General features: G+C 54.9%; 99 protein-coding genes, 2 tRNA genes, 2 other RNA genes, 3 pseudogenes and 1 other annotated feature (1 of these 107 cut by a window edge). Of the genes and pseudogenes, 38 read left to right on the plus strand and 68 right to left on the minus strand.

Translation table 11 applies throughout. From position 1 onward, the window contains the following. Positions 1-2035: the 5' portion of a type I DNA topoisomerase gene (topA, locus tag DBR02_RS22115; RefSeq protein ID WP_063866559.1), read on the minus strand. Its footprint begins 563 nt before the window's first position; only the first 2035 of its 2598 coding nucleotides appear in the window; its start codon is at positions 2033-2035; the stop codon falls past the left edge of the window. Between the two features lie 398 nt (positions 2036-2433). On the opposite strand from topA, the gene DBR02_RS22120 reads away from it, so the two are divergent. Further along, positions 2434-2685: a YciN family protein gene (locus DBR02_RS22120; RefSeq protein ID WP_063452272.1), complete on the plus strand. Its 252-nt coding sequence runs from the start codon at positions 2434-2436 to the stop codon at positions 2683-2685. A 36-nt stretch (positions 2686-2721) separates the two neighbouring features. On the opposite strand, the gene sohB is transcribed toward DBR02_RS22120, so the two are convergent. After that, positions 2722-3768 (minus strand): protease SohB, encoded by a 1047-nt coding sequence (gene sohB, locus DBR02_RS22125; protein ID WP_107535475.1) that lies wholly within the window; start codon positions 3766-3768, stop codon positions 2722-2724. 251 nt (positions 3769-4019) lie between these two features. On the opposite strand from sohB, the gene DBR02_RS22130 reads away from it, so the two are divergent. Both DBR02_RS22130 and cobO read left to right on the plus strand, forming a co-directional pair. Further along, positions 4020-4781 carry a YciK family oxidoreductase gene (locus DBR02_RS22130; RefSeq protein WP_107535476.1) on the plus strand — a complete coding sequence of 254 codons (762 nt, stop codon included), beginning with the start codon at positions 4020-4022 and terminating at the stop codon, positions 4779-4781. Continuing rightward, on the plus strand, positions 4778-5368 hold the full coding sequence (cobO, locus tag DBR02_RS22135; protein WP_063866556.1) for a cob(I)yrinic acid a,c-diamide adenosyltransferase: 591 nt from the start codon (positions 4778-4780) through the stop codon (positions 5366-5368). The genes DBR02_RS22130 and cobO overlap by 4 nt, the downstream gene beginning before the upstream one ends. 35 nt (positions 5369-5403) lie before the next feature. Here cobO and rluB read toward each other — a convergent pair whose 3' ends face one another. From rluB to rnm, 3 genes are all read right to left on the minus strand, one after another. After that, positions 5404-6279, minus strand: coding sequence for a 23S rRNA pseudouridine(2605) synthase RluB (gene rluB, locus DBR02_RS22140; RefSeq protein ID WP_003856794.1), 876 nt, complete (start codon positions 6277-6279; stop codon positions 5404-5406). A 97-nt stretch (positions 6280-6376) separates the two neighbouring features. Further along, positions 6377-6997, minus strand: coding sequence for an L-threonylcarbamoyladenylate synthase (locus tag DBR02_RS22145; protein ID WP_003856793.1), 621 nt, complete (start codon positions 6995-6997; stop codon positions 6377-6379). Next, the gene (gene rnm / locus DBR02_RS22150) at positions 6994-7887 is read right to left on the minus strand and encodes an RNase RNM (RefSeq protein ID WP_107535477.1); all 894 of its coding nucleotides are present in this window, start codon (positions 7885-7887) and stop codon (positions 6994-6996) included. The genes DBR02_RS22145 and rnm overlap by 4 nt, the downstream gene beginning before the upstream one ends. A gap of 127 nt (positions 7888-8014) precedes the next feature. Between rnm and trpL the strand changes: the two genes are divergently transcribed. The 9 genes from trpL to DBR02_RS22195 all read left to right on the plus strand — a co-directional run bounded on the left by trpL (position 8015) and on the right by DBR02_RS22195 (position 17061). Beyond that, entirely contained in the window at positions 8015-8059 is a 45-nt protein-coding gene (gene trpL / locus DBR02_RS22155; RefSeq protein WP_071524153.1) for a trp operon leader peptide, read from the plus strand. Continuing rightward, positions 8036-8129 (plus strand) — a sequence feature (Trp leader region). (Overlaps the previous gene by 24 nt.) A 23-nt stretch (positions 8130-8152) precedes the next feature. After that, positions 8153-9715: an anthranilate synthase component 1 gene (locus tag DBR02_RS22160; protein WP_107535478.1), complete on the plus strand. Its 1563-nt coding sequence runs from the start codon at positions 8153-8155 to the stop codon at positions 9713-9715. Beyond that, on the plus strand, positions 9715-11310 hold the full coding sequence (trpD, locus tag DBR02_RS22165; RefSeq protein WP_063866553.1) for a bifunctional anthranilate synthase glutamate amidotransferase component TrpG/anthranilate phosphoribosyltransferase TrpD: 1596 nt from the start codon (positions 9715-9717) through the stop codon (positions 11308-11310). Before DBR02_RS22160 ends, trpD begins: the two co-directional genes overlap by 1 nt. Before the next feature lie 3 nt (positions 11311-11313). Beyond that, positions 11314-12672: a bifunctional indole-3-glycerol-phosphate synthase TrpC/phosphoribosylanthranilate isomerase TrpF gene (gene trpCF / locus DBR02_RS22170; RefSeq protein ID WP_107535479.1), complete on the plus strand. Its 1359-nt coding sequence runs from the start codon at positions 11314-11316 to the stop codon at positions 12670-12672. Positions 12673-12682: 10 nt separating this feature from the next. Next, positions 12683-13876, plus strand: a complete 1194-nt coding sequence (gene trpB / locus DBR02_RS22175; protein WP_063452264.1) for a tryptophan synthase subunit beta — start codon at positions 12683-12685, stop codon at positions 13874-13876. Further along, entirely contained in the window at positions 13876-14685 is an 810-nt protein-coding gene (gene trpA / locus DBR02_RS22180) for a tryptophan synthase subunit alpha (RefSeq protein ID WP_107535480.1), read from the plus strand. The genes trpB and trpA overlap by 1 nt, the downstream gene beginning before the upstream one ends. 174 nt (positions 14686-14859) lie before the next feature. Beyond that, entirely contained in the window at positions 14860-16071 is a 1212-nt protein-coding gene (gene yedE / locus DBR02_RS22185) for a selenium metabolism membrane protein YedE/FdhT (protein ID WP_107535481.1), read from the plus strand. Next, positions 16068-16301, plus strand: a complete 234-nt coding sequence (gene yedF, locus DBR02_RS22190) for a sulfurtransferase-like selenium metabolism protein YedF (RefSeq protein ID WP_003856774.1) — start codon at positions 16068-16070, stop codon at positions 16299-16301. The genes yedE and yedF overlap by 4 nt, the downstream gene beginning before the upstream one ends. Before the next feature lie 478 nt (positions 16302-16779). Further along, positions 16780-17061 carry a hypothetical protein gene (locus tag DBR02_RS22195; RefSeq protein ID WP_369750612.1) on the plus strand — a complete coding sequence of 94 codons (282 nt, stop codon included), beginning with the start codon at positions 16780-16782 and terminating at the stop codon, positions 17059-17061. A 39-nt stretch (positions 17062-17100) separates the two neighbouring features. On the opposite strand, the gene ompW is transcribed toward DBR02_RS22195, so the two are convergent. Further along, the gene (ompW, locus tag DBR02_RS22200) at positions 17101-17733 is read right to left on the minus strand and encodes an outer membrane protein OmpW (RefSeq protein ID WP_107535482.1); all 633 of its coding nucleotides are present in this window, start codon (positions 17731-17733) and stop codon (positions 17101-17103) included. A gap of 275 nt (positions 17734-18008) precedes the next feature. Between ompW and DBR02_RS22205 the strand changes: the two are divergent. The 5 genes and pseudogenes from DBR02_RS22205 to yciA all read left to right on the plus strand — a co-directional run. Further along, positions 18009-18089, plus strand: a pseudogene (locus DBR02_RS22205) (YkgJ family cysteine cluster protein); the annotation flags it as partial. A 25-nt stretch (positions 18090-18114) separates the two neighbouring features. Then, entirely contained in the window at positions 18115-18858 is a 744-nt protein-coding gene (locus DBR02_RS22210) for a YciC family protein (RefSeq protein WP_107535483.1), read from the plus strand. A 13-nt stretch (positions 18859-18871) separates the two neighbouring features. Beyond that, positions 18872-19411 carry a septation protein A gene (locus DBR02_RS22215; protein WP_063452258.1) on the plus strand — a complete coding sequence of 180 codons (540 nt, stop codon included), beginning with the start codon at positions 18872-18874 and terminating at the stop codon, positions 19409-19411. A gap of 179 nt (positions 19412-19590) precedes the next feature. After that, on the plus strand, positions 19591-21777 hold the full coding sequence (locus DBR02_RS22220; protein WP_107535484.1) for a TonB-dependent siderophore receptor: 2187 nt from the start codon (positions 19591-19593) through the stop codon (positions 21775-21777). 98 nt (positions 21778-21875) lie between these two features. After that, positions 21876-22271, plus strand: a complete 396-nt coding sequence (gene yciA, locus DBR02_RS22225) for an acyl-CoA thioester hydrolase YciA (protein WP_063866544.1) — start codon at positions 21876-21878, stop codon at positions 22269-22271. Positions 22272-22317: 46 nt separating this feature from the next. Here yciA and tonB read toward each other — a convergent pair whose 3' ends face one another. Continuing rightward, positions 22318-23046 (minus strand): TonB system transport protein TonB, encoded by a 729-nt coding sequence (tonB, locus tag DBR02_RS22230; RefSeq protein WP_074177750.1) that lies wholly within the window; start codon positions 23044-23046, stop codon positions 22318-22320. Positions 23047-23267: 221 nt separating this feature from the next. Between tonB and DBR02_RS22235 the strand changes: the two genes are divergently transcribed. Further along, positions 23268-23564: a YciI family protein gene (locus DBR02_RS22235; RefSeq protein WP_063452254.1), complete on the plus strand. Its 297-nt coding sequence runs from the start codon at positions 23268-23270 to the stop codon at positions 23562-23564. 32 nt (positions 23565-23596) lie between these two features. Here the strand turns inward: DBR02_RS22235 and leuE are convergent, their stop codons facing one another. Then, positions 23597-24232, minus strand: coding sequence for a leucine efflux protein LeuE (gene leuE, locus DBR02_RS22240; RefSeq protein ID WP_063866543.1), 636 nt, complete (start codon positions 24230-24232; stop codon positions 23597-23599). A 131-nt stretch (positions 24233-24363) separates the two neighbouring features. Then, on the minus strand, positions 24364-24537 hold the full coding sequence (locus tag DBR02_RS26635; protein WP_017384232.1) for a YciY family protein: 174 nt from the start codon (positions 24535-24537) through the stop codon (positions 24364-24366). Between the two features lie 143 nt (positions 24538-24680). Here DBR02_RS26635 and cls point away from each other — a divergent pair, with 143 nt between their 5' ends. Then, positions 24681-26141, plus strand: coding sequence for a cardiolipin synthase (gene cls, locus DBR02_RS22245; protein WP_063452252.1), 1461 nt, complete (start codon positions 24681-24683; stop codon positions 26139-26141). A gap of 33 nt (positions 26142-26174) precedes the next feature. Further along, entirely contained in the window at positions 26175-26504 is a 330-nt protein-coding gene (locus DBR02_RS22250) for an HI1450 family dsDNA-mimic protein (RefSeq protein WP_006810881.1), read from the plus strand. A 31-nt stretch (positions 26505-26535) separates the two neighbouring features. On the opposite strand, the gene DBR02_RS22255 is transcribed toward DBR02_RS22250, so the two are convergent. The 7 genes from DBR02_RS22255 to DBR02_RS22290 all read right to left on the minus strand — a co-directional run bounded on the left by DBR02_RS22255 (position 26536) and on the right by DBR02_RS22290 (position 34416). Further along, the gene (locus DBR02_RS22255) at positions 26536-27402 is read right to left on the minus strand and encodes an ion transporter (protein ID WP_173937202.1); all 867 of its coding nucleotides are present in this window, start codon (positions 27400-27402) and stop codon (positions 26536-26538) included. A 14-nt stretch (positions 27403-27416) separates the two neighbouring features. Next, positions 27417-28421: a murein tripeptide/oligopeptide ABC transporter ATP-binding protein OppF gene (gene oppF, locus DBR02_RS22260; protein ID WP_003856743.1), complete on the minus strand. Its 1005-nt coding sequence runs from the start codon at positions 28419-28421 to the stop codon at positions 27417-27419. Then, the gene (locus DBR02_RS22265; protein WP_107535485.1) at positions 28418-29431 is read right to left on the minus strand and encodes an ABC transporter ATP-binding protein; all 1014 of its coding nucleotides are present in this window, start codon (positions 29429-29431) and stop codon (positions 28418-28420) included. The genes oppF and DBR02_RS22265 overlap by 4 nt, the downstream gene beginning before the upstream one ends. Positions 29432-29442: 11 nt before the next feature. Next, positions 29443-30351, minus strand: a complete 909-nt coding sequence (gene oppC, locus DBR02_RS22270) for an oligopeptide ABC transporter permease OppC (protein WP_107535486.1) — start codon at positions 30349-30351, stop codon at positions 29443-29445. Positions 30352-30363: 12 nt separating this feature from the next. Next, positions 30364-31284 carry an oligopeptide ABC transporter permease OppB gene (gene oppB / locus DBR02_RS22275; protein ID WP_063452249.1) on the minus strand — a complete coding sequence of 307 codons (921 nt, stop codon included), beginning with the start codon at positions 31282-31284 and terminating at the stop codon, positions 30364-30366. 82 nt (positions 31285-31366) lie between these two features. Beyond that, positions 31367-32998 (minus strand): oligopeptide ABC transporter substrate-binding protein OppA, encoded by a 1632-nt coding sequence (oppA, locus tag DBR02_RS22280; RefSeq protein WP_063866541.1) that lies wholly within the window; start codon positions 32996-32998, stop codon positions 31367-31369. Between the two features lie 770 nt (positions 32999-33768). Then, a complete protein-coding gene (locus tag DBR02_RS22290; RefSeq protein ID WP_063452247.1) occupies positions 33769-34416 on the minus strand; it encodes a YchE family NAAT transporter in 648 nt (215 codons plus the stop codon). Positions 34417-34896: 480 nt separating this feature from the next. Here DBR02_RS22290 and adhE point away from each other — a divergent pair, with 480 nt between their 5' ends. Further along, the gene (gene adhE / locus DBR02_RS22295; protein ID WP_063452246.1) at positions 34897-37578 is read left to right on the plus strand and encodes a bifunctional acetaldehyde-CoA/alcohol dehydrogenase; all 2682 of its coding nucleotides are present in this window, start codon (positions 34897-34899) and stop codon (positions 37576-37578) included. Between the two features lie 69 nt (positions 37579-37647). On the opposite strand, the gene tdk is transcribed toward adhE, so the two are convergent. Next, complete coding sequence (gene tdk, locus DBR02_RS22300) at positions 37648-38262, minus strand: thymidine kinase (protein ID WP_063452325.1); 615 nt, start codon at positions 38260-38262, stop codon at positions 37648-37650. A 550-nt stretch (positions 38263-38812) separates the two neighbouring features. Here tdk and hns point away from each other — a divergent pair. After that, entirely contained in the window at positions 38813-39226 is a 414-nt protein-coding gene (gene hns / locus DBR02_RS22305) for a histone-like nucleoid-structuring protein H-NS (RefSeq protein ID WP_003856724.1), read from the plus strand. A 203-nt stretch (positions 39227-39429) separates the two neighbouring features. On the opposite strand, the gene galU is transcribed toward hns, so the two are convergent. The 3 genes from galU to rssA all read right to left on the minus strand — a co-directional run bounded on the left by galU (position 39430) and on the right by rssA (position 42540). Beyond that, positions 39430-40335: a UTP--glucose-1-phosphate uridylyltransferase GalU gene (gene galU, locus DBR02_RS22310; protein ID WP_063452245.1), complete on the minus strand. Its 906-nt coding sequence runs from the start codon at positions 40333-40335 to the stop codon at positions 39430-39432. 199 nt (positions 40336-40534) lie between these two features. Beyond that, positions 40535-41548: a two-component system response regulator RssB gene (rssB, locus tag DBR02_RS22315; protein WP_063866538.1), complete on the minus strand. Its 1014-nt coding sequence runs from the start codon at positions 41546-41548 to the stop codon at positions 40535-40537. Positions 41549-41637: 89 nt separating this feature from the next. Further along, on the minus strand, positions 41638-42540 hold the full coding sequence (rssA, locus tag DBR02_RS22320; RefSeq protein ID WP_063866537.1) for a patatin-like phospholipase RssA: 903 nt from the start codon (positions 42538-42540) through the stop codon (positions 41638-41640). 113 nt (positions 42541-42653) lie between these two features. Between rssA and DBR02_RS22325 the strand changes: the two genes are divergently transcribed. The 6 genes from DBR02_RS22325 to DBR02_RS22350 all read left to right on the plus strand — a co-directional run bounded on the left by DBR02_RS22325 (position 42654) and on the right by DBR02_RS22350 (position 44715). Continuing rightward, positions 42654-43118, plus strand: a complete 465-nt coding sequence (locus DBR02_RS22325) for a YchJ family protein (RefSeq protein WP_063866536.1) — start codon at positions 42654-42656, stop codon at positions 43116-43118. Between the two features lie 41 nt (positions 43119-43159). Continuing rightward, positions 43160-44002: a formyltetrahydrofolate deformylase gene (gene purU, locus DBR02_RS22330; RefSeq protein WP_063452241.1), complete on the plus strand. Its 843-nt coding sequence runs from the start codon at positions 43160-43162 to the stop codon at positions 44000-44002. A gap of 157 nt (positions 44003-44159) precedes the next feature. After that, a tRNA-Tyr gene (locus DBR02_RS22335) sits at positions 44160-44244 on the plus strand. Positions 44245-44277: 33 nt separating this feature from the next. Next, positions 44278-44362, plus strand: a tRNA-Tyr gene (locus DBR02_RS22340). Positions 44363-44408: 46 nt separating this feature from the next. Beyond that, positions 44409-44539: non-coding RNA, RtT sRNA (locus DBR02_RS22345), on the plus strand. Positions 44540-44584: 45 nt separating this feature from the next. Further along, a non-coding RNA gene (locus DBR02_RS22350) (RtT sRNA) lies at positions 44585-44715 on the plus strand. 240 nt (positions 44716-44955) lie between these two features. Here the strand turns inward: DBR02_RS22350 and narI are convergent. The 5 genes from narI to DBR02_RS22375 form a co-directional block, all read right to left on the minus strand. Then, positions 44956-45633, minus strand: a complete 678-nt coding sequence (gene narI, locus DBR02_RS22355) for a respiratory nitrate reductase subunit gamma (protein WP_063452240.1) — start codon at positions 45631-45633, stop codon at positions 44956-44958. Next, a complete protein-coding gene (gene narJ / locus DBR02_RS22360; RefSeq protein WP_063866535.1) occupies positions 45633-46343 on the minus strand; it encodes a nitrate reductase molybdenum cofactor assembly chaperone in 711 nt (236 codons plus the stop codon). The genes narI and narJ overlap by 1 nt, the downstream gene beginning before the upstream one ends. Next, complete coding sequence (gene narH, locus DBR02_RS22365; protein ID WP_063452238.1) at positions 46340-47875, minus strand: nitrate reductase subunit beta; 1536 nt, start codon at positions 47873-47875, stop codon at positions 46340-46342. Before narH ends, narJ begins: the two co-directional genes overlap by 4 nt. Continuing rightward, positions 47872-51615: a nitrate reductase subunit alpha gene (locus tag DBR02_RS22370; protein ID WP_107535488.1), complete on the minus strand. Its 3744-nt coding sequence runs from the start codon at positions 51613-51615 to the stop codon at positions 47872-47874. Before DBR02_RS22370 ends, narH begins: the two co-directional genes overlap by 4 nt. A gap of 381 nt (positions 51616-51996) precedes the next feature. Next, positions 51997-53394: a NarK family nitrate/nitrite MFS transporter gene (locus DBR02_RS22375; RefSeq protein WP_063452236.1), complete on the minus strand. Its 1398-nt coding sequence runs from the start codon at positions 53392-53394 to the stop codon at positions 51997-51999. 309 nt (positions 53395-53703) lie between these two features. On the opposite strand from DBR02_RS22375, the gene narX reads away from it, so the two are divergent. Both narX and narL read left to right on the plus strand, forming a co-directional pair. Beyond that, entirely contained in the window at positions 53704-55500 is a 1797-nt protein-coding gene (narX, locus tag DBR02_RS22380; RefSeq protein WP_107535489.1) for a nitrate/nitrite two-component system sensor histidine kinase NarX, read from the plus strand. Further along, the gene (narL, locus tag DBR02_RS22385; protein WP_003856701.1) at positions 55493-56143 is read left to right on the plus strand and encodes a two-component system response regulator NarL; all 651 of its coding nucleotides are present in this window, start codon (positions 55493-55495) and stop codon (positions 56141-56143) included. The genes narX and narL overlap by 8 nt, the downstream gene beginning before the upstream one ends. A 1-nt stretch (position 56144) precedes the next feature. Here the strand turns inward: narL and DBR02_RS22390 are convergent, their stop codons facing one another. From DBR02_RS22390 to nasR, 7 genes are all read right to left on the minus strand, one after another. Next, entirely contained in the window at positions 56145-57590 is a 1446-nt protein-coding gene (locus DBR02_RS22390; RefSeq protein WP_107535490.1) for a YchO/YchP family invasin, read from the minus strand. Positions 57591-57744: 154 nt separating this feature from the next. Then, complete coding sequence (locus tag DBR02_RS22395; protein ID WP_107535491.1) at positions 57745-60222, minus strand: nitrate reductase; 2478 nt, start codon at positions 60220-60222, stop codon at positions 57745-57747. Then, positions 60219-64205, minus strand: coding sequence for a nitrite reductase large subunit NirB (gene nirB / locus DBR02_RS22400; protein WP_107535492.1), 3987 nt, complete (start codon positions 64203-64205; stop codon positions 60219-60221). The genes DBR02_RS22395 and nirB overlap by 4 nt, the downstream gene beginning before the upstream one ends. 12 nt (positions 64206-64217) lie before the next feature. Further along, positions 64218-65006 (minus strand): ABC transporter ATP-binding protein, encoded by a 789-nt coding sequence (locus DBR02_RS22405; RefSeq protein ID WP_107535493.1) that lies wholly within the window; start codon positions 65004-65006, stop codon positions 64218-64220. Positions 65007-65015: 9 nt separating this feature from the next. Then, on the minus strand, positions 65016-65894 hold the full coding sequence (ntrB, locus tag DBR02_RS22410) for a nitrate ABC transporter permease (RefSeq protein WP_107535494.1): 879 nt from the start codon (positions 65892-65894) through the stop codon (positions 65016-65018). A gap of 2 nt (positions 65895-65896) precedes the next feature. Next, the gene (locus DBR02_RS22415; RefSeq protein WP_107535495.1) at positions 65897-67144 is read right to left on the minus strand and encodes a CmpA/NrtA family ABC transporter substrate-binding protein; all 1248 of its coding nucleotides are present in this window, start codon (positions 67142-67144) and stop codon (positions 65897-65899) included. Positions 67145-67372: 228 nt separating this feature from the next. Beyond that, the gene (gene nasR / locus DBR02_RS22425) at positions 67373-68554 is read right to left on the minus strand and encodes a nitrate regulatory protein NasR (protein ID WP_107535496.1); all 1182 of its coding nucleotides are present in this window, start codon (positions 68552-68554) and stop codon (positions 67373-67375) included. A gap of 72 nt (positions 68555-68626) precedes the next feature. Between nasR and DBR02_RS22430 the strand changes: the two genes are divergently transcribed. After that, on the plus strand, positions 68627-68980 hold the full coding sequence (locus DBR02_RS22430) for a DsrE/DsrF/TusD sulfur relay family protein (RefSeq protein WP_063452228.1): 354 nt from the start codon (positions 68627-68629) through the stop codon (positions 68978-68980). A 37-nt stretch (positions 68981-69017) separates the two neighbouring features. Here the strand turns inward: DBR02_RS22430 and DBR02_RS22435 are convergent, their stop codons facing one another. Both DBR02_RS22435 and chaB read right to left on the minus strand, forming a co-directional pair. Continuing rightward, complete coding sequence (locus DBR02_RS22435; RefSeq protein ID WP_063452227.1) at positions 69018-69713, minus strand: gamma-glutamylcyclotransferase; 696 nt, start codon at positions 69711-69713, stop codon at positions 69018-69020. A gap of 177 nt (positions 69714-69890) precedes the next feature. Continuing rightward, positions 69891-70121, minus strand: coding sequence for a putative cation transport regulator ChaB (gene chaB, locus DBR02_RS22440; protein WP_063865900.1), 231 nt, complete (start codon positions 70119-70121; stop codon positions 69891-69893). A 269-nt stretch (positions 70122-70390) separates the two neighbouring features. Between chaB and chaA the strand changes: the two genes are divergently transcribed. Beyond that, positions 70391-71491 (plus strand): sodium-potassium/proton antiporter ChaA, encoded by a 1101-nt coding sequence (gene chaA, locus DBR02_RS22445; RefSeq protein WP_107535497.1) that lies wholly within the window; start codon positions 70391-70393, stop codon positions 71489-71491. 114 nt (positions 71492-71605) lie between these two features. Here the strand turns inward: chaA and kdsA are convergent, their stop codons facing one another. The 6 genes and pseudogenes from kdsA to hemA form a co-directional block, all read right to left on the minus strand. Continuing rightward, positions 71606-72460, minus strand: a complete 855-nt coding sequence (gene kdsA / locus DBR02_RS22450) for a 3-deoxy-8-phosphooctulonate synthase (RefSeq protein ID WP_003856671.1) — start codon at positions 72458-72460, stop codon at positions 71606-71608. 36 nt (positions 72461-72496) lie between these two features. Next, entirely contained in the window at positions 72497-73306 is an 810-nt protein-coding gene (sirB1, locus tag DBR02_RS22455) for an invasion regulator SirB1 (protein WP_022648376.1), read from the minus strand. 3 nt (positions 73307-73309) lie between these two features. Continuing rightward, positions 73310-73491 (minus strand): annotated as a pseudogene (locus DBR02_RS22460) (SirB2 family protein); the annotation flags it as partial. Positions 73492-73505: 14 nt separating this feature from the next. Beyond that, the gene (gene prmC / locus DBR02_RS22465) at positions 73506-74336 is read right to left on the minus strand and encodes a peptide chain release factor N(5)-glutamine methyltransferase (RefSeq protein WP_107535498.1); all 831 of its coding nucleotides are present in this window, start codon (positions 74334-74336) and stop codon (positions 73506-73508) included. Then, positions 74336-75418, minus strand: coding sequence for a peptide chain release factor 1 (gene prfA / locus DBR02_RS22470; RefSeq protein ID WP_107535499.1), 1083 nt, complete (start codon positions 75416-75418; stop codon positions 74336-74338). Before prfA ends, prmC begins: the two co-directional genes overlap by 1 nt. Before the next feature lie 41 nt (positions 75419-75459). Further along, positions 75460-76716 carry a glutamyl-tRNA reductase gene (gene hemA, locus DBR02_RS22475; protein WP_063452225.1) on the minus strand — a complete coding sequence of 419 codons (1257 nt, stop codon included), beginning with the start codon at positions 76714-76716 and terminating at the stop codon, positions 75460-75462. Positions 76717-76917: 201 nt separating this feature from the next. Here hemA and lolB point away from each other — a divergent pair, with 201 nt between their 5' ends. The 4 genes from lolB (at position 76918) to dauA (ending at position 81275) form a co-directional block, all read left to right on the plus strand. After that, on the plus strand, positions 76918-77529 hold the full coding sequence (gene lolB, locus DBR02_RS22480; protein ID WP_003856665.1) for a lipoprotein insertase outer membrane protein LolB: 612 nt from the start codon (positions 76918-76920) through the stop codon (positions 77527-77529). Continuing rightward, positions 77526-78395, plus strand: a complete 870-nt coding sequence (ispE, locus tag DBR02_RS22485; protein WP_107535500.1) for a 4-(cytidine 5'-diphospho)-2-C-methyl-D-erythritol kinase — start codon at positions 77526-77528, stop codon at positions 78393-78395. Before lolB ends, ispE begins: the two co-directional genes overlap by 4 nt. 125 nt (positions 78396-78520) lie before the next feature. After that, the gene (gene prs / locus DBR02_RS22495; protein ID WP_003856663.1) at positions 78521-79468 is read left to right on the plus strand and encodes a ribose-phosphate diphosphokinase; all 948 of its coding nucleotides are present in this window, start codon (positions 78521-78523) and stop codon (positions 79466-79468) included. 124 nt (positions 79469-79592) lie between these two features. Further along, positions 79593-81275 carry a C4-dicarboxylic acid transporter DauA gene (gene dauA, locus DBR02_RS22500; protein WP_107535501.1) on the plus strand — a complete coding sequence of 561 codons (1683 nt, stop codon included), beginning with the start codon at positions 79593-79595 and terminating at the stop codon, positions 81273-81275. A 57-nt stretch (positions 81276-81332) separates the two neighbouring features. Here dauA and ychH read toward each other — a convergent pair whose 3' ends face one another. Further along, entirely contained in the window at positions 81333-81608 is a 276-nt protein-coding gene (ychH, locus tag DBR02_RS22505) for a stress-induced protein YchH (RefSeq protein WP_063865908.1), read from the minus strand. Positions 81609-81881: 273 nt separating this feature from the next. Between ychH and pth the strand changes: the two genes are divergently transcribed. Both pth and ychF read left to right on the plus strand, forming a co-directional pair. Beyond that, a complete protein-coding gene (gene pth, locus DBR02_RS22510; RefSeq protein WP_107535502.1) occupies positions 81882-82466 on the plus strand; it encodes an aminoacyl-tRNA hydrolase in 585 nt (194 codons plus the stop codon). 126 nt (positions 82467-82592) lie between these two features. After that, positions 82593-83687 carry a redox-regulated ATPase YchF gene (ychF, locus tag DBR02_RS22515; RefSeq protein ID WP_003856650.1) on the plus strand — a complete coding sequence of 365 codons (1095 nt, stop codon included), beginning with the start codon at positions 82593-82595 and terminating at the stop codon, positions 83685-83687. A 72-nt stretch (positions 83688-83759) separates the two neighbouring features. Here ychF and comJ read toward each other — a convergent pair whose 3' ends face one another. The 27 genes and pseudogenes from comJ to tssH all read right to left on the minus strand — a co-directional run bounded on the left by comJ (position 83760) and on the right by tssH (position 115332). Beyond that, positions 83760-84242, minus strand: a complete 483-nt coding sequence (gene comJ, locus DBR02_RS22520; protein WP_107535503.1) for a competence protein ComJ — start codon at positions 84240-84242, stop codon at positions 83760-83762. An 81-nt stretch (positions 84243-84323) separates the two neighbouring features. Next, a pseudogene (locus DBR02_RS27260) lies at positions 84324-84395 on the minus strand (RHS protein); the annotation flags it as partial. Between the two features lie 134 nt (positions 84396-84529). Continuing rightward, the gene (locus DBR02_RS26640) at positions 84530-84895 is read right to left on the minus strand and encodes a hypothetical protein (protein ID WP_071993716.1); all 366 of its coding nucleotides are present in this window, start codon (positions 84893-84895) and stop codon (positions 84530-84532) included. Between the two features lie 19 nt (positions 84896-84914). After that, positions 84915-89378 carry an RHS repeat-associated core domain-containing protein gene (locus DBR02_RS22530; protein WP_233157829.1) on the minus strand — a complete coding sequence of 1488 codons (4464 nt, stop codon included), beginning with the start codon at positions 89376-89378 and terminating at the stop codon, positions 84915-84917. A 3-nt stretch (positions 89379-89381) separates the two neighbouring features. Further along, a complete protein-coding gene (locus DBR02_RS22535) occupies positions 89382-89822 on the minus strand; it encodes a DcrB-related protein (protein WP_107535504.1) in 441 nt (146 codons plus the stop codon). Positions 89823-89898: 76 nt separating this feature from the next. Continuing rightward, positions 89899-90975, minus strand: a complete 1077-nt coding sequence (locus DBR02_RS22540) for a hypothetical protein (RefSeq protein ID WP_107535505.1) — start codon at positions 90973-90975, stop codon at positions 89899-89901. 3 nt (positions 90976-90978) lie between these two features. Then, positions 90979-91542 carry a hypothetical protein gene (locus DBR02_RS22545; RefSeq protein ID WP_226842299.1) on the minus strand — a complete coding sequence of 188 codons (564 nt, stop codon included), beginning with the start codon at positions 91540-91542 and terminating at the stop codon, positions 90979-90981. Positions 91543-91608: 66 nt separating this feature from the next. Further along, the gene (locus DBR02_RS22550) at positions 91609-92121 is read right to left on the minus strand and encodes a hypothetical protein (RefSeq protein WP_063868538.1); all 513 of its coding nucleotides are present in this window, start codon (positions 92119-92121) and stop codon (positions 91609-91611) included. Further along, complete coding sequence (locus tag DBR02_RS22555; RefSeq protein WP_107535506.1) at positions 92102-94642, minus strand: type VI secretion system Vgr family protein; 2541 nt, start codon at positions 94640-94642, stop codon at positions 92102-92104. The genes DBR02_RS22550 and DBR02_RS22555 overlap by 20 nt, the downstream gene beginning before the upstream one ends. Positions 94643-94940: 298 nt before the next feature. Continuing rightward, complete coding sequence (locus tag DBR02_RS22560; RefSeq protein WP_063868535.1) at positions 94941-95288, minus strand: immunity protein Tsi6 family protein; 348 nt, start codon at positions 95286-95288, stop codon at positions 94941-94943. A 250-nt stretch (positions 95289-95538) separates the two neighbouring features. Continuing rightward, entirely contained in the window at positions 95539-96618 is a 1080-nt protein-coding gene (locus tag DBR02_RS22565; RefSeq protein ID WP_063868533.1) for a hypothetical protein, read from the minus strand. A gap of 14 nt (positions 96619-96632) precedes the next feature. Next, positions 96633-97079: a hypothetical protein gene (locus DBR02_RS22570; RefSeq protein WP_063868532.1), complete on the minus strand. Its 447-nt coding sequence runs from the start codon at positions 97077-97079 to the stop codon at positions 96633-96635. Positions 97080-97103: 24 nt separating this feature from the next. Further along, a complete protein-coding gene (locus DBR02_RS22575) occupies positions 97104-98174 on the minus strand; it encodes a PAAR domain-containing protein (RefSeq protein ID WP_107535507.1) in 1071 nt (356 codons plus the stop codon). A gap of 21 nt (positions 98175-98195) precedes the next feature. After that, on the minus strand, positions 98196-100154 hold the full coding sequence (locus DBR02_RS22580; protein WP_107535508.1) for a type VI secretion system Vgr family protein: 1959 nt from the start codon (positions 100152-100154) through the stop codon (positions 98196-98198). A gap of 127 nt (positions 100155-100281) precedes the next feature. Next, positions 100282-100719: a hypothetical protein gene (locus tag DBR02_RS22585; protein WP_233157816.1), complete on the minus strand. Its 438-nt coding sequence runs from the start codon at positions 100717-100719 to the stop codon at positions 100282-100284. A 618-nt stretch (positions 100720-101337) separates the two neighbouring features. Continuing rightward, complete coding sequence (tri1, locus tag DBR02_RS22590) at positions 101338-102438, minus strand: ADP-ribosylarginine hydrolase Tri1 (protein ID WP_200444351.1); 1101 nt, start codon at positions 102436-102438, stop codon at positions 101338-101340. A 36-nt stretch (positions 102439-102474) separates the two neighbouring features. Further along, positions 102475-102855 carry an immunity protein Tsi6 family protein gene (locus DBR02_RS22595; RefSeq protein ID WP_107535511.1) on the minus strand — a complete coding sequence of 127 codons (381 nt, stop codon included), beginning with the start codon at positions 102853-102855 and terminating at the stop codon, positions 102475-102477. After that, positions 102848-104110 carry a polymorphic toxin type 46 domain-containing protein gene (locus tag DBR02_RS22600; RefSeq protein WP_107535512.1) on the minus strand — a complete coding sequence of 421 codons (1263 nt, stop codon included), beginning with the start codon at positions 104108-104110 and terminating at the stop codon, positions 102848-102850. Before DBR02_RS22600 ends, DBR02_RS22595 begins: the two co-directional genes overlap by 8 nt. Positions 104111-104112: 2 nt before the next feature. Further along, positions 104113-104907 (minus strand): DcrB-related protein, encoded by a 795-nt coding sequence (locus DBR02_RS22605; protein ID WP_107535513.1) that lies wholly within the window; start codon positions 104905-104907, stop codon positions 104113-104115. 11 nt (positions 104908-104918) lie between these two features. Then, on the minus strand, positions 104919-106847 hold the full coding sequence (locus DBR02_RS22610; protein WP_107535514.1) for a type VI secretion system Vgr family protein: 1929 nt from the start codon (positions 106845-106847) through the stop codon (positions 104919-104921). 86 nt (positions 106848-106933) lie between these two features. Continuing rightward, positions 106934-107281, minus strand: a complete 348-nt coding sequence (locus tag DBR02_RS22615; RefSeq protein WP_107535515.1) for an immunity protein Tsi6 family protein — start codon at positions 107279-107281, stop codon at positions 106934-106936. 26 nt (positions 107282-107307) lie between these two features. After that, positions 107308-108378 carry an ADP-ribosylarginine hydrolase Tri1 gene (tri1, locus tag DBR02_RS22620; protein ID WP_107535516.1) on the minus strand — a complete coding sequence of 357 codons (1071 nt, stop codon included), beginning with the start codon at positions 108376-108378 and terminating at the stop codon, positions 107308-107310. Positions 108379-108545: 167 nt separating this feature from the next. Beyond that, entirely contained in the window at positions 108546-108956 is a 411-nt protein-coding gene (locus DBR02_RS22625) for a hypothetical protein (protein ID WP_233157815.1), read from the minus strand. 52 nt (positions 108957-109008) lie between these two features. Beyond that, positions 109009-109755 carry an ankyrin repeat domain-containing protein gene (locus tag DBR02_RS22630; protein WP_173937211.1) on the minus strand — a complete coding sequence of 249 codons (747 nt, stop codon included), beginning with the start codon at positions 109753-109755 and terminating at the stop codon, positions 109009-109011. Between the two features lie 11 nt (positions 109756-109766). After that, entirely contained in the window at positions 109767-111233 is a 1467-nt protein-coding gene (locus DBR02_RS22635; RefSeq protein WP_107535519.1) for a phospholipase, read from the minus strand. Positions 111234-111258: 25 nt separating this feature from the next. Continuing rightward, positions 111259-112692: a serine/threonine protein kinase gene (locus DBR02_RS22640; protein ID WP_107535520.1), complete on the minus strand. Its 1434-nt coding sequence runs from the start codon at positions 112690-112692 to the stop codon at positions 111259-111261. A gap of 24 nt (positions 112693-112716) precedes the next feature. After that, complete coding sequence (tssH, locus tag DBR02_RS22645) at positions 112717-115332, minus strand: type VI secretion system ATPase TssH (RefSeq protein ID WP_107535521.1); 2616 nt, start codon at positions 115330-115332, stop codon at positions 112717-112719. Positions 115333-115343: the final 11 nt, after the last annotated feature.

A 115343-nucleotide genomic window follows, 5' to 3' on the forward strand; every position in this document is an offset into this window, starting at 1 on the left:
TACGTTTCGGATCGATCAGATAGCTGTCCATCGCCGTGCCGCATTTCTTACAGCGGCGTTTGGCGCGCAGCGCGTTGGTTTCCGCATCGTCCCCTTCCAGCACGTTGAGAACTTCGTTCTCCGGCACGAGGTTGATGGTGGTTTTGCAGCGCTCTTTTGGAGAAAGTGCATAACCAGAACAACCGAGGAATACGCCCGTTGTTGCAGTACGGATCCCCATTTTGCGGCCACAGGTTGGGCAGTCGATGCTGGTGAGCACCATCTGGTTAGGCAGCATGCCGCCTTCTTCAGGATCTTTCTCAGCTTTCTCAAGCTGGCTGGTAAAATCGCTGAAGAAGCTGTCGAGAACTTTCTTCCACTCGGCCTTATGGCTGGCAACCTCATCGAGGCTGTCTTCCATCTGCGCGGTGAAGTCATAGTTCATCAGCTCACGGAAGTTAGCTTCCAGACGGTCGGTGACAATCTCACCCATTTTTTCAGCATAGAAACGACGGTTCTCAACACGAACGTATCCACGATCCTGAATGGTCGAAATGATTGACGCATAGGTAGACGGGCGACCGATGCCGCGTTTTTCCAGCTCTTTTACCAGCGATGCTTCGCTGAAACGCGCAGGCGGCTTGGTGAAGTGCTGAGCCGGGACCAGATCGACCAGCGACAGCTCGTCCCCTTTGTTGACGGAAGGCAGCGTTCTGTCTTCATCACCTTTGCGCAGCGCAGGCATTACTTTTGTCCAGCCGTCGAAGCGCAGGATACGACCGCGCGCTTTCAGGCGGAAATCACCCGCACCAACGGTCAGCGTGGTGGAGTCGTATTTCGCTGGCGTCATCTGGCAGGCCACGAACTGGCGCCAGATCAGCTGATACAGCTTCTGCGCGTCCGCTTCCATATCCTTCAGCGATTCGGCCAGGACGGAAACGTCAGAAGGACGAATCGCTTCGTGCGCTTCCTGAGAGTTCTCTTTGCTGGCGTACTGATTAGGACTGTCCGGCAGGTATTTCTTACCGAAGTTATCCTCAATATAGCCGCGCACCATGCTGACAGCGTCCTGGCTCAGGTTGGTGGAGTCAGTACGCATGTAGGTAATGTAACCCGCTTCATACAGACGCTGGGCCATCATCATGGTTTTCTTAACGCCGTAACCCAGACGCGTGCTTGCCGCCTGCTGGAGCGTTGACGTGATAAACGGTGCGCCAGGCTTGCTGCTGGTCGGTTTGTCTTCACGATCCAGAACCTGATAACGCGCTTTTTCCAGCAGCGCCACGGCGGCCATGGTCTGGTCGCGATTTTCAGGACGGAACGGCTTGTCGTTGTGGTGGCTCACCTGCAACGGCAGCGCATCGCCGCCCGGCGTGGTGACGTTGGCATCCACCTCCCAGAACTCTTCCGGGACGAACGCTTTAATTTCGCGTTCGCGTTCAACAACCAGACGTACGGCCACGGACTGCACGCGCCCCGCAGACAGGCCGCGAGCGACCTTTTTCCACAACAGCGGCGAGACCATGTAGCCTACAACGCGGTCCATAAAGCGACGCGCCTGCTGAGCGTTGACGCGGTCGATATTCAGTTCACCCGGCTTTTCAAACGCCTGACGAATCGCATTCTTTGTAATTTCGTTAAACACTACGCGGCTGTAGCGTTTGTCATCACCCCCGATCACTTCCCGCAGGTGCCATGCGATGGCCTCCCCTTCGCGGTCAAGGTCGGTTGCGAGATAAATGTGGTCTGCTTTTTCAGCAAGCTGCTTCAGCTCGTTAACGACTTTTTCTTTGCCTGGCAGCACTTCGTATTGTGCATCCCAGTTGTGCCATGGGTTAACACCCATGCGGTTGACAAGCGCGCTACGTTCATCCTTTTTAGGCTTTTTAGCCCCTTTGGTGGAGGTAGAGTCTGCGCTCTTTTTGCTGGCTGAACCACTGGTCGGCAAATCGCGAATGTGACCAACGCTGGACTTAACCACGTAGTCATTGCCCAGATATTTATTGATCGTTTTGGCTTTTGCCGGGGACTCAACGATGACGAGAGCTTTACCCATATTCACCTTTACCTAATTTAATTCTTCCAGGAATACGCCGCACGTTGATTTCCCTTCCGCTGACGACGAGCCATTGATATTGCGACGTCGTCAGGGGATATCAACCCCTATGTCTTACCGAACGTCAGAATGGCGACATCCAGGTCATTGAGTTTTCGGGTATTTTTCTCACATCAAAGTTCATTCGTGACGAATTCCCGGTCGAATGTCAAGCAATTCTGTTGCCAGAATGACGAAAGCGCACACTGTACCTGATAAAATTCGTTACGCAACTTTATTAGCATGCAAAAGCAATTCCCGCCAGCCAATCCCCTTTCCTTATCCCCTCGGATAACAGGGAAAATTTGCCCCTGAAGCGACCCAGGCGTAGACTATTGTCACTGTTTAAGGAGTGGAATATGCAGAAAACGACCCAACCCATTGACCGAGCTTCTCTGCTTATCGAAGCAAACAAACTCATTCGCGACCATGAAGACACCCTGGCGGGGATCGAAGCGACTGGCGTGGAACAGCGTAATGGCGTGCTGGTGTTCAGCGGTGAATATTTCCTTGATGAACAGGGGTTGCCAACCCCGAAAAGCACCGCCGTATTTAACATGTTTAAATACCTGGCGCATGCCCTCTCAGAGAAGTATCACCTGGTCGATTAAAAGTAAAAACGCGAGGCATATGCCTCGCGTTTTTCTTTAGAGCAACGGCTTTTGTCCGCGCTGCAACCAGCGCAGCAGCAGGCGATCCGCGCTTTCTGCCGCACTACTGGTAAAACGGTCGAGGAGGCGCTTACGACGGGTGAAGCGCACCCCCACCAGCTCACGGCCTTCCATCAGGTTTATCAGGAGATCGTCGCTGGTACCCACTTCATCCACCAGCCCTTTCTCCTGCGCCTGCGTGCCGTACCAGTGTTCGCCCGTAGCTACCTGCTCAATGTCCAGCGTTGGGCGCATGCGGTGCACGAAATCTTTGAACAGATGGTGGGTTTCGTTCAGATCTTCCCGGAACTTCTGCCGACCCTCTTCGGTGTTCTCGCCGAGCAGCGTGAGCGTACGTTTGTACTGACCCGCCGTATGCAGTTCGATATCGATCTCTTTGTTTTTCAGGAAACGATTGAAGTTAGGGATCTGCGCGACCACGCCAATCGAGCCGATAATTGAAAAAGGTGCTGCGACGATTTTATCCGCCACGCACGCCATCATGTAGCCGCCGCTCGCCGCGACTTTATCTACCGCTACGGTGAGCGGGATCTGTTTATCACGCAGACGCTGTAACTGCGACGCCGCCAGTCCATACCCATGCACGACGCCGCCGGGGCTTTCAAGGCGTACTACAACCTGATCCTGCGGTGTCGCCACGGCCAGTACCGCCGTCACTTCTTCGCGCAAAGAGGAGACTTCATGCGCATCCATGCTGCCTTTAAAATCGAGCACATAGACGCGCGGCTTTGGATCAGCCTGCGGCGCGGCGAGCTTTGCTTTCGCCTTCGCCGCTTTGGCTTCCTGCTTACGTTTTTTCTTATGGGCTTTTAGCCACAGCTTCTGTTGATGATCGTCCAGCAGCGCCAGAGACATCTCCTCCTGCATCTCTTTATACTGCTCGCTCAGGCGGGTAATGCGTAACTCACCACGCTGACGCTTACGCTGCGTCAGGTTGACAATCAGAGCGGCAATCACCGCGATAGCAATAACCACCGTCGCGATTTTCGCCAAAAACAACCCATATTGAGAAAGTAATTCCACGCGTCCACCTTGATTTAACCACGAATCTTTCACGCCAGTGTACAACAGCCCTGCGCGGGCGTCTCGCTCTGGACATTACCTCTGCGAGGCGGCTTCAGGAATCCCCCTGTTCTGGTTTAAATCTTTGCAAATTGTTAATTTCCCAGCGTTCTGTCCTGTAGACTGATTGAATTCTGACGCTGTTTCGGGCATAAAGCCGAAAAGTCATAAATAAAGGTGCAAGTCACGCTCAATGCGCCTGAGGAGCCACCGTGCATTATCAGCCACAAAAAAACCTTCTACAGAACCGCATCATTCTGGTTACCGGTGCCAGCGACGGAATTGGTCGTGAAGCGGCGCTGACCTATTCTGAATATGGTGCGAACCTTATTCTGCTGGGACGTAATGAAGAAAAGCTAAAATCCGTTGCCCGTGAAATCGAAGACGCCGGCGGTACGCCCACGCCCTGGTATACGCTCGATCTGCTGACCTGCACGCCAGCGTCATGTCAGGCCCTTGCCCAGCGCATCAGCACGCATTATCCCCGTCTTGACGGCGTGCTGCACAACGCGGGATTGCTGGGCGAAGTGCGCCCGATGGATGAACAGGATCCGGAGATTTGGCAGCAGGTGATGCAGGTTAACGTCAACGGGACGTTTTTCCTGACCCAGGCCTTGCTTCCTTTATTACTCAAATCAGATTCTGGCTCGCTGGTGTTTACCTCCTCCAGCGTAGGTCGTCAGGGCCGTGCGAACTGGGGGGCTTACGCAGCCTCAAAATTTGCCACCGAAGGAATGATGCAGGTGCTGGCTGAAGAGTATCAAAACCGCCATTTGCGGGTAAACTGCATTAACCCTGGCGGTACGCGCACCAAAATGCGTGCGAGTGCGTTCCCGACAGAAGATCCGCAGAAGCTTAAAACCCCGGCCGATATCATGCCCCTTTACCTGTGGCTGATGGGTGACGACAGCCGTCGTAAAACCGGTATGACCTTCGATGCCCAGCCAGGCCGCAAACCGGGGATATCGCAATGAGTGAAGACCGTCATCAGCAGCGCCAGCAGCGTCTGAAAGAACAGGTTGACGCACGTGTGGCCGCCGCCCAGGACGAACGCGGGATCCTCATCGTGTTCACCGGTAACGGCAAAGGCAAAACCACAGCCGCCTTCGGTACCGCCACCCGCGCCGTTGGTCATGGGCAGAAAGTGGGCGTGATCCAGTTTATCAAGGGGGAATGGCCCAACGGCGAGCGTAATCTACTCGAACCGCATGGCGTTGAGTTCCAGGTTATGGCGACGGGTTTCACCTGGGATACCCAGAACCGGGAAACGGATACCGCAGCCTGCCTCGCCGTCTGGGAGCATGCCAAAAGAATGCTCTCTGACCCGACGCTGAATATGGTGTTGCTGGATGAGATCACCTATATGGTGGCCTATGACTACCTGCCGCTGGAAGCCGTGCTGGAGGCGCTCAGGAATCGCCCTGCACACCAGACGGCGATCGTCACGGGGCGCGGGTGTCATCGGGATATTCTGGAGATTGCAGATACCGTCAGCGAGCTGCGTCCGGTTAAGCATGCGTTCGATGCGGGTATCAAAGCGCAGATAGGGATTGATTACTAAAGAAAAAAGCCCGGTATCTTTACCGGGCTTTTCGATTAGCCGTTGTTATTGCGGCTGCCAGAGCGGCGATTGCTGCTGACCTGGCTGTGACGCTTCACCGCACGGCGGATCTGATTTGCCTTCATGCGACGACGATCTTTTTCCACCGCCACTTTCGAGGTGGTTTCTGGCGTCAGGCCAACCAAATCGCGCAGGTAGTTGGTCTGGGTCAGATCCAGTTCGGTATACCCGCCGCGTGGCAGACCCTTAGGCAGCAGAATGTCGCCATAGCGGACGCGGATCAGTCGGCTCACCTGTACGCCTACCGCTTCCCACAGACGACGAACCTCGCGGTTACGTCCTTCTGTCAGGGTCACGTTGTACCACTGGTTAATGCCTTCACCACCGGTAAACTTGATGGTTTTGAACGCCGCAGGGCCGTCTTCAAGCTGAACGCCACGCGACAGATCGCGCAGTTTGTTCTCATCAACCTGGCCGAAGACGCGCACGGCGTATTCACGCTCCACTTCACGACTCGGGTGCATCAGGCGGTTTGCCAGTTCACCATCGGTGGTGAAAAGCAGCAAGCCGCAGGTGTTCACGTCCAGACGCCCCACGGCAATCCAGCGGGCGCCACGCAGTTTTGGCAGACGGTCAAAGACCGTCGGGCGGCCTTCCGGGTCGTTGCGGGTACACAGTTCGCCTTCCGGCTTGTAGTAAGCCAGTACGCGACAGATCTGTTCAGCAGACTCTTTCACGGAGATAAGATGGCCGTCAATGCGGATCTTGAGCCCCGGTACGATTTCTACGCGGTCGCCGAGCGTGGCAATTTTGCCGTCCACGCTCACGCGGCCTGCTTCAATAATGGCTTCGATTTCACGGCGCGAACCGTGGCCGGCGCGCGCCAGCACTTTCTGTAACTTCTCGCTCATTGAGCTTCCTCAGGTGTCGCCTTCACAGGCGTCGAATCAGGTCAAAAACAGGGCAGCGCCCTGCTTTGATGGCCGCGTAGTATATCTGCTTACACCCTTACAAGAAAGGCTTTACATCGCCCACGCCTTCACGAATGACTTCTGGCGCATCTTCGGTGAGATCCACCACGGTGGTCGGCTGCTGGCCGAGATAGCCGCCGTGAATAATCAGCTCCACCACCTTCTCCAGACGATCTTTGATCTCTTCCGGGTCGGACTCGGTAAATTCACTCCCCGGCAGCATCAGCGATGTGGAGAGCATCGGCTCGCCGAGGGTTTCCAGCAGCGCCTGGGCGATCGGGTTAGACGGCACGCGCATCCCGATGGTTTTGCGTTTTTCCTGCAACAGCCGGCGCGGCACCTCTTTCGTGCCTTTCAGGATAAACGTGTAGTTACCCGGCGTGTTGTTTTTGATCAGACGAAAGGCCACGTTGTCGACGTACGCGTAGGTCGACAACTCGGAGAGGTCGCGACACATCAGGGTAAAGTTGTGGCCGTCCGGCAGCTGGCGGATGCGACAGATACGCTCCATCGCCCCTTTGTCTTCGATTTTACAGCCCAGCGCGTAGCCAGAATCGGTTGGGTAAACAATTACGCCGCCTTTGCGGACGATTTCCACAGCCTGATTAATCAGGCGTGGCTGCGGGTTATCCGGATGGATATAGAAAAACTGACTCATACTTCCCTCTCTTCAATTTGCTGTGGCTGTTCCCAGAGCTGCCAGACAGGCTCAACGCCCGCAGGTAACCAGAGCTTGCGCCCCAGTTCAATCCACGCGCAGGGCTGATGGAAATCTGAACCCTGTGACCCAAGCAGGCCAAACTGGCGGGCGTAGGTCGCAAGCTGCGAACGCTCATTGGGAGCCTGCTGACACTGGGCAACTTCCATCGCCTCACCGCCGCATTCGGCAAAGTGCGCCAGCAGCCTTTTCAGCCATTTAGCAGAAAGATTATACCGCCCCGGATGGGCCAGTACGGCCTTACCACCAGAATGATGAATGACATCAATAGCTTGTTTTATTGTACACCACTGGGGGGGAACGTATCCGGTTTTCCCGCGCGCCAGATACTTTTTAAAAACATTCGCCATGGTCGTCGCTTTACCGGCTTCAACCAGAAAACGGGCGAAATGGCCGCGCGTTACCGCCCCGCCGTTCGCGAGCTTACGCGCGCCTTCCAGCGCACCGGGAATATGCGCCTTCTCAAGACGTTCGCCTATCATCTCCGCGCGCTGATTGCGGCGTGCTTTTTGTTCTTGCAAAAAAGCCCGCATTGCCGGATGTTCTGTATCTATGTTCAGGCCAACGATATGAATTTCGTGGTTTTCCCAGAGCGTGGAGATCTCAACCCCGGGTATGAGATTTAGCGCCAGTCCGCTGCGGGCAATCTCCGCACGCGCGGCGGGGATGGCGTCGGTTGTGTCGTGATCGGTTATTGCCAGCGTGCCGACACGCATTTCAACGGCGCGATGGACCAGGGCTTCGGGCGTCAGCAGGCCATCTGAAGCCTGCGTGTGGCTGTGTAAATCATAAATTACGGCGTAGGTGGTATCGCTCAAAGCACTTCCCATAACAGTCTGGAGACATCCGAAGCCCCTATGATACCGACTTACCGTGAAATACTGAAATCAGGGGTTGACAACACGCCATCGAACTAGTTAACTAGTACGCAAGTTCACACGAGAAAGGTATCTGAAAATGACAGCACATTTCGCTCTGCACGGTTGGTGGCGTACTTCCTGATCTTCGGGCAGTGTCACGCGTCTGCGAAATGCAAACAGATACCCGCCCGCTACCCAGCGGGCTTTTTTTTGAACAAAATATGAGAACAACAACATGCAAACAGCCAAACCACACCTCGAACTGCTGACCTGCGAGGCGGCCTATCGCCATAACCCTACCGCGCTGTTTCATCAGGTGTGCGGCGCACGTCCCGCGACGCTGCTGCTGGAGTCTGCGGATATCGACAGCAAGGACGACCTCAAAAGCCTGCTGCTGGTTGACAGCGCGCTGCGCATTACCGCGTTAGGTGACACCGTCACCATCAAGGCGTTGTCTGACAATGGCGCGTCGCTGCTGCCGCTGCTGGATGCGGCGCTGCCTTCAGGCATTGAAAATGAACGGCACCCGGACCTGCGTATTCTGCATTTCCCGCCGGTGAGCCAGCTGCTGGATGAAGATGCCCGCCTCTGCTCGCTGTCCGTTTTCGATGCCTTCCGCCTGCTGCAAAATCTGGTCACCGTGCCGGAAGATGAGCGCGAGGCGATGTTCTTTGGCGGGCTGTTTGCTTACGACCTGGTAGCCGGCTTTGAAGATTTACCGGAAACCGAGCAGGGCAATCGATGCCCGGACTACTGCTTCTACCTTGCCGAAACCCTGCTGGTGATCGACCATCAGAAAAAATATACCCGCATCCAGGCCAGCCTGTTCACCCCGTCGGGGTCTGAAAAAAACCGCCTTGAGCAGCGCATCGCGCAACTGCAACAGCAGATGTCGGAAGCACCGCCTGCGCTGCCGGTGCAGCGCATTGAGGAAATGACCTGCGAGGTAAGTCAGACCGACGATCAATACGGCGCGGTGGTACGTCAGATGCAAAAAGCGATTCGCGCCGGGGAAATTTTCCAGGTGGTGCCGTCCCGTCGTTTCTCACTGCCCTGCCCGTCGCCGCTGGCGGCTTACGATGTGCTGAAAAAAAGCAACCCAAGCCCGTACATGTTCTTTATGCAGGACAATGACTTCACGCTGTTTGGCGCGTCGCCGGAAAGCTCCCTGAAGTACGACGCCACCAGCCGACAGATTGAGATCTACCCGATTGCGGGCACCCGTCCACGCGGCCGTCGTGCCGATGGTTCCCTGGACCGCGATCTCGACAGCCGCATCGAACTGGAAATGCGTACCGACCACAAAGAGCTGTCCGAGCACCTGATGCTGGTTGACCTGGCGCGTAACGATCTGGCGCGAATTTGCACGCCGGGCAGCCGTTACGTAGCGGATCTGACCAAAGTAGACCGCTACTCCTTCGTCATGCATCTGGTTTCCCGCGTGGTCGGTGAGCTGCGCCACGACCTCGACGTTCTGCATGCCTACCGCGCCTGCATGAATATGGGCACCCTGAGCGGCGCGCCGAAGGTGCGCGCCATGCAGCTGATTGCCGAAGCGGAAGGACGCCGTCGCGGCAGCTACGGTGGTGCGGTGGGCTATTTCACCGCTCACGGCGATCTTGATACCTGCATCGTGATCCGCTCCGCCTACGTTGAGGACGGCATTGCTACCGTCCAGGCCGGGGCCGGGATTGTTCTTGATTCTGTTCCGCAGTCTGAAGCTGACGAAACCCGCAGTAAAGCACGCGCGGTACTGCGCGCCATTGCTACCGCACACCATGCACAGGAGATTTTCTGATGGCTGACATTCTGCTGCTCGATAATATCGACTCCTTTACCTACAACCTGGCAGATCAGCTGCGTGCGAATGGTCATAACGTTGTTATCTATCGCAACCACGTTCCGGCTCAGACGCTGATTGACCGTCTGGCGACCATGCAAAACCCGGTGCTGATGCTCTCCCCGGGGCCGGGCGCGCCGAGCGAAGCGGGCTGTATGCCTGAACTGTTGACACGCATGCGCGGCAAGCTGCCGATTATCGGTATCTGCCTCGGCCACCAGGCAATCGTGGAAGCCTACGGCGGTTACGTCGGTCAGGCGGGTGAGATCCTGCATGGTAAAGCGTCGAGCATTGAACATGACGGTCAGGCGATGTTTGCCGGACTGCCGAACCCGCTTCCGGTGGCGCGTTACCACTCGCTTGTCGGCAGCAATATTCCGGCCGGGCTGACCATCAACGCCTCGTTTGAAGGAATGGTGATGGCGGTTCGTCATGATGCGGATCGCGTCTGCGGGATGCAGTTCCACCCGGAATCTATCCTGACGTCCAATGGCGCGCGCCTGCTGGAGCAAACGCTCGACTGGGCGCTGCAAAAGCTGGAGCAGACCAATACCCTGCAACCGATTCTGGAAAAACTGTATCAGGCCCAGACCCTGAGCCAGCAGGAGAGCCACCAGCTTTTCTCCGCCGTCGTGCGGGGCGAGCTGAAGCCTGAGCAGCTGGCCGCTGCGCTGGTGAGCATGAAAGTGCGCGGCGAAAGCCCGCAGGAGATTGCCGGTGCGGCCACCGCGCTGCTGGAAAATGCCGCCCCGTTCCCGCGTCCGGACTACCAGTTTGCGGATATCGTCGGGACCGGTGGCGACGGCAGCAACAGCATCAACATTTCGACCGCCAGCGCCTTTGTGGCGGCGGCCTGCGGCCTGAAGGTGGCCAAGCACGGCAACCGCAGCGTCTCCAGCCGGTCCGGTTCGTCCGACCTGCTGGCCGCTTTCGGCATCAACCTGGACATGAACGCCGAGCGTTCCCGTGAAGCGCTGGATGACCTGGGCGTCTGCTTCCTGTTTGCGCCGAAGTACCACACCGGTTTCCGCCACGCGATGCCGGTTCGCCAGCAGCTTAAAACCCGCACGCTGTTTAACGTGCTCGGTCCCCTCATTAACCCGGCGCACCCGCCGCTGGCGCTGATTGGCGTTTACAGCCCGGAGCTGGTGCTGCCGATTGCCGAGACGCTGCGCGTTCTGGGTTACAAACGTGCCGCCGTGGTACATAGCGGCGGAATGGATGAGGTTTCTCTGCATGCGCCTACGCTGGTGGCCGAACTGAATAACGGTGAAGTGCTGAACTATCAGCTTGAGGCCGCTGACTTCGGGTTGACCCCGTATCATCAGGATGCGCTGGCTGGCGGTACACCGGAAGAAAACCGTGACATTCTCACGCGCTTATTACAAGGTAAAGGTGAGGCTGCCCATGAGGCCGCCGTGGCGGCCAACGTTGCCATGCTGATGCGTTTACATGGCGAGGAAGATCTGAAAGCCAACGCCCAAAAAGTTCTGGACGTACTGCGCTCCGGTGCAGCTTACGATCGCGTTACCGCACTTGCGGCAAGAGGGTAAATAATGCAGACCGTTTTAGCGAAAATCGTTGCCGATAAGGCCATCTGGGTGGAAGCCCGCAAGCAACAGCAGCCGCTTGCCAGTTTCCAGAATGACGTCGTGCCGAGCAGCCGTCGTTTCTATGATGCCCTCCGGGGCGCGCGCACTGCGTTTATTCTGGAGTGTAAAAAAGCGTCTCCGTCCAGGGGTGTGATCCGTGACGATTTCGACCCGGCGCGTATTGCCGGTATCTACAAGCATCATGCGTCTGCCATCTCCGTGCTGACGGATGAAAAATATTTCCAGGGCAGCTTTGATTTTCTGCCCGTCGTCAGCGGCATCGCCCCGCAGCCGATTCTGTGCAAAGACTTTATTATCGACCCGTATCAGATTTGGCTGGCGCGTTTTTATCAGGCCGATGCCTGCCTGCTGATGCTCTCCGTGCTCGACGACGAGCAGTATCGCCAGCTCTCCGCCGTCGCGCATAGCCTGAATATGGGCGTGCTGACCGAAGTGAGCAACGAAGATGAGCTGGAGCGCGCCATCGCGCTGGAGGCGAAAGTGGTCGGCATTAACAACCGCGATCTGCGCGACCTGTCGATTGACCTCAACCGCACGCGCCAGCTTGCGCCGCGTCTGGGCGCGGGCGTCACGGTGATCAGCGAATCCGGCATTAACAGCTACGCCCAGGTGCGCGAGCTGAGCCACTTTGCTAACGGTTTCCTGATCGGCTCCGCGATGATGGAACACGACGATCTCAATGCTGCCGTGCGCCGCGTGCTGCTGGGTGAAAACAAAGTCTGCGGCCTGACCCGCGAACAGGATGCGCAGGCCGCGTATGAAGCGGGCGCCATCTATGGAGGCCTGATCTTTGTTGAGTCCTCTCCTCGCGCGGTTAGTGAAGAGCAGGCGCGCAGGGTGATTGCGGCTGCCCCACTCAGCTATGTGGGCGTATTCCGCAATGCGGATATCACCGACATTGCAGCAAAAGCGGACGCGTTATCCCTGAGCGCGGTCCAGCTGCATGGCGACGAAGATCAGGCGTATATCGATGCTCTGCGACATGTTCTGGCGCCTCAGGTTCAGATCTGGAAAGCGCAGAGCGTCGGTGACACCCTGCCCGCGCGTAACCTGAATCATGTTGATAAATACGTGCTCGACAACGGTCAGGGCGGCACGGGGCAGCGCTTCGACTGGTCGCTGCTGCGTGGAGAAGCGCTGGACAATGTCCTGCTGGCGGGGGGATTAAGCCCCGATAATTGTGTGGAAGCAGCCAAAACCGGCTGCGCCGGCCTCGATTTCAATTCAGGCGTAGAGTCCCAACCGGGCATAAAAGACGCCAGCAAGCTGGCATCGGTATTCAAAACTCTGCGTGCATATTAAGGAAGAGAAGATGACGACATTACTTAACCCGTATTTTGGTGAATTCGGTGGGATGTACGTCCCACAAATCCTGATGCCCGCGCTGCGCCAGCTGGAAGAAGCGTTCGTGAGCGCGCAAAAAGATCCGGCGTTTCAGGCGGAGTTTACCGACCTGCTGAAAAACTACGCGGGCCGTCCGACGGCGCTGACCAAATGCCGTAACCTGACCGAAGGCACAAAAACCACGCTCTACCTTAAGCGTGAAGATCTGCTGCACGGCGGCGCGCACAAAACTAACCAGGTGCTGGGCCAGGCGCTGCTCGCTAAGCGTATGGGTAAAACCGAAATTATCGCTGAAACCGGCGCGGGCCAGCACGGCGTGGCCTCTGCTCTCGCCAGCGCCCTGCTCGGCCTGAAGTGCCGCATCTATATGGGTGCCAAAGACGTTGAGCGCCAGTCGCCGAACGTATTCCGTATGCGACTGATGGGCGCGGAAGTGATCCCGGTGCACAGCGGCTCCGCCACGCTGAAAGATGCCTGTAACGAAGCGCTGCGCGACTGGTCTGGCAGTTACGAAACCGCCCACTATATGCTCGGCACCGCGGCGGGCCCGCACCCGTTCCCGACCATCGTGCGCGAATTCCAGCGCATGATCGGTGAAGAGACCAAAGCGCAGATCCTTGAAAAAGAGGGTCGCCTGCCGGATGCGGTGATTGCCTGCGTCGGCGGCGGATCTAACGCCATCGGCATGTTTGCCGATTTTATCGACGAAACCCGCGTTGGGCTGATTGGCGTCGAGCCTGCCGGTCATGGCATTGAAACGGGCGAGCACGGCGCGCCACTGAAGCATGGCCGCGTGGGGATCTACTTCGGCATGAAAGCCCCGATGATGCAGACCGACGAAGGGCAGATTGAAGAGTCTTACTCGATTTCTGCCGGGCTGGATTTCCCGTCCGTTGGGCCACAGCACGCCTTCCTGAACAGCACGGGGCGCGCAGATTACGTCTCCATCACCGATGACGAAGCGCTGGAGGCCTTCAAAACGCTGTGCCGCAATGAAGGGATCATCCCGGCGCTGGAGTCTTCCCACGCCCTTGCACACGCGCTGAAAATGATGAAGGAAAACCCGGAAAAAGAGCAGCTGCTGGTGGTGAACCTTTCCGGTCGCGGTGACAAAGATATCTTCACCGTTCACGATATTCTGAAAGCACGAGGGGAAATTTGATGGAACGCTACAACAACGTATTTGCTGAACTGAAATCCCGCCAGGAAGGCGCGTTCGTTCCCTTCGTGACGCTGGGCGACCCCGGCCCCGAGCAGTCGCTGAAAATTATTGACACCCTGATCGCAGCCGGCGCCGACGCGCTGGAGCTGGGTATTCCCTTCTCCGATCCGCTGGCGGATGGCCCGACCATCCAGAACGCCACCCTGCGCGCCTTTGCGGCAGGCGTGACGCCGACCCAGTGCTTTGAAATGCTGGCGGCGATCCGCCAGAAACACCCGACCATCCCGATTGGCCTGCTGATGTACGCCAACCTGGTCTTCAGCCGCGGTATTGATGCATTTTACGCCGAGTGCACCCGCGTGGGTGTCGACTCCGTGCTGGTGGCTGACGTGCCCGTTGAAGAGTCCGCGCCGTTCCGTCAGGCGGCGATGCGCCACAACGTCGCGCCGATTTTCATCTGTCCGCCGAATGCCGATGACGACCTGTTGCGCCAGATTGCCTCTTACGGACGAGGATACACCTACCTGCTCTCCCGTGCGGGCGTGACCGGCGCGGAGAACAAAGCCGCGCTGCCGCTGCATCACCTGGTGGAGAAGCTGGCAGAATACCATGCCGCTCCACCGCTTCAGGGCTTCGGGATTTCGTCTCCGGATCAGGTTACTGCGGCCATTGACGCGAAGGCCGCCGGGGCCATTTCCGGTTCGGCTATCGTTAAGATTATTGAGAAGAACGTGGATAAACCTGAGCAGATGCTGGCTGAGCTGAATACGTTAGTCACATCCATGAAGGCGGCCACGCGCAGGACGTAACCGTTACAACCGTCTGGCCCCGGCGCCAGGCGGTTTTCCCCCCTTGCTCCCTGAGAGCAACCTGTCAAAATTGATCCTGTCGATATTTTCGGTGTGAATGACTTTCCAATCTTTCGCGTAAGCGTATGATCTGGGCTCTTTTTAGCGTTATCCTTCTGAGTTCAGAGGTTATTCATGTCCTGGCATTACTTCAAGCAGACTTACCTGGTTAAGTTCTGGTCACCTGTTCCGGCCGTTATCGCGGCAGGCATTCTCTCTACTTATTATTTCGGTATTACCGGCACCTTCTGGGCCGTTACGGGTGAGTTTACCCGCTGGGGTGGACAGCTATTGCAGCTGGCGGGCGTTCATGCCGAAGAGTGGGGCTACTTTAAGCTGATCCATCTTGAGGGCACACCGCTGACCCGCGTTGACGGGATGATGATCATCGGCATGTTCGGCGGCTGTTTTGCGGCCGCGCTGTGGGCCAACAACGTTAAGTTACGCATGCCGAAAAGCCGCATCCGCATTATGCAGGCCGTGGTCGGCGGCATCATTGCCGGGTTTGGCGCCCGCCTGGCGATGGGCTGTAACCTTGCCGCGTTTTTTACCGGTATTCCGCAGTTCTCGCTGCATGCCTGGTTCTTTGCCGTCGCCACCGCCATCGGCTCATACTTCGGCGCAAAGTTCACCCTGCTGCCGCTGTTCCGCATTCCGGTGAAAATGACGAAAGTGAGCGCTGCCTCTCCGTTGACTCAAAAGCCCGATCAGGCCCGTCGTCGCTTCCGCCTCGGTATGCTGGTCTTTTTTGCCATGGTTGCCTGGGCGATGTGCACGGCGATGAATCAGCCAAAACTCGGCCTGGCAATGCTGTTCGGCGTCGGTTTCGGCCTGCTGATTGAACGCGCGCAGATCTGCTTTACCTCCGCGTTTCGCGATATGTGGATCACCGGACGAACGATGATGGCGAAGGCAATCATTGCCGGTATGGCGGTCAGCGCGATCGGCATCTTTAGCTATGTGCAGCTTGGCGTGGAGCCGAAAATCATGTGGGCTGGTCCTAATGCGGTCATTGGCGGATTGCTGTTTGGTTTTGGCATCGTGCTGGCGGGCGGGTGCGAAACCGGCTGGATGTATCGCGCCGTGGAAGGCCAGGTGCATTACTGGTGGGTCGGTCTGGGTAACGTGATTGGCTCAACCCTCCTGGCGTACTACTGGGATGACGTCTCTTCGGTGCTGGCAACCAACTGGGACAAGGTCAATCTGCTGAATACCTTTGGTCCACTCGGGGGGCTCATGGTGACCTACGCCCTGCTGCTTGTCGCCTTCTTGCTGGTGGTTGCACAAGAGAAGCGCTTCTTCCGCCGGGCTACCGTCAAAACTGAAACTCAGGAGAATGTCGCATGAAAGAGATCGTGCCTGACTATCGTCTCGATATGGTGGGTGAACCCTGCCCTTACCCGGCCGTCGCCACGCTTGAGGCGCTACCGCAGCTGAAAAAAGGTGAAATTCTGGAAGTGGTGAGCGATTGCCCCCAGTCCATCAACAACATTCCGCTTGATGCTAAAAACCACGGCTATACCGTGCTGGATATCCAGCAGGACGGGCCAACCATACGGTATTTGATTCAGAAGTAGCTCTCAGGTACGAAAAAGGCCTCTACGGGAGGCCTTGTTTCACCTCGCTGGCTTTAGCCACCGTCGCCTTTTGAGTTTCGGGAGGCATGAATGGGTGGTGAGGCGGGTTCCGCAAACTGAACAGACCGCACCGTGAGGTTGGCTGTGCGTCGGGCTAAACGTGGTGAAATAAAACTGTTTGCCTGCACATACCGGACACTCAAATTTGATGTTGGGGATATCCCCTCCAGCCAGATGTATGGAAGAACCACCATACAGCAATTCACGGTTTTACAGGGATATATCGTCCCCGCGAGAACAAAAGGCGAGGAAGTCTTAACATAGGCTTTTGAAACTTAACTCTTATTGATCCACAGCAACAGGAAAGATTTACACTTAAGTAAAATCTTACGTCTGGTTTGAGTAGGGTTTTGACGCGTTGATGTTTTTTAGATGTTTTGGATTTTTGCTTGTTTTTATCTCGTTTCACGCTTCGTCTTTGAATTTCTCATCGACGTTTTTGCGGCTGAACTGCCCGGAACGCGGCCTGGTCGAAATTATTCTGCACGTCTACGACCACACCCAGGAAAAGTGGCCCGGGCATTTTGAAACCGGCGCTGGCCATAAACGTGTCGGCGATACCGAAATTATTCCCTTTGCAAACGGGGATGTTCTGTTCCACTCCATTTCACGCGATGCGTTCAGCTACCTGTATGATGGCGAATCGACGCTCAGGCACTGCATGAAGCTGGACGAACGCCCCGTTTATCCGTCCTTTTGACGCCCGGCACTGGCCGCTGTGCGGCCAGTTTTAACCGAATCAGAAACGGTAACCCGCAGAGAACATAAACACCCACGGATCCAGACGGGTACTGATACTCTGCTGCTCTCCGCCCGCCTTGAAGCGAACGTCGGTATCAATATCCATGTACCAGACCGAGGCGTTGATCAGCCAGTCGCGGTTGATCAGATAGTCCAGCCCCACCTGCCCCGCCACGCCCCAGGAGTCCTTCAGGCTGAGATCGGAAAGCCCGTTTGCTTTCCCGGTATCGTTAAATTTCTCGTCAAAGAAGGTGGTGTAGTTAACGCCCGCGCCAATATAGGGGCGCACCTTGCTGCTGGAATCCCCAAAGTACCATTGCGCCATCAGCGTTGGCGGCAAATGGTGCACCGTGGCAATGTCTCCGGTCGGTCCCAAACCGACGCGGTGACGAAACGGCGTGGCGGCAAGAAGCTCAACGCCCACGTTATCCGTTGCCATATAGGTAAAGGTCAAGCCTAGCTGAGTATTATTGCTGACGTTGAAACCGCCCATCCCCAGTACGCTGTCTGAGCCTTCCGTTGGGCGCACCGTTGCCGAACCGGCACGAATAAAGAATTCACCTGCTTCATGCGCGTACGCGCCGCCAGAGAGACTGCTTAAGATAAGGGCTGCCACCGCTAATTTTTTCATATCCGCTCCATCGTTGTGGTTTTAATTGCGGAGGAGAATATACTCACAAAAGAGTAATAAGTGATCTAACACAGATCACATTAAAACCAGTAAGTTAACATTCATTGATCTAGGTTAATTTTTGGTGACGCCATATAAAGCAATAAGTTGTTACCACGTCAATTTCTGGCATTTCTCGGTTACAAAAATTTCTGCTTTTTCTCACTTGCGCTTGCAGTAGCGGTTGGACAATTTCTCGCTCTCACAGTCTGATTGGGTGGGTCCTTCTTTTGCAGCTTTACAAAGATATGCTTTTCCATACAAGCCTTGATGCTGCCACCAGCATCATATCCGGTGTACAATTGCCGGCTAATTAACACCTGCAATACTCAAGGAGAGTGCATGTCTATCACGGCGAAGTCTGTCTACCGTGACACGGGAAATTTTTTCCGCAATCAGTTCATTACCTTTTTACTGATCGCGTTGTTGTGCGCCTTTATTACGGTGGTGCTGGGTCATGCGTTCTCACCCAGTGATGAACAGATTGCCACGCTGAGCCAGGGGGATCATCTTGCAGGCAGCGCGGGGTTGTTTGACCTTGTGCAGAATATGACGCCAGAACAACAGCAAATCTTGCTGCGCGCCTCTGCGGCATCGACCTTCTCGGGCCTGATTGGCAATGCCATTCTGGCCGGAGGCGTGCTGATGATGATCCAGCTGGTGTCTGCCGGGCAACGCGTCAGCGCGTTACGTGCAATCGGCGCCAGCGCGCCGGTGCTGCCAAAGCTGTTTATCCTCATCTTCCTGACCACACTGCTGGTCCAGATGGGGATAATGCTGGTTGTCGTTCCTGGCGTGTTGCTGGCTATCGTTCTTTCATTCGCGCCAGTCATGGTGGTGCAGGACAAAATGGGCATTTTCACCGCCATGCGTAGCAGCATCAGGCTCGCGTGGGCAAATATGCGACTGGTCGCGCCGGCCGTTATCAGCTGGTTACTGGCCAAAACGCTGCTACTGCTGTTTGCGCCGAATTTTGCGGTGTTAACGCCAAACGTCGGTGCGGTTGTCGCCAATACGTTGAGCAACCTGATTTCAGCCGTGCTGCTGGTCTATTTGTTCCGCCTGTACATGTTAATTCGTCAGTAACCGGGATCGCAGAATGAAGCAGTTTCTTGATTTTTTACCGCTGATCGTATTTTTCGCTTTTTATAAGCTGTACGACATTTATGCCGGCACGCTGGCGCTGATTGTGGCCACGGCTGTGGTGCTGATTTATAGCTGGGTTCGCTACCGCAAGGTTGAGAAGATGGCACTCATCACCTTCCTGATGGTGGCGGTGTTTGGCGGCCTGACGCTGTTCTTCCACAATGATGAATTCATTAAATGGAAGGTCACGGTGATTTATGGCCTGTTTGCGGGCGCGCTGCTCATCAGCCAGTGGGTGATGAAAAAGCCGCTGATCCAGCGCATGCTGGGCAAAGAGCTGACGCTGCCTCAGGCAGTCTGGGGGCGTCTGAACCTGGCCTGGGCGCTGTTCTTTATCCTGTGCGGTCTTGCCAATATCTACATCGCTTTCTGGCTGCCGCAGAATATCTGGGTCAACTTCAAGGTATTTGGCCTGACGGCCCTGACGCTCGTGTTTACGCTGCTAAGCGGCGTGTACATCTACCGGCACATGCCGCAGGACGATAAGCAGTAACCTTACGGGCCAGATCGCAATGCGATCTGGCCTTTTTTCACTTTCCTTTCACATTCCGCCCCACTTCTTCAAAAATGACTGAATCATGAAGATTTTATGGAGATTGCCCCCTTCTCATTGTAATGAGAATCACTATCATTAATATTCGTCATCGCATTTTAACAAATGGAAATGAGTTGATGAAAAGCATAATAAGATTTGCCCCCGCTTCACTTACGTTGGCCATCCTTGCGGCACTGGGCCAGGGCGCGCACGCAGCAGAAGAGACTCTCGACGACGGTGAAACCATGGTGGTTCAGGCGACGGCTGAAGAGGCGCTGAAGCAGCAGCCTGGCGTCTCGGTTATTACGGCGAAGGACATCGAAAAGGACCCGCCGGTAAACGATCTTTCTGAAATCATTCGTAAAATGCCCGGGGTAAACCTCACCGGTAACAGCGCGACGGGCAGCCGCGGCAACAACCGCCAGATCGATATTCGCGGTATGGGGCCGGAAAATACCCTGATCCTGATTGACGGCGTGCCGGTGACGTCCCGTAACTCGGTGCGCTACAGCTGGCGCGGCGAGCGCGACACCCGCGGGGACACCAATTGGGTTCCGCCAGAAATGGTCGAGCGCATTGAAGTGCTCCGCGGGCCTGCCGCCGCTCGCTATGGCTCCGGGGCTGCCGGTGGCGTCGTCAACATCATTACCAAACGCCCGACCAACGACTGGCACGGCTCGCTCTCGCTCTACACCAACCAGCCTGAAAATGATAAAGAGGGAGCGACAAAACGCGCTAACTTCGATCTGAGCGGTCCTCTCGCAGGCGATGCGTTAACGATGCGCCTTTACGGGAACATCAACAAAACCGACGCGGACGCCGAGGATATTAACACCGCGCAAAACGGCTCTTACGCCGCCGGACGCGAAGGCGTACGAAACAAAGACATCAACGCCCTTCTCTCCTGGAAACTCACGCCGCAGCAAATTATCGACTTCGACTACAGCTACAGCCGCCAGGGCAATATCTACGCGGGCGATACGCAGTACAGCAACGGCAACGTCAGCCCTGGTGGCCTGGTATCGTCCCTGTACGGTCACGAAACTAACCGTATGTACCGCCAGTCATACGGCATTACGCACAACGGCATCTGGGACTGGGGCCAGTCGAAGTTTGGCGTCTATTACGAGAAAACTAACAACACCCGCTTGCAGGAAGGGTCGACGGGCAGAGTTGAGGGTATGATCAACAGCGACAAGTACGACACCAGCCGGCTTGAGTCGTACCGTTCCACAGGCGAGCTGAACATTCCGCTGTTCTGGCTGGTGGACCAGACGCTGACCATCGGCGCAGAGTGGAACCGCGATGAGCTCAACGACCCGGCGTCAATGCAGGCGACGGACGTGTCGGGAGAAGTGATTAACGGCGTTTCCGGCACCGCTTCCGAGCGCAACAGCAAAAACAGCGCCGATCTCACCGGGATCTATCTTGAGGACAATATTGAAGCGCGTCAGGGGACCAACCTGATCCCGGGGATCCGCTTCGATTATCACAATAAATTTGGCAGCAACTGGAGCCCAAGCCTTAACGTTTCACAGGATTTAGGCGACATGTTCAAGGTGAAGGCGGGTATCGCTCGGGTATTTAAAGCGCCGAACCTGTATCAGTCCAGCGAAGGCTATCTGCTTTCCACCCGCGGGAACGGTTGTCCGAACAACATTTCCGAGGGAAGCTGCTACCTGTTAGGCAACCCGGATCTGGATCCGGAAATCAGCGTGAACAAAGAGATCGGCCTGGCCTTTGCCCTGGAAGGCTACGAGGCTGGAATTACCTGGTTCCGCAACGATTACAAAAACAAGATCGTTTCAGGAACGGACGTGCTGGGGCAGACAAGCAACGACGTAAATATCCTGCAATGGGAGAACGGCGGCAAAGCCGTTGTTGAAGGGCTGGAAGGCAACCTCACCGTGCCGGTTATTCGCGATACGCTGACCTGGCGTACCAATGCGACGTATATGATCCAGTCTGAAAGTAAAGACACCGGCAACCCGCTGTCTATCATCCCCAAATACACCGTCAACACCATGCTGGACTGGGAGGTTAACAGCAAGCTTTCAGCCAACGTAAGCTGGACGATGTACGGTCGCCAGAAGCCCAGAGAGAACGCTGAAATCCGCAAAGAGGAGAATGCGATGTCCAACAGAGAGATCGGCGCGTATTCCATCGTGGGTATCGGCAGTAATTATCAGCTGACCAAAAACCTGCGCCTGAATGCCGGCATCAGCAACCTCTTTGACAAGCAGATTTACCGTGAAAATGACGGTGCATCGACCTATAACGAACCGGGCCGCGCGTATTACGCCGGCGTAACCATGTCCTTCTGACCCTCAGGCGCCCGCGCTGCGGGCGCTCACCCTATTCTCTCCAGCCAGAAATCATAGTAGCATCCCGCCTGAAGTCTTCAGTTACGAGTTTAAAAACAATGACAACAATTGACGCCCCTCAGGGCGAACTGGTTTTACGCACACTGGCAATGCCCGCTGACACCAATGCCAATGGCGATATTTTTGGCGGCTGGCTAATGTCGCAAATGGATATGGGCGGCGCAATTCTGGCTAAAGAGATCGCCCACGGGCGCGTAGTCACCGTCCGGGTCGATGGCATGACCTTCCTGCGCCCGGTTGCGGTAGGAGATGTGGTTTGCTGTTACGCGCGCTGCGTAAAACGCGGCAATACCTCTATCTCCATCAACATTGAGGTATGGGTAAAAAAAGTCTCTTCTGAACCGATTGGTCAGCGCTATAAGGCGACGGAGGCATTATTCATCTATGTGGCGGTGGATAGCGACGGTAAACCGCGCCAGCTTCCCCGGAGCTAGCTTCAGGTATAAAAAAAGCCTCCTTGCGGAGGCTTTTTTTTGGCCGTTATTCCATCTGCGCCCCGCCGTTCAGGCGGAAGACAATGTTCACAACCAGCCCGCTGCCGGGTTTACCGGCCTCGTAGCGCCACCTGCGCATGGCCGATTTCACTTCACGTTCAAACATATTCGCCGGCTGGGCGGAGAGGATTTGCACGTTATCAACGCGACCGTCTGCGGTGACGTCAAATTTCACCCTTACGCGCCCCTCAATGCGTAACGCCTGCGCGCGCGCCGGATACTGCGGCTGATTACGGCTTAGCGCGCGCGGGCCCGCTGGCGCGGTTACCGTCGGTTTCGTCGCGGTCGCAGTGTTATTCATCAGCGGACGCGACGGTGCGGCATTTTCAACCGGTTGCGTGGCGCGTGGCTCTACCGGACGCACTTCACGTTTAGGACGTTCTTCCACCTTTTTAACCGGCTTGGGTTTTGGCTTCGGTTTTGGTTTAGGTTTTGGCTCTGGCTTATGGATCACCACCGGCGCTTCTTTCGGCGGCTCAGGAACTGGCTCGGGTTCCGGCTCCGGTTCAACAACGGGCTGTGGCGGCGGCGGCGCAACCTGCGGCGGCTCAAGATCCGCAGGCGATACCATGGTCACAGAAATTGGCTGCGCTGGCGCCGGCATTTCAATAACCTGATGAACCGAGGTATAGAGCAGACCCGCCACGACAGCACCGTGAATAACGACGGAAAGCAGCGTCGGCCATGGAAAGCGGCGAGGTAAATCAAGGGTCATCGAAGTCATAATCATCAACGTTAAAAAACCGAACTTCGATTTTAAATGCAAATAGCAATCATATTCAATAAGACACTTTGTCCTGGCGCAATTTAAGCGCGTAAGCGGGCAAAAAAGGGGCATCCAGATCAGGGTTTTAACAATGTGATTATCTTTACATTGCAGTCATTTGTGCTTTCACATAACGTAATTGTCACTTTCACCGGTTAAGGAGCTTTGCCGTGCTTTACGTGATTTACGCTGAAGATGTACATGATTCTCTGGAAAAACGTCTTTCCGTTCGCCCTGCCCATCTGGCGCGCTTACAGTTGCTACAGGATGAAGGCCGTTTGCTGACCGCGGGCCCGATGCCTGCCGTTGACAGCAACGATCCGGGAGCGGCAGGTTTTACCGGCTCCACGGTGATTGCCGAGTTTGAATCTCTGGAAGCCGCGCAGGCGTGGGCAGAAGCAGACCCGTACGTCGCAGCCGGTGTGTACGAGAAAGTCACGGTTCGTCCGTATAAAAAAGTGTTCTAAAAGAAAGGCTCCCTCAGGAGCCTTTTCTTCATTCAGTGCAGCGACGCCAGCCTCGCCGCAAAGCCGACAAACAGCAGACCGATCAGCCCATTCCCCAGCTTCGCCAGTTTCTTTTTGGTTTTAAGGTAACGCGTCACAAACGCGCCTGAGAAAATCAGGAAGCTCATGTACATGAAACTAATCAGCTCAAGCGTTGTGGCGAGGATCAGGAACGACGTGCCGGTATTCTTCGCGTTTACATCGATGAACTGGACGAAGAACGACACGTAAAAAAGAATCGCTTTCGGGTTCGTCAGGCTCAATACCAGCGAACGCTTGAGGATCGCGCTTGCCGGTTCGGCGCTGTTATCATGTGTATTATTCTGACGGTTAATAACGGACCAGAGCATTTTCCCGCCGAGCCACAGCAGGTAAAACGCCCCGAGGTAGCGGACGATATTGAATAACACCGGCGTGGTCTGAATTAACGCGGCGACGCCCGCCCAGGCCAGAAACATCAGCACCGCGTCACCAATAAATACACCGGTGGCGGCCAGATACCCTTTTTTCACGCCGTGGCCAATCCCTGTTTTCAGCACAAACAAGGTGTTCGGTCCTGGAACCAGCACAATAAAAAATGCGCCGACAACATAGGTCCAGAAATTCAGTACACCAAACTCCGCAAACACGTCTCACTCCTTTTGCTCAAAACAAAGGGAATATCGCCGCAACGTCGATATTCCCGAAATCTGAAGTATACCGTTAAAGCCGCAGACCGCGTCAGTTAAACAACGGGCACCTTTCGGTGCCCTCAGGGTTATCAGATGTCCTGGACCGCGAACAACAGCGCATTACGGTGTCTGTTCAGCCCACATTTTCTGATGGCGTGGATACGCATATTGCGGCGGGATTGTGCTTCCAGCCAACGAGCCTTTCGACGACTCACCTGTCGCAACATGCGCCAGCGCCCGACTTCAGTTCTACTGCGCTTCATGTCTACAACTCTTTCTCTAACAGAGATGCCATTATAAGCCTAAGCGGGCGGCAAACCAGCGCTTTTATCTGCCGTTTTTATTTGCCAGATGAATCCTGATGCGTAAACTCATAACAATACGCTTTCAAAAGGATTTTTTATTTATGACAACCTTCTACACCGTGGTGAGTTGGCTGGTCATTTTAGGATACTGGCTGTTAATTGCCGGGGTGACGTTGCGCATTCTGATGAAGCGCAGAGCGGTCCCTTCCGCCATGGCCTGGCTTCTGATTATCTACATTCTCCCGCTGGTGGGCATAATCGCCTATCTCTCTTTTGGTGAACTTCATCTGGGTAAACGCCGGGCCGAACGCGCCCGCGCCATGTGGCCCTCCACGGCAAAATGGCTTGCCGATCTCAAAGCCTGCAAGCATATCTTCGCCGAAGAGAACAGCAGCGTGGCGTCGTCCCTGTTCAAGCTGTGCGAACGCCGCCAGGGGATCGCCGGTGTAAAAGGCAACCAGCTCCAGTTGATGACCTCTTCCGACGATGTGATGCAGGCGCTGATCCGGGACATTCAACTTGCCCGGCATAATATCGAGATTGTGTTTTACATCTGGCAGCCGGGCGGCATGGCGGACCAGGTAGCCGAATCGCTGATGGCGGCTGCACGTCGCGGTATCCACTGCCGCCTGATGCTGGACTCCGCCGGCAGCGTGGCCTTTTTCCGTAGCCCGTGGGCCGGCATGATGCGCAATGCGGGTATCGAGGTGGTCGAGGCGCTAAAGGTGAATCTTTTCCGCGTATTTCTGCGGCGCATGGATCTCCGCCAGCACCGAAAAATGGTTCTGATCGATAACTATATCGCCTACACCGGCAGCATGAATATGGTTGACCCCCGCTTCTTCAAACAGGATTCCGGCGTGGGGCAATGGATTGATTTGATGGCTCGCATGGAAGGCCCGGTGGCAACGTCTATGGGCATCGTCTACTCCTGCGACTGGGAAATTGAAACCGGCAAACGCATTCTTCCCCCGCCGCCGGACGGCAATATCATGCCGTTTGAGGAAGCCAGCGGGCACACTATTCATACCATTGCATCCGGTCCTGGCTTCCCGGAAGATCTGATCCATCAGGCACTGCTTACCGCCGCGTACTCAGCGCGTGAATATCTGATCATGACCACGCCCTATTTCGTTCCCAGCGACGACCTTCTGCATGCCATCTGTACGGCGGCACAGCGCGGAGTGGATGTGAGCATTATTATGCCGCGCAAAAACGATTCGCTGCTGGTCGGGTGGGCAAGCCGTGCGTTCTTCAGCGAGCTGCTGGCCGCGGGCGTGAAAATCTATCAGTTTGAAGGTGGGCTGCTGCACACCAAGAGCGTGCTGGTGGACGGAGAGCTGAGCCTGGTGGGCACCGTTAACCTCGATATGCGGAGCCTGTGGCTGAATTTTGAAATTACGCTGGTCATTGATGACGCCGGTTTTGGCGGCGATCTGGCGGCGGTTCAGGACGATTATATCTCCCGTTCACGCCTGCTGGACGCCAGGCTGTGGGCGAAACGTCCGCTGTGGCAGCGAATTGCCGAACGACTGTTTTACTTCTTTAGTCCGTTGCTGTAAAACGTGCCCAACGATGTTTAACAGGTAGTCATCATGGAAATGGATCTGAACAATCGCCTGACCGAAGACGAAACGCTCGAGCAGGCCTACGATATTTTTCTCGAACTGGCGGTCGATAATCTCGACCCGGCTGACGTGATTCTTTTCAACCTGCAATTTGAAGAGCGTGGCGGCGCCGAGCTGTTCGATCCGTCTGAAGACTGGGCCGAACACGTCGATTTTGACCTCAACCCGGATTTCTTTGCCGAAGTGGTGATTGGGCTGGCGGACGAAGACGGGGGCGAAATTAACGACATCTTTGCGCGCGTGCTGCTGTGCCGCGAAAAAGACCACAAGCTGTGCCATATTCTCTGGCGCGAATAATAAAAAAGGCTGCCATCGCAGCCTTTTTTAATTAATCCGGTAAGACATTTCCACAGCGGTGACAAAACCGCGCGCCGGGTTCATGATTCCCCTGCTGACACCGCGTGCATTTACGCTGCCGTTTGCTGCCCTGAAACGCGCTGCTCATGTGGGTGGTAATTAGCCCCGTCGGGATCGCTATCACCGAATAGCCGATCAGTATCAGAACGGATGCCACGATTCTTCCGAGCGGCGTATGCGGCGTAATATCCCCGTAGCCCACGGTCGTCACCGTGACGATGGCCCAGTAAACGGAAGCATTAAGCGTGGTAAACCCGTACTTCGGCCCTTCAATTAAATACATCAGAGAACCAAAAACGATCATCACGATGGCAATAAACGAATAGAAGAGAATAAGCTGGTGGCGGGCGCTAACAATCGCGACCCAAAACACCCGCAGCGACGGCATAAAGCGCAGCAGCTTCAGAATGCGCAACACGCGAATCGCCCGCATTGCGCGCCAGGCAAACACATAGTTCAGGCTTATTTCCGGCCACAGCCACATGACGTACAGCGGCAGAATGGTGGCTAAATCAATAAAACCCCAAAAGCTAAAAACGTATTTTGCCGGATTTGGCCAGCTAATGACCCTGAGCACATATTCTGCGGTAAACACCAGCGTGACGATTAATTCCAGCCAGACAAATACGTGCCACTCCTCATACGTCATGTGGTACTGCGTGCCGGCGCCGGATTCGATAAAGATGATAATGACGCTAATCAGCGCAAATAAACCGCACAGTCCTTCGAAGCGGCGACCGGAAACCGTTTGAGGATCAAATAAGAAATGATACAGCCGCTGACGGGCCGACGTGAGTAATCGCGACACATTAACCTCGAAAATAAGGGCTGACATCATGTCAGCCCTTGCGATTATAACGGGTCTACTTTCAGGCAGGAAACCGCATGTCGGAAACTGCCTTCCAGAACCGGACGCGTTTTTGCACATTCCGGCCCGGCGATGGGGCACCGCGTACGGAATACGCAGCCTGAAGGTGGGTTAATCGGCGAAGGCAGTTCACCTTCCAGAAGCTGGATGGTTTTATTCTTTTCCAGATCGGGATCCGGAACGGGAACCGCAGACATCAGCGCTTTGGTGTAAGGATGCAGCGGATTGTGGTACACCTCATCATAGGTGCCCAGCTCCACGGCGTGCCCCAGATACATCACCAGCACACGGTCTGAAATGTGTTTTACCACCGCCAGATCGTGGGCGATGAAGATCAGCGATAGCCCCATTTCCCGTTGCAGTTTCTGGAGCAGGTTAACAACCTGAGCCTGAATGGAAACGTCCAGCGCCGAAACCGGCTCATCACAGATAATCAGTTTCGGCTCAAGGATCAACGCACGTGCGATGCCGATACGCTGACACTGACCGCCGGAAAACTCGTGTGGATAGCGGTTGATGAGGTTAGGCAACAGACCCACCTTGAGCATCATCGCTTTCACACGGTCGCGCACTTCCTGACGCGGCATCTTCGGATGATAGGTACGCAGCGGCTCGGCAATGATTTCACCGATGGTCATGCGCGGGTTCAGGGACGCCAGCGGATCCTGGAAAATCATCTGGATATCGCTGCGCACGTCGCGCCACTCATCCGGCTTCATCCCCAGCAGATCTTTGCCCAGCCAGGCCACTTTGCCGTCGGTGGCTTTTACCAGGCCGATGATCGCACGCGCAAACGTCGATTTGCCGCAGCCGGATTCGCCCACCACGCCCAGGGTTTCCCCTTCGTACAGGCGCAGCGTAACGCCATCCACCGCTTTCAGGGTTTTGGCAGGCTGCCAGAACCACTGTTTGCCGTCTTTGATATCGAAATGGACCTTCAGGTCAGCGATTTCGAGAAGCACATTTCTTTTTTCGTCGATTGCGTTCATACCAGCTCCTCCTGCGGCTTAAAGCAGGCGCGCAGACGGCCTGGGGCAAACGCTTCCAGCGGCGGTGCGCTGTTACAAATTTCCATCGCGTGCGGACAACGCGGCTGGAACGGACAACCTTTCGGCAGACGCAGCAGGTTTGGCGGGTTGCCCGGGATGGTCAGCAGGGACTCCCCTTCCGCATCAAGGCGCGGTACGGCATTCAGCAGGCCAATAGAGTATGGATGGGCGGGCTGGTAGAAGACATCGCGTGCATTACCGTATTCCATCGTGCGGCCTGCATACATGACTAACACTTTGTCGCAGATCCCGGCAACGACGCCCAAATCGTGGGTGATCATGATTATCGCGGTGTTGAACTCACGCTTAAGCTCGTTCAGGAGCGTCATGATCTGCGCCTGTACGGTCACGTCCAGGGCGGTGGTCGGTTCATCGGCGATCAGCAGTTTTGGCCGACAAAGCAACGCCATCGCGATCATGACGCGCTGACGCATGCCGCCGGAGAACTCGTGCGGGTACATGCGCATGCGCTTGCGTGCTTCAGGCATTTTCACCGCATCCAGCATTTTGACAGACTCTTCAAACGCTTCGGCTTTGCCCAGGTCCTTGTGGAGCATCAGCACTTCCATCAGCTGCTCGCCCACACGCATATAGGGGTTCAGGGAGGTCATCGGATCCTGGAAAATCATTGAGATTTGCTCGGCGCGCAGCTTGTTCAGCTCATGCTCCGGCAAATTCAGGATCTCTCTCCCGTTGAACTTCGCTGAACCGCCGATCGCACCGTTTGATGCCAGCAGGCCCATCAGCGCAAATGCGGTCTGGGATTTACCGGACCCGGATTCGCCCACAATGCCCAGCGTTTCACCGGCACGCAGGTCGAAGTTGAGATCGTTAACGGCAGTCACATCGCCGTCGGGGGTTTTAAACGTCACACGGAGGTCTTTTACGTCCAGCAGTGCACTGGACCGCTGTTGCGCCTGTGGCGCGGTTGCCGTTTCAATAATGGTCATGACGGCGCTCCTTAACGGTCTTTCGGGTCGAGGGCATCACGCAGGCCATCGCCGATAAAGTTGAAACAGAACAGAGTGACCACCAGGAAGCCCGCCGGATACAGCAGTAACCACGGTGATACTTCCATGGAGTTTGCGCCATCGCTTAACAACGCGCCCCAGCTGCTCAGCGGCTCTTGTGTACCTAATCCCAGGAAGCTCAGGAAGGATTCAAACAGGATCATACTTGGCACCAGCAGGGAGGCGTACACCACGACCACGCCCAGCACGTTAGGAACGATATGACGCACCACGATATTGGCGGTAGAAACACCACCAACCTGTGCCGCTTCGATAAACTCTTTACGTTTAAGGCTCAGCGTCTGGCCGCGCACAATACGCGCCATGTCCAGCCAGGAGACCATCCCGATGGCCACGAAGATCAGCAGGATATTTTGACCAAAGAAGGTCACCAGCAAAATAACGAAGAACATGAACGGGAAGGAGTTCAGGATTTCAAGCAGACGCATCATTACGGAGTCCACTTTCCCGCCAAGGTAACCGGAAAGCGAACCGTAAAGCGTGCCGACGATTACCGCCACCAGCGCCGCCGCAATGCCGACCATCAGGGAAATGCGGCCACCGATCGCCACGCGCACCAGCAGGTCACGGCCAGATGAGTCGGTACCAAAATAGTGCCCGGATTCCCTATCCGGCGCGCTGGACATCATGCCCCAGTCCGTATCGAAATAGGTGAACTGCGACAGCATTGGCGCCAGGGTGACGAACAGCGCGATAAGCACCAGCACGACCAGGCTGGCAACGGCGGCGCGGTTATGCATAAAACGACGGCGGGCGTCCTGCCAAAGGCTACGACCTTCAACCTCCAGCTTTTCACTGAAGTTTTCCAGCGCCTCGCTGTTTTTCTTACTCAACATCATGGCGTGCTCCAGTTAGTAACGGATTTTCGGGTCGATAACGGCATACAGCACATCGACAACGGCATTAAACAGAATGGTCAGCGCGCCCACGAGGATCGTAAGGCTCAACACCAGCGAGTAGTCACGGTTAAGCGCCCCGTTAACAAACAGCTGTCCGATGCCCGGCAGGCCATAAATGGTTTCGATTACCATTGAACCGGTGATAATGCCGACGAAAGCAGGCCCCATGTAGGAGAGCACCGGTAACAGTGCAGGCTTGAGCGCATGACGGAAAATAATCCGGCGCATCGGCAGCCCTTTCGCACGGGCGGTACGGATGAAGTTCGAGTGCAGAACTTCAATCATTGAACCGCGGGTAATACGCGCGATGCTGGCAATGTACGCCAGAGATAATGCCACCATCGGCAGTATCATGAACTTCAGGGCCCCGCCGTTCCAGCCGCCACCGGGCAGCCATTTCAGGGTGATAGCGAATATCATGACCAGCAACGGCGCGACAACGAAGCTGGGAATAACCACCCCGGTCATTGCGACCCCCATGACGGTATAATCCCATCGGGTATTTTGTTTTAGCGCGGCGATAACGCCCGCAGTGACCCCGAGAACAACGGCCAGGATAAATGCAGCAGCCCCTAATTTAGCCGATACCGGGAAGCTGGACGCCACCAGGTCGTTAACGGAATAGTCTTTATATTTGAATGACGGTCCAAAATCACCGTGTGCAAGTTGCTTCAGATAATTGAAGTACTGCGTGGTAATGGGATCGTTTAAATGGTATTTCGCTTCGATGTTGGCCATGACTTCTGGCGGCAGCGTACGTTCACCGGTGAATGGACTGCCCGGCGCAAGGCGCATCATGAAGAAGGAAATTGTAATTAGAATAAATAACGTTGGAATCGCTTCAAGACAGCGACGCAGGATAAATTTCAACATTGCCCGTACCTTCTGGCGTGTGCCTGATGAATGTTACAAAGTAGACACAGTGGGGCGAGCTCGCTCGCCCCACGTATTGCCATTAATGCTTGATAATATAAAGATTCTTAACGGAAATATTATCCAACGGGTCTTTACCGGTATAACCCCCTACCCACGGTTTCACCAGGCGGGCGTTGACGTAGTAGTAAACCGGCACGATCGCAGAGTCTTTATCGAGCTGTTGTTCTGATTTCGCGTACAGATCGGCGCGCTGGGCGTCATCTGCCACTTTCAGGGTGTCGCCAATCAGCTTATCAAACGCCGGGCTCTTATAGTGTGCCGTGTTGTTTGAGCTGTCGCTAAGCATGGTGTTCAGGAAGGAGGTCGGTTCGTTATAGTCCGCACACCAGCCGGCGCGCGCCACGTCAAACGTTCCCTGGTGGCGCGTATCGAGGAAGGTTTTCCATTCCTGGTTTTCCAGCTTCACGTTCACACCCAGGTTTTTCTTCCAGATTGACGCCACGGCGATAGCCAGTTTTTTATGCAGATCCGAGGTGTTGTACAGCAGGTTAAACGTCAGCGGCTTATCAGCGGTGTACCCGGCTTCAGCCAGCAGTTTTTTCGCTTCTTCGTTACGTTTTTCCTGGGACCATTTGAACCACTCAGGCTCAACCAGTTTCATACCGTCGGTATAAGGTGGGGTGTAGCTGTAAGCTGGCAGGTCGCCCTGATTCTTTACTTTATTAACGATAATATCGCGATCCAGAGCCAGCTTCAGCGCGGTACGCACGCGCACGTCGGTGAACGGAGCTTTCTGGTTGTTAATTTCGTAGTAGTAGGTGCACAGATAAGGATCGACGTGCACTTCTTTCGGGATCTCTTTTTTCAACTTCTGGAACAGTTCAATCGGCATGTTGTTATAGGTCATGTCGATTTCACCGCTGCGGTAGCGGTTGACGTCCGTCACTTCTGAAGAAATTGGCAGGTAGGTGACCTGATTGATGACGGTTTTCGCGTTATCCCAATACTGCGGGTTGCGCTCCAGTACCATACGTTCGTTAACGACCCAGCTTTTCAGCTTGTACGCACCGTTGGTCACGATATTCGCAGGCTGCGTCCATTTTTCACCGAATTTCTCTACAGCGGATTTTGGTACCGGGGAAACAGACGGGTGAACCAGCAGCTTATAGAAGTACGGAACAGGCTCGCTCAACGTCACTTCAAAGGTGTTGGCATCAATGGCTTTTACGCCCAGATCGGTAACAGGCTTCTTGCCCGTGATGATGTCATCAATATTGGCAATATGGCCATACTGAAGGTAACTCGCATACGGGGAGGCGGTATTCGGATCCGCCAGACGCTGCCAGCTGTAAACGAAATCTTCGGCGGTAACCGGCGTACCGTCGGACCATTTGGCATCTTTACGCAGATGGAAGGTCCAGACTTTGAAATCTTTATTGTCCCATTTTTCCGCCACGCCCGGCGCCGGGTGGCCGTCTACGTCCGTCACCAGCAGACCTTCAAACAGATCGCGGTTAACGTTAGACTCTGGAACACCTTCAATTTTGTGCGGATCGAGAGACTGCACTTCCGCACCGTTATTACGCACCAGCGTTTGCTTCTCAGCCAGCTGAACACCGGCAGGAACGTCCGCAGCCATTGCAGCGTTCCCCGCGATTAGCGCAGTTAAAATCCCCGCCGCTACCAGACTTTTTTTTGTGATGATGGACATTGTGTTGATACTCCACTCATTATAATGACTGGCCTTCGCCAGTTGTGTAATCCCCTGTCGGGGCCTGTACAGCGCAGGAGTTTTTTTTGCTACTGTCAGGTTCTTTTTTTACTTCTTGCTATCACCGACTTCATTATTACTGACCGCTCGTACGGCGATCTTGCGTCGATTCTTTACACCTCTCCCCTGTCAGAGAGATGCATTGGATATCTTTCGTGAGGTCTATATGAAAATAGTTCTCATCAACTTGATTAATGCTGCGAAATATAAGGCCGGAAAGTACCAAATGGTGCCAACTCTCGCCAATACATTTTGCATATTTGTTAAGCATTTCTCTTTTGCGGTGGATGGCTCTTCTAAGCCATAAATCTCCACCCCCACCGATACAAAGTAAAAACAATTGAAATCAGAGGGTTACAGGATTGCCTCGCTGAGAGCGTAATGCCATGACCAATCTGAACAATTTTTCACGAAAATTTAACAATTGGTTATTATTTAGCACATTCGTCTGGGTCAGCCTCAAAATTACTAATATCATTTCGGTTATCTGTCAGCAAGCCCCAGAGTATCATGTGAGTAAAATAACAGAGGGTTCGAAGGATTTATGCGCAAAGGGGGAAGCTGAAAATAAACAACCTATTGAAAAACAACAAGAGAGCGTTATTAGTAGAACTTATTATGGCTGGACCGTAATTCAACTTTATTTATATGATTTGCTGATAATCACGTAAAAAAAACGGAGCCGTCGGCTCCGCTCTTTCAAATGAAAGTCAATGTAATAATCCTGGGAATATGCTTTTTATACCGGTAACGATAAATTCGATGCCCAACGCCATTAACAGCAGGCCCATGATACGGGTGATCACGTTGATGCCCGTTTGTCCCAGCAAGCGAACCAGCCATGGCGCCATGCGAAAAACGCCCCAACAGCACAGCGCGAACAGCGCAATGGCGACAGAAAAGCCGATCAGATGCATCAGGCTGTGATAGCGCGTTCCCCAGACGATGGTTGAGCTGATTGCCCCCGGGCCTGCCATCAGCGGCAATGCCAGCGGCACAACGCCGATGCTTTCGCGGATTGCGGTCTCTGATTTCTCCTGCTTGTTCTGTTTATCCTCCCCCAGCTTGCCGCTGATCATCGACATGGCAATCGTCACCACCAGGATCCCACCCGCGATTCGGAACGAATCAATCGAGATGCCGAAGACCTGAAGGATGGCGTCCCCCAGATAAAGAGAGGTCAGCAAGATAATAGCCACCGACAGGTTTGCCGTCAGGTTGGTTTTGTTTCTTGCGGCGGCCGTTTGATAGCTGGTCATACTAATGAAGACAGGGATGATCCCTACCGGGTTGACCAGCGCAAACAAACCGATAAAAAACTTAAAATATGTAGGGAAATCAAAGAGCGTTTGAATCACATTAAGCTCCGCAATTGAGCATGGCCAGGGAGAAACAGCGTGTCATGATAAATCCGCGCTGAAGATACGCTTTTTAGCCGCACACTTCACCAGAAATCTGTTCTAAAACGTTATCAATTCATGATGTTAAACGTTTGTATAATCAATGATAGCGCCGCTTCCAATAGTTACTTAATTATTTAACACTGGAAAAATTAGCACGAAATAACCCTGCTGAAAGGTATCAGCTTAGGACAAAATTGATCCTGATCATAATTTTCGTACTCAGAAGTGAGTAATCTTGGTTACGCCGCCAGGGAGATCACCTATCAAAAAGGTATGATGCTAAGGTAAGGCTCTTTTAGTAAATTAGTGAGCATAAGCAGTGCGTAATCCTTTGTTTTACTGTGTGTTACGCAAGTGGGATCGGCACTGACTATACTGTCAGACGTATCGAGCGCTGGTTTACTAAAAGAGTTTAAACATTATCAGGAGAGCATTATGGCTGTTACCAATATCGCTGAACTGAACGCCCTCGTCGAGCGCGTTAAAAAAGCCCAGCGTGAATATGCCAATTTCACCCAAGAACAGGTTGATAAAATCTTCCGCGCGGCCGCTCTGGCTGCTGCTGATGCTCGAATCCCTCTCGCTAAAATGGCCGTTGCCGAATCCGGCATGGGTATCGTTGAAGATAAAGTGATTAAAAACCACTTTGCTTCAGAGTATATCTACAACGCCTATAAAGATGAGAAAACCTGCGGCGTGCTGTCAGAAGACGATACTTTCGGCACCATCACCATAGCAGAACCGATCGGCATCATTTGCGGTATCGTTCCAACCACTAACCCAACCTCTACCGCCATCTTCAAATCTCTTATCAGCCTGAAGACACGTAACGCAATCATTTTCTCCCCGCATCCACGTGCGAAAGACGCCACTAACAAAGCAGCCGATATCGTGCTCCAGGCGGCTATTGCGGCGGGCGCACCAAAAGATCTGATCGGCTGGATCGACCAACCTTCTGTTGAGCTGTCCAACGCCCTGATGCATCACCCGGACATTAACCTGATCCTGGCGACCGGTGGTCCTGGCATGGTTAAAGCCGCTTACAGCTCCGGTAAACCAGCTATCGGCGTAGGCGCGGGTAACACCCCGGTTGTTATTGACGAAACCGCTGACATCAAACGCGCCGTCGCGTCTGTGCTGATGTCTAAAACCTTCGATAACGGCGTTATCTGTGCATCTGAACAGTCCGTTGTCGTTGTTGACTCAGTATATGACGCCGTTCGTGAACGTTTCGCCAGCCACGGCGGCTACCTGTTGCAGGGTAAAGAGCTGAAAGCCGTTCAGGACGTGATTCTGAAAAATGGCGCGCTGAACGCCGCTATCGTGGGTCAGCCAGCCTATAAAATTGCCGAACTCGCCGGCTTTAGCGTTCCTGCCTCCACCAAGATCCTGATTGGTGAAGTTAACGTCGTTGATGAAAGCGAGCCGTTTGCTCACGAAAAACTGTCTCCGACGCTGGCCATGTACCGTGCGAAAGATTTCGATGACGCGGTAGAAAAAGCAGAGAAACTGGTTGCCATGGGCGGTATCGGTCACACCTCTTGCCTGTACACCGACCAGGATAACCAGCCTGAGCGTGTTGCACACTTCGGTCAGAAGATGAAAACGGCACGTATCCTGATTAACACCCCGGCTTCTCAGGGTGGTATCGGTGACCTGTACAACTTCAAACTCGCACCTTCCCTGACTCTGGGTTGTGGTTCCTGGGGTGGTAACTCCATCTCTGAAAACGTTGGTCCAAAACACCTGATCAACAAGAAAACCGTTGCTAAGCGAGCTGAAAACATGTTGTGGCACAAACTTCCGAAATCTATCTACTTCCGTCGTGGCTCTCTGCCAATCGCGCTGGATGAAGTGATTACTGATGGCCACAAGCGTGCGCTCATCGTGACTGACCGTTTCCTGTTCAACAATGGCTATGCAGACCAGATCACCTCTGTTCTGAAAGCGTCTGGCGTCGAAACTGAAGTCTTCTTTGAAGTTGAAGCTGACCCAACCCTGAGCGTTGTTCGTAAAGGTGCTGAACTGGCGAACTCCTTCAAACCCGATGTGATCATCGCACTGGGTGGCGGTTCCCCAATGGACGCCGCGAAAATCATGTGGGTCATGTACGAGCATCCGGAAACTCACTTCGAAGAACTGGCGCTGCGCTTTATGGATATCCGTAAGCGTATCTACAAGTTCCCGAAAATGGGCGTGAAAGCGAAAATGATCGCCGTCACCACCACTTCCGGTACCGGTTCAGAAGTCACGCCATTTGCGGTTGTGACGGATGACGCAACGGGTCAGAAATACCCGCTGGCCGACTACGCGCTGACGCCAGATATGGCTATCGTTGACGCCAACCTGGTGATGGATATGCCGAAATCACTGTGTGCGTTCGGTGGTCTGGATGCGGTGACTCACGCTCTGGAAGCTTACGTTTCCGTACTGGCTTCCGAGTTCTCTGACGGTCAGGCCTTGCAGGCGCTGAAACTGCTGAAAGAAAACCTGCCAGCCTCTTACAACGAAGGTTCAAAAAACCCTGTTGCGCGTGAACGTGTACACAGTGCTGCAACCATCGCGGGCATCGCGTTTGCTAACGCCTTCCTGGGCGTGTGTCACTCCATGGCGCACAAGCTGGGTTCACAGTTCCACATTCCTCACGGTCTGGCGAACGCCCTGTTGATCAGCAACGTTATCCGCTATAACGCCAACGACAACCCAACCAAGCAGACTGCATTCAGCCAGTACGACCGTCCACAGGCTCGTCGTCGCTACGCTGAAATCGCAGACCACCTGGGTCTGAGCGCACCGGGCGACCGTACTGCCGCGAAGATCGAGAAACTGCTGGCATGGCTGGAAAGCCTGAAGGCTGAACTGGGTATTCCTAAATCTATCCGCGAAGCGGGCGTTCAGGAAGCTGACTTCCTTGCTCACGTAGATAAGCTGTCTGAAGATGCATTCGATGACCAGTGTACCGGTGCTAACCCACGCTACCCACTGATTTCCGAACTGAAACAGATCCTGCTGGATACTTATTACGGTCGTAACTTCACTGAAAGCGATGTCGCTGCTGTGAAAGCTGACATCCCCGCAGTGGTAAAGGCTGACAAGAAAGCGAAGAAAAACGCTTAATTGACAGTGTGATAAAAAACCCGCCGATGGCGGGTTTTTTTATATCTGAAAAAGAGTAAAAAATTCCTGTTACTTTCGACTGTCGCCCTGTAACGCCGTCAGCGAGCCTACAACCAGCGCCTCTTTATAATGCTTGCGGCAGACCGAGACATAGCGTTCATTGCCCCCTATCACCACCTGCTCGCCATCAGCATAAGGTTTACCGGACTGGTCAAGGCGAAGAACCATGCTTGCCTTACGGCCACAAAAGCAGATCGTTTTTAGCTCCACCAGTTTATCCGACCAGGCAAGTAAATATTGACTGCCGGCAAATAGCTCACCGCGAAAATCGGTGCGTAAACCATAGCAAAGAACGGGAATATCCAGCTCATCCACGACCTCAGAAAGCGCATGGACCTGCTCACGGGTCAGGAACTGGCTTTCGTCTACCAGAACGCAATGGACAGGCTTAGAGGCGTGCTCAGCACGAATGTCCTCCAGCAGGTCCGTTTCAGGGTTAAACAGCCTTGCAGGCGACGAGAGGCCTATTCTAGAGCTTACCTTCCCCGCCCCGAAGCGATCGTCGATTTCGGCGGTATAAACAACGGTACGCATCCCCCGCTCCTGATAATTGTATGAGGATTGTAGTAACGCCGTCGATTTCCCTGCATTCATTGCCGAATAGTAGAAATAAAGTTGTGCCATTGGCCAAAGAACCCTAATCAATGTGTAATATTCCCGATGAATCATTGTACCATATTTTGTACCGTCATCAGCCGTGGGCTGTGCGCGCAAGGCACTTCTGCGCCAATAAACCCTTTGTGGATAGCGCAAAATAATGCGTTAAAACAGGTAGTAAAGGCATTAAGCACGGACAATAAGGTGAGCCCGGCACCAGAGATAACACTTCTTTTTATAGTGGCTTCTCCGTTCATTAAAATTCACTATTTATTAACTATTCCGGCCCTCGCTACGCTTAGCGGGGGTAATACAAAAGGCTGATATTTATCAACCGCAACTATAATTCCTGAGGTAAAAGTCACAAAACAAACATGCAAATGACAAGCTTTTGCCGTTTGAAACGATATCTCACAGACCGAGCAAACAATGAAATTTAAGTTAGCGTAATTAATAATAGCGTCGTTTATTTTGTATTTTTTGAATTCCTTACATTCCCACCTATTGCACAAGTGAAATTAACGCTCTATTATTAGGACAACAAACCCACCCCCATTATAAGTTTGAGATTACTACAATGAGCGAAGCACTTAAAATTCTGAACAACATCCGTACTCTTCGTGCGCAGGCAAGAGAATGTACCCTTGAGACGCTTGAAGAAATGCTCGAAAAATTAGAAGTTGTCGTTAACGAACGTCGTGAAGAAGAAAGCGCAGCTGCGGCTGAAATCGAAGAACGTACACGTAAACTGCAACAGTATCGCGAAATGCTGATTGCCGATGGTATCGATCCAAACGAATTGCTGAACAGCATGGCTGCGGCTAAAACCGGCACCAAAGCAAAACGTGCAGCACGTCCAGCTAAATATAGCTACATTGATGAGAACGGCGAAGAGAAAACCTGGACTGGCCAGGGTCGTACTCCTGCTGTAATCAAGAAAGCAATGGACGAACAAGGTAAACAACTGGATGACTTCCTGATCAAGGATTAATCCGGAAAGATTCTGAAAAATCCCGCCTGGTGCGGGATTTTTTTATGCCCGTAATATTCGCCCGAACATCTCCTTACATTCTGTCATATTGCGAGATTCACTATTTAACGTCCTTGACAATCCGCCGACAATTACCAGGCGACAGGCATAAAAAAACCGGTGGGCATCGCCACACCGGTCTTGTTCAGCAGCCTGTGGGTTTATTACTTAATACCCATGCTGCCTTTGAGCCAGGCTTTAAATTCTTCACCCAGGCTGTTATGGCGAATACCATATTCTACGAAGGCCTGCATATAACCGAGTTTATTCCCGCAGTCATGGCTCTTACCTTTCATATGGTAGGCTTCTACGGTCTCTTTCTCGATCAGCATATCGATAGCATCCGTCAGCTGGATCTCATCGCCCGCACCTGGAGGCGTTTTCGCCAGCAGCGCCCAGATTTCAGCACTCAGCACGTAACGACCCACGACAGCAAGGTTAGACGGCGCGACGTCAGCTTTAGGTTTTTCAACCACGCCAACCATCGGTACGCTTTCGCCAGGCTTCAGAGCAACGCCTTTGCAGTCAACCACACCGTAAGCGGTCACGTCGTCAACTGGCTCAACCATAATCTGGCTGCTGCCGGTTTCATCAAAGCGTTTAATCATCTCTGCCAGGTTTTCCTGGGAAAGATCGGACTCGTACTCATCAAGAATCACGTCCGGCAGAATAACCGCGACCGGCTCATCACCCACTACCGGGTGTGCACACAGTACCGCGTGCCCCAGACCTTTCGCCAGGCCCTGACGAACCTGCATAATGGTAACGTGCGGAGGGCAAATAGACTGCACTTCCTCCAGCAGCTGGCGCTTAACGCGTTTTTCCAGCATCGCTTCGAGTTCGAAACTGGTATCAAAATGGTTTTCGATAGAGTTTTTAGATGAATGCGTAACCAGCACAATTTCGGTGATGCCGGCTGCAATACATTCATTCACGACATACTGGATTAATGGCTTATCAACCAGAGGCAGCATCTCTTTTGGGATTGCCTTCGTTGCTGGCAACATCCTGGTACCCAATCCCGCCACCGGGATAACGGCCTTTCTGACTTTCGAATTTAGGGCAGCCATTGAAATTCTCCTGAACTGTTCAAGTTTTGAACTTTTATGCATTGAATAACGCGTTGAGTATACAGTCTCAGCCACTAATACGGGTCTGAAAAGAACGCGTTGCCGATCAATTAAGACAAATACGCATGAAACTTGCCGCGATAGTAGCACCGCCAGCAAAAACACAGGTAAAGCAATCTGAAAAATAAAATCTGACTGCTTACTCTGTGGACAACATTAAGCGTAACCGCCCTCCTGCCCCCCAAATTTGGCACTGCCATGAGGTGCAGCGGTGGCTAATTTGATTAAGGTAAGTATTACCCAGCGTGCCCAACGGCACGCCGTTACTCACCTGAATATGGTGTTCTCCAGTATTCAGTGTGGCATTTAAACCCGCAGACACCAGAATAAGGTTATTCAATCCGCTGTGATAATAGCCAACCAGAAGCGGGAACTGCCCCGGTAAATTGGCCTGGCGAAAAAGTTGGTTCACCTGTTTTAGCAAACTGCCTAACTCAGGAAGCCGTTGCCCCTGATGGGATAATTGTTCCTGTAGCAATCCATTAAAGAGCGCTCGCAGTAATAAGGCCGCCAAAACGCCGTTATCTCCCGCTCGGGTAACATCCAGGCAATAAAAGGCGAGGTCGGCATCCGATAACGGCGCAATATCCAGCACCAGTCCAGGCTGGTCAGCCGCTACCAGCTGGCGATAATTTACTCTGCAATGAGAAATATTTTGCTGCACCGGCGGCTGGAGTTCCTGAAGCAGCTTTGCCGCCGCGAGCGGATTACTGACTAAGGCATCCCAGTCCTGAAAAAGACGCTCCTCTTCTTCAACGCGGGAATTAAACATATTGGGATACAGGCAGGCCAATACCGTTTCACGCAGTCGGTTTAAATCTTTGACCGGTTTGAGCAGGATATCCTGCACCCCCAAACGCAATGCCCTGGCAATGTCGGCCATATTTTCGGTGGCCGAAATCACGAGTATCGGTGTTTGATAACCTTCATTACGCAGCTTTTCCACCAGCATTAAGCCGTTCATCCGCGGCATCTCGAGATCGCAGATCATCAGGTCAGGCGCAATGCTGGCCATCTTTTCCAGCGCCTCGACGCCATCTTCGGCAAGGGACGTGGTTGCACCCAGCGAGGATAACCACGAATCCAGTAGCGATCGGAAAACGGGCTCGTCTTCAACTATCAAAATGTGTTTTCCGGCCAATGGCTGTGTCATGGTTCCTCCCCTGGCTGACAGTTACTCAATAGTGGCATGCTATTAGTACTATCGCCTGTCAGATTTTGCTGAAGTAATCAAAAAAGTGCTTAACGTGCTGTACGCACAAAAGGCAACAGTTCATCTATTTTCTTTTCGACGGCTAACGAGCCCGCTGCTATGGCGGCCTCAGCCCGGTGGAAATCAAGTGTAGAGATTTGCGGACAATAGGGTTGAATAAGAATATCCGGAGGATCGCCCGCCATACGGTTTCGCTTCAGGCGATTCTCGAGAATTTGTATCGAAGTCGTCATGATTTCAACGGCGTTCGGTGCGGTCACCGCACGACGCGCAGTCAGGCGCCCTATTCTGCCGCGTAAACGCGCATGCCAGGCAAGTTTCTCTTCTTCGGCATCATTGCTGTGAAGATTAACCGACATCAAATCCTGCTGCATAAGGTGAGCGTCGTGTTGTAAATCCACGGCGATGACGATATCCGCGCCCAAGGCCCGCGTCAGTGAGATAGGGACAGGATTCACTACGCCACCGTCAACGAGCCAGTAGCCGTTATGAGGCACAGGCGCCATTAACCCAGGTATACTACAGGAGGCACGTACAGCGAGATGGATATCCCCTTCGGTGAGCCATAACTCCCTGCCCGTACTGAGGTTGGTTGCAACGGCACCAAAAGGCATTTGGCAGTGACTGAAGTCAGCGAGAGGCATTATCTTACGAAACTGATTGAACACGCGTTCGCCACGCAGCAGGCCACCACGCTGCCAGGAGAGATCCATCAGGCGCAGCACATCCCAGTAACTGAAGGAGCGCACCCAGCTTTCAAGCTCCGGGAGCTTACCGCAGGCGTACGCGGATCCGACCAGCGACCCTATCGAACACCCTGCAACAATATCAACGTCAATTCCCATCTGCTTTAAAGCATTGATAACGCCAATATGTGACCAGCCCCGGGCGGCACCTGAGCCCAACGCCAGTCCAATTTTTACCTTTCTCATTAGCCCTGTTTTACTTCCCCTGGATTCCCGACATAGCGTCAACGTAACTGCTCAGTTAACATATTGCTACCTTAAGCGTTTAACGCCTTATTTTTTGTTCCAGGAAAAGAATTGTGTCTCAACTCTGCCCCTGTGGTAGCGCTCTGGAGTATAGCCTATGTTGCCAGCGATATCTTTCTGGCGAGCAGGTTGCACCAGACCCGTCACACCTTATGCGCTCACGGTATACTGCTTTTGTGATCAAAAACGCAGACTACCTGATTAAAACCTGGCATCCGTCCTGCCATGCGGCCGATTTTCGGCAAGAGATTGAAGCCGGATTTGCCAACACCGTCTGGCTGGGCCTCACCGTCTTTGATGCCGCTCCCGGCCGCGATGCCAACGAAGGCTATGTCAGTTTTGTCGCCCGCTTTAGCGAACAAAACAGACCTGGCGCCATCATTGAACGCTCCCGGTTCTTAAAGGACAGCGGGCAATGGTATTATATTGACGGCACACGTCCGCAGTTCGGTCGTAACGATCCCTGCCCCTGTGGTTCAGGAAAAAAATTTAAAAAGTGTTGCGGCAGTAATGCCTGACAACTCAGACTTCGCAAATACATAAACAGGATTTCCCGGCGATGCAATCACTACAACGTAAAGTTCTGCGCACCATCTGTCCCGATCAAAAAGGGCTGATCGCACGAATCACCAACATTTGCTACAAACATGAACTGAATATCGTGCAGAACAATGAGTTCGTTGACCACCGTACCGGTCGCTTCTTTATGCGTACCGAGCTGGAAGGCATTTTCAACGACACCACCCTGCTTGCCGATCTGGACAGCGCCCTGCCGGAAGGCTCGGTGCGCGAACTGAACCCGGCGGGTCGTCGCCGCATCGTGATTCTGGTCACCAAAGAGGCGCACTGCCTGGGCGATCTGCTGATGAAAGCCAACTACGGTGGCCTGGACGTCGAAATTGCTGCCGTCATCGGCAACCATGAAACGCTGCGTACTCTGGTTGAGCGCTTCGACATTCCGTTCGAGCTGGTCAGCCATGAAGGCCATACCCGTGAAGAACACGACAACCTCATGGCGCAGGCCATCGAGGCGCATAACCCGGACTACGTTGTGCTGGCAAAATACATGCGCGTCCTGACGCCGTCCTTCGTGGCACGCTTCCCGAATAAAATAATTAACATTCACCATTCGTTCCTGCCAGCCTTCATTGGCGCGCGTCCATATCACCAGGCTTACGAGCGTGGGGTGAAGATCATTGGTGCGACCGCCCACTACGTGAACGATAATCTGGACGAAGGTCCAATCATCATGCAGGACGTGATTCACGTGGATCACACCTACACGGCAGAAGATATGATGCGAGCGGGCCGTGACGTTGAGAAGAACGTGCTGAGCCGTGCGCTGTATCAGGTTCTTGCCCAGCGCGTCTTCGTGTACGGCAACAGAACGATTATTCTTTAATCCTTTGTAAAATGAATTGATTAGCTTTACGCCTTTACGGATAAAAAGCAGGCAAACAGCGTCATTTACCTAAAGGAATGCTTTACAGGGGCGTCTCATTTGATATGATGCGCCCCGCTTCCAACAGGAAGCAGGCCAGTAAAAAGCATTACCCCGTGGTGGGGTTCCCGAGCGGCCAAAGGGAGCAGACTGTAAATCTGCCGTCATCGACTTCGAAGGTTCGAATCCTTCCCCCACCACCATCTTCAGCTTTACCTCAAAATATGAATTACCCTGGTGGGGTTCCCGAGCGGCCAAAGGGAGCAGACTGTAAATCTGCCGTCATCGACTTCGAAGGTTCGAATCCTTCCCCCACCACCATCACTTTCCAGATCCTTCAGCACTCTCCAAAAGCACAATGCGCCATGTTTTTCCAGTGCGGGGAAGGATGAGAAGCTTCGACCAAGGTTCGATTCGAGCGTAGCGAGAAAGCGTTGCCGCAGGCAACGACCCGAAGGGCGAGGCGCAACGCGCCGAGTAATCCTTCCCCCACCACCATCACTTCCAGATCCTTCAGCACTCTCCAAAAGCACACTGCGCCATGTTTCTCCAGTGCGGGGAAGAATGAGAAGCTTCGACCAAGGTTCGATTCGAGCGTAGCGAGAAAGCGTTGCCGCAGGCAACGACCCGAAGGGCGAGGCGCAACGCGCCGAGTAATCCTTCCCCCACCACCATCACTTTCCAGATCCTTCAGCACTCTCCAAAAGCACAATGCGCCATGTTTTCCGATGCCGGGATTAATCCTTCCCTGCCTGTTTTCCCCGGTGGCGCTTCGCTTACCGGGGCTACAACTATATTCGTAGGCCGGGTAAGGCGCAGCCGCCACCCGGCATCCGACCGCGACATCCGCGCTAAACCCAGGCACCAGGCCAAAAAAAACCCCGCAAAAGCGGGGTTCTTTCAAAACAACGGAATCAGCGACGCGCACGCACTACCTGATATTTGCGCGTCAGGTACTCCACCGGCGCGCTCCAGATATGCACCAGACGGGAGAACGGGAACAGCACAAACAGGGTCATCCCCAGCACCAGGTGAACGCGGAAGATAAACGCCACGCCGTCCAGATGCTCAGATGCACCGCCGTGGAAGGTCACGACGGACTGCGCCCACCCCACCAGCTTCATCATTTCACTGCCATCCATATGCTGCGCAGAGAATGGAATAGTCAGCAGACCCAGCGCGCACTGCACCATCAGCAGGGAGAGGATCAGGATGTCCGCGCCTGTGGTGGTAGCCCGCACGCGTGGGCTGAACAGACGACGTTTCAGCAGCAGCAGACCACCCACCAGGGTCATCACGCCGCAGGCACCGCCGGCGATCATCGCCATCTTCTGCTTCACTTCAATCGGCAGCCACGCTTCGTACATCCAGTGCGGCGTCAGCATCCCCAGGAAGTGACCGGCGAAAATCCCCAAAATCCCGATGTGGAACAGGTTTGACGCCAGGTTCATCCCCTTACGATCCAGCATCTGGCTGGAGGCAGCACGCCAGGTGTACTGGCCATAGTCATAACGCAGCCAGCTTCCCACCAGGAACACGGTGCCCGCGATATACGGGTAAATGTCAAAGAAGAACATATTCAGGAAGTGCATTAGTGCTGTCCTCCGTTAGAGATATTCAAATATTGCGGAGCCACCGCTCCGGCAAAACGACGCTGATGCGCAGAGATTTCAGACTCGCCACAGTTCTGGTCAGCAAAAAATTTCACCTGCTCTTCTTCCCAGACGGCATCCAGCGCTTGCGGGGTATCGTCGCGAGCTTCATCCGCGATTTTTTCCGCCACTTTTTCACTGTCGACCGAGGCGTTCGCCAGCTTCACCAGCAAATCGAACAGTACGGCATAGCGGCTTTCACGCTGCTGTAGACGTGCGCCGAGCAGCGCCAGAATGGGAGCGATGTCCTGCAACCCCCCCAGGGCCTCTTCTTTCGGCAGCTGCGCCAGATACTCCAGGTACAGCGGCAGGTGATCCGGCAGCTCGCGGCTGTCGAGTTGCAGGCCGTGCTGTTCGTACTGGGCCATCAGATCCACCATCGCCTGACCACGGTCGCGGGATTCACCGTGAACGTGTTCAAACAGCAGCAGAGACGTCGCACGACCACGGTCAAACAGCTGGCTGTAGTCCGCCTGCGCGTCGAGAAGATCGCGCGCCAGCAGGTCGCGGAGGAAAACTCCCAGCTTCTGGGCATCCTCTTTATCCAGGTTTTCAGATGACGCGAGTGCATCAAAGAGTTCCTGTTGATGCTGCGCAAGCGCAGCATCAGGGTACTCGAGCAGACGCGAAACAATGACGAGTTCAATCATTGGTGCGGCTCCGTTTTGCTGGTCACATCCATCGCGTCAATGCGGCGGCTGTTGAACAGGTTGAATTTACTGTCTGACCCGTGGCAACCGTCGCCAAAGGTAAAGCCACACCCGCTTTTCTCCGGGAAGGCCTCGCGAGCCAGCTCGCGGTGGCTGCTTGGCACCACGAAACGATCTTCGTAGTTAGCGATTGCCAGATAGCGGTACATCTCCTGCGCCTGCGCTTCGGTCAGGCCGACCTCTTCCAGCGCGCGGGTATCGTTAACGCCGTCAACGGTTTCCGCACGTTTGAAGTGACGCATTGCCAGCATACGTTTCAGCGCCAGCAGCACCGGCTGGGTATCTCCGGCGGTCAGCAGGTTGGCCAGGTACTGAACCGGGATACGCAGGCTTTCCACGTCCGGCAGAATACCGTTGCTGCCCAGCTCACCCGCGTCCGCCGCAGACTGAATCGGCGACAGAGGCGGCACGTACCAGACCATCGGCAGCGTGCGGTATTCCGGGTGCAGCGGCAGGGCCAGCTTCCAGTCCATCGCCATTTTGTACACCGGAGACTGCTGCGCGGCGTCAATCACGCTCTGCGGAACGCCGTCTTTCAGCGCCTGCTCAATCACCTTCGGATCGTTCGGATCGAGGAAGACGTCCAGCTGACGCTGATAGAGATCTTTCTCGTTCTCGGTGCTTGCGGCATTCTCAATCGCGTCCGCGTCGTACAGCAGTACGCCGAGGTAACGAATACGGCCTACGCAGCTCTCGGAGCAGACGGTCGGCATACCGGCTTCGATGCGCGGATAGCAGAAGATACACTTCTCTGATTTACCGCTCTTCCAGTTGAAATAGATTTTTTTGTACGGGCAGCCGGTGATGCACATACGCCAGCCGCGGCACTTGTCCTGGTCGATCAGCACGATGCCGTCTTCTTCACGCTTGTAGATGGCGCCGCTCGGGCAGGTCGCGACGCACGCCGGGTTCAGGCAGTGTTCGCACAGGCGCGGCAGATACATCATGAAGGTGTTTTCGAACTGGCCGTACATCGCCTTCTGCATGTTCTCGAAGTTCTGGTCCTTCGCGCGTTTTTCGAACTCGCCGCCCAGAATTTCTTCCCAGTTTGGACCGCTGGTAATTTTGTCCATGCGCTTACCGGTGATCAGCGAGCGAGGACGGGCGATCGGCTGGTGTTTGCTTTCCGGCGCGTTGTGCAGGTTCTGATAGTCGTAATCAAACGGCTCGTAGTAATCGTCGATGCCCGGCAGATGCGGGTTAGCGAAGATTTTACCGAGCAGCATCGCACGGTTACCCATGCGCGGTTGCAGTTTGCCGTTGATTTTACGGATCCAGCCGCCCTTCCACTTCTCCTGGTTTTCCCAGTCGGTCGGGAAGCCGGTGCCCGGCTTGCTTTCCACGTTGTTAAACCAGGCGTACTCCATACCTTCACGGCTGGTCCAGACGTTTTTACAGGTGACCGAGCAGGTATGACAGCCGATGCATTTATCCAGATTCAGCACCATGCCGACTTGTGAACGAATTTTCATTTTACGCTCTCCTGTACCTGGTCATTACCTTCGCCGTCTAACCAGTTAATATTCTTCATCTTACGTACCACCACGAACTCATCGCGGTTCGATCCTACGGTGCCGTAGTAGTTAAAGCCGTAGGCCAGCTGAGCATAACCACCGATCATATGGGTCGGCTTCGGCGTAATACGGGTCACGGAGTTGTGAATACCGCCGCGCTGCTCGGTGATCTCTGAACCCGGCAGGTTAACGATACGTTCCTGCGCGTGATACATCATGGTCATCCCGGCCGGCACGCGCTGGCTCACCACGGCTCGTGCCGTCAGGGCACCGTTACTGTTGAACACTTCGATCCAGTCGTTATCTTCGATACCCAGATCTTTGGCGTCCGCTTCGCTCATCCAGACAATCGGACCGCCGCGCGACAGCGTCAGCATCAGCAGGTTGTCGCTGTAGGTGGAGTGGATACCCCACTTCTGGTGCGGCGTCAGGAAGTTCAGCGCCTTCTCCGGGTTACCGTTCGATTTCGCGCCCATTACCGCTTTCACGGAGCGGGTGTCGATTGGCGGACGGTACACCAGCAGGCTTTCACCGAAGTCACGCATCCACTGGTGGTCCTGATACAGAGACTGACGACCAGAAAGCGTGCGCCATGGGATCAGCTCGTGAACGTTGGTATAGCCAGCGTTATAGGACACATGCTCATCTTCCAGACCTGACCAGGTCGGGCTGGAGATAATTTTTCGCGGCTGGGCCTGAATATCGCGGAAGCGAATTTTCTCTTCCTCTTTATTCTTCGCCAGATGCGTGTGGTCACGACCGGTAAATTCACTCAGGGCCGCCCACGCTTTCACCGCCACGTGGCCGTTGGTTTCCGGTGCCAGGGTCAGGATCATCTCCGCCGCATCAATTGCCGTGTTCAGCATTGGCTGGCCTTTGGCCGGGCCGTCTGCTTTGGTGTAATTGAGCTTGCGCAGCAGGTCCATTTCGCTCTGGGTATTCCAGGCGATGCCTTTGCCGCCGTTACCGATTTTCTCCATCAGCGGGCCGATAGAGGTAAAGCGCTCGTAGGTTGCCGGGTAATCACGTTCAACCGGAATGATGTGCGGCGCGGTCACGCCCGGGATCAGGTCGCACTCGCCTTTTTTCCAGTCCTTCACGTCAAGCGGCTGCGCCAGTTCGGCAGCGGAGTCGTGCTGGATTGGCAGCGTCACCACGTCGGTCTCTTTGCCCAGGTGACCTACGCAGACTTCGGAGAATTTCTTCGCGATTTCTTTGTAGATATCCCAGTCGCTTTTCGATTCCCACGCCGGGTCAACGGCGGCAGACAGTGGATGAATAAACGGATGCATGTCCGAGGTATTCATGTCGTCTTTTTCGTACCAGGTGGCGGTTGGCAGCACGATATCGGAGTACAGGCAGGTGCTGGACAGACGGAAGTCCAGCGTCACCACCAGATCCAGCTTGCCGTCCAGACCGTTGTCTTTCCATTCCACTTCTTCCGGCTTCACGCCGCCCTGCTTGCCGAGGTCTTTACCCTGAATACCGTTCTCGGTGCCCAGCAGGTATTTCAGCATGTACTCGTGGCCTTTACCGGACGAGCCCAGCAGGTTGGAGCGCCAGATGAACAGGTTGCGCGGATGGTTTTTACCGTTCTCAGGCTGTTCTGCCGCGAAACGAATTGAGCCTTCCTTGAGCGATTTCACGGTGTAATCCACCGGCGACATGCCCGCTTTCTTCGCCTCTTGTGCAATGCGCAGCGGGTTAGTGCCCAGCTGCGGCGCCGACGGCAGCCAGCCCATGCGTTCAGCGCGCACGTTAAAATCAATCAGGTGGCCGCTGTAGCGGGATTTATCCGCCATCGGCGACAGCAGCTCCTGCGCGGTAACCGTCTCGTAGCGCCACTGGCTGGAGTGGTTATAGAAGTAGGAGGTGCTGTTCATGTGACGTGCCGGACGCTGCCAGTCAAGGGCAAACGCCAGCGGCTGCCAGCCGGTCTGCGGACGCAGTTTTTCCTGGCCCACGTAGTGCGCCCAGCCGCCGCCGCTCTGTCCGACGCAGCCGCAGAAAATCAGCATGTTGATCAGGCCGCGATAGTTCATATCGAGGTGATACCAGTGGTTCAGACCGGCACCCACGATGATCATCGAACGACCGTGAGTTTTGTCGGCGTTTTCCGCAAATTCACGCGCGATACGGGTGATCTGCGCGCGTGGTACGCCGGTGATCTGCTCCGCCCAGGCCGGGGTATATGCCTTCACGTCGTCGTAGCTGGTTGCGCAGTTTTCGTCGTTCAGACCGCGCTCCAGGCCGTAGTTCGCCATGGTCAGGTCGTAGACCGTCGTGACCAGCGCGGTAGAGCCGTCCGCCAGTTGCAGGCGCTTAACCGGCAGTTTGTGCATCAGGACGTTTTGCAGTTCAACCTTGTTGAAGTGCTCGGAACCTTCACCGCCAAAGTACGGGAAGCCGACATCAGCGATCTCGTCCTGGCTGCCCAGCATGCTGAGGCGCAGTTCCGTCTCTTCGCCGGTGGTGCCGTTACGCTGCTCCAGGTTCCATTTGCCTTTCTCGCCCCAGCGGAAGCCGATAGAACCGTTAGGTGCCACCAGCTCGCCGTTGCTGTTGCAGGCGACTGTTTTCCACTCTGGGTTGTTTTCCTGCCCCAGCGCGTCCACCAGATCCGCAGCACGCAGCATACGGCCCGCCGCGTAGTAGCCGTCGCGCTCTTCGAGCATCACCAGCATAGGCATGTCGGTGTAGCGACGGACGTAATCGGTGAAGTACTGGCTTGGCTTGTCGAGGTGGAACTCACGCAGCATGACGTGGCCCATCGCCAGCGCCATTGCGGCATCGGTACCCTGTTTTGGGGCCAGCCACAGGTCGCACAGCTTGGCGATTTCCGCGTAGTCCGGCGTTACCGCGACGGTTTTCGTCCCTTTGTAACGTACTTCGGTGAAGAAGTGCGCATCCGGGGTACGGGTCTGCGGCACGTTAGAGCCCCAGGCGATGATGTAGCTGGAGTTGTACCAGTCAGCGGATTCCGGCACGTCGGTCTGCTCACCCCAGGTCTGCGGTGACGCAGGCGGCAGGTCACAGTACCAGTCGTAGAAGCTCAGGCAGGTCCCGCCGATAAGCGACAGGTAGCGCGCGCCGGAAGCGTAAGAGACCATCGACATCGCCGGGATTGGCGAGAAGCCCGCCACGCGGTCAGGACCGTAGGTTTTCACGGTGTAGACGTTAGAGGCGGCAATCAGCTCGTTCACCTCTTTCCAGGAAGAACGAACAAAACCACCGCGACCGCGCGCCTGCTTGAAGCTTTTCGCTTTGTCGGCATCTTCAATGATAGAGGCCCACGCATCAACCGGATCGCTGTGCTGCACTTTCGCTTCACGCCACATTTTCATCAGGCGTTTACGCATCAGCGGATATTTCAGACGGTTGGCGCTATAGAGATACCAGGAGTAGCTGGCCCCACGCGGGCAGCCGCGCGGTTCATGGTTCGGCATATCCGGACGGGTACGCGGATAGTCGGTCTGCTGCATTTCCCAGGTCACCAGACCGTTTTTAACGAAAATCTTCCAGCTACATGAGCCAGTGCAGTTTACGCCGTGGGTAGAACGGACAACTTTGTCATGCTGCCAGCGTTGACGGTAACCGTCTTCCCAGTCCCGGTTGGTATCCAGAACCTGGCCGTGCCCATCGGCAAAAGTTTCACCCTTCTGTTTGAAGTAGCGAAACCGGTCCAAAAATTTGCTCATCGGGTATCTCCTGTGTGGAGCCTGTGGCTCTCTAAATCGACATTGCTGATTTGCAGCGAAGGTAACGCTATGAAAGATGGTGAGAATTGATAACGATCAAGGCGAAGGGGGTCTGTCACGGGGGGTATTAGATCAAATACCACCAAAGCGGTATCTGTTATTATTTTTTATATACATGATTTATATGGATATTTTTTATTTATCGTACAAAAGACGAAGCAAAATTTAACATCTTAGGTATTAAGGGGTAGAAACACCTGTAAAGCGATGGCGATCACAGTGTTAGCTGCGAGTGAACGTGAATACGTTTTTTAGTATGTTGTAACTAATTAAGTATAAAAAAAAGCGCGGCACTGAGGCCGCGCAAACGGATAATCAAGCTTACTTGTTTTTCTTGGTATTACGGCCGTATACCAGCCACGTGATGGCCACGCAGGCGATATAGAAGACGAGGAAGACTTTCATCGCACCCGCCGGAGAGCCGGTCAGATCCAGTGAGATACCAAACGCTTTTGGAATAAAGAAGCCACCAATCGCGCCAATTGCAGAGATAAACCCAAGTGCCGCAGCGGTATCGGTGGCGGCTTCACGCATCGCCTGCTCGTCGCTCCCACCCTGCGCTTTCACGCGGTCCATGGTCAGCTTGCGGAAGATGACAGAGATCATCTGGAAGGTAGACGCACTGCCCAGCCCGGCCGTCAGGAACAGCACCATGAAGACGCCGAAGAAGGCAAAGAAGTTACCGCCCTGACCATCAACAGGCAGCGTCAGGAACAGCAGCGCACAGAAGATAGCCATCACAACAAAGTTCACCAGCGTAACGCGAGTCCCGCCCAGACGGTCGGAGATCATCCCGCCCAGCGAACGTGCCAGCGCGCCAATAAACGGACCGAAGAAGGCAAACTGAAGGATCTGCACGTCCGGGAACTGGGTTTTCGACAGCATCGCAAAGCCCGCAGAGAAACCGATGAACGAGCCAAAGGTTGCCAGATACAGCAGCGCCATCACCCACAGGTGGCCGCGTTTCAACACCGGCAGCTGCTCGCTCAGGGAAGCTTTGGACGCGGACAGATCGTTCATGAAGAACCACGCCGCCAGCGTAAAGACCACCAGGAACGGCACCCAGATCCAGGCTGCGTTTTGCAGGAACAGCATTGAACCGTCAGGCTGCGTCACGCCACCGCCACCAAAGGCGGCAAAGATGGAGACGGAGATCGCCAGCGGCGCAAGCAGCTGCATCACGCTCACGCCCATGTTACCCAGACCGCCGTTAATGCCCAGCGCACCGCCCTGCTTCGCTTTCGGGAAGAAGAAGCTGATGTTCGCCATGCTGGACGCAAAGTTCGCACCCGCAAAACCGCACAGCAGAGAGATAATCACGAACACGCTAAACGGCGTGGAGGTATCCTGCACCGCAAAACCGAGCCACACGCACGGGACGATCATGATCCCGGTACTGAAAGCCGTCCAGCGACGACCGCCGAAGACAGGCACCATAAATGCGTAAGGCACGCGCAGCAGCGCACCTGAAAGCGACGGCAACGCGGTCAGCATAAACAGCTGATCGGTGGTAAAGGTAAAGCCCACTTTAGGCAGGTTAACCGCAACCGCACTGAACAACATCCAGACGCAAAACGCCAGTAACAGACATGGAACGGAAATCCACAGATTACGACTTGCTACACGGTGGCCGCGCTGTTGCCAGAACGCCGGATCCTCTGGACGCCAGTCTGTAATTACGGCACCAGTTTCCCTTTCGGGAGCGGAAGAGTGACTCATAGACACCTCTGATTCTCGAATGATGCTGCAAACATTAGGGCTTTAGAGCGGCGGTAAGTTGATATAAATCAAAGGAAAAGTGGGAGGTTTCGCGGTGAAAAAAAAGCCATCACTCTTAGTGAGTAGATGCAAAACGTAAAAAAGGTGTGGTTTTTCACGGTGCTGACGCATCCCTGCTTCGTCCACCCACTAACCATTACCCCTCCGGCAATTTAGAGGTAATCCTTTATTGGTATGGGTATACTCCGGGGTATGCACCAGAATAGCGCCATTCCTGCAAGCAGGTCACGTCAGGAGCCCGTCAACTCTATGTTAAAAAGATGTTTATCTCCGCTAACGCTGGTTAACCAGCTGGCGCTTATCGTTCTGCTGTCCACCGCTATCGGTGTGACCGGCATGGCTATTTCTGGCTGGCTGGTACAGGGCGTACAGGGTAATGCGCATGCCATCAACGAGGCAGGCTCGCTACGCATGCAGAGTTACCGGCTGCTGGCGTCGGTTCCGCTGACGCAGGCTGACCAGCCGCTTATCGACGAAATGGAGCGTACCGCATTCAGCCCTGAACTGGAAAGAGCCGCTATTCGTGACGGCCAACAATCTCAGCTTAAGGCGCTTCAGGGCTACTGGCACACCCAGCTGGCGCCCGGGCTAAAGCGGGCGGAAAATCGGGAAACGGTCGCGCAGGATGTCGCCGGGTTTGTGTCACGCATCGACCATCTTGTCAGCTCTTTCGATCGCACGACAGAGTTACGCATTGACCGTGTGGTGATGGTTCACCGCGCGATGGCGTTGTTTATGGGTTTGCTGCTGATTTTCACGGTTATCTGGCTGCGCGCGCGGCTGCTGAACCCCTGGAAACAGCTTCTGGCGATGGCCCGCGCCGTCACTCAACGCGATTTCACCCAACGCACGCACATCAGCGGGCGCAACGAAATGGCGATGCTCGGCGAGGCGCTCAATACCATGTCGGCTGAACTCTCGGAAAGCTACGCGGTACTGGAAAAACGCGTCCAGGAGAAAACCGCCGGGCTTGAGCAGAAAAACGAGATCCTCTCTTTCCTGTGGCAGGCGAACCGTCGCCTGCATATGCAGGTGCCGCTTTGCGAGCGTCTCTCGCCGGTACTGAACGGCCTGCAAAACCTGACCCTGCTCCGCGATCTAGAGCTACGGGTTTACGACGTTGAAGACGAAGAAAACCACCAGGAATTTACCTGTCAGTCGGACATCTCCTGCGACGATAAAGGGTGTCATCTGTGCCCGCGCGGCTTGCCTCCGCTGACCACCAGCGGCACGACCCTCAAGTGGCGGCTGATGGACAGCCATACCCAGTACGGCATTCTGCTGGCAACCCTGCCAGCCGGGCGTCACCTCAGCCACGACCAGCAGCAGCTTGTGGATACCCTGGTTGAGCAGCTCACGGCCACCCTCGCGCTCGATCGCCACCAGGAGAAACAGCAGCAGCTGATTGTTATGGAGGAGCGCGCCACCATCGCCCGCGAGTTGCACGACTCTATCGCCCAGTCCCTCTCCTGCATGAAGATGCAGGTGAGCTGCCTGCAAATGCAGGACGAAGGCATGCCCGAAAGCAACAAACAGCTGCTCAGCCAGATCCGCAACGAGCTTAACACCTCATGGGTTCAGCTTCGCGAGCTGCTGACCACCTTCCGTTTGCAGCTCACCGAGCCGGGGCTGCGCCCGGCGCTGGAATCCAGCTGCCAGGAATTTAGCGCCCGGTTGGGCTTCCCGGTGAAGCTGGATTACCAGCTGCCGCCGCGTTTTGTCCCCTCTCACCAGGCGATCCATGTGCTGCAAATTGCCCGTGAAGCCCTGAGCAACGTGCTCAAGCATGCCGAGGCAACGGCCGTTACGGTCACCGTTAGCTGCCAGGATAATCAGGTGAAGCTCAGGGTTCAGGATAACGGTCGCGGCGTGCCGGAAAATGCCGAACGAACGAACCATTATGGTTTAATTATTATGCGAGACCGCGCGCAAAGCCTGCGCGGTGATTGCCAGGTTCGCCGGGGAGAGTCAGGTGGCACCGAAGTCGTGGTCACCTTTATACCCGAAAAGTCCCTTATAACTGCTCAAGGAGAAAACCATGACTAATCAGGAACCGGCATCGATCCTGTTGATTGACGATCATCCGATGCTGCGCACTGGCGTTAAACAGCTTGTCAGTATGGCGCCGGATATCACCGTCGTCGGTGAAGCCAGCAATGGTGAACAGGGGATTGAACTTGCCGAATCGCTCGATCCTGATTTGATCTTGCTCGATCTCAACATGCCGGGCATGAATGGCCTGGAAACCCTCGACAAGCTGCGGGAGAAATCCCTTTCTGGCCGGGTGGTGGTCTTCAGCGTCTCCAACCACGAGGAAGACGTGGTCACCGCCCTCAAGCGGGGAGCAGACGGCTATCTGCTGAAGGATATGGAGCCGGAAGATCTGCTCAAGGCGCTGCAACAGGCTGCCGCAGGCGAGATGGTGCTGAGCGAAGCGTTAACGCCGGTGCTGGCCGCCAGCCTGCGTGCGAACCGCGCTACGTCCGATCGTGACGTCAGCCAGCTGACCCCGCGCGAGCGCGACATTCTGAAGCTGATTGCCCAGGGTCTGCCTAACAAAATGATCGCCCGCCGTCTGGACATCACTGAAAGTACGGTCAAGGTGCATGTCAAACACATGCTGAAGAAAATGAAGCTAAAATCCCGCGTCGAAGCTGCCGTCTGGGTGCATCAGGAACGCATTTTTTAACTTAGTCGTCCGGCAGCAACTTCCACCGTGGATCGTCGTCAGGCATTGCGACGAGCGGTTGCACCACGGAAAGCGTGATCTCATTGGAGGAGACACGCTGCCCATCCTTATCTTCCACCACGGCCACAAGCCGCCATTCGTTTTTCGCCCCTTCCGCGTCGTTCCAGGCGGGCATAATCACGCTCCAGCCATCGCTACTGTTGCTGTTTGCCGGTGAGGTCAGGCTGAGCGCCTGGGTATCACCCAGCCAGTGGATCTGACGGATACCGTGGGTGCTGCGAATTTGCAGCTTCAGCATGACGGTTTCGCCCGGCTTAAGATCCCACGGCGGCGTAGCCAGGTAGACCGAGAGGGTTTTTCGCTGACGAAACTCCATGACGGGCAGATTATCGCGCTCAGGTGAATCATAGCGGCTTCCCCGCAGCGAGCGCGTCGCCGCCACTTCCCCGGCGGAAAGCTGTTTCGCCAGCGGCACGCCAAAACGATAGTTGAGCTTTAGCCCGAGGTTATTCTGGCTAACCCCGCTCTCCCCCTGCTTATGGGCAGCCGTCAGGGTGACCAGTGGAACGGGGGTATAGTTCAGCCCCAGGTTGACCGCGACCGGGTTGTGATACCCCGTACCGCTGTTAAACAGATCGACGTTATCGCCGAAATACTGTTCAAAGCTGACGCTGGTGTTCAGATGATGAAACCAGGGTAGCCAGGCTTTGGCCGTTACGTCGTACCCGCGCGCCATGCGCTGCTCCCGAATGTCGGAATCCGGCTGCCAGCCGGCAAAGGGCTGGTAGTAATTGGCCGACAGGCGCAGGTTTTCTCCCCACGCCTCTGCGCCTAATCCGGCGCGTTGCAGGTTGTCTTCAAGCAGGTTGTCGTAAAAGGTGTTGTAGCCAAGCAGCCACTTTCCGGCCACCCAGCGCTGACCAATCCCTACGTTGCTCACCAGCCCATCCGTCTGCTGCGTCAGGCCCAGCTGGCTCCAGCTCAGATAACGGTTGTTATCGTTCCAGGGGATAAACCAGCTGCCGCTGCTGCCGTTGAAGTTCCCTTCGTCATCCACCAGCACGTTGACGCTGGCATTCCCCCAGGGCGAAAGCCAGGATTCAATCTGCTCGTTAACTTCCCCACTCACGGCATCCCGCACCTTGCCAAACGCGAACTCTCGCGCCTGCTGCCCGGCGGTCAGGCCGTTATCGGTCATACTGGCTTCACCGAAGGCTTTTGCCATTTCAGCCAGGTGCTTTTCGCCCTCGCTCGTCGGTTGCGCCATACCCAGATCCGGCAGGCTATCGCCGTTGTTATCAAACGGGTTTTGCGCCTGCTGCACGAAGGATTTCGGCGCACCGTGAACGGCTCCAGCCGAAATAAGGGGGAGTAACAGCAAAAAACGGATGCAGGACGATACAGCCTTCAACGTCGTTAATAAGAACCTGTGTTTTTGAACAAACACTTATATGTTAACGCCATAAGCCCTGAAAACCAGCCTTAACAGAAATTTCAGGAATATCCTGAAAAGATTTGTCGGGTGGCGGCTACGCCTTACCCGACCTACAAATTTGTACCGGCCCGTAGGTCGGGTAAGGCGTAGCCGCCACCCGACGCCATTATCCCAACAGCCCTTTCAGCTCCGGCACGCAGGAGCCGCAGTGAGTCCCGCAGCGCAGCTTCACACCGAGCGCTGTCGCAGAATCACAGCCTCCGGCTATCGCCTGGCGTATCGTGTTTTCACCCACGCTGAAGCAGCTACAGATAATTCGACCGGCATCGGCACCTTCACCCGGCCGTTGTCCGTGCAGCAGCGCATGGCGTTCAGCGATTTGTACGGGCGCAGAAGCAAAGGCTTCTTCAATAAACGCATGCGCCAGCGCCGGCAGCGTATGGCCCTCCCAGTAGCCAAGCATCAGCTCGCCGAGATGCCAGGCCAGTACGCTACTGCGTTCCCCCGTCTGAGCCACCTGTAGCTGCCAGCCCCGGGCGCTGGCATACGCCATAATCCACGACAGCAGAGGCCTATCTCCCGCTACCGTCAGACGTGAGGCTTTACGCCACCAGCAGACCGACGGCGGCAACGCCGGCAGTTCGCGGGCATACAGTTCTCCCTGCCAGGCGGGGAGCCAGGGTATGATCCTTACCGCCGTTTGTTTACTCTCAGGCTGGCCGGAACAGGCATCCACCCGTCCCTCCACCAGCGCATTGACCTTCCCCTGCCGGGCAAACTGCGCGTTCCAGTGCATCGGCGCAAACAGCTCGCCCGCACGCTGCCCGGGGGAAATACGTACTCTGGCAACCATCACTCCGCGCGGGGAGCTTATGCGTGCCAGCTGGCCGTCCGCCAGGGTCGCGCGCGCCGCATCGGCTGCGCTTATCTCAACAAAGGGCTCGTCGATATGCTGCATCAGGCGCGGAACATACCCCGTGCGCGTCATGGTGTGCCACTGATCGCGGATGCGCCCGCTGTTCAGTATTAACGGGTACAGTTCGTTAACGCAGGCGCCATGCGTTGAGGGCTCAACCGGAACAATCGTTCTTTGCGGGAAATCACCGGCGCGCCACTGGTACGGCGCCAGATCGTCCCACGCCTCTCGCGTCAACGACGCCAGCTCGTGCAGGTTCAGGGCCCGTTCGCCGTTATTTTCATACGCCGTCAGCGCCGCGTGTTCACAAAAGATCTCCTGAGGATGTTCCCAGGCGAAGGCCTCGCCATAGCCGAGTTGCTCTGCGATCCGGGCGACGATCCACCAGTCCGGTTTGGCCTCACCGGGCGCAGGCAGAAAGGCGCGCTGCCGGGAGATGCGGCGTTCAGAGTTCGTCACCGTGCCGTTTTTCTCGCCCCACCCCAGGGCGGGAAAACGGATATGGGCAAACCGGCTGGTGTCCGTCTCCTGCATCACCTCAGAAACAATAACCAGCGGACAGGCCGCCAGCGCCTGGCACACGGCGTGGCTGTCCGGCAGCGACACGGCGGGGTTGGTGCCCATGATCCACACCGCCTTCACCTCGCCGCGGGCAATGGCGTCAAACAGGTCCACCGCCATCAGGCCCGGGGTCTGCGCCAGCCGCTCGGTGCCCCAGAAGCGGTCCACGCGCGCGAGATCGTCCGGCTCAAAATTCATGTGTGCCGCCAACTGATTCGCCAGCCCGCCCACTTCCCGCCCGCCCATGGCGTTTGGCTGTCCGGTCAGCGAAAACGGGCCGCAGCCCAGACGGTTGAACTTCCCGCTGGCAAGATGCACGTTAATGATGGCGTTACACTTGTCGCTGCCGCTGGAGGACTGGTTGATCCCCATGGTGTAGAGCGTGATCGCGCGGGGCGCGGTGACAAACCAGTCGTAGAAGGTGCCAATCTCGTCTGGCGTCAGGTCGCAAAACGCCGCCACACGAGGGATAGTCCACTCACCGCTCCCCTGAATCAGGTTGAGCAACCCCACAAACAGCCCGGCGTCGCTGCCGGGTTTCAGCGCCAGATGCAGGTCTGCGACATCGCAGGTGGCGGTTTTACGCGGGTCAATCACCACCACTTTCATCTGCGGATTGTTGTGTTTTGCCTGCACCAGACGCTGATACAGCACCGGATGCGTCCAGGCCGCGTTGGACCCGACCAGCACCACCAGATCGCTGTTTTCCACATCTTCGTAGCTGCACGGCACCACGTCTTCACCGAAGGCGCGTTTGTAGCCCGCCACCGCCGATGACATACATAACCGCGAGTTGGTATCAATGTTCGCCGCCCCGATAAATCCTTTCATCAGCTTGTTGGCGGCATAGTAATCCTCGGTCAACAGCTGACCGGAGGCGTAAAACGCCACCGCCTGCGGGCCCCATTCGCTGATGATGTTCCGCAGCCGCTCGCCCGCTTCGCCCAGCGCATCGGGCCAGTCGACCTCCAGGCCGTCGACCATCGGGCGCAGCAGGCGTCCCTGCAACCCCGTCGTTTCTCCGAGGGCGGATCCCTTCACGCACAGCCGCCCAAAATTCGCAGGATGGGTTTCATCTCCCCGGATGCTTACCTTTTCGCCGTCTACGCTGGCGACCACCCCGCAGCCCACGCCGCAGTAAGGGCACGTTGTCCGGGTTTCCGTCATGAGGCCTCCGCGCGCATCACCAGCTCTTCATTGCCAACCCACACCTTGCCGTTTTCAATTTTTACCGGCCAGGCGCGCACCGCGGGTTCGCCGCTCTCCACCTGGCAGCCGTCGCGCAGGCGAATGCGCTGCTTGTAGAGCGGAGAGACAACGACCGGTTCGCCCGCCGCATCGCCGAGGATGCCGCGCGAAAGCACGTTCGCGCGGCTGCCCGGTTCCCGATCGTCGAGGGCATAAACGGTTTGACCAAAGCGGAACAGCGCAATCGGCTTGCGCCCAAGATGCGCGCCGATGCCCGCCTGCTCCGGGATATCGTCAATGCCGCAAATTTCCTGCCAGCGCTTGCTTTCCTCCACGACAGGGTGGTTCACCGCGGTGCGGAACAGCGCCAGGCGGTCAGGATCGTTAAGGGTGGTTTGCCATTCACACTGGTACGTCTCAACCACCCGGGCCATCTCCTGCTCCAGCTCGTGGGCGATCCCGAGGCTGTCGTTCAGGATCACCTCACGCAGATAGTCGAGCCCGCCTTCCAGGTTGTCCATCCAGGTACTGGTGCGTTGCAGGCGATCTGCCGTGCGGATATAGAACATCAGGAAGCGGTCGACGGTGCGGATCAGCGTTTCGTCGTCCAGATCGCTGGCGAAAAGATCCGCGTGGCGCGGCTTCATCCCGCCGTTGCCGCACAGGTAGAGGTTCCAGCCTTTATCCGTGGCAATCACCCCCACGTCCTTGCTCTGCGCCTCTGCGCACTCGCGGGTACAGCCGGAAACCGCCATTTTAATTTTGTGCGGCGCGCGCAGCCCCTTGTAGCGGTGCTCCAGCCTGACCGCGAGGCCGGTAGAGTCCTGAACGCCGTAGCGGCACCAGGTCGACCCGACGCAGGATTTCACCGTGCGCAGGGATTTTCCATAGGCGTGCCCGGTTTCAAACCCTGCCTCAACCAGCGCCTGCCAGATCTCCGGCAACTGTTCGAGCGTGGCACCAAACAGGTCAATACGCTGCCCGCCGGTGATTTTGCTGTAAAGGCTATAGCGTTTCGCTATCTGGCCGATGGCGATCAGCCCGTCGGCGGTCACTTCACCCGCAGGCATGCGCGGCACGATGGAGTACGTTCCGTCCTTCTGGATATTGGCGAAGTATCGGTCGTTGGTATCCTGCAACGGCAGGTGCGCCGGTTTGAGCAGATACTCGTTCCAGCAGGAGGCCAGCACGGACCCCACCAGCGGCTTACAGATCTCGCACCCGTGCCCCTGACCGTAGCGGCTGATAAGCTGGTCGAAGGTTCGGATATGGTTGACGCGCACGAGGTGGTAAATCTCCTGGCGCGAGTACGGGAAGTGTTCGCAGATGTCCTTTTTCACCTCCACGCCCTGCTCCGCAAGCTGGAACTCCATCACCTGCTTCACCAGCGCGCTACAGCCACCGCAGCCGGTCGCCGCTCTGGTGCACTGCTTAATGGCGCCGAGATCCGTTGCCCCCGCGCCCACCGCCTGACAAATATCGCCTTTGCTGACGTTATGACACGAACAGATCTGCGCGCTTTCCGGCAACGCCGCCACGCCCAGCGCTTTCGGCGCGCTGCCTGACGAAGCCGGTAAGATCAGCGTTTCCGGCGCTTTTGGCAGACTGATGCCGTTGAGCATCATCTGCACCAGCGTGGCGTATTCGCTGGCATCGCCCACCAGCACGCCGCCTAGCAGAGTTTTGCTGTCGTGGCTGACCACGATTTTTTTGTAGATTTGCTGTGGCCCATGCGTCCACTGGTAGCTTAGCGCCCCCGGCGTGCGCCCGTGGGCATCCCCAAACGACGCCACGTCCACGCCGAGCAGCTTGAGCTTGGTGCTCATATCCGCACCGGTGAAGCGTTTCTCCTCACCCGCCAGCACGGCGGCGGCCACGCGCGCCATCTGGTAGCCCGGGGCCACCAGACCAAAGATTTTCTCCTCCCACAGCGCGCATTCACCGATGGCAAACACGTTCGGATCGGAGGTCCGGCAGGCGTCGTCAATGCAAATCCCGCCGCGCTCACCGATAGCCAGCCCGCCGCTGCGCGCCAGCGCGTCCTGCGGACGAATGCCGGCAGAGAAGACCACCATGTCCGTTTCGAGATGTTCACCGTCGGCAAAGCGCAGCACCAGCCCGTCGGGCGTCGAAGCAATTTCCGTGGTGGCTTTACTGGTGTGAACGCCCACGCCCAGCGCCTCGATTTTCCTGCGCAGCATCGCCGCGCCGTCATTGTCGAGCTGCACCGCCATCAGATTCGGCGCGAACTCCACCACGTGGGTTTCCAGCCCGAGCTGTTTGAGGGCATTCGCGGCCTCCAGCCCGAGCAGGCCGCCGCCAATCACCACGCCGCGGCGCGAGCCCGCCGCGTGGGCCGCGATATTGTCCAGGTCGTCAAGGGTACGGTAGACAAAGCAGCCCGGCAGATCGTTGCCCGGTACCGGCGGCACGAAGGGGTACGAGCCTGTGGCCAGCACCAGCTTGTCCCAGTGGATCTCATGGCCGCTGACGGTACGCAGCACGTGCGCTTCACGATCGACAGCGACGATCTGCTGCGACAGGCGCAGCTCAATGCCGTTGTCGGCAAAGAAATCTCCCTCCACCAGCGAGAGCGAGTCCGCGCTGCGTCCACCAAAATACTCCGACAGATGCACGCGGTCGTAGGCGGCATAGCGCTCTTCGCCAAAGACAACGATCTGATACTGCTGATGCAGATTGCGGTTAACGCAGTCTTCGAGGAAATGATGGCCGACCATACCGTGCCCAACCACCACCAGAGTAGGTTTTGTCATAGCGTTCTGTCCTGCAACCTGCGGTTGCGTTGTGAAACGATCGAACAGCCAGTCCGCGTGTGCGGGCGCAGCCGTTGCCAGTAAATCGGTAAATGTCGCCGCGCTGCGGCAGTCGCCCATCAGCAGCACGCCAGCCAGCGCCCCGCGATGGATCAGTAAACGACGATAGTGGCGGGTCAGCGGATCCCATGAGCTCCAGACCACATCGTCCGCGCGCGCCGTGGCGCGACCGAGGCTAAACAGCTCCACGCCGGTCACCTTAAGACGCACGCCGTTGTCAGTCAGGGTAAAGGGCGCGGTTACGTCACCGGCGAGGCGCGCGGCGAGGATGTCCGCCTGCGCCAGACAGGGGGCGACCAGGCCAAACGTCTGGCCGTCAATTTCGCAGCACTCGCCAATGGCGTAGATATTCGGCACGGAGGTTTGCATCTGCTGATCCACCACAATGCCGCGCACGCAGCGGATGCCGCTGGCCCGCGCCAGCGCGACGTTGGGCTGCACGCCGGTCGCCAGCACCACGCGCGCGGCGTCGACACGGCGTCCGCTGAGCAGCGTCACGCTATTCGCGTTGATCGCCGCGATGCCGGAGGCGAGTTCACAGCGCACGCCCCGCTCCGCCAGCGCCTCTTCCAGCAGCACGCTCGCCTGCTGGTCAAGCTGCTGCTCCATCAGCCACGGGCCGCGATGCACGAGCGTGACGTTGTCACCTGAAAGGGCCAGCGCGGCCGCCGCCTCCACGCCGAGCACCCCGCCGCCCAACACGACTGCCGGTCCGGAGATGTTCTGAATGGCGCAGGTCTCTGCCAGGGTGCGAAAGGTAAACACGTGCGGTGCGTCGCCGCCGGGGATCGGCGGCACAACAGGTGTCGACCCGGTGGCAAACACCAGCGCATCCCAGCTCAGCGTGCGGGCGGTGGTACGCACTTCATGCGCGTTCAGGTCAACGCCGAGCGCCGTTTCTCCTCGCAGCACCGTCACGCCTCGTGCCGTATACCAGCCTTCATCGTGCAGACAGAGGTGCTCCGCCTGCTTTTCTCCGCCGAGAACCGGTGAGAGCTGGATGCGGTTATAGGCGTGCTGCGGCTCGTCACCGATTACCGTAATCGCAACGCGACCGGGAGCACGCTCGGTCAGCGAAGCAATCAGCCGGGTTGCCGCCATACCATTACCGATAATGACCAGTCGCATCGTGCCTCCTCGTTATGCCGCTTTCGGCTGTTTTTCGTAGAGGAAATGGAGAATTTGCTGACGCATGTGGTGATAGCGGCCGTCGTCCGCCAGCTGCACCCGGTTACGTGGGCGCGGCAGATCGACGCGCAGGATCTCGCCCACGGTGGCCGCCGGGCCGTTGGTCATCATCAGCACCCGGTCAGAAAGCAGTACCGCCTCGTCCACGTCGTGGGTGATGAGCACAATGGTGGTGTTCAGCGCCTGCTGGATCTGCATTACCGAGTCCTGCAAATGGGCTCGCGTCAGGGCATCCAGCGCGCCAAACGGCTCATCCATCAGCAGCACTTTGGGTTTCATCGCCAGCGCCCGGGCAATCCCCACGCGCTGCTTCATGCCGCCGGAGATCTCTCCGGGGCGCTTATGCAGCGCATGGCCCATCTGCACGCGGTCGAGGTTGTGCTCAATCCACTCTTTGCGCTCGCCCTTACTCATGGTGTGACGGAACACCTGATCCACCGCCAGCGCCACGTTGTCGAAGCAGGTTAACCACGGCAGCAGCGAATGGTTCTGGAACACCACCGCGCGCTCGGGCCCCGGCCCGGCGATTTCGCGGTTGTCGCAAATCAGTCCGCCTTCCGTAGGCAGCGCGATCCCGGCGATCAGGTTTAACAGCGTCGACTTGCCGCAGCCGGAGTGACCAATCAGGCTGACGGTTTCGCCCTCGTGGATATCGAAAGAGACGTTTTGCAGCGCCAGAAACTCGCCGCTGGCAGTGGAAAAACGCTGGCTCACGGCCTGGACCTGAATTAACGGTTTCATCTTTGCTCCTTATTTTTCCTGCCAGCTAAAGCGACGGGCGATCAGCATCAGCCCTTGCTCCAGCAGCAACCCGACCACGCCAATGATGACGATGGCGATGAGAATGTTTTCAACGTTGAGGTTGTTCCACTCATTCCAGATCCAGAAGCCAATGCCCAGGCCCCCGGTGAGCATCTCGGCGGCGACAATCACCAGCCAGGCAATGCCGATGGAGAGGCGTACCCCGGTCAGCACCGCAGGCAGCACGGCAGGAAAAAGAATGCGGCGCAGGATGGTCCACTCGGAGAGTTGCAGCACGCGGGCCACGTTCAGGTAGTCCTGCGGAATGCGGCGCACCCCTTCGGCGGTGTTTATGACCATTGGCCAGATGGAGCAGATAAAAATGGTCCAGCTCGATGCCGGCTCCGCCTTCTGGAACAGCAGCAGGCCGATGGGCAGCCAGGCCAGCGGGCTGACCGGGCGCAGGAGCGCGATCAGCGGGTTAAACATGCGTGAGAAAAAGGTGAAGCGGCCAATCAAAAAGCCCAGCGGAATGCCCGCCAGCGCCGCCAGGCCAAAACCGATGGCGACGCGCTGCAACGACGCAAGCACGTTCCAGCCGATGCCCATATCGTTTGGCCCGTCACGATAAAACGGATCGGCGAACAGGGTTATGGCCGAATCAAGCGTGCTGAGCGGCGTCGGAAAGCCTTTACTGCTTATCGCTGCCAGCTGCCAGAGCATCACCAGCAGCCCGAGACCGAGCAGCGCCGGGATGACGCGCTGTAAAAAATCGTTCATCCGGCGCGCAAAGGCGGGCGTGCGGCGGCGAACCTGTAACGGAGGCAGGACAATCACTTCCCCGCTCTCTGACGTCTCTTGTGGTTTCCTGTTTTGCAGATGCGGCATACTCAGGCCCCTTTACGGTGAATGGCGAAGCGGTTGGCGTATCCTTCCGGATCGGTGCCGTTCCAGACGGTGCCGTCCATCAGGGTGCTGCTGCGATACGGTGATGACGGTGTGGACATGCCGCCCACGGCGGTAGCGGCATCCTGCCAGACCGCGGTCTGGTTAATGCGCTGTGCGATACCCGCATAGTCCGGCGCGGCGTTAAGCAAGCCCCAGCGGCGGAACTGGGTTAAGAACCACATCCCGTCGGAGAGGTACGGGTAGCTCACGGCCCCTTCGTTGAAGAAGCGGATCGGGTGCGCATCCTGCCAGCGCTGGCCCAGGCCGTTGTCGTACTCGCCGAGCATGCGTCCGGTGAGGTACTGTTCCTTGCAGTTCAGCCAGGCGCGGCGAGAGAGGATCTGCGCGGTTTCACGTTTGTTTTCCGCCGACGCGTCGATCCAGCGCGCGGCTTCCATTACGGCGCTCACCAGCGCCCGCGCGGTGTGCGGATTTTTCGCCACCCAGTCGCGGCGGGTGCCGAGGATTTTTTCCGGGTGATCGGCCCAGATGGACTGCGACGTGGCGGCGGTAAAGCCGATGCGGTCGTTAATCGCCCGCGCGTTCCACGGCTCGCCGACGCAAAACCCGACCATGTTGCCGATGCGCATGTTCATTACCATCTGCGGTGGCGGCACCACCACGGTGCGGACGTCGTCAAAGGGATTGATGCCCGCGCTGGCCAGCCAGTAGTAGAGCCACATGGCGTGGGTCCCCGTCGGGAAGGTATGCGCGAAGGTGTAGGTTCCCGGCGCCTGCTGGCCGATCAGCTTTTTCAGCTCGTCGAGGTCACGAACGCCCTTCTCCGCCAGATCGCCTGAAAGCGTGATGGCCTGGCCGTTCTGATTGAGGGTCATCAGGTTCGCCATCTGCTGTGGCTTGCCCGCGATCCCCAGCTCCAGCCCGTACAGCAGACCGTAAAGAATGTGCGCGGCGTCCAGTTCGCCCGCCACCAGCTTGTCGCGCACCGCCGCCCAGCTCGCCTCTTTGGTCGGCACAATGGTAATGCCATGCTTTTTATCGAACCCCTTCAGGGCCGCGATAACCACTGGCGCGCAGTCGGTCAGGGGAATAAACCCGATACGCACGGTATCCTGCTCTGGCTTATCTGACCCCGCCGCCCTCGCGGCCTGCATGACACCCGGCAACAGCATCGCGCCACTCGCCAGTAGGCTGGCCTGCAATAGCCGCCGTCTCGACAAATCCGCCATAATCGCTCCTGAAAAAAAGCAAAAAAAAAGCGCCCGACGGTGCTGAAGCACCGCTGGACGCCTTTATCCCGAAGACGCCTGCACCGCCGTTGGCGCATCGTCAGAAATGGTTAATCTGTTAATGCAAAGGTAATGCCAGCTTTTAATCCCTTGTTTTTCAGGCCTTACTTCGCCTGAATGTGATTTGACGCACTCTAAACAGGCAGAAAATGCCCACCGATCGTGCAACTACTCCTTAGGGATGACTGGCCAGAGGTTCTTGACGGTGAGCAGCGCACGGGCGATATCCACCATGCGCTGGTTTTTATCCATCGCCATTTTTCGCAGGGCAGTCCACGCCTGCTCTTCGCTCATATTCTGGTGGGCAATCAGTACGCTTTTGGCTTTGTCGATGGTCTTCCGCTCTTCCAGCGTATCGCGCAGCGAGGCAAGCTGGCGGGAAAGCTGTTCTATCTCGCGCGCCTGCTGGCGCACCAGCGTAAGCAGAGGTTTATCCGGGTAAGGCGCGAGAGGTTCATCGGGATCGCTTAACAGGCCGCGGCCGTCCTCGCTGCGAAGACGTTCCTCCACCGTCAGCATGAGATCGGCGATCATCCCCTCCTCGAGCGTGCGCAGATGCTCAAGGCGGCTTGTCTGTAAGGTAAACCACGTCAGCGCGACGTTACCACCGTTAGCACCGGGCTGGCGGGTACAGGCCACGCGTCTCAGCTGCTCGGTTTCCAGGCCCGGCAGGCAGTTCTGGGCAAACGCCTCCTGCACCCCGGCGCGGCTGTGAGAAAGAAAGATATCGAAGCAGGCCTGCTGCCCGTCGATCCGGTCCACCAGCCTCTGGCGGGTTTCATCATCAAAAAACCCCAGGGTAAAACCAATTGCCCCCAGCGCGCGCTCCTGCCCCACCAGCTCTTTGCCCTGCATCAGGCTAAAAAGCGCGACGAAACGGCCCGCAATGTGCGGATCGTCAATGCTGTCATTGAGCTGCGGGACGATACTGAGCAGATGGCGAAGCATCCGGCTGTAGTGCTCCATCGCCTGAGGAGCGGTAATACTTTGCTGCGTCACGCCCTCGCGAAGGGCCGGCAGCGTCTCCAGACATTGCAGCGCAACGGCGATGCGTTCACAGACGGCACTTCCCGGCATCGACGCCTGGCCATTCAGCAGGGTAAGCAATACCGCCAGGTTTTCATCCACCAGCCCCCGGCTGGCTTTGCATTCCGGGGCATACAGTTTGCCCTGCGAGCAAAGCCAGACGTTTGACGCGCCGCGCTCACACTGTAGCATATGCACCAGCTGGCTAATGCTGTTCACCAGCTCTCCCAGCTGCGCAAGTCTGCTGAGCTGTTCCCTGCGCTGATATGTTGCGCGCTGGAACCATTCGGTTGCGCCGGGCAAACGGCCAGTGATTGTCGTCATCTTCTCTCTCCCGGATCGGTCATCTCCGCTGAGACAAGCAATATTCGTGCCTTTAAAAGAACAGGAGTCAACATGCAAAAAATCGTTATCGTCGCCAACGGGGCGGCCTACGGCAGCGAATCCCTCTTCAACAGCTTGCGTCTGGCGATCGCCCTGCGCGAAAAAGAGAGCGAAACCGATTTGCGGCTGTTTTTGATGTCGGATGCGGTCACTGCGGGGCTGAAAGGACAGAAACCGGCTGAAGGCTACAACATTCAGCAGATGCTGGAGATCCTCACGGCGCAAGATGTGCCAGTCAAACTGTGTAAAACCTGCACGGACGGGCGCGGCATTACCGGGCTACCGCTGATTGATGGGGTTGAGATCGGCACGCTGCCTGAGCTTGCCGAGTGGACGCTGGCTGCGGACAAGGTGTTAACTTTTTAAGGCGAGCAGTGGACGCCCGTTCAGCCGGGCGTCGTGTTCAGGCAAAACCGGGGCGCAGCGTGTTGCTGAGCGGGTTGCCCTCCAATAGAGTTTTCACCTTCACCACCAGCTCGCTCAGACAGTCGTCCTGCATACCGAGACGCTTCAGCTCCTGATCGAGCGAAAAAAGATACTGGGCGTTCGTGCCCAGCGGTCCGCTGGCGGCGGCAATCAGCGGGGCAATCACCTGGGTTCGGGTGTCGGCTTCATAGAGTGGATGGCGCGGATCCATAATAAACACCAGTGCGTTTACGGTACGGCCATCGTCCAGTTCCAGCCTGCACCAGCTGGGCATATAGCAGCCGGTAATCATCTCGCGCTTCCACAGCAGCGTCAGCTCGTCTTCCAGGGTAGCATCCGGCAGGCGGTATGCCACGCCCGTGGTGCGCCCGCCCTCTTTTAGTGCAAGCATGCGGCCAGGCTGACAGGCGCTGCCGCGTCCGGCCGTCAGGCGCAAACAGAACGCACGATGCCAGCCCGGCAGCGTGCCGGTTGCCGATTCGACATACTCCAGCGCCGGGTTCCACATCAGCGAGCCATAGCCAAAAATCCAGACCGGGCCATCATCCGGGCGGCAGGCCAGCGTTGCCGCAAGCGACGCCGCACGTTGTTCAGCCGACCACAGAAGCGATTCCTCAATAGCACCAAATGCCGTTTTACAATCTGCCTTCATCAAGAAATCACGCGTTAACACATTACACCTCCGCCACTGCATGCTTCCTTGCGACATCTGTAGTTCGCCTTCCCGGCATTCTGCGCTGTTCATTTTAACAGCAGCCGAGCAACGATAAGCAATTCGCGGGCCAGATGCAATACAACGGCAGGTCAACCGCCTGAAAAGTCAAAACGAAGGCAGCGTATTAGCTGGCGGCTATTTCTTTTTATGCCACTTATCATCGTCCCCCTTTTCATAGTCATTTTTTACGGCGGCCCAGGCTACCTTATGCGCCGTCTCTTCACGGCTGGCATCATCCCGGCGGTCTTCTTTATCTTTGTACTGATCCCAGGCGCTGTTAAAGGCTTCTTTGTAGATATCCTGCGCGTGGGCAGGCAATACGTGTTGCACGTTATCCGGTAATTCGCTTTTCGATTTGTATGGCATCGTTAACCTCTCTTTTTGGCTAAAAGATAAGTGTGGACGAGGATACGCCAGGGTGCCAGCCGACAGGAAGAAATGAACGACTTAAAATCACAACGTGTTGTTATTAAATTATTATTTTATGAAGATGAGGTATTATAACCCTCAAGCATAGAAAACATTACAAAGGGTAAAATTAAGTAAAAAACAAAGGGTATTTAACAGATTTCTGTTAGTTTAATGTCCTCAAAATCTATCTATAATTACAAGCACCTGCATTGACGGAGAAGCACATGACAGCAACACACGAGGCGGTAAAGACCCGCCACAAGGAGACGTCTCTCATTTTCCCGGTTCTGGCACTGGCTGTGCTGCTCTTCTGGGGAAGCAGTCAGTCACTGCCAGTGGTGGTCGGGATCAATATTCTGGCGCTGGTAGGTATTTTAACCAGCGCATTTAGCGTCGTCCGCCATGCGGATGTCTTAGCACACCGTCTGGGAGAGCCGTACGGCTCATTAATATTAAGTCTTTCGGTTGTTATTCTTGAAGTCAGCTTAATTTCCGCATTGATGGCGACCGGCGACGCCGCGCCAACGTTAATGCGTGATACGCTCTATTCCATCATCATGATTGTCACCGGCGGCCTGGTCGGTTTCTCGCTTTTACTCGGTGGCCGTAAATTTGCCACCCAGTACATGAACCTTTTTGGCATTAAACAGTATCTGATTGCCCTTTTCCCGCTGGCGATTATCGTACTGGTATTCCCGATGGCGCTGCCGGGTGCAAACTTTTCCACCGGCCAGGCGCTGCTGGTCGCGTTGATTTCCGCGGCGATGTACGGCGTATTCCTGCTCATTCAGACCAAAACGCACCAGAGCCTGTTTGTTTACGAACATGAAGATGACAGCGACGACGATGACCCGCACCACGGCAAGCCGTCGGCCCACAGCAGCGGGTGGCACACGGTTTGGCTGATCGTGCATCTGATTGCGGTTATCGCGGTCACCAAGATGAACGCCAACCCGCTGGAAACGCTATTAACCGAACTGAACGCGCCGGTCGCCTTTACCGGTTTCCTGGTGGCACTGCTGATCCTGTCGCCAGAAGGCCTTGGAGCGCTGAAAGCGGTGCTGAACAATCAGGTGCAGCGTGCGATGAACCTGTTCTTCGGCTCCGTACTGGCGACCATCTCCCTTACCGTCCCGGTGGTAACGTTGATTGCCTTTATGACGGGGAATGAATTGCAGTTTGCGCTGGGGGCGCCAGAGATGATTGTGATGGTGGCGTCGCTACTGCTGTGCCAGATCTCCTTCTCTACCGGTCGCACCAATGTGCTTAACGGCGCGGCACATATGGCGCTGTTTATTGCGTATCTGATGACGATATTTGCGTAGTGTTTTTGCCCAGCGGCGCTTCGCTTGCAGGGCCTACGGTTTTGTAGGCCGGGTAAGCGCAGCGCCACCCGGCAATATGCCCCATAAAAAAACCCGCCGAAGCGGGTTTTTTTATTAGTTGCTGGTATCCAGCTCGTCGAAGCTCTTCACCAGATCGTCAATCGCCTTGATCTGCTTCAGGAACGGCTCCAGCTTATCCAGCGGCAGCGCGGATGGACCGTCGCATTTCGCGTTAGCCGGATCCGGGTGCGCTTCAATGAACAGGCCCGCCAGGCCGGTTGCCATCCCGGCGCGTGCCAGTTCGGTCACCTGCGCACGACGGCCGCCGGACGCTGCACCAAACGGGTCGCGGCATTGCAGAGAGTGGGTTACGTCGAAAATCACCGGAGACTGGTTAGAGACGTTCTTCATCACGCTGAAGCCCAGCATATCCACAACCAGGTTGTCGTAACCGAAGTTTGAACCACGGTCGCACAGGATCACCTGGTCGTTACCGCCTTCGATAAACTTGTCGACGATGTTACCCATCTGGCCTGGGCTCACAAACTGCGGTTTCTTCACGTTAATCACGGCACCGGTTTTCGCCATCGCTTCAACCAGGTCAGTCTGGCGAGCCAGGAACGCCGGAAGCTGGATCACGTCTACTACGTCCGCCACGGGCTGCGCCTGAGAGGCTTCGTGCACGTCGGTGATCACTTTCACGCCAAACGTCTGTTTCAGCTCCTGGAAAATCTTCATCCCCTCTTCCAGGCCCGGGCCACGGTAGGAGTGAATGGAGGAGCGGTTGGCTTTGTCAAAAGAGGCTTTAAACACGTACGGGATGCCCAGCTTTTGGGTCACGGTCACGTAGTGTTCGCAGATGCGCATAGCGAGATCGCGGGATTCCAGCACGTTCATACCGCCAAACAGCACGAACGGCAGGTCGTTTGCCACGTTGATATCACCAATGCTAACCACTTTTTGTTTCATAGGATCGCCTTATTCAGGTGTGAATCGGAATTAAGATTAATGCAGTGTAATGTGTTTATGCGCGATCGCGTTGATCTGCGCGCGAATCATTTCGCTGATCGGATCTTCCGGACATTGCTCGACGAAATAATTCAAATCATTCAGCGCCACGTGCTCACAGTCGAGCTGCGCATAAATCAGGCCGCGATCGCGGATTTCGTAGGGATCTTCCGGATTGAACTGCAACAGCACTTCGCTTGCGCGCAGGGCCAGCTCCATCTGACGCTCTTCCATCAGCGCAGACTTCAGCGTATCCAGCAGCTTGCGGATCACCTCAGCGTTGTCGGCTTCATCGAGATCTTCATTGAACAGCTCAGCTATAGGGCTAATATTGCCCTTCAGCCAGACGTCCAGCGTATGTTCATCCAGCGTGTCGCCGTTAAACGGATTGATCAACCACATCTCCCCGTCCAGCCACTCCGCCCGCAAAATCATCTGCGTCGGGAAAATGACCGGCACCAGCGGAATATCCAGCCGGTGCGCAACCCACAGTAAAATGGCGCCCAACGCGACGGCGCTGCCCTGACGATTTTTCAACACCTGGTCCAGCCACAGTGCGTCAGACAGGCGGTATACGCCTCGCGTGTCGCAGAAACCCCATTCGCCGTAGAAAAGCTCTATCAGCTTCTCTAATTGCCAGTCTTGCGGACGTGCCTGATTGATCTCTTCGCGCGCCAGGCTGACCAGATTTTCCAGTTCAGCGTAAACGTACTGCGACGTGAAATCGTCGCGGATCATCTCTGAAATCAGGATCATGCCATCGCAGAGCGGCACTTTGTTAAATTCGAAATCGGCTAAGGACCTCATGACTTACCCCAGTAACGGTATTCTTGTGGTGGCGAGTTTAATGATGATGTACAGCACCACCAGACCCAGCAAAAAGCGTGCTGGCTGCGCGGACGGTAACGCCTACGCGCGATAAAACCCAAAACGATGTAGATGATAACGCCAAACCGCGTCTCAGTCAGCCATGCGCCTTTATCAGTAAATGGCGTATCGACTGCTTTCATGACCACTGCCCCAGCGTGAGTCGTTCGTTGCCGCCGTAATCCCGGCAGGTTTCCACCGCGGCGTAACCGGCACGCGTAAACAGCGCTCGCACCGCCTCCCCCTGCGTCCAGCCATGTTCTACGAGCAGCCAGCCACCGGGAAGCAAATGTTGCCGTGACGTTGTCACAATGTGATCGAGATCCGCAAGTCCGTGATTCGCAGCGACCAGCGCCGTCAGCGGTTCAAAGCGAACGTCGCCCTGCGCAAGATGCGGATCGTCTTCGTCAATGTAGGGTGGATTACTGACAATCATGTCGAACAGGCGGTTTTCAAGCGCGGCGAACCAGCTGCTTTGCAGAACGGAAACATTGCTCAGCCCCAGGCGCGCAACGTTACGCTGCGCCAGCGTGACCGCATCAGGCATCACGTCCACCGCCGTGACGGTGCAGTCCGGCCGCTCGCTGGCCAACGCCAGCGCAATCGCGCCGGTGCCGGTACCGAGGTCGAGAACAGGGCAGCCCTGCGCCGGCAGCCGCGCCAGCGCCTGCTCCACCAGACACTCGGTGTCCGGGCGCGGGATCAGCGTGGCCGCCGAGACGTACAGCGGCAGCGACCAGAACTCACGTTCGCCCACCAGATGCGCCACCGGCTCGCCGGTTTTACGGCGGTCAAGGAGCACTTCCAGCTGCGCCAGCTGTTCAGCGGTCAGTTCGGTTTCACCGAAGGCCAGCAAATACGTCCGGGCTTTGCCCGTCACGTGTTCCAGCAGGATTTCAGCGTCGCGCTTCGGGCTTTCGCTCGCGGAAAGCGCGCTGGCGGCATGGCGTAGCCAGCGTTGAAAATCCATTAATCCTGCTCGGACAGCGCCGCCAGCTGGTCGGCCTGGTATTCCTGCACGATAGGCTCAATCAGCATATCGAGCTTCCCTTCCATCGCCTCATCCAGACGGTAGAGCGTCAGGTTAATGCGGTGATCGGTGACGCGGCCCTGCGGGAAGTTATAGGTGCGGTTACGGTCGCTGCGATCGCCGCTGCCCAGCAGGTTACGACGGGTTGACGCTTCCGCCTGCTGGCGTTTCGCTATTTCCGCCGCGTGAATGCGCGCGCCCAGCACGGACAACGCCTTGGCTTTGTTTTTGTGCTGGGAACGTTCATCCTGACACTCCACCACAATCCCGGTCGGCAGGTGAGTAATACGGATGGCGGAGTCGGTGGTGTTAACGTGCTGACCGCCCGCCCCTGACGAGCGGAAGGTGTCGATACGCAGATCCGCCGGGTTGATGTCCGGCAGTTCCGCTTCCGGCAGCTCGGGCATGACCGCCACCGTGCAGGCTGAGGTGTGAATACGTCCCTGCGATTCGGTCGCCGGCACGCGCTGCACGCGGTGACCGCCGGATTCAAACTTCAGTCGACCATAGACGCCGTCGCCGCTGATTTTGGCGATAACCTCTTTGTAGCCGCCATGCTCGCCTTCGTTGGCGCTCATGATCTCCACGCGCCAGCGGCGTGATTCCGCATAACGGCTGTACATACGGAACAGATCCCCGGCAAACAGCGCCGCTTCGTCGCCGCCGGTTCCGGCGCGCACTTCCACAAAGGCGTTACGCTCATCGTCCGGATCTTTCGGCAGCAGAAGTACCTGAAGCTGCTGCTCCATCTCTTCTGAACGCGCTTTGGCGTCCTGTAACTCTTCCTGCGCCATCTCGCGCATTTCAGGATCGTCGAGCATCATCTGCGCGGTTTCGATATCTTCCTGGACCTGTCGCCAGTCGGTAAAGCATTTTGAAACATCACTTAACTGCGCGTATTCACGCGACAGCGCGCGAAAACGTTCCTGGTCGGCAATGGTCCCGGCATCGCCGAGCAGCGCCTGGACTTCTTCATGGCGCTCGTGCAGAGCTTCCAGTTTAGCGACGATAGAAGGCTTCATAGGCGTAAATGCACCTTGTCATAGAAAATGGGTATAGGGCGCTATTCCAGCCCGAGGCTGTTGCGCAGAATAGTCAGGCGTTCATCGTCCCCGTCACGGGCAGCCTGCTGAAGAGATTTGGTTGGCGCATGGATCAGGCGGTTGGTCAGTTTCCAGGCCAGATCCTGCATAATCGCCTGCGCGTCGCCGCCCTGTTCAAGGGCCGCCAGCGCTTTGGCCGTCAGGTCATCACGCACCTGCTCCGCCTGACCGCGGTACTCGCGGATAGTCTCGCTGACGCTTTGCGCGCGCAGCCAGGCCATAAATTCACTGGTTTCCTGCTCAACGATAGTTTCCGCCTGCACTGCCGCCGCTTTACGCTGGGCAAGGTTGTGCGAAATGATGGTTTGCAGGTCGTCCACGCTGTAGAGGTAGGCGTTGGCCAGTTTGCCCACTTCCGGTTCGACATCGCGCGGAACGGCGATATCCACCAGCAGCATAGGCTGATTGCGGCGGGATTTCAGCGCGCGCTCGACCATCCCTTTCCCGATGATCGGCAGCGGGCTGGCGGTAGAACTGATAATAATGTCCGCCTCTTTCAGACGTTCATCGATGTCGCTCAGCGCAATCACCTCAGCGCCCACTTCATCTGCCAGCACCTGCGCACGTTCGCGGGTGCGGTTGGCGATGATCATCTTTTTCACTTTGTGTTCACGCAGATGGCGCGCCACCAGCTCGATGGTTTCGCCCGCCCCCACCAGCAGTACGGTGACGGTCGACAGCGATTCAAAGATTTGACGGGCAAGGGTACAGGCCGCGAAAGCAACAGAAACCGCACTGGCGCCAATGTCGGTTTCGGTTCGCACACGCTTCGCCACGGAGAATGACTTCTGGAACATACGCTCCAGCTCGCTGGCTTTAAGGTGCCCTTTCTGGGAATCCGCGAAGGCTTTTTTCACCTGGCCGAGGATCTGCGGCTCGCCCAGCACCAGCGAATCCAGACCGCTGGCAACACGCATCAGATGGCTGACCGCATCGTTATCCTGATGCCAGTACAGGCTGTTGCGCAGCTCTTCTTCGTTGAGATTGTGGTAGTCACATAGCCAGCGGATCAGCGCCTCGTGCAGGTTGTCCTGCTCTTCTACGCTCAAATACAGCTCGGTACGGTTGCACGTCGACAGCACCACGCCGCCCTGCACCATTGGCTGTGCAAGCAGGCTGTCCAGCGCCAGGTCGAGCGTATCCGGCGAAAACGTAACGCGTTCTCGCAGTGAAACCGGGGCTGTTTTGTGGTTAATACCGAGTGCTAATAGGGTCATGTTGAGCGGGAGTAGTACCAGCGTTAATAAGGTTAGCAGGACGCATCATACAGGATGCGCGAGATCAATAAAAGAGACCGCACCCTTTCGGAGTAATAGGTTACTCAACGCTTTGAGATAATTTGAACGTAGACGGTGACACCCTTCAACGCTAGCATTAACACTTATAACTGCAACGTATCTCAAGGATTTGTCATCATTATGACCCGAATGATTCGCCTGCTGCCTCTGGCGGCCCTGGTTCTGACCGCCTGTTCCGTTCATCAGCCGAAAGGCCCCGGCAAAAGCCCCGACTCACCGCAGTGGCGCCAGCACCAGCAGGACGTGCTGAAGTTAAGCCAGTACCAGACCCGCGGTGCGTTTGCCTATCTCTCTGACGAACAAAAGGTTTACGCCCGTTTCTTCTGGCAGCAAACGGGTCAGGACAACTATCGTCTGCTGCTGCTGAACCCGCTGGGCAGCACCGAACTGGAGCTTAACGCGAAGCCTGGCGAAGCGCAGATCACCGACAATAAAGGCCAGCACTACACGGCCACCGACGCCGAAGAGATGATTGGCAAATTAACCGGGATGCCGATTCCGCTCAATAGCCTGCGCCAGTGGATCCTTGGCCTGCCGGGTGATGCGACCGACTATACGCTCGACGATCAATACCGTCTGAGCCAGGTGAACTACACCCAGGGCGGTAAAACCTGGAAAGTGGTCTACAGCGCGTATGACAGTAAGACGCAACCGTCGCTGCCGTCCAACATGGAGCTGACGCAGGGCAGCCAGCGTATCAAGCTGAAAATGGACAACTGGATCGTTAAATGATGACCCAGTGGCCCTCTCCTGCAAAACTGAACCTGTTTCTCTACATTACCGGGCAGCGCGCTGACGGCTATCATACTCTGCAAACGCTGTTTCAGTTTGTTGATTACGGCGACACAATTTTCATTGAACCGCGTCAGGACGGGCAAATTTGCCTGCTGACGCCGGTCGACGGCGTGGCGCACGACGATAACCTGATCGTGCGTGCCGCGCGCCTGCTGATGAAAGCGGCGTCGGCGTCGGGTCGCCTGCCTGCGGGAAGCGGTGCGGATATCCGTATCGACAAGCGTCTGCCGATGGGCGGCGGTCTTGGTGGCGGTTCGTCAAATGCTGCGACCGTTTTGGTGGCGCTTAACCACCTGTGGGGCTGCGGTCTGACAACGGACGAGCTGGCAGCGCTAGGGTTAACGTTGGGCGCAGATGTACCGGTATTTGTGCGCGGCCACGCGGCGTTTGCCGAGGGCGTGGGTGAAATTCTCACGCCGGTTAATCCGCCGGAAAAATGGTATCTGATTGTTCACCCTGGGGTGAGCATTCCTACCCCGGTCATCTTTAAAGATCCTGACCTGAAAAGAAATACCCCGGTACGGTCAATAGATACGTTATTAAATTGTGAATTCAGCAACGATTGCGAGGATATCGCAAGAAAACGTTTTCGCGAGGTTGATGCGGTGCTTTCCTGGCTGTTAGAATACGCGCCGTCGCGCCTGACCGGTACAGGGGCCTGTGTCTTTGCTGAATTTGACACCGAATCCGCCGCCCGTCAGGTGCTTGAGCAAGCGCCGGATTGGCTGCATGGTTTTGTAGCACGCGGGATGAACACCTCCCCCCTACAGCAGGCCATTCTGGCGCAGACTGAGTTTCGGTGACAACGTCACCCTGTTCCAGACGTTGCATCGCGCTCTTTAATACACCGCCTGGATAGCGTTTGCTTAGGCCCCGCAGTTTGCGGCGAACGCTATCCACCACTGGACGCATGCCTGAGGTTCTTCTCGTGCCTGATATGAAGCTTTTTGCTGGTAACGCCACCCCGGAACTAGCACAACGTATTGCCAACCGCCTGTACACTTCCCTCGGCGACGCCGCTGTAGGTCGCTTTAGCGACGGCGAAGTCAGCGTACAAATTAACGAAAATGTACGCGGTGGTGATATTTTCATCATCCAGTCCACCTGTGCTCCAACGAACGACAACCTGATGGAATTGGTTGTTATGGTCGACGCGCTGCGTCGCGCTTCTGCTGGCCGTATCACTGCTGTTATTCCTTACTTTGGCTATGCCCGCCAGGACCGTCGCGTCCGTTCCGCGCGTGTGCCAATCACCGCTAAAGTTGTCGCGGACTTCCTGTCCAGCGTCGGCGTTGACCGCGTACTGACGGTCGACCTGCACGCAGAGCAGATCCAGGGCTTCTTCGACGTTCCGGTTGATAACGTATTCGGCAGCCCAATCCTGCTGGAAGATATGCTGCAACTGAATCTGGACAACCCGATTGTGGTTTCTCCGGACATCGGCGGCGTGGTACGTGCTCGTGCTATCGCGAAGCTGCTGAACGATACTGACATGGCGATCATCGACAAACGCCGTCCGCGCGCTAACGTTTCTCAGGTGATGCACATCATCGGTGACGTAGCTGGCCGCGACTGCGTGTTGGTAGACGACATGATCGATACCGGCGGTACGCTGTGTAAAGCCGCAGAAGCGCTGAAAGAGCGCGGTGCGAAACGCGTATTCGCTTACGCAACTCACCCGATCTTCTCCGGCAATGCGGTGAACAACCTCCGTAACTCCGTCATTGATGAAGTTGTGGTGTGCGATACCATCCCACTGAGCGACGAGATCAAGGCACTGCCAAACGTGCGTACGTTGACCCTGTCCGGGATGCTGGCCGAAGCGATTCGTCGTATCAGCAACGAAGAATCCATCTCTGCAATGTTCGAACACTGATCGAGCACGGCCAAAAAACCCGCTACGGCGGGTTTTTTTGTTTATAATTTTCATTTGTATGATTTATGCCTCCTTCACCTGCCATTCACATGACAGATGATGCGCACACGGATGATAGATAATTGTGAAAAACGTAACCTCCTCACATGTTCTGCCCTTTCGCGCCCTCATCGACGCCTGCTGGAAAGAGAAATACACATCGTCACGCTTTATCCGTGACCTGATAGCCGGGATCACCGTCGGTATTATTGCCATTCCGCTGGCGATGGCGCTGGCGATTGGTAGCGGCGTCGCGCCACAGTACGGTCTTTACACATCGGCGGTCGCCGGGATTGTGATTGCGCTGACGGGCGGGTCCCGCTTCAGCGTTTCCGGCCCAACCGCCGCCTTCGTGGTGATCCTTTATCCGGTTTCCCAACAGTTTGGTCTGGCAGGCCTGCTGGTCGCCACCCTGATGTCCGGCGTCTTTTTAATTCTGTTCGGTCTGGCCCGTTTTGGTCGCCTGATTGAATACATTCCTCTTTCCGTGACGCTGGGATTCACCTCGGGGATTGGGATCACTATCGGGACTATGCAGATTAAGGATTTCCTTGGTCTGCAAATGCCCCATGTTCCGGAGCACTATTTACAGAAAGTGGGCGCGCTGTTTATGGCGCTGCCGACGGCCAACCTAGGCGATGCGGCCATTGGCATCGTTACCCTCGGGACGCTTGTCGTCTGGCCTCGCCTTGGCATTCGTCTTCCGGGGCATCTGCCCGCCCTGCTGCTGGGCTGCGCGGTAATGGGCGTCGTCAACCTGCTCGGTGGACAGGTCGCCACTATCGGCTCGCAGTTCCACTATATTCTGGCGGACGGTTCACAGGGTAACGGTATTCCGCAGCTGCTGCCGCAGCTGGTTCTGCCGTGGGACATGCCAGGTTCGAGTTTCACCCTGAGCTGGGATTCCCTTCGCGCCCTGCTGCCCGCCGCGTTCTCCATGGCGATGCTGGGAGCGATTGAATCCCTGCTCTGCGCCGTGGTGCTCGACGGCATGACCGGGACAAAGCATAAAGCTAACAGCGAGCTGGTCGGCCAGGGCTTAGGGAACATCGTTGCGCCGTTCTTCGGCGGTATTACGGCAACGGCTGCGATCGCGCGTTCCGCCGCGAACGTTCGCGCAGGGGCGACATCGCCGGTGTCGGCGGTCATTCACTCTCTGCTGGTGATCATGGCGCTGTTGATCCTGGCCCCGCTGCTTTCGTGGCTTCCCCTCTCAGCCATGGCTGCCCTGCTGCTGATGGTGGCCTGGAACATGAGTGAGGCGCATAAGGTGGTAAATCTGCTGCGCCGTGCGCCGAAAGACGACATCATCGTGATGCTGATCTGTATGTCGCTGACCGTGCTGTTCGACATGGTTATCGCCATCAGCGTCGGCATTGTGCTGGCCTCGCTGCTGTTTATGCGCCGCATCGCGCAGATGACGCGTCTCTCTCCGGTTAACGTTGAGGTGCCTGACGATGTGCTGGTGCTGCGCGTGATTGGCCCTCTGTTCTTTGCTGCCGCAGAGGGGTTGTTCAGCGATCTGGAGTCTCGTGTGGCGGGTAAACGGATTGTGGTACTGAAGTGGGATGCCGTCCCGGTTCTGGATGCCGGCGGTCTCGATGCCTTCCAGCGTTTTGTGAAACGTCTGCCGGAAGGCTGCGAGCTGCGGGTGAGTAACCTGGAGTTTCAGCCCCTGCGCACGATGGCGCGCGCTGGCGTACAGCCGATCCCTGGCCGACTGGCCTTTTATCCAAATCGCGAAGCGGCACTCGCCGACCTGGAATAAATTGTCTGAAAAAAAGAACGACTCCAGAAGGAGTCGTTCTTTTGTAAAGCTGGCACACTAGCTGGGTTTATGCTGGTCGCGGCGGCATCGTTTATCGTAATGGCGCACCCACCAGTATTTATCGCAGACTTCCTCATGTCCGCTTACGCGCGCCCCGGCGAGCCACAATACCGCACCGAGGAAGATGCTCAGCACCGCGCCATGCGCAAAGTATTGTGGGAGGTCAAGCTGCGGTAATTGGTTTAAAATTGAATAACCGACACCGGCGACCATCACGAACAGTCCCAACCCCATTAGCACGTTACCGAGCATCGAAGCGTTTTTGCGTTTCATATGTCACCTCCGGAACTTTGGGTTGTCAGGGAAAAGCCCCTTCTCCTTGTGTGTAAAGTATAGACAACGCCTCTTATATGAGTTGCGCGAGCGATCACATTTACAGATAACTCCCAGACAAAAATTTACAAATAAGACATTGAACAGCTTGAAATTCTAATTGTTCAAATAAGAAATTATTCGCAATTCGATGTACAGCAGGCGGAACTTTGTCAAGCGGCGCGCCAGACAGTAAACTACGCACCAGATCTGGAACCCATTAGGAAGTAAATCGTGACGATTAAACTGATTGTCGGCCTCGCCAATCCGGGCGCAGAGTATGCCGCTACCCGCCATAATGCCGGCGCCTGGTATGTTGATCTGCTGGCGGAGCGTCTGCGCGCGCCTCTGCGTGAAGAACCAAAGTTTTACGGGTATACCTCACGCATCAATCTTGCGGGTGCCGACGTGCGGTTGCTGGTGCCAACCACCTTTATGAACCTGAGCGGCAAATCCGTGGCGGCCATGGCAACGTTCTACCGCATCAATCCGGATGAAATTCTGGTGGCCCACGACGAACTGGATCTGCCGCCAGGCGTGGCGAAGTTCAAACTGGGTGGCGGTCATGGTGGCCACAACGGTCTGAAAGATATCATCAGCAAACTGGGCAATAACCCCAATTTCCACCGTTTGCGCGTGGGAATCGGTCATCCGGGCGATAAAAACAAAGTTGTCGGTTTCGTACTCGGTAAACCACCGGTTTCTGAGCAAAAGCTGATTGACGAAGCGGTAGACGAAGCGGCCCGCTGCACCGAGATTTGGCTTCAGGACGGCTTAACGAAAGCCACCAATCGACTGCACGCTTTCAAAGCGCAATAAACAAGGCCCTGCGGCATTTTTACCGCGCGGCGCGCGGGTTACGTGTATAATAGGCGTAGTTATTTACTTTTCTTCAATCGGTTATCGTTAACGGATTGATTATCAAGAGATTAAGGTGATTTAGAAATGGGATTCAAATGCGGTATCGTCGGTCTGCCAAACGTGGGCAAATCCACCCTGTTCAACGCGCTCACCAAAGCAGGTATTGAAGCGGCGAACTTCCCGTTCTGTACCATCGAGCCGAACACCGGCGTTGTGCCTATGCCCGATCCGCGTCTGGACCAGCTCGCGGAAATCGTGAAGCCGCAGCGTATTCTGCCCACCACCATGGAGTTCGTGGACATCGCGGGTCTGGTAAAAGGCGCATCCAAAGGTGAAGGTCTGGGCAACCAGTTCCTGACCAACATCCGTGAAACCGAAGCGATCGGCCACGTTGTGCGCTGCTTCGAGAACGACAACATCATCCACGTTAACAATAAAGTGGATCCGGCTGACGACATCGACGTCATCAACACCGAGCTGGCGCTCTCTGACCTCGACACCTGCGAGCGCGCAATTCACCGCGTGCAGAAGAAAGCCAAAGGCGGCGACAAGGACGCGAAAGCGGAACTGGCTGCACTGGAAAAATGTCTGCCACAGCTGGAAAACGCGGGCATGCTCCGCGCGCTGAAAAACCTGACTGACGAAGACAAAGCGGCGATCAAATACCTGAGCTTCCTGACCCTGAAGCCAACCATGTACATCGCCAACGTTAACGAAGACGGCTTTGAAAACAACCCGTACCTGGACAAAGTGCGTGAAATTGCCGCGGCTGAAGGTTCTGTGGTTGTAGCGGTTTGCGCTGCCGTTGAATCCGATATCGCAGAGCTGGACGACGCCGACCGTGAAGAGTTCATGGCCGAGCTGGGTCTGGAAGAGCCGGGCCTGAACCGCGTGATCCGCGCAGGCTATGAGCTGCTGAACCTGCAGACCTACTTTACCGCAGGCGTGAAAGAAGTGCGTGCGTGGACCATCCCTGTCGGTGCGACTGCGCCTCAGGCTGCCGGTAAGATCCACACCGACTTTGAGAAAGGCTTTATTCGTGCGCAGACTATCGCGTTTGAAGACTTCATCACCTACAAGGGTGAGCAAGGCGCGAAAGAAGCAGGCAAGATGCGTGCGGAAGGGAAAGATTACATCGTTAAAGATGGCGACGTGATGAACTTCCTGTTTAACGTTTGATTTGTTTTGAATAAAAAAAATCCACGCCAAAGCGTGGATTTTTTCGAGATAAATTTCCCTGATAGTATTAATTTAAAAAATACCTTCTTTGAGAGGATGATCTTTTATTCCTCCCCAAGGGTCATCTAGCAAAAACTTAGCAGCAATAGCTTCTTTTGCCGGTACAAGAGTGAAATTATAGTAAATTTCATCTCCTTCACAAACCTCATAAAAGAGTGAATAAACTTTTTCGTTCACATCTATATTTAAATCGAATTTCTCAGTTGCAGAAGCGATTTGCAGCTTATCTTTATCCGTAATGAAAAATGGCACAACAATACAGCGCTGAGCATTTTCATCCATTTTGAAAGTATTATCTTTCTTGATATTGACGTTTGCTCCAAACGCGTCCTCTGGTAATGGATCGAATATAACATAATCCTTGTGGAGAACAGCACCTTGAGAAACATTGCCTTTTCCCCACTGACTCAGTTTTTCGTCATAATCTCGGGATCGTATCACTATTTGACTATGCGAAATCAGCAGATCAACTATTTGTAGTTTTTTATCATTCATTACACTACCTCGACTTTTATTATCGTTCTAACTGGAAGTTCTGATAAAAGTTTACCAATACTTGAACCTGTACCACAGTTACTGCCCTTCGCTATCCGTCATTCGCTCCGGCGTGCCGTTGGGCAAACAGTGGAATCAGAAGATCTCCGTCGCTTCAAGGCTGACAATACGGGGCAGCAAACTTTATTATCTGGATAGCTATGGCTAAGAATATGATGAGCCTCATATTTAGTTTTATGATTGTATTAAGCCACAAAAACCTTACTTTAAAATGGCTTTATCAGATTCTAATAAGATGGTGCCATTCTTGTTATCACTTTTTTATCCAAGTCTAAAGAATAATGCCAATCATACCAACCATTTATTTTTTCCGAAAAGGAGCAGACAATCAAAACCTCTTTTTTATCGTTTAATGTCAAATAAGAAAAAGACGCACCTTCTGGAGGCGTAAATGTTGAAAGCAAAGTCCCATCAATATTTAAAACAGTTAATAACATCGGTAAGGGTAATGGTTTACTCAATACAAAAATTATTTTTCTCTTTTCATCTATCATTGCCAGATCTAAATCATCTATACCGATAGTGACTTTGTGTGTATTATATATCCAATGCAATTCATTTTTTTCTTTATTACAGATAAAATTATTAATCATGTTAATCTCATTTTATAAATTAGGGCTTGAGCAACGACTCGTCAATAACTTCCAAATAATTCATGCGTTCTGCAGGTGGCACAGCCATTTCGACTTGTGTACCGCCACCAGGCAGATATACATTCGCACCTTTATCAACTTGAGGTCCAACCGCACCAATTTTAACTGGTAATGGTTTCTTAACTTCATAAGTTATTACTCTATCAATATCCGGTTTCCATTCCATCTTCACAGCGAGCTCATTTCTAACATATGAAGCATTAGGAATATCGTCAAATGTAGCAAACCCTCCAGGTCTCGTCGCTGGCTGGCCTGGAGATACGGCCATTTTTACTCGAGTCCCTGGGACTAATGTTGCATCTAAAGGAGGCTCATTTAATGGCCAAGGCGATTGTTCATTAACTAATTTTTTATAAGCAGAAGCCGCTTCAGTTGATGATTTGAAACGACCTTTATGCTGCCGCTGAAAATCATTCCAAGTATTAGTTCGCCCACATCGTAAGCCTAATGGATCCACCCACCCCAGCGCATTCGGCGCATACTGGTAAAGGTTTATCCCCCCCGCCAGCCCTATCGGGTCCTGCTGCGTGAACCTTCCGCAGTCCGGGTCGTAATACCGGAACAGATTGTAGTGCAGCCCTGTCTCACGGTCCAGGTATTGCCCCTGCATGCGCAGGTTCTGAGAATATCCTGATACCTGCGTCTCACTTTCGCGCAGCAGCTTGCCCCAGGCGCTGTTTACCCCTTCCCAGCGCACCTGCCCTTCGATATCCGTCATCCGCTCCGGCGTGCCGTTCGGCTGGCAGTGGAACCAGAAGATTTCCGGGGCATCAACCCCGTCGATACGCGCCAGCGGATCGTAGCTGTCCTGATCGCTGTAGACGTAGGTCAGTGGCACTTCCCCGTGCACTTCCTGCAACAGGCGGAACCCTTCCCAGACAAACCGCGTGGTGACAGGCTTACCGGTTGGCTGGCCGCCCAGCATCTGGCGGCGCGTTTTGCTGATTCGTCGTCCGAGCGGATCGTAGCGGAAGCTGACCTGCGTCTGCGGCCTGTTGCGGTCCCGCGGCTGGCTGATCACCTCCGTCAGGCGGTGCTCACCGTCGTAGCGATAGTGCCAGCGGGTCTGGCCGTTATCTTTCTCAACGGTACGACCGTGGACGTCATAGCGCCAGCGAATGCCGTTCAGTTGCGTCAGGCGGTTGTGCGTGACCTTCTCAGCAGAGCCTTCCAGCGGGTTACCGGCTGCATCCCAGCGCCACTGCTCCTGGCCGGGCAGAGTACCGTCCTGAACCAGCAGGCGCCCTGCGCTGTCGTACTGCCAGCGGTACCAGCTGAACGGATTATCGTCCCGCTCTTCGCGAACCAGGTTATTACGGTAGTCGTAATCCCAGCGGCGGGACCAGCGGCGCGGCGACGGGCGCTGGGCGTTGCCGGTAAAGACGTCCCGCCGATGCAGGCGACCAAGGCGGTCGTATTCGCTGCGGGTGGTCAGCAGCCCCTGCGTGCGGCTGGTCTCGCGGTGGAGTTCGTCGCGGGTAAAATCGGAAACCGAGAGCTTATCCAGAGCAATGCTGAGCAGATGTCCGCTGCCGTAGTAGAACTGTTTCAGCTCGCGGCCATCGGGCAGCGTGACGGAGGTGCGGTTGCCCAGCGCATCATACTCCCACGCCAGCTCACCGTGCTCGCCCGCTTCGCGCGTCACGCGGCCGAGCGCGTCATACTCAAAGGCGAGCTCCTGCTCCGCCTCGGTGCTCCAGGCATTGGCTGAAAGCGCAGGATGCAGCCCAATCCGGCTTAACAGCCCGGACGGCGTGTAGTGGTAGCGGGTCTGCCCTTCCGGCGTGGTGCGGGCCACCAGCTGACCGCTCGCGCTCCAGGCGAAGGCATGCGTGATGGCCTCCGGATGTCCGGCGGCAAAGGTGCGTGCTATCGTGCGGCCACAGGCATCGTAGCGATACTGCGAGGCCACGCCATCAAGCCCCACCTCTTCCAGCAGCAGCGAGTCTTCGCCCCAGATAAACCGGTACGCTTCGCCGTTTTCGTTTTCCAGAGCAATCAGACGCCCGCGGCTGTCCCAGCGGCGACGAACCTCTTCACCCTGCGTATTACGCGTGGCGGTTAAGCGCCCCGCGTCATCGTATTTAAACTCGCTCTCTTTCCCGTCGGCACCCGCATGCTTCACCGGCAGGCCACGCTCGTTCCATTTGAGCGACTCTGTCCACCCTTCCGGGCGATCGAGCTGTACCGGACGCCCCGCGGCGTCGTAGCGGTAGCGCGTCTCTTCGCCGTCAGCGCTGATCTCAGCCACCAGCCAGCCCAGCGGATGATAGCGATACTGAGTAACCCGACCAGAGCAGTCCGTGGCGCGAACCACCTGCCCGGCCTCGTTGTACTCCTGGAAGCGGCTGTTGCCGGCGGCATCCACCTCTTCAACCACCTGCCCATACTCGTCCCGACGCAGTTGCGTAACGTGCCCCACTGGATCGACCACGCGCTTCAGCCCGTGATGTTCGTCGTACCAGAAGCGGGTCGCGCTACCGTCTGCTTCAATGATTGACGCCGGAAGCGCACGGTGCTCCAGCCAGGTGGTGGTGCGGGCGTTACCGTCTGCGTCGATCTCCTGCACCCGATTGCCCATCTCGTCATAGACGAAGGTGACGGCATTGCCGAGCGGATCGATGCGGCGCGTAAGGAGCTCGTTGTCATCCCACTCGTAGCGCCAGTTCTCGCCGCGCTCGTCAACGTAGCGAACAATCAGGCTCTGCGCGTTCCAGTAGTGCTTTCGCGTCTGTCCATCGTAGTGCTCGACGGTGGTCAGCCCGGCGGTTAAATCGTAGCTAAAGCGGCAGCCGTCGCCGGTGCTGGTGCGGTTTTCCACCACGCGCCAGTGGTCGAATTTTTGCCAGCGGTATTCGCTCTCCAGCCCGCCCGGCAGGCGGTGCCAGACCATCAGGCCGTTATCGTTATAGCGGTATTCACGGGTCACTACACCGGAGGCATCCGTCGCGCTGGCCAGCTGGCCGCGCCCGTCGTAGCCCCACTGCATCAGCGGCCAGGTGCGGCTGCCGTCAAAATGGCTCGCCGAGGTAACGCGCTGCGGGAAACGCTCGTCCTCATAGCGCAGGGTGACGTCAATCGCCCGCGGCTCGTCGTGAAGACCGACCAGCCTGCCGTGCTCGTCCCACTCCGTCAGCAGTGCGTTACCGTATTCATCGCTGAGGGACGCCAGACGCAGGATGGAGGGGTTAGCGCGGGTCGGTTTATACAGACGCCACACCGCGCCGTCATCGTCGGCAATCGCCACGTCGCCGCTGTCATTGCGACGGATAATAATGCCTTCGCTAATGCTGTAAAACGCGCGGTCGACCGGTGGCAGCGCAAAGCTCAGCTCGCGCCCGGTTTCGTCGAACCAGGTGGCGTTGTTCTCTTCCAGCGTCAGATAGCTGTCAAAGGTGGTTGCCCAGCCAAGGCCAAACAGCCCTTCGCGGGTAGTCAGGCTGTTGTAGCTGCGCTGCCAGCGCAAAGGAAAGCGCCCCGGCAGCGAGAAATCGAGCTCATCGTCGTCATTCAGCACCTTCACGCCGGTGGCGGCGTGAACCGGGTGCGAGGAGCCGAACACGGCGTTGACCGCCATATCCGCCAGCATCCCGCCGCCGGCAGACGCCAGCGCGCAGGGCATGTTTTTCAAAATCTTGCCAGGACGCCCGCGCAGCAAGGAGAGCGCAATCATCCCCAGCGCCAGGCCCGGCGTTTTGCCGCTTTTGATGTCGCGGACCGTCAGCGTGTCGCCGCCTATAATCACGTTCGGGGAGACGTCGTCGGACACGGTGCCCTCGCAGGTGGTGCGATCTTTCGCGCGCACCGCGGGCTGCCCGTTGATGAAGACGCTTTTGGAGCCTTCAGCCAGATACTGCGGCCCGGAGTGTTTATCGCACGCCACCTTATCTTCTTCCAGCGGCGAGGTGCCGGCAGCGGCAGAAGCCACGCTCGGCTGCCACATTTCGCTGCCGAACTGTCCGGCGGCGGAAAGCAGCATGCCCGCGTAGTCGGCAAAGCTGCCCGGCGACTGCGGCTCAGGGGAAGGCGTATCGGCAGGGGTCAAGGTCCCGGCTGCGCGTGCAGCCGGGATCGAATTGGTCAGAACGTTGCTGGAACCGGTGGTGATTTTGCCCGCAGGCGACGGCGGGAAAAGCGCGTTACCCAGCCCTTCAGCGGCGTTGCTGATATCGTCGGTGATCCCCGCAACGTTCGCCAGAACCCCGCCGATAATGCCGCTCAACAGACAGCTGGATCCTATCGCCGCCACGCCTGCGGCAGCGGCTCCGGCACCCAGCAGCGGAGCCGCGACGGTCGCTGCCGCGCCCACCGCCGCGCCGATCACCGCATAGGCAGCACCTTCCGCCACGATGCTGGTGATGTCAGCAAAAATGCTGGAGTGAATAATCTCGTCGCCCTTACGGGCCGCGTTGTTATCGCTCATGCCTTACACATTCCGGTTGTCGTTTAGCGTCAGACTCTGCTTAAGCGCGCTCCAGCGCACCTCGTCCTCTTCAGTGAATGCTCTGAGCGCTGAGAGGGTAAAAACCATCAATACCGGTTTGTCCGGCGTCTGCACGGCCAGCTGTTTTTGCCACAGGCGCTGCCCGTTGCGGTCAAAGGTGGTCTCGACTTCCAGTCCGCTAATTTTTCCGTCAGGCCCGGCTTTTACGCTCCGGAATTCGCTCTGGGCGATCTCACCCATCTGAGGACGCAGCACGTCCCACTGGCGGTGGAACTCTTGTTCGTAGTCGCTGCGGTCCGGGATAGCGCCGCGGCTGACCACCACGGACAGCCCGCTTTCGTCATCGCGAATGATGTTCATGCTGTTATCCTGCCAGGCAGCAGGAAATAGGGAAAACGAACCTTCCTGGAGGGTGTATTTCATAAGTGAACTCGGGATGATTAATATGATGAGAAACAAAAGAGGCCAATCCATGCTGGCCCTTTGTCTGGCTGTTTTGTTATTTAAGCCACTGGCCTGACTGTTCGACTAAAACATGGTTGCCTTTGCTGACAACCAATTTCACAGGTGCATACGTCACGGTGTAAACGATCTCGCCATTGTTGTACGTTGAGCCGATTATTTTACCTGCCGAGTCGCGCAACGTTTTTCCCATTAAGGAGATCGTACTGTTATCGCTTTTGCGCACGCCGAGATAAACCATCTCGTCACATTTTCTCTCAAAATGGCCGCATTTGTTTATCAGCGAAATAGCGAATTTATCGGTGTCCAGTTTTCTGGTTTCCGCGTTTTGAACCGAAGCGGCTTTACTTAACGTATACCGCAGCGGAGCATAGTAATTTCCTTTTTGAGGAGGAGTAATTAAACGCCACTCCATTTCACGCCCCTTTATCTCCAGAACAGCCCGTCCACCTACGCCGCCAAACGATGAGTTGAACTCAACGTTGGCACGATTGCCAGCGATCGTACCGCTAAGATTTTGTTCATCATCTTCCGGGCAATCAATGCGGTTTCCTCTCTGGGAGATATAGCAATAAGAGCCGGTGATCCGGTTGTCTGATTCAGCTAACCGCAGGGTTAACGTCGAGTCGTTCTCGAATTCGCCAACCCACTCTCCGTCAAACGCGGGTTTTGATTGGCCGAATGTTGCAAAATGCATCGTATTGAATCTGGCGGCCCATTGCTGAATATCGGCATGAATAGCCGGGCTATTGTCAGTTGACTGGTAATGAATAACATCCGACGCCGGAACCACCCAGGCTGCAAAGATTTTGCCGTCAGGATTGATGACCATCGCTGACGCGTTCTCCTGATAGAGATCTTTTAGCCAGCCTTCAACAAACAATCCGCCACCTGTGATAGTATGCGGTTCACCGAAAACATCAAAGTTATCAATAAAGGTCTGGTAATTATTTCCCAGCGTTTTTTTGAGATTGTCTGTCACTTCGCTGTCGTTAACGATGTGACTAACCGTATCGAGCTTGTTGTATTGGGATAATTCAAGCGCCGTTGACGTTTCAACTACGCCTGTCAATAAAGCTGTGAACAATATGGCTGCCAAATGTTTTTTGGTCATAAATCACTCAGCGGTACCATTATCGTAATTCATCGTTATTTTCACAACCTTACTGTCTTTAACCTCAAAAGAGAGCAATTTCTTACCCATTTCATAGGAAACCCACTGCTCCCCGGAATCATTTTCGACCTGACCACTGCCGTAAGCTTTATTAAGTTCATTTATTGTTGAACCAATATGGATCCCGCGAACTGTTTTGCCATCCGCAGCAGTTAACGTAATCTGCGCCACAATATAATCGTCAACACTTCGCTCGGTTTTATCCCACCAGAGATTGGAACTGAATATTTTTAACCCAGCCTTCTGATGCTGGTAGAATTTATAGTTCGTTTCGTCAAAAGGAACCTCACCGACAAAACTACCTTCCACAGAAACTGCAATTTTACGCGCAACCTCAGGACTCCATCTATCACCCAGTGCCATAATCTGATCTTTTATCAGCAGAGAAAAATCCTCTTTAGCCAGAATGGGCGGCATAGTCTGAGCCACTACTTCATAACTGCTCAGAAAGGTAGACATGAGGGTAAAAAAAAGAGAGACAGAAAGGCGTTTTTTCACGTTAATCATCATTTGCTGGATAAATATTATGCCACTCACCACTTTAAAAAGCGGTGAGTAATGAAATAATCATTTTTAGTCAGTGCTAATAGCGACCCCACCCAAGCAGTCAGGTTTTTTTACCGTGAAACTGAAGCTTATTTTTTGCCCATTCATATCCTTTGCCGCTGTATAACTGGTCACTTCGTTCTCCGAACGGCCTCGGGGATAATCAGTTAACGTCAGTTGCGGATAATGTTTTTTAACAGTGTCGAGAGTGATGCACTGGCCGGACGGTGAAAAATTCAGTAACGGTGCCATCCCGTCACTTTCTCTACTTAAACGTAAATCAATTGCAGTAATGTTCGTTCCATCCGCCAGTTTGATATCGTCGGCATTATAGAAATTGATATATTCATTTTGTTTCGTTAGCTTGAATGACAACGGAGCGTTATCCAGACTGTTAACGGACAACGTTTTGAGTGATGCGCTCATTTCTGCAATGAACTGCCAAAGATCCTGTTTCTGCATGTTACCTCCTGCCATTCCTGTCGTTAATAAAGCCGCAAGCACTGCACTCGTTTTTAGACTATGGATAATTTTTATCATACCAACCGCCATAATAATCTTCGTAATATTGCCCCGTGGTAGACGTTTGTTCGCCTTTGCCAAAGATACGGCCTATCTGCGTGCGCGCTTCACTTTCCTTTATGGCCCCGCGTTCGAGCGAATCATAGATACGATTATATTGTGGCTGATTTGCCGGATTGCCCGCAATACCTATATCCCCGCCCTTGTTGGCTATGATTTCACGTTGGACCCGGATATTGTTCAACGTTGCAGCGCCTTCATCACTGAGTGTGCTGTTGAGATAGGCGTCGCGCGAAGAAAAATCAATGTTGGGTTCATATAAAGCGTGACCACTTTCATGTGACAGAGACTGAACGACTGCATTCGGGTTACCGAGCTCATTTTTATCAACGGTAATAACGCGCTTTTGACGATTGGCAAACGTCCCCTTGCCTGCTTCACCTTCTTCAAATGTCCAGCCTCGTTTCTTTAACGTAGCTATGTCATTTTTCATAGTAGGTGATTTATCGACAAGACTATCCACATCCTTTCCATATCCGCTTGAAGGAACACTGGATGCCGGAGGCGTAGCGTTTTTAGAGGTTTCGGCAGGTGCGCTGGCAGCCAAACCAGCCTTACTCTCCTTTCCCGGCGTAAATTTCTCCTGCACCGCCGCATCAATATCCCCTTTATGCCCAGAACCCGGCGCCGTTGTGCCCGGCTTGGTGCCAGAGGTATTCAGATGCAGCTTACCGCCCGTGGTGATATAACCATCCCCTTCCACGAAGAAGTTGAACTCTTTGCCGATCAGGTTAATCTTGCCGTTAGCGTTCAGCTCAATAGCGCTCTCACCTGAGACCAGCCGCAGCTTCGTCCCGGAAGCAATGACGTACTGCTCCACCGCCGCATCCAGCTTGCCTTTCCCCGTCAGGATCTCGGTTCCGCCTTTCACCGCCTGAGTCTGGTTCGCTTCCACGCGATGCAGTTCATTTTTCTTCACGTAATGGCTGCGCGCCCCGCCGACGCTGTGCGTTTCATCGTTTTTAACGCTGGTGTCCATGTTGCGCTCGGCCTGGATCCACACCTGCTCTGCGCCCGCCTTGTCCTCAAAGCGCAGGGCGTTGGCGTTGTCCACGGAGCCCCCCTTAGAGCGGCTCATAAAACCCATCTGCGTCGCTGCCGCCGGCAGCGCCCACGGCGGCATGCTCGCGTCGTTGTACACGCGCCCGGTGATAATCGGACGGTCCGGGTCGCCGTTGATAAAGTCCACCACCACCTCGTCGCCGACGCGCGGAATTTGCACCCCGCCGTAGCCCTGGCCTGCCCATGCGCTCGACACGCGCACCCAGCAGGAGCTGGTGTCATCCCCCTTCGCCAGACGGTCCCAGTGGAACTTCACCTTCACGCGGCCATATTTGTCCGTCCAGATGCTCTCTCCCTGCGGCCCCACCACTTTCGCCGTCTCCGGGCCGTAGGTACGCGGCCACGCCGTGGACTGCGCCGGACGGTACGACACCGCCGCCGGAATGACGCTGAAATCGGTGCGGTGAATGGTTTCCCCCTCGCCGCTCGCGTAGCGGTTCTCCTCGAAGTGGTACCCCGCCGCCGTCACCAGATATTCCCCGTTATCGCTGAAGAACGGGGCGTTGGTCAGGGTAAAGATATGACCCGGCGCAATGCCCGCTGCGGTAGCCGTCGCCTGAATCTGCTGATGCTCAACCTGCCAGCGCTCCTGACGGATACGGGCATAGAACTCCCCGTGACCTTTGTCCACAAAGCGTCCCGGCCAGTCATACACGTCGATGCTCCCCGGCTTCGGCGACGCCGGGTTCTGCTGGGCCTGGAACAGCCACGCGTTCGGCTTGCGGAAGTCATAGTCGTCGAGGCTGTAAATCCCCGGCGTCACGCTGTCCTCCAGCGCCCACTGGCTGATGCCCTCTTCATCCGTACTGCCGCCGGACGGCGTCTGGTGGTAAGGAATGACCTCATAGCCGCTGAACGGCTGATGCTGCGTGGCGGCGTCGGTGAGCACCAGGGTGTGTTTGTCCGCCTCGTGGCTGAAGTGATACGCAATCCCCTCCAGCTCCATCAGGCGGCTGATGAAGTCCAGGCTCGACTCCTGATACTGCACGCAGTAGTCCCACACCCGGTAGCTGCCGGTGAGTTTATCCTCAACGTTGACCTGATGCTCGCCCAGCAGGGTTTTGACAATCTGCGGCACCGTCTGGCCCTGGAAAATACGCAGGTTACGATCGCGCTTCATCGGCCACAGGTCCGGCTCCACCGTGAGCTGGTACACCGCATAGCGCGTGCCCGTCAGCTCAACGGCGCTGACCGCCACCCGGGTAATCTTGCCGTTAATGTAGCGGGAGGTCAGCAGGTTCTGCGTCGGGATGGTCACCGTGACCGGCTGGCCGAGCAGCTTACTGCGGTCGATGCGCGCGTCCGTGCCGAGCACTGTCAGCGTCAGGGCGAACGACTCGGACATCGCCTCACGGCCCGTCAGTTTCCAGAACAGAAGCCCCTCCACCGGGAGCTGAACGGTAATTCGGTTGAGCATAATCTTTATTCCACTATGGACTAATCTCAGTGCCAGAAGTTAACTCATCTCAATACGCAAAGCGGGAATGCTGTTGATGTGATAATGAGTAGCTGTAAGAGTTATTTCTCTTGCCAAAAAATAAAGCCGCTTTTCCTGTAGTTTTATTTAGATAATTTTAGTTAATGTCGTAATTATTTAAGCCATAAGCCTGAAAACATAAGTATGCTCCCCAGGGAAACTGCACTGCCAAACCAGATAGGGTAAAACAAGGCCTAAAGGATATTAACACCTGTCAGAAAATAGCTGAAAACACTGATTACTTATGGTATCTTTTTTGTCTTTTTAAATACTCCAAATCTTTTTCATGAGGTAGAGTGATTTTTAATCCTTGCTCCATCTGTGACGCTATATAATTAGCATTGGACAAATGCTTAGCAAGTTCAGTATCGGTAGTATCAAACTCTTTGGATGCAAGAACTCCAAGATTCAATGAATGTAATTTGCTTTTATTTTTTTCAGCACCAGTTAGAAGAGATTTAACATAACCCAACTGACTCTTCGCCATAACATATAAAGAAAATGTTGGATTTTGTTCTAATCGATAATTAATTGCATCAATAGTATCATCGATATAATCCAACGCGGTGTGATTTTCTTTACTCATGAGACACCTCAAATATATTCTTTTCGCTTGAAAGCATCTGTGAAGATGTGATCTGGTGCAATCTTTGCCGCCGTGGTGATGGCTTGAATCTGCTGATGTTCCATCAGACAACTGATGAAGTTCAGACTCGACTTCTGATCGTGATGGTTTATCGTGGAGATAATATTAATAATGTAGGGAAATTGACAAATTTAACGTCCATCTAAAAAAGGAAAATTCACGCTGCGTGTGAATTTTCCTGAATATAGATTCAAGGTTTAGGCATTTCTATATGGAATGTTGACAGGATGATTTCGAGGCAGCGTTTATTCGCCTCGAAGTGGTAATCATGATAGTTACGGTGTCTGCCAATCAGTTCTGCATAGCACCAGACTTTGCCCACGCTAAAAATATAGCACTGGTAAACAGCGCGCATTTCTTCCTCTGCGCTGAACATTTCCCCCCGGCATGTCCACAGTGTTTTTCCGAGGGATGGATTAAACTCATTTGGAATAGTAGCAAGTGCTTCAGTTTTAAGCGTAACGGCAGGTTCTCGATCGTGAAACCGTTTAATCGAAACGCTAAAAACATCCTGCGCGGTAAACACCATCTCCTGCGAAAAAAAGCAAAGATTAATGACACCGTAGTTAGTGCCATCAAACGAGTGCTCGACCACCAGACGCGTTTCTGTAAGAGGATTCACCTGCCAGGATTCCGGTACTTTAAATCCACTGCTGTTTTTAGCGCTGAGGCTCACGGTCTTAAGCAGTTCAGCCAGAACCAGGTTACTACGATGCAGTAAATCCCAGTTCACCACAGTAAAGTAAATATCATTCGCCAGCGCAGGGTAGTCGCGAGCGGCACAGGCCGCTTTAATCAGGAAATAATTCCCGCCTCCTTCTTGCGGATTGTAATCTTTCTGTACGGTATAACGTGAAATGACCTCGTCGCCGGACGAGTGCGTTTTGAGAGTTAGCACATCTGCAAAAAGGCCACTACCGGAAGGATGCGTAATCAAGCGCTGGTTCAACACTTTCTCGCCCATCAGTTCCAGTTTATTAAACAGCCAATCAGAGGGATTCATCTCCCACAGACAGCGTTCATAAGCGGCCCAAACTTCCATATAGGGCTGCGCATCATCGGTGGCATAGCGACCCAAGTTCGTCAAGCCGACCTCAGGAAGGTGCTGCGGGGCCAGTTCAGCTGGCTTAACACGATTTGGCAAAATCACCCAGTACTGAAGCATTTTATTATCAGCAGAGGTATACAGGCATTTCCAGTAGTTCGCCTTAATCTCTTCATTGGTTGCGGTTGAGACGACGGGAAAAGCATAATTATTATCAGTGTTCATAAAACCTCTTCAACTCAGACAGTGCTGCCAAACCAGATACCATAGAACATTAAGATACAGCCTAACGAGGCTAGACACTTTACTACCAGGCGTAATTTTGCCCCATACTTACCAGATAGTGATAATAATTTTGAATAGTTTGCTGCAGTGTTATAGCGCTTGTGGAATCGCATAATAATATCGAAAATATTATTCAACATCACGACAAAAAACTTCGACAGAAGCACTGCCATAAAGGAAGCTGGTATTATTACTGATAATGACCGTGCAGTTTCTCTGGTTAGCAACGGGATGAACTTAGAAAGGCCAACCAAAACAATGACCAATACAAATGCACCAATCAGTACTGAAATGAATTTTATTCCAAAGCCACGCCATTCTTCTTTTGTATACAGATCTTTTCCATTCCAGATATAGATCAAAGTGATTAAAATAAAAATCGTTAAGCCAGCCCATTTCATTATTTCATTGTCCTCTCACATCCTTTAATCGCCTATTAAAACAGTAACACACCCGGTAATAATTGTCCCATCCCCGCTTTCTGTCGGAACAGAGGTTACGGCTGGCTCATCCTCTTCGCCATACAAATAGTCAAAGAAATCCAGTATAGGCTTAAATGCCACTTTCAGACTTGCATCACCCTTAAGCCCTACAAGCCCTGCAGCCCCACCTGTTACCCTGACGTTAACGGAATAATCTTTAGTGTCCCAGAAAGCGCTTCCACCTCCCGCGAGACCAGCAGACCCAAAGCTACCGTCGATTTTTGCTTCTCCGGAAACGATGCCCAGAATATCAAGGTTACCTGAAACTTCGCCTTTCACTCCTTTCGCTTCCGCACCAGCGTCAGCAGTCAAACCATACTTCCCATCATTGCCGGTATAAACTTCTAATACGGCTTTAGCTTCTGCTGTACCGATAGTTACATCCCCTGATACTCCACCATACAACGTTCCTTCTTTACCCGCAGCAACTGAACCACCGTATTGCTCACCTGTCGCAGCGGCATTCGCATTGAAGCCATAAATATCGTTGCCGCCACCATACAGAGACCCCGTTGCATTGGCGACGGCGAGTTTATTACGCATTTCTGCCCGCAGCAGATCCTTACTTTTCATATTCCCAATGGTAATATCCGCCAACGCAAAACCAGCTGAAGCGGTATCAAAATCACCGTTGAGGTTTTTATCTTCGAGGCTGGCGTACGCACCCAGAACACGAGCATCAAAATTTTCGCCGTGCATCATCCCATCTTCGCCGGCATTTTTCGCCAGCGAGCCCCCCCAATATTGAGGTGCTGCTGCTTTCGGTATGGCAGGTGCCGGTGAGCCGCTGACATCACACTTCGTCTTGTCTCCTTGACGTGCAAGTGGCATACCGTTAACGAAGACAGTACCGGAGCCCCCCACAATAATACCGCTGCCGTGCGTCGAGCAGGATAACGTATCACTCTTTCGAGCGGCGGGAAAACCACCGATGATGACGTCCGGGCTTCCCGACTGTATTGGCCCCGAATGTGCACTGACATCTATGGTCGCTCTGGCGGCAGGTTGTCCCATGTTCAAAAATCCTTCTACATATTAGCTGTTAATTTTAACAACAGCGCCTTTAATATCTGTCAGGTTTGTACCATTGAGATTAAGAGTATCATTAGCTTTCATCTCGGCATTTATTCCGCCGCCTAACTTCGTCAACTCCGTCCCTTTGAAGGATGCCTCAGTAATACTCTCAGCCTTGAGTGTCCCTTCGGAAACGATAATTTCAATTGTCGATGGCGTGATAAGAATGTAGTTATCATTCACCTTTAACTTAATCGAGGTTGTCGCTTCCAGCAGAGCATTTCCCTCTTTATCCATAGTCAATACGGTTTGGTTTTTACCTACATTGAATTTGTGCTGATTACCCGTGTTGCTGGTTGAATTCGCCCCCACGTTCACGTCCCGGTTACGCTTAACCGTTACGTGCTCATCCCGGCCGATAATTTTTTTACGGTCTACCCCTACGTCATGTGTCTCGCAGTTCTCGATCTCGGTGTCCATGTTTTTTTCAGCATGAATCCAGATCTGCTCTTGCCCAGCCTTATCCTCGAATCGTAAGGCATTGGCATTATCTTTATGGCCATCCTTACTGCGGCTCATAAAGCCCATCTGCGTCGCCGCAGCGGGCAGTGCCCACGGCGGCATGCTCGCGTCGTTGTACACGCGCCCGGTAATAATCGGACGGTCCGGGTCGCCGTTGATAAAGTCCACCACCACCTCGTCGCCGACGCGCGGAATTTGCACCCCGCCGTAGCCCTGGCCTGCCCATGCGCTCGACACGCGCACCCAGCAGGAGCTGGTGTCATCCCCCTTCGCCAGACGGTCCCAGTGGAACTTCACCTTCACGCGGCCATATTTGTCCGTCCAGATGCTCTCTCCCTGCGGCCCCACCACTTTCGCCGTCTCCGGGCCGTAGGTACGCGGCCACGCCGTGGACTGCGCCGGACGGTACGACACCGCCGCCGGAATGACGCTGAAATCGGTGCGGTGAATGGTTTCCCCCTCGCCGCTCGCGTAGCGGTTCTCCTCGAAGTGGTACCCCGCCGCCGTCACCAGATATTCCCCGTTATCGCTGAAGAACGGGGCGTTGGTCAGGGTAAAGATATGACCCGGCGCAATGCCCGCTGCGGTAGCCGTCGCCTGAATCTGCTGATGCTCAACCTGCCAGCGCTCCTGACGGATACGGGCGTAGAACTCCGCATGGCCCGTCTCCACAAAGCGCCCCGGCCAGTCGTACACGTCGATGCTGCCCGGCTTCGGTGACGCCGGGTTCTGCTGCGCCTGGAACAGCCACGCGTTCGGCTTGCGGAAGTCGTAGTCGTCAAGGCTGTAAATCCCCGGCGTCACGCTGTCCTCCAGCGCCCACTGACTGATGCCCTCTTCGTCCGTACTGCCGCCGGACGGCGTCTGGTGGTACGGGATGACCTCGTAGCCGCTGAACGGCTGATGCTGCGTCGCGGCGTCAGTCAGCACCAGGGTGTGCTTGTCGGCCTCGTGGCTGAAGTAGTACGCAATCCCCTCCAGCTCCATCAGGCGGCTGATAAAGTCCAGGCTCGATTCCTGATACTGCACGCAGTAGTCCCACACCCGGTAGCTGCCGGTAAGCTTGTCTTCGAGGTTAACCTGATGCTCACCCAGCAGAGTTTTCACAATCTGCGGCACCGTCTGGCCCTGGAAGATCCGCAGGTTACGGTCGCGCTTCATTGGCCACAGGTCCGGCTCCACCGTCAGCTGGTATACCGCGTAGCGGGTGCCCGTCAGCTCAACGGCGCTCACCGCCACGCGCGTCACCTTACCGTTGATGTAGCGGGGAGTGAGCAGGCTCTGCGTGGGGATGGTCACCGTGACCGGCTGACCGAGCAGCCTGCTGCGGTCAATGCGCGCATCCGTGCCGAGCAGGGTCAGCGTCAGCGCGAACGACTCGGACATCGCCTCGCGGCCGGAGAGTTTCCAGAAAAGCAGCCCCTCAACCGGGAGCTGGACGGTAATTCGGTTGAGCATAATCTTTTATTCCACTATGGACTAATCTCGGTGCCAGAAGTTAACTCATCTCTAAACGCTGTTGATGTGATGATGAGTAGTTGAAAGATTTCTTTCCTTTGCTACCAAATTAAAATTAATATCATTTTTATTTAAGCCATAAACCTGAGAACATAAGAACGCTTCCCAGGGAAACTGCACTTTTAGCGGCGATAAGTAAGCCAGGCGCAATGATGCGTGTTACTGACAATAATTTTCCATAATTATCCTCGTTGTGCTTTTCATGCCCACGCATAACCCCGGAAAAAATGGTGCAGAGCAGGACAACGGTAACCTTCAATCCCCAAACGCACAGGAAAGACATAGAAAATATGGTCGAATAGTGTTTTGCCGTAGCAACAGAAAATAATGACATTGACTGAGCGAGCCATTTCAATGTAAAACCGACAACGACCGTAGCTACTAATACCATCATAAACATCAATCCGGACAGAAACCATTGCTTTATATTGAACAAATCTTTTCCATTCCAGATAAGCGCCAGTGTCCAAATCATAAATATAACAAAGAAAAACAAATGCATCATAATATCCTGCATTTACTTATTTTACATATCCTGGCAATGCCAGCATCCATCTAACCTCTTCATATCAGCCTATACTGCCAAACCAGTTACCATAGAGCATCAGGATACAACTTAACGAGGCGAGACATTATGCTACCAGATGTAATTTAGCCCCGTACCGGGCAGACAGAGACGATAGCTTTAAATACATTTCTGGGGTATTTCACTGTTTATGAAATCGCATAATACTCTCAAAAATAGCATTCCACATCACAACAACAAATTTCGACAACAACACTGTCATAAGAGATGCAGGTAATATTACTGCTATCGCGCGCGCGTTTTATCTGTCCAGCAATGCGGTGAAATTTGAAACACCAACTAAAATGAGCATCTATGCAAACGCACCAGCCAACACTGAAATAAACTTCATTCAAAGTCTCGCCACTCTTTTAGTACGTAAAGATCTTTCCCGTTCCATATATAGGCTTAAGCGATAAATATAAAAATTATAAAGTCAGTCCATTTCATTATTTCATTTTTTATCCATGCTTGTATACTAGAGTTAAAACATTAGCCCGCTACTTTTTCTCCAGATTTATGACACGGAGATCCTTCCGTGCCATATAAGATAAACAATTACAAGAAGATGTCTTCAGGAGCCCTATCGAACAATTCACCGGCCAATTTGGCGATACGTTCATGCTGTACGAGTTTGTCTTTCCACTCCTGCGGAATACCGGAATAACCATATAAGGCTCCAGCTATTTGTCCCGCCGTCGCCGCAACGCTGTCAGCGTCATCGGCAAGATTGGCAGCCAGCAGAATCGCATCCCGGAAGTTATCAGTATTCCATACGGACCACATCGCGGCCTCAAGCGTATCGATAACATAACCACTTGAACGAATCTGATCGCGAGTTTTTTGCTTATATTCACCCACGTTGATAATCATTACACGTGGCTGTAGCGGCATGACGTGCGGAGAAAAAACAAAATCTTTATTACTACCGTTAATAATATGCACAAGTAAATAACTTAAATACTGTGTACTATTTATTGCTTCCGCGGCTCCATGCGTTGCTATACTTTGTTTTTTAGCCTCATAAAACGCTTTACTTAATGACTTTCTAAAAAAAATAGAGACAGGTGCTTGCCTGATAATGGAAGCATTTCCTGCTGTTTCTGGCGCTGTATTGCCGCTCCACCCAGGACCAACAGCTAAATATTGCTCCAAAGCAAACCGAGTTGTATTGCCTATATCAAAACAGACGCCATTTGAACTATTATAACCATGCTGATACGATTCCAGAAGTTTATTCCTGAAGCATATAGTATCAGCATCACCTTTCTCAAGAAGCGTTTCCGCAAGACATAATGCCATGGATGTATCATCCGTCCATTCACCTGCGCGGAGTCGAAATGGCCCACCACCTATCATATCTTTGACATGTGCTTTGTCACGAGGTAAAAATTCGAGCGTCGTACCTACAGCATCTCCAACTGCAAGACCTATAAGCGCACCGACAGCACGATCCCGTGATTCCGCGAGTGAGATGTTACATTGTGGTGTTAAGTCCCATTGTTTTTGTGCATCGCAATCAGAAGATGATTCTAATAGTTTAACATTATATTTATACTGCATCTTCTGCTGGACTGAAAGACTGCTAACAGGTAAGTACTTACTATATATATCTACATATTTTAACAACACATTCAAATTAGCATGTAAGTCTATCACCATTCACCCATAATAAAATATTTTTAATATCACACCCTAAAATTCATCAGGATATTTCATTTTAAGATTATGTTGCTTTATTCTGTAATTGGCATCAACCTCATGCGGCAGTCTAACCTTTAACCCTCGGCGGATTTGATCCACAATAAACCAGGCATCCGACAACCTTTCAAAAAACAACTCATCAGAGTTATCGAACTCCTTCACCGCATACATACCGAACGTCATTTTCCATAATTTCGCTTTATCCTTTTCCTTGCCTTCAATTAAATCCCGTAGAAATAATAATTGTTGTACAATAGAGTCGTACATTTGTAAAAGCCGGGAGTGGGGATCCTGATTTTTGACCTCAGCATATCTCTTTTTTGCTAAAGATAATGCTTTTTCAACATAATTCAAAGCTGTCATGTCATTCATTATATGGAGTCCAAATATCACGCTTAGTGGTAAACCATTGTATCCCACCGCCTTCTGTCTGGAAAGGTTTGTCTGGTACAGACCACGTGTCCAAGGCTGGTGTAGCACTACTTCGTAGCATTTCTACTTTTTGTTGCGCCTGATAAGCTTTTACTTCTTTAGGAACAATTAACCCCGTATCCCTGACCTGTCCTTCTGGATTAATTCCAAGCTTTGTGGCAGGGGTCGATTCGTCAAGTGAATACCAGTTACCTTGCCAATTCCCCGGTGATTGATTCTGATAAGCTATTTTACCTTTATTTATTGTTTCAACTGTCACTCTCTGCTCAAGATCTATACCGCTGCGATAAGCTGGTATTTTACTTTCTTCAACACCCTGCGAGCGCATAAAATCATCAACAATTTTTTGGTTTGCACGGATATTAATATCTCTATTGAGATCGCCCGTGCGTCCAAATTTTTCATTAAGTTCAGCCCTTCGGGCCGAAACATTTGGCTTAACCGGTTCGAGAACAGGCTTACCAGCCCGCCACGCATCAAACCGTGCCCCGCCTTTAATGCCAGCCCCGCCGCCGATAACGGAGCCGATCAGCATCCCCCATTTCTGACCGTCGCTACCTTCGCCACACAGCATTCCCCCCGCGTAGCTACCAATAGTCCCACCGCCCATCGCACCGAGGGTACTCAGAAGTGCGATTGCCGGACTGGCCAGCACCGCCATGGCACCAGCACCAACGGCGAGCATCGTCCAGTTTACCCATTCAGGGATTTCAGGACTTATTTCATCGGTCTGAACCTTGCTTCCACCGATAATAACATTTCGCGATCCCTGACTAATCTCAGCGCTGCATGTCAGCTTATCTCCTGTGCGGGAAGCGGGAAAGTTGTTGATGTAAACCTTTATTGAACCTTCGGCAACCCGTTGCAGGCTGCCGCTGTGCTCGTCACACTCCCCGGCTGAGAGATGAGCGCGGATAGCCTTTCGGCTGTTGATAAAGACATTGGGTGAACCTTCTTTAAGTGTACCTGTAGTGTGACGTGGTGCCCATGACATACTGCCGAGGAGTTCACCCAACCCACCCGCAGCACATGCCCCAGCCGCCACGGCAGAAACCGCCACCAGGGCTGTTCCTCCGGTGACGACAACGGCAGCGGCGCCCAGAATTGCCCCGCCAACGAGTCCCGCGATCATCCAGCCTTTAGAGGCTGTATGAGCGATCTCATCATCTACGCGAGCAGCCAGAAATTCGGACATGACTATTCGGCTCGCTGTGCCATCAGATATTCTCGTATCCGATCGAGTGTATTAAGTTGGCCAGAACCAGAGATCTGACGGCAGACGGAAAGCTGTGAAATTAATTGATGTGTTTCCTCAGCAGAAGTCTTCCATAATGCGTAACGAAGGGGTTGGCTGTCCGGGACGGGTGCAATACTGAGTGGTTGACCCTGCTTTTCAAAAAGCAAATATTGCCCCTCTTTCGCCCGCTGAAGCGAAAGATGGCCATAAAGCTTCTGAATGTTTTCAAAGACACTAAGTACCTTACTTTCACTATCAAGCGCAAAAAAGGGCCCCTGGCTATCGGCAGCGAGCATTACTTTGGTTTCAGTCTGAGCAGGTTTGTGGAACTTAATACTGCGGATAATTTCCTGGTATTGATTATGATAATAATCGCTAAATTCTCCCGGACATGTACCGATATAGCACACCATCTTTTGCCCGCCGGGATGGTCATCGAGCAAAATCACAGTCTGCTTCTGAAAAATGACCGAGTTATCATTTTTAAATTGATAAAAAAGCTCTACCGCCGCGTGACCATCAACTGAAGTCATCTGAGAGGATTCAAGACGAAAGTCGTGCACCGTAATTTCCAGTTCACGCACCAGGCGAGTTGCCGCATCATGGACTTTTTCTTCGTTTTTAGCACTCGCACGAGAAACAACAAAAGTAAACTCGCTGGCTCCGTTATCGCTCAGGGTAAATAAATTCATGGTTCTGTCTTTAAATACATCGGGTAAAGCGAGGGTTGCTTCCTGAAGAATATAATCAGCCATTCGGGTTACTCTTACTTATTGCCATTAATAACAAAAAAACTATCCACTTCCTGCTGGATTTCACCCTGAAGGGATGCGCCAGGCGGCTCGATGACGTTTCGCCCATCATCAGGGTTCAAGTGCAGTTCGCCGGAAAGCGTATTAATTTGCGCATTCTGTTTTGCAGTAAAGTTAAAATTATTACCAATGATATGAACGCTACCGTCTTTTGATAATTCGATGGCGCTTTCCCCACATTCAAGTCTCAGTGCATTGCCCGCTGAAAGGATAAAATTATTTACCACTTTATCGCTTCGGCTCTTACCCGTCAGGCATATTACATCGCCTTTAGTACCTGACTTCTGGTTTTTCGCTACCCGTAAGGTTTCATCTTCACCAACAAACTGGGTACGATTTTTTTCAGTAGAATGAGACTCGTCGTTTTTGACGTTAATATCAAGATTGCGCTCGGCCTGGATCCACACCTGCTCCGCGCCCGCCTTGTCCTCAAAGCGCAGGGCGTTAGCGTTATCTACGGAGCCGTCCTTTGTCCGGCTCATAAAACCCATCTGCGTTGCCGCAGCCGGCAGCGCCCACGGCGGCATGCTCGCGTCGTTGTACACGCGCCCGGTGATAATCGGACGGTCCGGGTCGCCGTTGATAAAGTCCACCACCACCTCGTCGCCCACACGCGGGATTTGCACCCCGCCGTAGCCCTGGCCTGCCCATGCGCTCGACACACGCACCCAGCAGGAGCTGGTGTCATCGCCCTTCGCCAGACGGTCCCAGTGGAACTTTACCTTCACCCGGCCATATTTGTCCGTCCAGATGCTCTCTCCCTGCGGCCCCACCACTTTCGCCGTCTGCGGGCCGTAGGTGCGCGGCCACGCCGTGGACTGCGCCGGACGGTACGACACCGCCGCCGGAATGACGCTGAAATCGGTGCGGTGAATGGTTTCCCCCTCGCCGCTGGCGTAGCGGTTCTCCTCGAAGTGATAGCCCGCCGCCGTGACCAGATACTCCCCGTTGTCGCTGAAGAACGGCGCGTTGGTCAGGGTAAAGATGTGGCCCGGCGCAATGCCCGCTGCGGTAGCCGTCGCCTGAATCTGCTGATGCTCCACCTGCCAGCGTTCCTGACGGATACGGGCGTAGAACTCCGCATGGCCCGTCTCCACAAAGCGCCCCGGCCAGTCGTACACGTCTATGCTGCCCGGCTTCGGTGACGCCGGGTTCTGCTGCGCCTGGAACAGCCACGCGTTCGGCTTGCGGAAGTCGTAGTCGTCGAGGCTGTAAATCCCCGGCGTCACGCTGTCCTCGAGCGCCCACTGGCTGATGCCCTCTTCGTCAGTGCTGCCGCCGGACGGCGTCTGGTGGTACGGGATGACCTCGTAGCCGCTGAACGGCTGATGCTGCGTCGCAGCGTCAGTCAGGACCAGGGTGTGCCTGTCCGCCTCGTGGCTGAAGTAGTACGCAATCCCCTCCAGCTCCATCAGGCGGCTGATAAAGTCCAGGCTCGACTCCTGATACTGCACGCAGTAGTCCCACACCCGGTAGCTGCCGGTGAGCTTGTCTTCGAGGTTAACCTGATGCTCGCCCAGCAGGGTTTTCACAATCTGCGGCACCGTCTGGCCCTGGAAGATCCGCAGGTTACGGTCGCGCTTCATCGGCCACAGGTCCGGCTCCACCGTCAGCTGGTACACCGCGTAGCGGGTGCCCGACAGCTCAACGGCGCTCACCGCCACGCGCGTCACCTTGCCGTTGATGTAGCGGGGAGTGAGCAGGTTCTGCGTGGGGATGGTCACCGTGACCGGCTGACCGAGCAGCCTGCTGCGGTCAATGCGCGCGTCCGTGCCGAGCAGAGTCAGCGTCAGCGCGAACGACTCGGACATCGCCTCGCGGCCGGAGAGTTTCCAGAAAAGCAGCCCCTCGACCGGGAGCTGAACGGTAATTCGGTTGAGCATAATCTTTATTCCGTAATGGTTTATGCTGAAAAAATTTTTAATGACGAATTGTTTCGACAAGCTGTCTGTATATATGCGCAAGCTTTTTATATGCGATATCTTTTTTTTCTGTTCAGAAATTCACTGTCTTGTTCATGGGGAAGAATTATTTTTAAACCCTGGGCCATTTGGGAAGCTATATAATTTGCATTCGATAAATGCTTCGCCAGTTCTTCATCCGTAGTTGAGAATTCTTTTGAGGCTAGTGTCCCCAAATTTAATGAATGCAGGAGGCGTTTATCCTTTTCCTCTCCTGCCAAAACAGACCTGATGTACATCAGCTGATTTATACTCATGATGTATAAGGAAAAATGAGGGTTTTCAGACAACCGTTGATGAACGACACTCAAGGCACTTTCGATATAATCCATCGCAGTAACGCACTGTTTATGCATAATTCACCCTTTAGCGTCAGGAAAAATCAAAGAAAATCATCCTCAGGTGCGTTGTGAAATAACTCATCTGCAATACTGACGATACGGTCATGCTGAATCAGTTTATTTTTCCACTGCTGCGGTATACCTGAGTAACCATATAACGCGCCAGCCAATTGTCCCGTTGTCGCCGCTACGCTGCTGGCATCATCCGCCAGGTTGGCGGCCATCAGGACAGCATCGCGAAAATTATCCGTATTCCATACGGACCACATTGCGGCCTCAAGTGTATCGATAACATAACCGCTGGAGCGAATCTGATGACGAACTTTCTGCTTATACTCACCTGCGTTAATGATCATCACCCGAGCGCACAAGGGGAACAGATGAGGTTCGAACGCCTCTTCTTTTTGATATCCACTAATTAAATAGTGAAGAATTAAGCCCAAATACTGGCACGCATTGATAGATTCCACCGCACCGTGTGTCGCTCTACTTTGCGACTGGGATTCAAAATATATTGCCCGCAGCGATTTTCGACGAAAGATCGAAACGGGTGCCTGACGAACCAATGCGGCGTTGCCTGCGGTATGTTTCTCAGTGTTACCGTACCACGATGGGCCGAGAAGTTTATATTGTTCCATCGCAAAACGGGTGGTATTGCCAATGCCTAAACAACGCCCGGTGCTACTGTTTTCACCTGTCTGATACCACTTGAGCAGCCACTGGCGCAAAACGTCAGTATGCATTATTTCTTTGCAAAGGTAGGTCTGTGCCACACAGAGAGCCATTGAGGTATCAGCTGTCCATTCACCGGGGTTTAACCGGTAAGGCCCTCCCCCTTGCATATCACTGATGAGTTCGCTATCACGTCGTTTACATTCCTGCGCCGTCCCGACAGCATCTCCCACAGCCAGCCCCACTAAAGCGCCTACTGCTTTATCGAGTGAGTTCGTTTCCGATACGACGAGAGGTAATGATTTATCCCATATTTCAAATGCATGCGCTTCTGCTGTATCCATTCTCTTTATGGACTTACGGCTATTTACCGGCATCAGGTTACGGTAACGATCGGCATAATGATTAATAACAGCATCTTCGCTGTGAAGATCGAGCATTACGCCTCCTTATGCGAAAATAAAAATCGATGAATTTTCACATGAAACGTCAATAATCATTCGGTTTTTTTCCACATAATTACTTAAGTCATTCTCTTGCCAGTAACATATCAACGGCATAGCACTCCGGAACACTGCATTCTACCCCCCAAGTAAAAGATCATTAATTATTTGAGAGATGCAGTCCTTTCATAATTAAAAATCCACAAGGTGTAAATTTTTAAAAACTCTGAAAAGATGAATAAAATGCCGTTTAGCCAGACGTTCGACTCACCCGCCAGATCCAACGCCAGTGGAAAAAGCGAAACAGAGCATCGAAAGGAGACCAGTCGCAAAAATTCCTGACAGAGCGCCAATCTCCTCGTAAAGGGCTTGCTTAGGCAAAAGAGCCATGCTGAAGCAAAAAGCGATACCAATAATAAGAAATCGAGAATAAAAAAAAGAGTAACCAGAGCGCTAAACCCGCCAGCAGAAAGCGTGTTCACAACCTTACTGAAGGCGTGTATATCGGAAATAAAAGGGATCCTGTCATGACGCACGGACTGGGCACAATAGAGGACAATGGCCAGGGCATCCATGCATCCCCAGAAAATGAAAACCTTATCTCTGACTTTCATGGCCGTTAAGCAATTACTTAACGGGCTGAGGTGGCCATTCGCCCCCCTTCTGGATGAGCTTCTCTTTTATTTCGTTTAATTTCTCGTACTGCTCACTGCCTCGGTCCAGTCCATTCAGCGCGTCCGCGAGCGCATTGCTCATCGACCAGCCATTTTTGGCCTTAATTGACGGATCCGCTCCACGATCGAGCAGCAACAAGACATGATCGTATGACTGGTTATCCAGCGCATCAAACACCAGCGTTTTACCCAGTGAGTTGGTTGAGTTGGCGTCAGCACCGCGATCGAGCATGGCTTCCAGCGTCTCTGTATTTTTCGCTTTAAGCGACTGGAAGACGATCGGTTCGTGGAAAACCTTATCTTTCACGTTGGGTGAGAGGCCACCGTCCAGCATCGCGTCGATCCAGTCCGCGCTGTCGCCCTTCAGGGCAAATTCAGCAGGACTGCTTTTTCCCTGTGGTCGAGGCTGGAGCGGATCTGCGCCGGCCTGAACAAGCAACGTAATGACCTCTAAATGGTTCGACGTTTTTTTATCATTAATTGCGTTGCCAAGGGCCCAGAAAAGCAGGGTCATATCCTGCTTTCCTGGTTGATTAAGGTCGCTGTCTGGCGCAAGCGTCTTCACCGCATCGACGTCGCCTTCCTCAATCGCTTTCGCCAGTTCAAGCTGCTGGCCGCTGAAGTAGTCCTGTGGATTAAGTTCCATATCCTGCTTGCACCCCTGAATCATGAATAAAAAACATAACGCGATAAAAGCCATCAAACGTTTTTTCACAATCGACTCCCGATTATCGAAATATCCTCATCCTTCTGTTGCTCTATGCAATCTATCGCCTGGTTAATGCCATGGCGGTCCAGCGCGCTTCCGGTTCCACCAGGGAGATCGTGAGGAATTCCGGCAGCGTTGGGGCTCAGCGCAGAGATTTCCTCTTTGAGGATCCACGAAGGGACATGCCCTTTCATTGTTTTAAGATCTTCCCAGGGGTTAACTTCCTGGATCCTGGTGAGCAGTTCACCTTCGACCCGATACGCCTGGATATTATCCGTACTGCCTAATAACTTGCCGCCGTATTTTTCTACGGTTCCGGCATTCAGACCTGCGGCATTGAACGTCCATCCCGCTTTCCCGCTGCCCATGGAGGTTGCAGAGGCGAGGCCACCGCCAAGGGAATGTCCGGCAATATCAATATTCTGGCCTGACCTTGCCAGCTCCTTACTAATACTCACGGCCTTTTTATAATAATCTGAAGCCATACCCATGCCCTGCGAGAAGTTATTCGACCAGTCAGCCCCGTTTACCACCGGCGCTAGCTCCCCTTTGGTCAGTAAAGAGGAGACATTCTCAGACAGTGAGGCGAAACCAGGCTCGCGCGATCCCCTGAATACCAGCGTGGGGTTCATATCAGTGCCGAACACGTCCGGCTTCGGTTGATAGACGCGCGCCAGAAAATTGGGGGATGTGTCATCGTCAAAGAGCATCGATTTGTTCAGCCCGAACTTTCCTAACAGCGCATCGTCATTACTGATATCCGTCCACCCCTCCGGCACGCCGGGCGTGGCTTCCAGCGGGTTGACGGTCTTGTAAATATTCTCCGCCAGCTTCGCTTTTTCCACCGCGATATTATTCGCCGCCAGCCGCTTAGCCGCGATCTGCGCGTCCGGATACAGGCTGCTGCTCCCCTTCGCGATCAGATCTTTACGCGCCTGCCAGCGTTCTGCTTTGGTCATCTGCTGAAGCTGTGCGGCATAGGTTTTGCCGTCTTTGCCCGGGGTCGGCTCGTCCGGCACCTGCGCCGCTTTCGATTTCACCACCTGCTTCGGCAGTACCGTTGGCGCAGGGCGAGAACCATACGTTCTCACCATGGTTTCATAACGGTCGACAATCGTACTCACCGGATACCAGCCCAGCCCGACCAGGGACGCAGCCTGAAGTTGCCCTTTGGCGTTGATATAAAAAATTTCCGTTACTGATGACCAGTCACGAAAACTTTCATCAATGGCGACCACCCTGCCCATCTCCAGATCCTGCGCGATCAGCGTGCGGGTATCACGCCCGGACTGATAAGGGTTCGCGCCGGTGATCGTGCGCAGCAAATCGTAGCGCGTGAAGAGCGAGCGCAGCGAGTGGTCGGGAACCGACATAATCCACTGCCCGGCAACGGACGGGCGGATAATTTTCGCAAACAGCGCCGGCGAGACGTTCTCGTGGAAAAGATAGACAAACTTGATGTTATACATTCGCTCCGTCCTGTTACCCGCAGGCTTACGGATTCACCAGCCAGGTGCCTGGCTTCGCAATATCCAGCGTCTGGGTACGCGTTCTTCCATTGCCTTCCAGTTCAATACGCGTTTCACCCGCCGGCAGCTTCAGCGATGCGTAACCGTTATTGCCCGGACGCAGCGCCTTCGGCTCGCCGTTAACCTTCAGCGTCTCGCCATCCAGCATGCGGATATAGACCAGCGCGACCGGGCTGGCGTCGACTGGCGGCGCACTCTGCTGTGTCGTAGCCGGTGGCGCAACCGGTTCGCTCACCTCTGCGGCTGCCGGTTTGGTTTCCGGTGCGGCGGTGGTGTCAGCCGGAGGACTCACGGCAGGCGTTTGCGCCGTCTGCGCTGGCGTATCCTGACTGCCGCCGCCGAACAGCATCGCGCCGGCTACAACCCCAACCAGCACGCCCGCAGCAACCAGACCCGGCAGCTTGTAACGTCGCCAGTCCAGCGCGGAAGCAGACGCTTCCTCTTCCACCGGCACCAGCATCGTGCCGGTCTTTTTCGCGGTCAGCACTTCGTCGATACCGGCGACGGGCATCTCGATCAGCGCCGCGAACTCCTCGATGGATTGCGGACGGTCTTCCATATGCAGCGCCAGCGCCTTGTCGATGGCCTGTAGCAGCGGGATGGAATACCCCTGCGGCATCAGCTCCACCAGCGGTTTACAGGTGTCCTGAATCGAACGCACCACGCTGACCGGCGGCGGTGAGCCCACGATGAGGGTGCGCAGCACGGCGCCGAGCGCGTAAATATCCGTCCACGGCCCCTGCTCGCTTTCATTGTCGTCGGTGTATTGCTCGATAGGCGCAAACCCTGGACGCAGCATGGTTTCCGTCTCGTCCGAGAGGTTGCCGATGGTGCGGCGCGCCGAACCGAAATCGAGCAGCACCGGCAGGCCGTTATCCTGAATCTGAATGTTATCCAGCGAGATATCGCGGTGCAGATAGCCTTCGTCGTGGATCGTTTTGATGGCGCCAAACAGCATCGGCAACATACGGCGGATCCACGCCTCGTTAATCAGCTCCGGTTTTTCTTCGCGCAGACGCGACAGCGTGGTGCCGCTGTAAAACAGCGTCCCCATGTAGGCCGTGTCGTTTTGCACCCAGAAACGCAGCACGTGCAGCAGGTTCGGGTGGTTAAAGCGCGCCAGCAGGCGGGCTTCCTGGATGAAGCTGTTGAGGCCGGCAGAAAACGCTTTGCCAAAGCGCTCGCTGCGCAGCACCAGCGTCATATCCTCGCCGCGTACGGCGAGGGAGGAAGGCATAAACTCTTTGATAGCGATAGTGCGTTCGAGCTGGTGATCCCAGGCGCGATAGACGATGCCGAATCCGCCGCCGCCAATCACCTCTTTTATTTCAAACTCATTGAAACGGTACCCGACCGGGAGCGCGTTTGGGACAGTCCGATTGTTATCATTATCCGTCATCTTTTACAGTTCTCTTGATGATTATTACGCGGCAAACTGACAGTGGAACTCGCCCTGCACGCAGGTGACGTGCAGACGTCGGTACTGCTCGTCGCTGCGGCTGGCGGTAAGTAAAATCTGGCTCATCTGAGGCAGCAACGTATTGGTCAGAATCGCATCCACCATACGTCCGCCCGACTCTACCTCGGTACAGCGCTGAACAATCTGTTCGACCACGCTGTCGTCAAATTCAGAAATAATGTTGTGATTCTCTTCCAGACGCCGCTGAATGCGCTTGAGCTGGAGACGGACAATCTGCCCCAGCATCTCGTCGCTCAGCGGGTAATACGGCACCACCAGCAGACGCCCCAGCAGCGCCGGCGGGAAGACCTCCAGCAGCGGCTGGCGCAGTGCGCCGCTCAGCGCATCGGGCTCCGGCATCAGTTCCGGATCGGCGCACATGGCGCTGATCAGGTCGGTACCCACGTTAGACGTCAGAATAATAATGGTGTTACGGAAATCGATGTGACGCCCTTCGCCGTCCTCCATCCAGCCCTTGTCGAAAACCTGGAAGAAGATCTCGTGCACGTCAGGGTGCGCTTTTTCAATTTCGTCCAGCAGCACCACGCTGTAGGGACGGCGGCGCACGGCCTCGGTTAAGACGCCGCCTTCACCATAGCCCACATAGCCCGGAGGCGCACCTTTTAACGTCGATACGGTGTGCGCTTCCTGGAATTCGCTCATGTTGATGGTGATGACGTTCTGCTCGCCGCCGTAAAGCGACTCCGCCAGCGCCAGCGCGGTTTCGGTTTTACCCACGCCGGACGGCCCGCAGAGCATAAATACCCCGATCGGTTTGTTCGGATCGTCAAGCTTCGCGCGCGCGGTTTTCACCCGACGGGCGATCAGATCCAGTCCGTGGCGCTGGCCAATGACCCGCTGGTTCAGCGTGTCGGCCAGGTTAAGCACCGCGTCGATCTCATTTTTCACCATCCGGCCCAGCGGGATGCCGGTCCAGTCCGAGACCACCGCCGCCACCACGTTTTCATCCACCGCGGCAAACAGCAGCGGTTCGTCGCCCTGTAAGGTCGTCAGCGCCTGCTGCTGCTCCGCCAGCTGGCCGCGCAGTTCAGCCGTATCCTCATCACCCGCCGCAAACAGCGCGGCACGCAGGCGGATAATCTCCTGCACCAGGCTGCGCTCTTCTTCCCAGCGGTGGGAAAGGGCTTCGCGTTGGGTTTCAAACGCGTCTCGCTCGGCGGTCAAGGTTGCCACGCGCGCCGGATCGCCTGCCCCCACGCGGGCTTCGCGTTCGGCAATCTCCAGCTCCACGTCCAGGGCCGCCAGATGACGCAGGCAGTCTTCCAGCTGGGCAGGCGGCGCGCTCTGGCTGACGGCCACGCGCGCACAGGCGGTATCCAGCAGCGCTACCGCTTTATCCGGCAGCTGACGCGCAGGAATATAGCGATGCGACAGCTTCACCGCCGCGCTGACCGCTTCGTCGAGAAGTAAAACCTGATGATGGGTTTCCAGCGGCGACACGGTGCTGCGGAGCATCAGTACGGCTTTCGCTTCATCCGGCTCGTGAACCTGTACGGTCTGGAAGCGGCGGGTCAGCGCCGGATCTTTCTCAATGTATTTTTTGTATTCCGCCCAGGTGGTCGCGCCGATGGTGCGCAGCTGGCCGCGCGCCAGGGCTGGCTTGAGCAGGTTAGCGGCATCGCCGGTGCCCTGCTGCCCGCCTGCGCCAATCAGGGTGTGAATCTCATCGATAAACAGAATAATCGGCGTGGCGCTGGACTGCACCTCGTTAATCAGCGCCTGGAGGCGCGCTTCAAATTCCCCCTTCATGCCCGCCCCGGCCTGAAGCATGCCGATATCCAGCAGCCACAGCTGAACGTTTTGCAGCGGCTCCGGTACGTCGCCGTCGGCGATACGCAGCGCCAGCCCTTCCACGACCGCGGTTTTCCCGACGCCGGCTTCCCCGGTCAGCAAGGGGTTGTTCTGGCGACGACGCATCAGGATATCGACCATCTGGCGGATCTCTTCATCGCGCCCCACCACCGGGTCAATCTTGCCTTCCCGGGCGCGCGCCGTCAGATCCTGACCATACTGCGCCAGCGTGCCCTGCGCGGCCGGTACGGCACCGGCAGGCGCATCCGCCGCGGCGGCAGCCTGCTGGCTCTCTTTGCTGTCGGCACAAATGGCGTCGAACTGCTCGATCAGCACCTCGACGTTAAGTCGGGTGAACTGCCCCGAAATGCCTTTCAGCACGTTAGCCAGATTCCACGTTTTCAGTATGCCGATCAGCAAATGGCCGCCGCGGATGCGGCTCACGCCAAACTTCAGCGAGCCGTAAACCCAGGCGCGCTCGACGGCGCTGTCGATATGCTCGGAAAGGTCAGAGACCGAACTGGCACCGCGCGGCAGGGCATCCAGCGCCGCCACGATATCGCGCGTCAGCTGCTGTTCATCAAGGGCGAAGTGACGGATGACCCGTTGCAGATCGCCATCCTGCTGCTGCATCAGCTGATGCAGCCAGTGCACCAGCTCAACGTACGGGTTGCCGCGCAGTTTGCAGAAGGCAGTCGCGCTCTCCAGAGAGGTAAATAACAGCGTATCCAGTTTGCCGAAAAGCACGGCACGGCTAATTTCTGACATGTTAGTTTCCA

Source organism: Enterobacter cloacae complex sp. (assembly GCF_900322725.1).
Classification (GTDB): domain Bacteria; phylum Pseudomonadota; class Gammaproteobacteria; order Enterobacterales; family Enterobacteriaceae; genus Enterobacter; species Enterobacter quasihormaechei.

Excerpts from the sequence above, each read along its gene's own strand:
- DBR02_RS22395 (WP_107535491.1), bottom strand. The coding sequence starts at position 60,222 with ATGACGGAAACCCGGACAACGTGCCCTTACTGCGGCGTGGGCTGCGGG.
- ispE (WP_107535500.1), top strand. The coding sequence starts at position 77,526 with ATGATGACCCAGTGGCCCTCTCCTGCAAAACTGAACCTGTTTCTCTAC.
- yciA (WP_063866544.1), top strand. The coding sequence starts at position 21,876 with ATGACAACAATTGACGCCCCTCAGGGCGAACTGGTTTTACGCACACTG.
- tdk (WP_063452325.1), bottom strand. The coding sequence starts at position 38,262 with ATGGCACAACTTTATTTCTACTATTCGGCAATGAATGCAGGGAAATCG.
- chaA (WP_107535497.1), top strand. The coding sequence starts at position 70,391 with ATGACAGCAACACACGAGGCGGTAAAGACCCGCCACAAGGAGACGTCT.
- rssA (WP_063866537.1), bottom strand. The coding sequence starts at position 42,540 with ATGAGAAAGGTAAAAATTGGACTGGCGTTGGGCTCAGGTGCCGCCCGG.
- yedE (WP_107535481.1), top strand. The coding sequence starts at position 14,860 with ATGTCCTGGCATTACTTCAAGCAGACTTACCTGGTTAAGTTCTGGTCA.
- DBR02_RS22580 (WP_107535508.1), bottom strand. The coding sequence starts at position 100,154 with ATGCTCAACCGAATTACCGTCCAGCTCCCGGTTGAGGGGCTGCTTTTC.
- cls (WP_063452252.1), top strand. The coding sequence starts at position 24,681 with ATGACAACCTTCTACACCGTGGTGAGTTGGCTGGTCATTTTAGGATAC.
- DBR02_RS22585 (WP_233157816.1), bottom strand. The coding sequence starts at position 100,719 with ATGATGCATTTGTTTTTCTTTGTTATATTTATGATTTGGACACTGGCG.
- hns (WP_003856724.1), top strand. The coding sequence starts at position 38,813 with ATGAGCGAAGCACTTAAAATTCTGAACAACATCCGTACTCTTCGTGCG.
- sirB1 (WP_022648376.1), bottom strand. The coding sequence starts at position 73,306 with ATGAGGTCCTTAGCCGATTTCGAATTTAACAAAGTGCCGCTCTGCGAT.
- DBR02_RS22540 (WP_107535505.1), bottom strand. The coding sequence starts at position 90,975 with ATGACCAAAAAACATTTGGCAGCCATATTGTTCACAGCTTTATTGACA.
- DBR02_RS22120 (WP_063452272.1), top strand. The coding sequence starts at position 2,434 with ATGCAGAAAACGACCCAACCCATTGACCGAGCTTCTCTGCTTATCGAA.
- DBR02_RS22405 (WP_107535493.1), bottom strand. The coding sequence starts at position 65,006 with ATGAAACCGTTAATTCAGGTCCAGGCCGTGAGCCAGCGTTTTTCCACT.
- DBR02_RS22220 (WP_107535484.1), top strand. The coding sequence starts at position 19,591 with ATGAAAAGCATAATAAGATTTGCCCCCGCTTCACTTACGTTGGCCATC.
- DBR02_RS22535 (WP_107535504.1), bottom strand. The coding sequence starts at position 89,822 with ATGAAATACACCCTCCAGGAAGGTTCGTTTTCCCTATTTCCTGCTGCC.
- nirB (WP_107535492.1), bottom strand. The coding sequence starts at position 64,205 with ATGCGACTGGTCATTATCGGTAATGGTATGGCGGCAACCCGGCTGATT.
- DBR02_RS22565 (WP_063868533.1), bottom strand. The coding sequence starts at position 96,618 with ATGAACACTGATAATAATTATGCTTTTCCCGTCGTCTCAACCGCAACC.
- DBR02_RS22600 (WP_107535512.1), bottom strand. The coding sequence starts at position 104,110 with ATGTCCGAATTTCTGGCTGCTCGCGTAGATGATGAGATCGCTCATACA.
- galU (WP_063452245.1), bottom strand. The coding sequence starts at position 40,335 with ATGGCTGCCCTAAATTCGAAAGTCAGAAAGGCCGTTATCCCGGTGGCG.
- tonB (WP_074177750.1), bottom strand. The coding sequence starts at position 23,046 with ATGACCCTTGATTTACCTCGCCGCTTTCCATGGCCGACGCTGCTTTCC.
- DBR02_RS22610 (WP_107535514.1), bottom strand. The coding sequence starts at position 106,847 with ATGCTCAACCGAATTACCGTTCAGCTCCCGGTCGAGGGGCTGCTTTTC.
- tri1 (WP_107535516.1), bottom strand. The coding sequence starts at position 108,378 with ATGCTCGATCTTCACAGCGAAGATGCTGTTATTAATCATTATGCCGAT.
- rnm (WP_107535477.1), bottom strand. The coding sequence starts at position 7,887 with ATGGGAAGTGCTTTGAGCGATACCACCTACGCCGTAATTTATGATTTA.
- oppF (WP_003856743.1), bottom strand. The coding sequence starts at position 28,421 with ATGAACGCAATCGACGAAAAAAGAAATGTGCTTCTCGAAATCGCTGAC.
- DBR02_RS22160 (WP_107535478.1), top strand. The coding sequence starts at position 8,153 with ATGCAAACAGCCAAACCACACCTCGAACTGCTGACCTGCGAGGCGGCC.
- narI (WP_063452240.1), bottom strand. The coding sequence starts at position 45,633 with ATGCACTTCCTGAATATGTTCTTCTTTGACATTTACCCGTATATCGCG.
- tssH (WP_107535521.1), bottom strand. The coding sequence starts at position 115,332 with ATGTCAGAAATTAGCCGTGCCGTGCTTTTCGGCAAACTGGATACGCTG.
- DBR02_RS22595 (WP_107535511.1), bottom strand. The coding sequence starts at position 102,855 with ATGAATGACATGACAGCTTTGAATTATGTTGAAAAAGCATTATCTTTA.
- DBR02_RS22550 (WP_063868538.1), bottom strand. The coding sequence starts at position 92,121 with ATGATAAAAATTATCCATAGTCTAAAAACGAGTGCAGTGCTTGCGGCT.
- kdsA (WP_003856671.1), bottom strand. The coding sequence starts at position 72,460 with ATGAAACAAAAAGTGGTTAGCATTGGTGATATCAACGTGGCAAACGAC.
- oppA (WP_063866541.1), bottom strand. The coding sequence starts at position 32,998 with ATGTCCATCATCACAAAAAAAAGTCTGGTAGCGGCGGGGATTTTAACT.
- purU (WP_063452241.1), top strand. The coding sequence starts at position 43,160 with ATGCAATCACTACAACGTAAAGTTCTGCGCACCATCTGTCCCGATCAA.
- trpD (WP_063866553.1), top strand. The coding sequence starts at position 9,715 with ATGGCTGACATTCTGCTGCTCGATAATATCGACTCCTTTACCTACAAC.
- ychH (WP_063865908.1), bottom strand. The coding sequence starts at position 81,608 with ATGAAACGCAAAAACGCTTCGATGCTCGGTAACGTGCTAATGGGGTTG.
- rluB (WP_003856794.1), bottom strand. The coding sequence starts at position 6,279 with ATGAGCGAGAAGTTACAGAAAGTGCTGGCGCGCGCCGGCCACGGTTCG.
- DBR02_RS22575 (WP_107535507.1), bottom strand. The coding sequence starts at position 98,174 with ATGGGACAACCTGCCGCCAGAGCGACCATAGATGTCAGTGCACATTCG.
- DBR02_RS22630 (WP_173937211.1), bottom strand. The coding sequence starts at position 109,755 with ATGGCTTTTATCGCGTTATGTTTTTTATTCATGATTCAGGGGTGCAAG.
- DBR02_RS22635 (WP_107535519.1), bottom strand. The coding sequence starts at position 111,233 with ATGTATAACATCAAGTTTGTCTATCTTTTCCACGAGAACGTCTCGCCG.
- DBR02_RS22640 (WP_107535520.1), bottom strand. The coding sequence starts at position 112,692 with ATGACGGATAATGATAACAATCGGACTGTCCCAAACGCGCTCCCGGTC.
- chaB (WP_063865900.1), bottom strand. The coding sequence starts at position 70,121 with ATGCCATACAAATCGAAAAGCGAATTACCGGATAACGTGCAACACGTA.
- ychF (WP_003856650.1), top strand. The coding sequence starts at position 82,593 with ATGGGATTCAAATGCGGTATCGTCGGTCTGCCAAACGTGGGCAAATCC.
- DBR02_RS22615 (WP_107535515.1), bottom strand. The coding sequence starts at position 107,281 with ATGCATAAACAGTGCGTTACTGCGATGGATTATATCGAAAGTGCCTTG.
- DBR02_RS22570 (WP_063868532.1), bottom strand. The coding sequence starts at position 97,079 with ATGAAATGGGCTGGCTTAACGATTTTTATTTTAATCACTTTGATCTAT.
- yedF (WP_003856774.1), top strand. The coding sequence starts at position 16,068 with ATGAAAGAGATCGTGCCTGACTATCGTCTCGATATGGTGGGTGAACCC.
- DBR02_RS26635 (WP_017384232.1), bottom strand. The coding sequence starts at position 24,537 with ATGAAGCGCAGTAGAACTGAAGTCGGGCGCTGGCGCATGTTGCGACAG.
- DBR02_RS22375 (WP_063452236.1), bottom strand. The coding sequence starts at position 53,394 with ATGAGTCACTCTTCCGCTCCCGAAAGGGAAACTGGTGCCGTAATTACA.
- narL (WP_003856701.1), top strand. The coding sequence starts at position 55,493 with ATGACTAATCAGGAACCGGCATCGATCCTGTTGATTGACGATCATCCG.
- trpCF (WP_107535479.1), top strand. The coding sequence starts at position 11,314 with ATGCAGACCGTTTTAGCGAAAATCGTTGCCGATAAGGCCATCTGGGTG.
- DBR02_RS22430 (WP_063452228.1), top strand. The coding sequence starts at position 68,627 with ATGCAAAAAATCGTTATCGTCGCCAACGGGGCGGCCTACGGCAGCGAA.
- ompW (WP_107535482.1), bottom strand. The coding sequence starts at position 17,733 with ATGAAAAAATTAGCGGTGGCAGCCCTTATCTTAAGCAGTCTCTCTGGC.
- narX (WP_107535489.1), top strand. The coding sequence starts at position 53,704 with ATGTTAAAAAGATGTTTATCTCCGCTAACGCTGGTTAACCAGCTGGCG.
- DBR02_RS22210 (WP_107535483.1), top strand. The coding sequence starts at position 18,115 with ATGTCTATCACGGCGAAGTCTGTCTACCGTGACACGGGAAATTTTTTC.
- DBR02_RS22370 (WP_107535488.1), bottom strand. The coding sequence starts at position 51,615 with ATGAGCAAATTTTTGGACCGGTTTCGCTACTTCAAACAGAAGGGTGAA.
- trpA (WP_107535480.1), top strand. The coding sequence starts at position 13,876 with ATGGAACGCTACAACAACGTATTTGCTGAACTGAAATCCCGCCAGGAA.
- DBR02_RS22215 (WP_063452258.1), top strand. The coding sequence starts at position 18,872 with ATGAAGCAGTTTCTTGATTTTTTACCGCTGATCGTATTTTTCGCTTTT.
- comJ (WP_107535503.1), bottom strand. The coding sequence starts at position 84,242 with ATGAATGATAAAAAACTACAAATAGTTGATCTGCTGATTTCGCATAGT.
- DBR02_RS22415 (WP_107535495.1), bottom strand. The coding sequence starts at position 67,144 with ATGGCGGATTTGTCGAGACGGCGGCTATTGCAGGCCAGCCTACTGGCG.
- rssB (WP_063866538.1), bottom strand. The coding sequence starts at position 41,548 with ATGACACAGCCATTGGCCGGAAAACACATTTTGATAGTTGAAGACGAG.
- oppC (WP_107535486.1), bottom strand. The coding sequence starts at position 30,351 with ATGATGTTGAGTAAGAAAAACAGCGAGGCGCTGGAAAACTTCAGTGAA.
- DBR02_RS22605 (WP_107535513.1), bottom strand. The coding sequence starts at position 104,907 with ATGGCTGATTATATTCTTCAGGAAGCAACCCTCGCTTTACCCGATGTA.
- prmC (WP_107535498.1), bottom strand. The coding sequence starts at position 74,336 with ATGGATTTTCAACGCTGGCTACGCCATGCCGCCAGCGCGCTTTCCGCG.
- DBR02_RS22250 (WP_006810881.1), top strand. The coding sequence starts at position 26,175 with ATGGAAATGGATCTGAACAATCGCCTGACCGAAGACGAAACGCTCGAG.
- narJ (WP_063866535.1), bottom strand. The coding sequence starts at position 46,343 with ATGATTGAACTCGTCATTGTTTCGCGTCTGCTCGAGTACCCTGATGCT.
- lolB (WP_003856665.1), top strand. The coding sequence starts at position 76,918 with ATGACCCGAATGATTCGCCTGCTGCCTCTGGCGGCCCTGGTTCTGACC.
- DBR02_RS26640 (WP_071993716.1), bottom strand. The coding sequence starts at position 84,895 with ATGATTAATAATTTTATCTGTAATAAAGAAAAAAATGAATTGCATTGG.
- oppB (WP_063452249.1), bottom strand. The coding sequence starts at position 31,284 with ATGTTGAAATTTATCCTGCGTCGCTGTCTTGAAGCGATTCCAACGTTA.
- DBR02_RS22530 (WP_233157829.1), bottom strand. The coding sequence starts at position 89,378 with ATGAGCGATAACAACGCGGCCCGTAAGGGCGACGAGATTATTCACTCC.
- DBR02_RS22625 (WP_233157815.1), bottom strand. The coding sequence starts at position 108,956 with ATGGATGCCCTGGCCATTGTCCTCTATTGTGCCCAGTCCGTGCGTCAT.
- DBR02_RS22255 (WP_173937202.1), bottom strand. The coding sequence starts at position 27,402 with ATGATGTCAGCCCTTATTTTCGAGGTTAATGTGTCGCGATTACTCACG.
- cobO (WP_063866556.1), top strand. The coding sequence starts at position 4,778 with ATGAGTGAAGACCGTCATCAGCAGCGCCAGCAGCGTCTGAAAGAACAG.
- DBR02_RS22545 (WP_226842299.1), bottom strand. The coding sequence starts at position 91,542 with ATGATTAACGTGAAAAAACGCCTTTCTGTCTCTCTTTTTTTTACCCTC.
- adhE (WP_063452246.1), top strand. The coding sequence starts at position 34,897 with ATGGCTGTTACCAATATCGCTGAACTGAACGCCCTCGTCGAGCGCGTT.
- trpB (WP_063452264.1), top strand. The coding sequence starts at position 12,683 with ATGACGACATTACTTAACCCGTATTTTGGTGAATTCGGTGGGATGTAC.
- ntrB (WP_107535494.1), bottom strand. The coding sequence starts at position 65,894 with ATGCCGCATCTGCAAAACAGGAAACCACAAGAGACGTCAGAGAGCGGG.
- DBR02_RS22145 (WP_003856793.1), bottom strand. The coding sequence starts at position 6,997 with ATGAGTCAGTTTTTCTATATCCATCCGGATAACCCGCAGCCACGCCTG.
- DBR02_RS22555 (WP_107535506.1), bottom strand. The coding sequence starts at position 94,642 with ATGCTCAACCGAATTACCGTTCAGCTCCCGGTGGAGGGGCTTCTGTTC.
- DBR02_RS22560 (WP_063868535.1), bottom strand. The coding sequence starts at position 95,288 with ATGAGTAAAGAAAATCACACCGCGTTGGATTATATCGATGATACTATT.
- DBR02_RS22265 (WP_107535485.1), bottom strand. The coding sequence starts at position 29,431 with ATGACCATTATTGAAACGGCAACCGCGCCACAGGCGCAACAGCGGTCC.
- hemA (WP_063452225.1), bottom strand. The coding sequence starts at position 76,716 with ATGACCCTATTAGCACTCGGTATTAACCACAAAACAGCCCCGGTTTCA.
- prfA (WP_107535499.1), bottom strand. The coding sequence starts at position 75,418 with ATGAAGCCTTCTATCGTCGCTAAACTGGAAGCTCTGCACGAGCGCCAT.
- nasR (WP_107535496.1), bottom strand. The coding sequence starts at position 68,554 with ATGACGACAATCACTGGCCGTTTGCCCGGCGCAACCGAATGGTTCCAG.
- narH (WP_063452238.1), bottom strand. The coding sequence starts at position 47,875 with ATGAAAATTCGTTCACAAGTCGGCATGGTGCTGAATCTGGATAAATGC.